This is a genomic window from Staphylococcus sp. URHA0057 (assembly GCF_000620265.1).
Lineage (GTDB): Bacteria > Bacillota > Bacilli > Staphylococcales > Staphylococcaceae > Staphylococcus > Staphylococcus pasteuri.
This window is the reverse complement of the sequence record NZ_JHVS01000011.1, coordinates 1-87,624: the sequence shown is the minus strand read 5'-3', so window position 1 is coordinate 87,624 and position 87,624 is coordinate 1. Positions and strand designations below refer to the sequence as shown.

Annotated in this window: 90 protein-coding genes, 8 tRNA genes, 1 rRNA gene, 1 pseudogene and 1 riboswitch; of the genes and pseudogenes, 15 read left to right on the top strand and 85 right to left on the bottom strand. The window is 31.6% G+C overall.

All coding sequences use genetic code 11. The features are described 5' to 3' along the window. The 19 genes from N524_RS0107985 to N524_RS0107895 form a co-directional block, all read right to left on the bottom strand. Nucleotides 1-199 (bottom strand): 16S ribosomal RNA (locus tag N524_RS0107985); the annotation flags it as partial. 117 nt (nt 200-316) lie between these two features. Continuing rightward, nucleotides 317-390, bottom strand: a tRNA-Gly gene (locus tag N524_RS0107980). Between the two features lie 16 nt (nt 391-406). Next, nucleotides 407-492 (bottom strand) — tRNA-Leu (locus N524_RS0107975). A 283-nt stretch (nt 493-775) separates the two neighbouring features. Then, nucleotides 776-1,234 (bottom strand): SprT family protein, encoded by a 459-nt coding sequence (locus N524_RS0107970; protein WP_029056202.1) that lies wholly within the window; start codon nt 1,232-1,234, stop codon nt 776-778. Beyond that, nucleotides 1,227-3,377 (bottom strand): Tex family protein, encoded by a 2,151-nt coding sequence (locus tag N524_RS0107965; protein ID WP_029056201.1) that lies wholly within the window; start codon nt 3,375-3,377, stop codon nt 1,227-1,229. Before N524_RS0107965 ends, N524_RS0107970 begins: the two co-directional genes overlap by 8 nt. A 221-nt stretch (nt 3,378-3,598) precedes the next feature. Next, on the bottom strand, nt 3,599-4,369 hold the full coding sequence (sigB, locus tag N524_RS0107960; RefSeq protein WP_029056200.1) for an RNA polymerase sigma factor SigB: 771 nt from the start codon (nt 4,367-4,369) through the stop codon (nt 3,599-3,601). After that, nucleotides 4,344-4,823, bottom strand: coding sequence for an anti-sigma B factor RsbW (gene rsbW / locus N524_RS0107955; protein ID WP_017637328.1), 480 nt, complete (start codon nt 4,821-4,823; stop codon nt 4,344-4,346). Before rsbW ends, sigB begins: the two co-directional genes overlap by 26 nt. A 1-nt stretch (nt 4,824) precedes the next feature. Beyond that, nucleotides 4,825-5,151: an anti-sigma factor antagonist gene (locus N524_RS0107950; RefSeq protein ID WP_029056199.1), complete on the bottom strand. Its 327-nt coding sequence runs from the start codon at nt 5,149-5,151 to the stop codon at nt 4,825-4,827. A 94-nt stretch (nt 5,152-5,245) separates the two neighbouring features. Beyond that, on the bottom strand, nt 5,246-6,247 hold the full coding sequence (locus N524_RS0107945; protein ID WP_017637330.1) for a SpoIIE family protein phosphatase: 1,002 nt from the start codon (nt 6,245-6,247) through the stop codon (nt 5,246-5,248). 323 nt (nt 6,248-6,570) lie between these two features. Beyond that, nucleotides 6,571-6,933: a type II toxin-antitoxin system PemK/MazF family toxin gene (locus N524_RS0107940; RefSeq protein ID WP_029056198.1), complete on the bottom strand. Its 363-nt coding sequence runs from the start codon at nt 6,931-6,933 to the stop codon at nt 6,571-6,573. After that, nucleotides 6,930-7,100: a type II toxin-antitoxin system antitoxin MazE gene (mazE, locus tag N524_RS0107935; protein WP_002451626.1), complete on the bottom strand. Its 171-nt coding sequence runs from the start codon at nt 7,098-7,100 to the stop codon at nt 6,930-6,932. The genes N524_RS0107940 and mazE overlap by 4 nt, the downstream gene beginning before the upstream one ends. Before the next feature lie 91 nt (nt 7,101-7,191). Beyond that, nucleotides 7,192-8,340, bottom strand: a complete 1,149-nt coding sequence (gene alr, locus N524_RS0107930; protein ID WP_029056197.1) for an alanine racemase — start codon at nt 8,338-8,340, stop codon at nt 7,192-7,194. Nucleotides 8,341-8,387: 47 nt separating this feature from the next. Beyond that, a complete protein-coding gene (gene acpS / locus N524_RS0107925) occupies nt 8,388-8,765 on the bottom strand; it encodes a holo-ACP synthase (RefSeq protein WP_029056196.1) in 378 nt (125 codons plus the stop codon). Between the two features lie 37 nt (nt 8,766-8,802). Next, complete coding sequence (locus tag N524_RS0107920; protein WP_029056195.1) at nt 8,803-9,297, bottom strand: PH domain-containing protein; 495 nt, start codon at nt 9,295-9,297, stop codon at nt 8,803-8,805. Beyond that, nucleotides 9,284-10,816: a PH domain-containing protein gene (locus N524_RS0107915; RefSeq protein ID WP_029056194.1), complete on the bottom strand. Its 1,533-nt coding sequence runs from the start codon at nt 10,814-10,816 to the stop codon at nt 9,284-9,286. Before N524_RS0107915 ends, N524_RS0107920 begins: the two co-directional genes overlap by 14 nt. Next, the gene (locus N524_RS0107910; protein WP_029056193.1) at nt 10,809-11,282 is read right to left on the bottom strand and encodes a PH domain-containing protein; all 474 of its coding nucleotides are present in this window, start codon (nt 11,280-11,282) and stop codon (nt 10,809-10,811) included. Before N524_RS0107910 ends, N524_RS0107915 begins: the two co-directional genes overlap by 8 nt. A 205-nt stretch (nt 11,283-11,487) precedes the next feature. Next, nucleotides 11,488-13,017 carry a degradosome RNA helicase CshA gene (gene cshA, locus N524_RS0107905; RefSeq protein ID WP_029056192.1) on the bottom strand — a complete coding sequence of 510 codons (1,530 nt, stop codon included), beginning with the start codon at nt 13,015-13,017 and terminating at the stop codon, nt 11,488-11,490. Nucleotides 13,018-13,317: 300 nt separating this feature from the next. Further along, nucleotides 13,318-14,679 carry a UDP-N-acetylmuramoyl-tripeptide--D-alanyl-D-alanine ligase gene (locus tag N524_RS0107900; protein WP_029056191.1) on the bottom strand — a complete coding sequence of 454 codons (1,362 nt, stop codon included), beginning with the start codon at nt 14,677-14,679 and terminating at the stop codon, nt 13,318-13,320. Between the two features lie 15 nt (nt 14,680-14,694). Then, nucleotides 14,695-15,765, bottom strand: a complete 1,071-nt coding sequence (locus N524_RS0107895) for a D-alanine--D-alanine ligase (RefSeq protein WP_029056190.1) — start codon at nt 15,763-15,765, stop codon at nt 14,695-14,697. Nucleotides 15,766-16,136: 371 nt separating this feature from the next. Between N524_RS0107895 and N524_RS0107890 the strand changes: the two genes are divergently transcribed. Continuing rightward, nucleotides 16,137-17,327, top strand: a complete 1,191-nt coding sequence (locus tag N524_RS0107890) for an FtsW/RodA/SpoVE family cell cycle protein (protein ID WP_017636750.1) — start codon at nt 16,137-16,139, stop codon at nt 17,325-17,327. 132 nt (nt 17,328-17,459) lie between these two features. On the opposite strand, the gene N524_RS13420 is transcribed toward N524_RS0107890, so the two are convergent. The 3 genes from N524_RS13420 to csoR all read right to left on the bottom strand — a co-directional run bounded on the left by N524_RS13420 (nt 17,460) and on the right by csoR (nt 18,245). Then, nucleotides 17,460-17,597, bottom strand: a complete 138-nt coding sequence (locus N524_RS13420) for an Lmo0850 family protein (RefSeq protein WP_017636751.1) — start codon at nt 17,595-17,597, stop codon at nt 17,460-17,462. 137 nt (nt 17,598-17,734) lie between these two features. Then, on the bottom strand, nt 17,735-17,941 hold the full coding sequence (csoZ, locus tag N524_RS0107880) for a putative copper chaperone CsoZ (RefSeq protein ID WP_017636752.1): 207 nt from the start codon (nt 17,939-17,941) through the stop codon (nt 17,735-17,737). Between the two features lie 10 nt (nt 17,942-17,951). Next, nucleotides 17,952-18,245, bottom strand: a complete 294-nt coding sequence (csoR, locus tag N524_RS0107875) for a copper-sensing transcriptional repressor CsoR (RefSeq protein ID WP_017636753.1) — start codon at nt 18,243-18,245, stop codon at nt 17,952-17,954. Nucleotides 18,246-18,433: 188 nt separating this feature from the next. Between csoR and cls the strand changes: the two genes are divergently transcribed. Together cls and N524_RS0107865 are read left to right on the top strand one after the other, a co-directional pair. Further along, a complete protein-coding gene (gene cls, locus N524_RS0107870) occupies nt 18,434-19,918 on the top strand; it encodes a cardiolipin synthase (protein ID WP_029056189.1) in 1,485 nt (494 codons plus the stop codon). 99 nt (nt 19,919-20,017) lie between these two features. Then, a complete protein-coding gene (locus N524_RS0107865) occupies nt 20,018-20,662 on the top strand; it encodes an HD domain-containing protein (protein WP_017636755.1) in 645 nt (214 codons plus the stop codon). 38 nt (nt 20,663-20,700) lie between these two features. On the opposite strand, the gene yidC is transcribed toward N524_RS0107865, so the two are convergent. The 7 genes from yidC to N524_RS0107830 form a co-directional block, all read right to left on the bottom strand. Further along, nucleotides 20,701-21,570: a membrane protein insertase YidC gene (gene yidC, locus N524_RS0107860; protein WP_017636756.1), complete on the bottom strand. Its 870-nt coding sequence runs from the start codon at nt 21,568-21,570 to the stop codon at nt 20,701-20,703. An 88-nt stretch (nt 21,571-21,658) separates the two neighbouring features. Next, complete coding sequence (gene thiE / locus N524_RS0107855) at nt 21,659-22,300, bottom strand: thiamine phosphate synthase (RefSeq protein ID WP_029056188.1); 642 nt, start codon at nt 22,298-22,300, stop codon at nt 21,659-21,661. After that, nucleotides 22,301-23,092 (bottom strand): hydroxyethylthiazole kinase, encoded by a 792-nt coding sequence (gene thiM, locus N524_RS0107850; protein ID WP_029056187.1) that lies wholly within the window; start codon nt 23,090-23,092, stop codon nt 22,301-22,303. Next, entirely contained in the window at nt 23,085-23,906 is an 822-nt protein-coding gene (gene thiD, locus N524_RS0107845) for a bifunctional hydroxymethylpyrimidine kinase/phosphomethylpyrimidine kinase (protein ID WP_029056186.1), read from the bottom strand. Before thiD ends, thiM begins: the two co-directional genes overlap by 8 nt. Further along, nucleotides 23,899-24,588, bottom strand: a complete 690-nt coding sequence (tenA, locus tag N524_RS0107840) for a thiaminase II (RefSeq protein WP_017636760.1) — start codon at nt 24,586-24,588, stop codon at nt 23,899-23,901. Before tenA ends, thiD begins: the two co-directional genes overlap by 8 nt. A 76-nt stretch (nt 24,589-24,664) precedes the next feature. After that, a riboswitch (TPP riboswitch) is annotated at nt 24,665-24,764 on the bottom strand. A 182-nt stretch (nt 24,765-24,946) separates the two neighbouring features. Beyond that, nucleotides 24,947-25,675, bottom strand: coding sequence for a transglycosylase family protein (locus N524_RS0107835; RefSeq protein WP_029056185.1), 729 nt, complete (start codon nt 25,673-25,675; stop codon nt 24,947-24,949). Between the two features lie 406 nt (nt 25,676-26,081). Further along, nucleotides 26,082-26,465: a single-stranded DNA-binding protein gene (locus N524_RS0107830; RefSeq protein WP_017636762.1), complete on the bottom strand. Its 384-nt coding sequence runs from the start codon at nt 26,463-26,465 to the stop codon at nt 26,082-26,084. Nucleotides 26,466-26,650: 185 nt separating this feature from the next. Between N524_RS0107830 and N524_RS0107825 the strand changes: the two genes are divergently transcribed. Beyond that, nucleotides 26,651-27,091 carry a YwpF-like family protein gene (locus tag N524_RS0107825; protein ID WP_029056184.1) on the top strand — a complete coding sequence of 147 codons (441 nt, stop codon included), beginning with the start codon at nt 26,651-26,653 and terminating at the stop codon, nt 27,089-27,091. A gap of 58 nt (nt 27,092-27,149) precedes the next feature. On the opposite strand, the gene fabZ is transcribed toward N524_RS0107825, so the two are convergent. The 27 genes from fabZ to fdaB form a co-directional block, all read right to left on the bottom strand. Further along, nucleotides 27,150-27,590: a 3-hydroxyacyl-ACP dehydratase FabZ gene (gene fabZ, locus N524_RS0107820; RefSeq protein ID WP_002451649.1), complete on the bottom strand. Its 441-nt coding sequence runs from the start codon at nt 27,588-27,590 to the stop codon at nt 27,150-27,152. Nucleotides 27,591-27,625: 35 nt separating this feature from the next. Continuing rightward, the gene (gene murA / locus N524_RS0107815) at nt 27,626-28,891 is read right to left on the bottom strand and encodes a UDP-N-acetylglucosamine 1-carboxyvinyltransferase (RefSeq protein WP_029056183.1); all 1,266 of its coding nucleotides are present in this window, start codon (nt 28,889-28,891) and stop codon (nt 27,626-27,628) included. Between the two features lie 111 nt (nt 28,892-29,002). Beyond that, the gene (locus N524_RS0107810) at nt 29,003-29,236 is read right to left on the bottom strand and encodes a DUF1146 family protein (protein ID WP_017636765.1); all 234 of its coding nucleotides are present in this window, start codon (nt 29,234-29,236) and stop codon (nt 29,003-29,005) included. Nucleotides 29,237-29,386: 150 nt separating this feature from the next. Next, a complete protein-coding gene (locus N524_RS0107805; RefSeq protein WP_017636766.1) occupies nt 29,387-29,788 on the bottom strand; it encodes a F0F1 ATP synthase subunit epsilon in 402 nt (133 codons plus the stop codon). 19 nt (nt 29,789-29,807) lie between these two features. Then, the gene (atpD, locus tag N524_RS0107800) at nt 29,808-31,220 is read right to left on the bottom strand and encodes a F0F1 ATP synthase subunit beta (RefSeq protein ID WP_017636767.1); all 1,413 of its coding nucleotides are present in this window, start codon (nt 31,218-31,220) and stop codon (nt 29,808-29,810) included. 21 nt (nt 31,221-31,241) lie between these two features. Next, a complete protein-coding gene (atpG, locus tag N524_RS0107795; RefSeq protein WP_017636768.1) occupies nt 31,242-32,108 on the bottom strand; it encodes an ATP synthase F1 subunit gamma in 867 nt (288 codons plus the stop codon). Between the two features lie 30 nt (nt 32,109-32,138). Continuing rightward, entirely contained in the window at nt 32,139-33,647 is a 1,509-nt protein-coding gene (gene atpA, locus N524_RS0107790; RefSeq protein ID WP_017636769.1) for a F0F1 ATP synthase subunit alpha, read from the bottom strand. A 22-nt stretch (nt 33,648-33,669) separates the two neighbouring features. Next, entirely contained in the window at nt 33,670-34,209 is a 540-nt protein-coding gene (locus tag N524_RS0107785) for a F0F1 ATP synthase subunit delta (RefSeq protein ID WP_017636770.1), read from the bottom strand. After that, nucleotides 34,209-34,730, bottom strand: a complete 522-nt coding sequence (locus N524_RS0107780; protein ID WP_017636771.1) for a F0F1 ATP synthase subunit B — start codon at nt 34,728-34,730, stop codon at nt 34,209-34,211. Before N524_RS0107780 ends, N524_RS0107785 begins: the two co-directional genes overlap by 1 nt. A gap of 95 nt (nt 34,731-34,825) precedes the next feature. Beyond that, nucleotides 34,826-35,038, bottom strand: a complete 213-nt coding sequence (atpE, locus tag N524_RS0107775; RefSeq protein ID WP_001048816.1) for a F0F1 ATP synthase subunit C — start codon at nt 35,036-35,038, stop codon at nt 34,826-34,828. A gap of 39 nt (nt 35,039-35,077) precedes the next feature. Beyond that, on the bottom strand, nt 35,078-35,806 hold the full coding sequence (atpB, locus tag N524_RS0107770; RefSeq protein ID WP_017636772.1) for a F0F1 ATP synthase subunit A: 729 nt from the start codon (nt 35,804-35,806) through the stop codon (nt 35,078-35,080). Nucleotides 35,807-35,831: 25 nt separating this feature from the next. Further along, entirely contained in the window at nt 35,832-36,182 is a 351-nt protein-coding gene (locus N524_RS13200) for an ATP synthase subunit I (RefSeq protein ID WP_081581205.1), read from the bottom strand. A 161-nt stretch (nt 36,183-36,343) separates the two neighbouring features. Next, entirely contained in the window at nt 36,344-37,480 is a 1,137-nt protein-coding gene (wecB, locus tag N524_RS0107765) for a non-hydrolyzing UDP-N-acetylglucosamine 2-epimerase (protein ID WP_029056182.1), read from the bottom strand. Between the two features lie 25 nt (nt 37,481-37,505). Further along, nucleotides 37,506-38,135 (bottom strand): uracil phosphoribosyltransferase, encoded by a 630-nt coding sequence (gene upp, locus N524_RS0107760; protein WP_029056181.1) that lies wholly within the window; start codon nt 38,133-38,135, stop codon nt 37,506-37,508. 36 nt (nt 38,136-38,171) lie between these two features. Then, entirely contained in the window at nt 38,172-39,410 is a 1,239-nt protein-coding gene (gene glyA, locus N524_RS0107755; protein ID WP_029056180.1) for a serine hydroxymethyltransferase, read from the bottom strand. Nucleotides 39,411-39,432: 22 nt separating this feature from the next. Beyond that, nucleotides 39,433-39,957, bottom strand: a complete 525-nt coding sequence (locus N524_RS0107750) for a TIGR01440 family protein (RefSeq protein WP_017636776.1) — start codon at nt 39,955-39,957, stop codon at nt 39,433-39,435. A gap of 91 nt (nt 39,958-40,048) precedes the next feature. Beyond that, a complete protein-coding gene (locus tag N524_RS0107745) occupies nt 40,049-40,495 on the bottom strand; it encodes a low molecular weight protein arginine phosphatase (RefSeq protein WP_029056179.1) in 447 nt (148 codons plus the stop codon). After that, nucleotides 40,492-41,535, bottom strand: coding sequence for an L-threonylcarbamoyladenylate synthase (locus N524_RS0107740; protein WP_029056178.1), 1,044 nt, complete (start codon nt 41,533-41,535; stop codon nt 40,492-40,494). The genes N524_RS0107745 and N524_RS0107740 overlap by 4 nt, the downstream gene beginning before the upstream one ends. A 205-nt stretch (nt 41,536-41,740) precedes the next feature. Further along, the gene (gene prmC / locus N524_RS0107735; RefSeq protein ID WP_029056177.1) at nt 41,741-42,577 is read right to left on the bottom strand and encodes a peptide chain release factor N(5)-glutamine methyltransferase; all 837 of its coding nucleotides are present in this window, start codon (nt 42,575-42,577) and stop codon (nt 41,741-41,743) included. Then, complete coding sequence (gene prfA, locus N524_RS0107730; RefSeq protein WP_029056176.1) at nt 42,564-43,640, bottom strand: peptide chain release factor 1; 1,077 nt, start codon at nt 43,638-43,640, stop codon at nt 42,564-42,566. The genes prmC and prfA overlap by 14 nt, the downstream gene beginning before the upstream one ends. Continuing rightward, the gene (locus tag N524_RS0107725; protein WP_017636781.1) at nt 43,640-44,239 is read right to left on the bottom strand and encodes a thymidine kinase; all 600 of its coding nucleotides are present in this window, start codon (nt 44,237-44,239) and stop codon (nt 43,640-43,642) included. The genes prfA and N524_RS0107725 overlap by 1 nt, the downstream gene beginning before the upstream one ends. 291 nt (nt 44,240-44,530) lie before the next feature. After that, nucleotides 44,531-44,788 carry a type B 50S ribosomal protein L31 gene (locus tag N524_RS0107720; protein ID WP_017636782.1) on the bottom strand — a complete coding sequence of 86 codons (258 nt, stop codon included), beginning with the start codon at nt 44,786-44,788 and terminating at the stop codon, nt 44,531-44,533. Between the two features lie 112 nt (nt 44,789-44,900). Then, nucleotides 44,901-46,217, bottom strand: coding sequence for a transcription termination factor Rho (gene rho, locus N524_RS0107715; RefSeq protein WP_017636783.1), 1,317 nt, complete (start codon nt 46,215-46,217; stop codon nt 44,901-44,903). A gap of 249 nt (nt 46,218-46,466) precedes the next feature. Then, complete coding sequence (locus tag N524_RS0107710) at nt 46,467-47,894, bottom strand: aldehyde dehydrogenase family protein (RefSeq protein WP_029056175.1); 1,428 nt, start codon at nt 47,892-47,894, stop codon at nt 46,467-46,469. A gap of 340 nt (nt 47,895-48,234) precedes the next feature. Then, nucleotides 48,235-48,573, bottom strand: a complete 339-nt coding sequence (locus N524_RS0107705) for a winged helix-turn-helix transcriptional regulator (protein ID WP_017636785.1) — start codon at nt 48,571-48,573, stop codon at nt 48,235-48,237. Between the two features lie 87 nt (nt 48,574-48,660). Then, on the bottom strand, nt 48,661-49,920 hold the full coding sequence (locus tag N524_RS0107700) for a UDP-N-acetylglucosamine 1-carboxyvinyltransferase (RefSeq protein WP_029056174.1): 1,260 nt from the start codon (nt 49,918-49,920) through the stop codon (nt 48,661-48,663). Nucleotides 49,921-50,201: 281 nt separating this feature from the next. Beyond that, nucleotides 50,202-51,062: a class IIb fructose-bisphosphate aldolase FdaB gene (fdaB, locus tag N524_RS0107695; RefSeq protein WP_017636787.1), complete on the bottom strand. Its 861-nt coding sequence runs from the start codon at nt 51,060-51,062 to the stop codon at nt 50,202-50,204. Nucleotides 51,063-51,279: 217 nt separating this feature from the next. Here fdaB and N524_RS0107690 point away from each other — a divergent pair, with 217 nt between their 5' ends. Then, nucleotides 51,280-51,801: a DUF2529 domain-containing protein gene (locus N524_RS0107690; RefSeq protein WP_017636788.1), complete on the top strand. Its 522-nt coding sequence runs from the start codon at nt 51,280-51,282 to the stop codon at nt 51,799-51,801. A 339-nt stretch (nt 51,802-52,140) separates the two neighbouring features. On the opposite strand, the gene N524_RS0107685 is transcribed toward N524_RS0107690, so the two are convergent. From N524_RS0107685 to N524_RS0107675, 3 genes are all read right to left on the bottom strand, one after another. Continuing rightward, on the bottom strand, nt 52,141-53,748 hold the full coding sequence (locus N524_RS0107685; protein WP_017636789.1) for a CTP synthase: 1,608 nt from the start codon (nt 53,746-53,748) through the stop codon (nt 52,141-52,143). Nucleotides 53,749-54,049: 301 nt separating this feature from the next. Beyond that, nucleotides 54,050-54,577: a DNA-directed RNA polymerase subunit delta gene (rpoE, locus tag N524_RS0107680; RefSeq protein WP_017636790.1), complete on the bottom strand. Its 528-nt coding sequence runs from the start codon at nt 54,575-54,577 to the stop codon at nt 54,050-54,052. Between the two features lie 113 nt (nt 54,578-54,690). Then, on the bottom strand, nt 54,691-55,551 hold the full coding sequence (locus N524_RS0107675; RefSeq protein ID WP_029056173.1) for a GNAT family N-acetyltransferase: 861 nt from the start codon (nt 55,549-55,551) through the stop codon (nt 54,691-54,693). Between the two features lie 284 nt (nt 55,552-55,835). Between N524_RS0107675 and coaW the strand changes: the two genes are divergently transcribed. After that, nucleotides 55,836-56,645: a type II pantothenate kinase gene (gene coaW, locus N524_RS0107670; protein WP_029056172.1), complete on the top strand. Its 810-nt coding sequence runs from the start codon at nt 55,836-55,838 to the stop codon at nt 56,643-56,645. A 73-nt stretch (nt 56,646-56,718) separates the two neighbouring features. Here the strand turns inward: coaW and N524_RS0107665 are convergent, their stop codons facing one another. From N524_RS0107665 to N524_RS0107655, 3 genes are all read right to left on the bottom strand, one after another. Then, a complete protein-coding gene (locus N524_RS0107665) occupies nt 56,719-57,384 on the bottom strand; it encodes a DUF2750 domain-containing protein (protein ID WP_017636793.1) in 666 nt (221 codons plus the stop codon). Nucleotides 57,385-57,596: 212 nt separating this feature from the next. Beyond that, nucleotides 57,597-58,790, bottom strand: coding sequence for an L-aspartate--L-methionine ligase LdmS (gene ldmS, locus N524_RS0107660; protein ID WP_029056171.1), 1,194 nt, complete (start codon nt 58,788-58,790; stop codon nt 57,597-57,599). Continuing rightward, entirely contained in the window at nt 58,790-59,974 is a 1,185-nt protein-coding gene (locus tag N524_RS0107655) for a M20 family metallopeptidase (protein ID WP_017636795.1), read from the bottom strand. Before N524_RS0107655 ends, ldmS begins: the two co-directional genes overlap by 1 nt. Before the next feature lie 263 nt (nt 59,975-60,237). Between N524_RS0107655 and N524_RS0107650 the strand changes: the two genes are divergently transcribed. Then, nucleotides 60,238-60,708: an S-ribosylhomocysteine lyase gene (locus tag N524_RS0107650; protein WP_017636796.1), complete on the top strand. Its 471-nt coding sequence runs from the start codon at nt 60,238-60,240 to the stop codon at nt 60,706-60,708. Nucleotides 60,709-60,776: 68 nt separating this feature from the next. On the opposite strand, the gene N524_RS0107645 is transcribed toward N524_RS0107650, so the two are convergent. From N524_RS0107645 to deoC, 4 genes are all read right to left on the bottom strand, one after another. Continuing rightward, complete coding sequence (locus N524_RS0107645; RefSeq protein ID WP_017636797.1) at nt 60,777-61,127, bottom strand: DoxX family protein; 351 nt, start codon at nt 61,125-61,127, stop codon at nt 60,777-60,779. Continuing rightward, nucleotides 61,124-62,314 carry a phosphopentomutase gene (deoB, locus tag N524_RS0107640; protein ID WP_017636798.1) on the bottom strand — a complete coding sequence of 397 codons (1,191 nt, stop codon included), beginning with the start codon at nt 62,312-62,314 and terminating at the stop codon, nt 61,124-61,126. Before deoB ends, N524_RS0107645 begins: the two co-directional genes overlap by 4 nt. A 12-nt stretch (nt 62,315-62,326) precedes the next feature. After that, nucleotides 62,327-63,628: a pyrimidine-nucleoside phosphorylase gene (locus tag N524_RS0107635; RefSeq protein WP_029056170.1), complete on the bottom strand. Its 1,302-nt coding sequence runs from the start codon at nt 63,626-63,628 to the stop codon at nt 62,327-62,329. Nucleotides 63,629-63,691: 63 nt separating this feature from the next. After that, nucleotides 63,692-64,354 carry a deoxyribose-phosphate aldolase gene (gene deoC, locus N524_RS0107630; RefSeq protein ID WP_029056169.1) on the bottom strand — a complete coding sequence of 221 codons (663 nt, stop codon included), beginning with the start codon at nt 64,352-64,354 and terminating at the stop codon, nt 63,692-63,694. Nucleotides 64,355-64,522: 168 nt separating this feature from the next. Between deoC and deoD the strand changes: the two genes are divergently transcribed. Then, complete coding sequence (deoD, locus tag N524_RS0107625) at nt 64,523-65,233, top strand: purine-nucleoside phosphorylase (RefSeq protein ID WP_029056168.1); 711 nt, start codon at nt 64,523-64,525, stop codon at nt 65,231-65,233. A gap of 143 nt (nt 65,234-65,376) precedes the next feature. Here the strand turns inward: deoD and N524_RS0107620 are convergent, their stop codons facing one another. From N524_RS0107620 to N524_RS0107595, 6 genes are all read right to left on the bottom strand, one after another. Next, nucleotides 65,377-65,823, bottom strand: a complete 447-nt coding sequence (locus N524_RS0107620) for a Dps family protein (RefSeq protein WP_017636802.1) — start codon at nt 65,821-65,823, stop codon at nt 65,377-65,379. A gap of 216 nt (nt 65,824-66,039) precedes the next feature. Then, complete coding sequence (locus tag N524_RS0107615) at nt 66,040-66,462, bottom strand: thiol-disulfide oxidoreductase DCC family protein (RefSeq protein WP_029056167.1); 423 nt, start codon at nt 66,460-66,462, stop codon at nt 66,040-66,042. Between the two features lie 171 nt (nt 66,463-66,633). Continuing rightward, nucleotides 66,634-68,010 carry an EVE domain-containing protein gene (locus N524_RS0107610; RefSeq protein ID WP_029056166.1) on the bottom strand — a complete coding sequence of 459 codons (1,377 nt, stop codon included), beginning with the start codon at nt 68,008-68,010 and terminating at the stop codon, nt 66,634-66,636. 172 nt (nt 68,011-68,182) lie between these two features. After that, nucleotides 68,183-68,413: a hypothetical protein gene (locus tag N524_RS0107605; protein ID WP_029056165.1), complete on the bottom strand. Its 231-nt coding sequence runs from the start codon at nt 68,411-68,413 to the stop codon at nt 68,183-68,185. Nucleotides 68,414-68,447: 34 nt separating this feature from the next. Next, nucleotides 68,448-69,386, bottom strand: coding sequence for a type I phosphomannose isomerase catalytic subunit (locus tag N524_RS0107600; RefSeq protein ID WP_029056164.1), 939 nt, complete (start codon nt 69,384-69,386; stop codon nt 68,448-68,450). A gap of 398 nt (nt 69,387-69,784) precedes the next feature. Further along, complete coding sequence (locus tag N524_RS0107595; RefSeq protein ID WP_029056163.1) at nt 69,785-70,438, bottom strand: NAD(P)-binding oxidoreductase; 654 nt, start codon at nt 70,436-70,438, stop codon at nt 69,785-69,787. A 143-nt stretch (nt 70,439-70,581) separates the two neighbouring features. Between N524_RS0107595 and N524_RS0107590 the strand changes: the two genes are divergently transcribed. Continuing rightward, the gene (locus N524_RS0107590; protein ID WP_029056162.1) at nt 70,582-70,905 is read left to right on the top strand and encodes an ArsR/SmtB family transcription factor; all 324 of its coding nucleotides are present in this window, start codon (nt 70,582-70,584) and stop codon (nt 70,903-70,905) included. Nucleotide 70,906: 1 nt separating this feature from the next. Beyond that, the gene (gene czrB / locus N524_RS0107585; protein ID WP_029056161.1) at nt 70,907-71,857 is read left to right on the top strand and encodes a CDF family zinc efflux transporter CzrB; all 951 of its coding nucleotides are present in this window, start codon (nt 70,907-70,909) and stop codon (nt 71,855-71,857) included. 56 nt (nt 71,858-71,913) lie between these two features. Here czrB and N524_RS0107580 read toward each other — a convergent pair whose 3' ends face one another. Continuing rightward, a complete protein-coding gene (locus N524_RS0107580) occupies nt 71,914-72,645 on the bottom strand; it encodes a metallophosphoesterase family protein (RefSeq protein ID WP_029056160.1) in 732 nt (243 codons plus the stop codon). 132 nt (nt 72,646-72,777) lie between these two features. Between N524_RS0107580 and N524_RS0107575 the strand changes: the two genes are divergently transcribed. Then, nucleotides 72,778-73,965, top strand: a complete 1,188-nt coding sequence (locus tag N524_RS0107575; protein ID WP_029056159.1) for a lytic transglycosylase — start codon at nt 72,778-72,780, stop codon at nt 73,963-73,965. 76 nt (nt 73,966-74,041) lie between these two features. On the opposite strand, the gene N524_RS0107570 is transcribed toward N524_RS0107575, so the two are convergent. Then, nucleotides 74,042-74,899: an HAD family hydrolase gene (locus N524_RS0107570; RefSeq protein ID WP_017636998.1), complete on the bottom strand. Its 858-nt coding sequence runs from the start codon at nt 74,897-74,899 to the stop codon at nt 74,042-74,044. A gap of 179 nt (nt 74,900-75,078) precedes the next feature. Next, a complete protein-coding gene (gene glmS, locus N524_RS0107565) occupies nt 75,079-76,884 on the bottom strand; it encodes a glutamine--fructose-6-phosphate transaminase (isomerizing) (protein WP_029056158.1) in 1,806 nt (601 codons plus the stop codon). Nucleotides 76,885-77,570: 686 nt separating this feature from the next. On the opposite strand from glmS, the gene N524_RS0107560 reads away from it, so the two are divergent. From N524_RS0107560 to N524_RS0107545, 4 genes and pseudogenes are all read left to right on the top strand, one after another. After that, on the top strand, nt 77,571-79,142 hold the full coding sequence (locus N524_RS0107560; RefSeq protein WP_029056157.1) for a PTS mannitol transporter subunit IICB: 1,572 nt from the start codon (nt 77,571-77,573) through the stop codon (nt 79,140-79,142). Between the two features lie 34 nt (nt 79,143-79,176). Next, nucleotides 79,177-81,204, top strand: a pseudogene (locus N524_RS12815) (BglG family transcription antiterminator). A 13-nt stretch (nt 81,205-81,217) separates the two neighbouring features. Next, nucleotides 81,218-81,652 (top strand): PTS sugar transporter subunit IIA, encoded by a 435-nt coding sequence (locus N524_RS0107550; RefSeq protein ID WP_017636994.1) that lies wholly within the window; start codon nt 81,218-81,220, stop codon nt 81,650-81,652. Continuing rightward, nucleotides 81,652-82,764 (top strand): mannitol-1-phosphate 5-dehydrogenase, encoded by a 1,113-nt coding sequence (locus tag N524_RS0107545; protein ID WP_017636993.1) that lies wholly within the window; start codon nt 81,652-81,654, stop codon nt 82,762-82,764. The genes N524_RS0107550 and N524_RS0107545 overlap by 1 nt, the downstream gene beginning before the upstream one ends. Before the next feature lie 104 nt (nt 82,765-82,868). Here the strand turns inward: N524_RS0107545 and glmM are convergent, their stop codons facing one another. The 10 genes from glmM to N524_RS0107495 form a co-directional block, all read right to left on the bottom strand. Then, nucleotides 82,869-84,224, bottom strand: a complete 1,356-nt coding sequence (gene glmM / locus N524_RS0107540) for a phosphoglucosamine mutase (RefSeq protein ID WP_029056156.1) — start codon at nt 84,222-84,224, stop codon at nt 82,869-82,871. A gap of 27 nt (nt 84,225-84,251) precedes the next feature. Then, nucleotides 84,252-85,184 carry a CdaR family protein gene (locus N524_RS0107535; RefSeq protein ID WP_029056155.1) on the bottom strand — a complete coding sequence of 311 codons (933 nt, stop codon included), beginning with the start codon at nt 85,182-85,184 and terminating at the stop codon, nt 84,252-84,254. A 1-nt stretch (nt 85,185) separates the two neighbouring features. Further along, a complete protein-coding gene (cdaA, locus tag N524_RS0107530; RefSeq protein WP_026083467.1) occupies nt 85,186-85,992 on the bottom strand; it encodes a diadenylate cyclase CdaA in 807 nt (268 codons plus the stop codon). A gap of 127 nt (nt 85,993-86,119) precedes the next feature. Next, nucleotides 86,120-87,025, bottom strand: a complete 906-nt coding sequence (gene rocF, locus N524_RS0107525; protein ID WP_029056154.1) for an arginase — start codon at nt 87,023-87,025, stop codon at nt 86,120-86,122. Between the two features lie 97 nt (nt 87,026-87,122). After that, nucleotides 87,123-87,195, bottom strand: a tRNA-Lys gene (locus N524_RS0107520). A 3-nt stretch (nt 87,196-87,198) separates the two neighbouring features. Next, nucleotides 87,199-87,273, bottom strand: a tRNA-Gln gene (locus tag N524_RS0107515). A gap of 6 nt (nt 87,274-87,279) precedes the next feature. After that, a tRNA-Tyr gene (locus N524_RS0107510) sits at nt 87,280-87,363 on the bottom strand. Between the two features lie 25 nt (nt 87,364-87,388). Continuing rightward, nucleotides 87,389-87,464 (bottom strand) — tRNA-Val (locus N524_RS0107505). Between the two features lie 7 nt (nt 87,465-87,471). Beyond that, nucleotides 87,472-87,543, bottom strand: a tRNA-Glu gene (locus tag N524_RS0107500). 1 nt (nt 87,544) lies between these two features. Next, nucleotides 87,545-87,619, bottom strand: a tRNA-Asn gene (locus N524_RS0107495). Nucleotides 87,620-87,624: the final 5 nt, after the last annotated feature.

Below are 87,624 nucleotides of genomic sequence, written 5' to 3'. Positions count from 1 at the left end.
ACCATGCGGTTCAAAATCTTATCCGGTATTAGCTCCGGTTTCCCGAAGTTATCCCAGTCTTATAGGTAGGTTATCCACGTGTTACTCACCCGTCCGCCGCTAACGTCAAAGGAGCAAGCTCCTTATCTGTTCGCTCGACTTGCATGTATTAGGCACGCCGCCAGCGTTCATCCTGAGCCAGGATCAAACTCTCCATAAAAATTTATGATGTTTGATTAGCTCATAAAACTAAATTAATTGTTGTAACTTTCGTTACATTATTGGAATTAACGTTGACATATTGTCATTCAGTTTTCAATGTTCATTTTGTAAATATTGGAGCGGGTGATGGGAATCGAACCCACAACATCAGCTTGGAAGGCTGAGGTTTTGCCATTAAACTACACCCGCATGTAATTAAGTTATTTGGTGCGGCCGAGAGGACTTGAACCTCCACGGGATTTCTCCCACTAGGCCCTCAACCTAGCGCGTCTGCCATTCCGCCACGACCGCTGGCAAAACGCTTTAAAATATCGAACTACTTTTTAATAGCATAATATATTGTAAAACATTTGAAATGTTATGTCAACAAGTTTTTAATATTAAATTAATAATCTTAATTAACTTATAAAGTGATGTGTTTTGTTAACGCAACGTTATTTATAATAAATCATTGTAAAGACTATGTCAATAATAAAAATTATTAAAATTTCAAAAAGAGTACTATAGCAATATATTAACCATAGTACTCCTTGTTATATTTGATACTATTAATTTGCATTTAGATATTTGTAACTCATTTAGAAATGTGATCAGATAGTTTTAATTTTCCTCCACATTTTCCACATCTCATTTTATTTACATCTACTTTCCTAATTCTTAAATATTTTGTAAAACAATTTTTACATGAATATATATAATTAGCTCTTTCTTTATAAGATTTTGTAGGTGTACAAAATCTTGGTGCCCCTACTTTACTACTCAAAACTTTAAAGTCACTATCTCTATGTTTATAACCTTTTCCAGTTAAATGTAAATGATAATGGCATAATTCATGTTTTATTATATCAATAATTGCTTTCTTTCCATATTTTTCATATTGCTTAGGATTAACTTCAATGTTATGAGATTTTAACATATATCTGCCGCCAGTAGTTCTTAGTCGACTATTAAAGTATGCATCATGTTGAAAAGGAATTTTAAAATATTCAATGGATATTTCACACACTAAGTTTTTTAGTTCTTGATTATTCATTTGGGTTAATCATTGTCAATGCAACTTTATCCTTTTGTTTATCAATGCTCAATATCCAAACTTCAACTATATCCCCAACACTAACTATATCCATAGGATTTTTTACAAACCTTTTAGATAGTTTTGAAACGTGAACGAGTCCATCCTGTTTTACTCCAATATCTACAAATGCTCCAAAATCCACAACATTCCTAACGGTACCACTAAGTTTCATACCTTCTTTTAAGTCTTCAATAGATAGTACATCGGATTTTAATATTGGTGTTTCAAATTCATCACGTGGATCTCTATTAGGTGCTTTTAGAGAATTTATAATATCTTCGAGTGTTAGCTCACCTATATTAAGTTCTTCAGCCAATTCTTTTATATTAACCGAATCTAGTTTATTTTTTAATGTATCGTTACCTAAATCCTTAACTTTTAGATTTAATTGTTTAAGTAACTCATATGTTGCATTGTAGCTTTCAGGGTGAATAGATGTATTATCTAACGGTTCTGTACCATCAACTATTCTCAAAAATCCAATACTTTGTTCTAAAGTTTTTGCGCCTAGTCTTTTTACTTTTGCAATCTCTTTATGGTGCTTGATAGCTCCATTTTCTTCTCTATATTCAATAATATTTTGTGCTATTTGTGAAGTCAGACCAGATACATATTGTAATAATGAACGAGATGCTGTATTTACATCCACTCCTACTTGGTTAACCGCTGTTTCTACTACAAATGTTAATGCTTTTTCTAGTTCTTTTTGGTTAACATCGTGTTGATACTGTCCTACACCAATTGATTTAGGGTCAATTTTAACAAGTTCACTTAACGGATCTTGAACCCTTCTTCCGATTGATACTGCACTTCTTTCTTCAACTTGGAAATCAGGAAATTCAGCTCTTGCAATTTCAGAAGCAGAATAAACTGATGCACCCGCTTCATTTACTATTATGAATTGAACATTCAATTTATATTTTTGTATAACATTAGCTATAAATTGTTCTGTTTCTCTACTAGCTGTACCATTTCCAATTGCAATAAGTTGAACACTATAATCATTAATCATCTTAACGATTACTTTTTCAGCATTATCTAATTTATTTACAGGTGGGTGTGGATATATCACATTTTTAGCTACAAAAGTACCATAAGGGTTAATCACCGCTAATTTACAACCAGTTCTAAACGCTGGATCCACACCTAATATTTGTTTACCTTTCATAGGTGGTTGTAAAAGTAAATTTCTTAAATTTTCACTAAACACATCAATGGCATGATTTTCAGCCTTTTCAGTTAAATCGCCTCTTATTTCTCTTTCTATCGAAGGCATAATTAACCTTTTTAAGCTATCTTTGATTGCATCTTTAACAATATATGTAGCTTCAGTTTCTTTTTTAATTTCTTGTTTTTCGATATCTTTTTCTACTTGCGTAGTATCAAATTCAATTTTTACAGTTAATACTTTTTCTTTCTCGCCTCTATTAACTGCTAATACCCTATGATTAGCCATTTTTTTAATAGGTTCAGCATAATCATAGTACATAGTGAAAATTTCTTTTTCATCTTCAGCTTTTTTCTTCTTAGTAGTAACTATTTGACCTTGGTGATAAACATTTTTCAAGATTCTTGAACGATATTTGGGGTTGTCAGAAATTTGTTCAGCAATAATATCTTGTGCCCCTTGAATTGCCTCGTCAATACTTTCAACTTCTTCATTAATGTAAATTTTAGCTTTAGCTTCAACCGCTTCGTCAAGTTGAGGTTGTAAAAGCCAAGTAGCAAAAGGTTCCAATCCTTTTCTTTTAGCTTCAGTAGCACGTGTTTTTTTCTTTTGTTTATATGGTCTATATAAATCTTCTACACGTTGCAATTTTGTTTGTTTTAGAATATCATTTTTCAGTTCATCAGATAGCATGCCTTGTTGTTCGATACTATGAATGACTTCTTCTTTTCTCTTTTGTAAGTTAACCATGTATTGATATTCATCTGAAATTTGTTTGATTTCAACTTCATCCAAGCCACCTGTTTGTTCTTTACGGTATCTTGCTATGAAAGGAACAGTATTTTTATCCTCTAATAATTTTAGTACTGATGTAATTTGTTTTTCAGAAAAATTGTACTTTTCGATGATTGATTTAATTAAATGATTGTCCATTGTTCTACCACACTTTTTCTTTAATTTATTTTTTTATTTTAACATAATCCGGTAATTTCTTATTGCTTAGATAGGTTTCATTAATAAATTTCTTTTTAAAAGCTTGTTTAAATTAAAATAAGATTACTACTTCCTCAGAAATATAGTACTCATTTAGAATCTACATTTTGCTGAAAAAATAATAACCTTATTTTTTGTTATAATATTATATATTTAATTATTTACTGATTAGCTGCTTCTTGCAACTTTTTGATTGCAGTACGTTGTAATCTTGATACATGCATTTGGCTCAGACCTATACGTTCACCAGTTTCTTTTTGACTAAGACCTTCGATAAACGTACATTGTATGATTTCTTTTTCTCTATCTGATAATATTGGTAGAATTCTTTCTAGAATCATTCGTTTTTCAGTAAGGTCATAATTATCATCTTGTTGACCCATAATATCCAACAATGTAACTGTTGAACCATCTTTATCTGCTTCGATTGAATGATCTACACTTAGCGCATTATAACTTTGGCCCATTTCCATAGCTTCAAGAACTTCTTCATCAGTAACTTCTAAACGTTCAGCAATCTCACTAATTGATGGTGAGCGTTCTAATTCATTTGTAAGTTCATCACTAACCTTCTTTATACGAGGACCAATTTCTTTTATACGTCTTGGAACATGAACACTCCATGTTTTATCTCTCAAATATCTTTTAATTTCACCAATAACTGTTGGCACTAGGAATGCTTCAAATTTTCGATCAAATGACAAATCAAATCTATTTATAGCACCTATTAAACCAACCATTCCCACTTGAACTAAATCTTCATGATGTGATTGACCTTTAGAGTATTTATAAGCTAATGATTCAATTAGTTTTCGGTAATGACGAACTAATTTATCTTGAGCGCCACTACTTTGGTCTTCTTGGTGTTCTTTAATCCATTGGTTAATCTGTTCAGGTGATACATCATTAACTGATTTCGACTCTTTCGTCATTATTTCGCACCTGCTCTTTTTTAATATACTTAGTCATACTTATCGTAACACCAGATTCTTTGTAAACAGTAACCTCATCCATAAGAGATTCAATTAAGAATAAACCTAATCCGCCTTCACGTAAGAAATCTACATTTTCGTTATTATCATATGGTCCTAAGTTAGACTTAGTAGTTTCATAATCAAAACTTTCACCTTGATCTGAAATAACAATTTTAATTTTATCGTCAAATACTTCAAAGCACAAATTAATCATGCCTGTTTCAGGATTGTGTTTATAAGCATGTTTTACTGCATTAGTTACAGCTTCACTAACCGCAATTTTTGAATCTTCTATATCATCATATGATGCACCTGCTCTGGTAAACACACCAGACAGTGTTAATCTAATTAAACTTACATATTCGGCAGAAGCTGGTAACCGCATTTCAATATAATCTTGTTTTGATTGCATGTTACTCTACCTCCGTTCCTTCATTAACATGCATTAAATCTTTTAATCCAGTAATATCAAAGAGTCTTCCAATACGGTCAGATACTCCTAAGATATAAAGCTCTTTATCGTTTTGATTTAATGCTTTTAGTGTTCCTACAAATAGACCTAAACCTGTTGAGTCCATATAGCTTACATTTGCTAAATTTACATGGATGTCATGTGTACCTTCTTGTCTCATTGGCACAAGTACCTCTTCTAGTTCAGGTACTGTATAAACATCAAGTTCTCCGCCAACTTTAACTTCATAATATGTATCATGTGTGACAGTTTCAATATTAAGATTCATTTAATTACACTCCTAATTGTATTTCGATTCTTCTAGTTTACTATTCAAGAATAATTATACCCATTGTCATAATTCCTTAATCATAAATTAAAGTTTAATTCACTCGTTTTATAATCAATATGGTCATATCATCTTTTTTATGAGGATTTTGTACTTTTAAAATAGCTTCATAAATAATTTGAACTATGTCCTGTGGGTGCATATGCTTATATTTTTTAATAAGATTCAATAATGTCTCTTTTTTTATAAATTCGCCTTCTTTATTTCTAGCTTCAGTTACGCCATCCGTAAGAATTATTACTAAATCATCAATATAAATAGGAATTTCTTGTTGGCTATACCGTGTTTGTTGACTAATACCTAACACGCGTCCTCTTACTTCTATTTCTTGAAATTCTTCAGTTTCAGCACGATAAACGTATCCAGGTTCATGTCCAGCTGAACTACAATATAATAAATGGTTCATTTCTTCATATAAACCATAGAACATTGTAACGAACATATTTTGATTTACGTTTTTTTCAACAACACGGTTAAGTCGCTTTAAACCTTCACTTGGTAATTGTGAATGTCCATAAGAATCCATACCAAATTTAATCATACTCATAGCTAATGCAGCTGGAATTCCCTTCCCAATGACATCTGCAACGGCAAAACTCATAGTTCCATCATTATGATCAATTAAGTTAAAATAATCTCCACTTACTTTTTGAGCAGCAACTGAAATAACGCCAATTTGTATACTATCAAACTGAGGAATATCTGTTTTTAACATAGTTTGTTGTAGTCTAGAAGCTAAATCAATTTCTTTATCGTGGTATTGTAGTTTATTGACTAATTTTTGATAGTCTCTATAACTATATCCAAATCCTTTAACAACTTCCTGTAAAACATCTAATGTGTTAAGTGCCTCATGTTCAGCTATGTCTAATGAAGAAATATAATTTTTATGTATTTCAACAATATCTTCTGGCAAAATATCTTTTTTTATAACTTCATTAGTGAATTCTTCACACTTCTTTATTAATTGTGTTTTGTTATTCGTGCTTAAGCTTTCATCTATCAATTTTTTATAATCTTTTTTAAATTCTTCCACGATTTTTGCCTCCTAACTACAACATTAATACTTGTTTCCCAATCGCTACATTTATGTTTTTTAATAGCATTACACAGTTTTGTTAACTATCTAAAAAAGACTTTAGGAGTGGAATACCTAAAGCCATATAACTAAACTTAAGACATCCTTTTATAATAAATAGTCCTTCGAAATAACTATCATTACTCTTAATATGTTAAAAATGCATGGTTCAACAATTAAAATAAATTAACTAGTTAAACATTCATGCAATTGTAATTATTATAAAGTTATTGTCTTTTATTTCATTATTTTATTTGTATTTGTTAAATACATACAATAATTTAAGTCTTTGGATGATTAAAATTATGTAATCCTAGACTGATGTCTAGGGCGTAATCTACTTCTTTCATTTTGTTATCTGACAAATATGTGAGCTTTTCTTTCAAACGATTTTTATCTAACGTTCGAATTTGTTCAAGTAAGATTACAGAATCTTTATCAAGTTTATACTTCTTCTTTTCTATTTCTACATGTGTGGGTATCTTAGCTTTGTTAATCCTTCCAGTAATTGCTGCAACAATTACTGTTGGACTATATTTATTACCTGTGTCATTTTGAATAATAACGACGGGTCTTACTCCCCCTTGTTCGGACCCTTGAACAGGTGATAAATCTGCTAGATAAACATCTCCTCTTCTAATCATTCATTCTTAGCGTTAGAAGTTAAATATGTTTCATTGCAATCGCACGCTTCACATTCAATTGGAAAAGCTTCGGTTGCTAGGGAGAGATTTAAATCAGCCATTTGTGCATAACCTTCTTTTAAAGATTGCTCTAAACTGTAACTTCTATTTTGATTAAAAGATAACATACAAAGAACCTCCATTGGTTTCAAAAGTAGCGTTTTTTAAGGTTTATTGATTTATCTTAATAATAACAAATTTTGAAAACAGTGACTATACTTATTTTAATAATTCATTAGTTATCTCAGTATTGTCATTTTCATAATAAATACGTGGCAATCTTCTTGATAAATTACATAAGACTTCATAATTAATCGTATCTTGTTTCTTAGCTAATGCTTCAACAGATTGATTCGTATCTGAATGATTATCTAATAATATAACTTTATCACCAACTTTAACTGTGTCTGGGACTTTTACAATTGTTTGATCCATACAGACTCTACCAATCACTTCACATTGATTCCCATTAACATTGACGAAAGCTCCTTGCATTGAACGTAAATAACCATCTGCATATCCTATAGGTAAAATAGCAATTCTTGTTGGCTCGGTTGCAGTAAATGTGCTGCCGTAACTAACAGATTCACCTTCATTTAATGTTTTTGTTTGAACAATTTCACTGACTAATTGTGTACTTGGCTTTAGATGAACTTTAACATTTTGATTTACATACTCTGATGGATAGTATCCATAAAGTGATATACCTAGACGAATGGCATTACAAAATTGTCCATCCATTAATAATGAACCAGCAGAATTTTGAGCATGAATATATGGTGGCTTGTCGACCTGATTAACTATATTTTGAAACAGTTGGTATTGGTTGGCCATAGAATCACCAGGTTCATCAGCGCTAGCAAAATGTGTATAAACGCCTTCGAACACTAAATCTTCATATTTACTAATAATATCTACGACTTCTTGATACTCTTCTACATCTTTCATTCCTAATCTGCCCATACCCGTATCAAGTTTTAAATGTAGCCATAATGTTTTTTCATTTTCTTCAGAAATATTTTTAATTGATTCTTTTAGCCATGCTTTTGATGGAACAGTCAATGCAACACGATGTTGTATAGCTTTATTAATATCTGTAGGTGGAATAACCCCTAATATTAAGATTTTAGCTTTAATACCATGCATACGTAGTTCGATTGCTTCATCTAAGGTTGCTACTGCAAAGAAAGAAGCCCCATGATCCATTAAATGTTGAGCGATCTTAACACTTCCTAAACCATATCCATTAGCTTTAATTACCGAGATAACAGTTTTATTAGCATGCAATTTATCAAAAGTTTGGTAATTGGATAAGATTGCATTCAAGTCTATATTTAAATATGTCGATCTATAAAATTTTTCTGACATAATCTTATTTCCTCCTTTAAAGCCTAACAACTCATTTCAAAACTCACCTATTTGAATTGTTTATTATCATCTAATTGTTCTAATAACACTTGGCTCATTGCATAATTATCAGTATGTGTAATACTTACATGAACTCGAAAATCCTTGTAATCAATACACGGTTTGCCTAAGTCATTGTTATAACAATTGATATCATTAAAAGCTATTGTTTTCCCCAAACCAGTTCCTAGCGCTTTACTAAACGCTTCTTTAGTTGAGAATCTTCCAGCTAAATATTCTATTTTACGTTTTTCCTGTGTGAATTGATTAAACGTCATTAATTCATCTTCTGAAAGAATTCTTTCCACAAATTTCATCTTTTGTTTATTAAATACTTTTCTAATTCTTTCTATCTCTATTAAATCTACACCTATTCCATATATCATTTTTCCGCCCCATTACTTTAGATGCTACATTACTTTTTTATTTTACATCATATTGATTATTATTTTGATTATTTCGTCTTTCTTTAATTAATCGTTTTATTTGCTGAGCATTCTTATTATTTATTAAAGAAATTTCAGAATTGCCACCTGCTGTTGATAAAGTAATTGTTGCAAGTTTGTATTTTCTCATTATTAAACCTTCATTAACATCAATGTTTTGAATTCTAAAGAAAGGAATGATATTCGTATTTATAAAAAATATACCTGTTCTAACATGGATCTCATTTTCATCAATTTTATATCTAAAGTTTTTATATCTAAATATAGGAATGATTATCAATGCTAAAATACAACATATAATAAACAATACAATTGCTCCTATTACTAGCGACCAAGAGTCTGATATATGGAAGAATTTACAGTTTAAAACCACAATAATAACGAGGATAACAAAGAGTATACTTAACCATATTAGATTAGCCATTATCATCACTTTTTTAGCTTTATCATCCATATATTTATAATTCGACATGTTGGTCACCTCCTACATACCAAGATTTTAGATATTTAATTGTTTTTTCATCCTTATATTTTAACCCTATCGATTGATGACTGGCTCCTTTTGCAATTAAAAATTCAAAATTACCAAGATGATTTCTAATTAAAAGTGGATGTGCATCAATTTCCATACCAATGATTTTGTCATATTTTACATAATATCTTTTGATGCTGAATAAATTTGATTTTTGAATTGTTAACTCATCATTTTTAAGCTTTAAGCCTGATAATTTAATATAAATTAAAGCTTGTATAATTAAAGCTATAATGATAATACCTATAAAGAAAAATGACCATGCAGACCAGAAGTAACTACCTATTATCCCAATGATAACTAATATGATAGATGGAATTAAGAAATGTCTATGAAATCCTTTCCATGGCATACCTAAATTTGCAGTTTTAAACGCCATTTCAGGTATTAATTCATGTATAATCTCATAAGCCATTTTGCGCTTTATAAAAGGAATGATCATTATTTCACCATCACTACTAGTGTCGTCTTCAAGTTTTTCATCAATATCACTAGTTATTAATACATGTATAGCTGTAAAACCGAATAATTTTCTAATATAAGATTGGCGTTCAATAACAGCTTGTATGCGATTTGTAGGTACAGTTATCTTCTTTTTTGTTAATAATCCATATTGAATTTTTAATTGATGTCCTTCTTGTGTCATGGTGTAACCATAATATCTAATTAAATTGATTAATGCCCCCACTATGTAACTTAATATCAAAATCAATCCTACTACTATGCTTATTACAATCGCTATAGCATTAGCAAAACTGAATAATTCATTTGTAATTCTATTCCATGGAATAAGATTAGAAAAACTACCTACAATTGGTGAAATAGTCGCTAATGCAACTCCTATAGCTCCGCTTGATAAAGACATTAATATTAAATTTTTAAATGATAATTTAAACACGCGTTTTCGTTGACCTGGCATATCATTTTCAAAATTCCCTTGAATGTTATCGACGCTTGAATCCACATTTAAATAAGAATCAAGATTAACATCCTTTTCATCATTATTACTTAATTGATTTTGTATGTCTTTAATTGTGTTTTCTATTTCAATACTTTGTGTTTTTGAGATGGTTGAAAGTTCTAAACCATCACTAGGTGTTTTTATCTGTAACTGCACACCACCAACAATCTGATTAATTATATCTTGAGAAGTGTCTACAGATTGAATACGACTTATATCTAATTCTTTACGTTCTTTATTAAATATTCCTGTAGTCAATATGAAATGATTGTTCTCTATCCAATACCGAGTATTATATACTTTTAAAATTTGACCAATAAACGATATTAAGAAAAAGATAGTTAATAATGCGGGAACAATATATTCACGTAAATTAGTAAAATCAAAATCTTTAAAATTAAAAACTAAAAAGATAATGATAACTATAAAATTTTGTTTGAAAGCTTCTATCAATCCGGAAACATATGATATCGGATGCAATTTTTGCGGACTATACATCATATTCTGCTCCTCTCAATTGACTAAATATCTGTTCTTGTATAAATTCTGCTTCTTCTTCGGATACAAATGGAAGTTCAAAACTATGACCAGCAGAAACAAATGTTATTTCATTAATTTTAAACTTTCTCGCTAAAGGATTAGTATTTATTTGTAAAAATTGTAGTCTTTCAATTTTAGAAATATCTTGATGTTTAAAGAAAAAAGTTGACTTAACTTCTATGACATTATTTTGAATTCTATAAAATAAATAATTGTATTTAAGTAAAGGACTTGAAATCAATCTAATTAAACTTACGATCCATAACACTATGTATATGTATATAATAAAGTGCCACCAATTAAATTGATACCAAAGATAAAAAAGAATAGCATAGATAATTATTTCAATAATAAAACTGAGTCCCGCTGTTAAGAAGTAGTATGTTAAAGCATTTTTTGGACTTTTATGAAATGTACTATTCATTAATTTAGCTCCTTTATAATTTTTAACCACATTATAGCATAGTCAATTTTTCTTCTAAATGTCGCTTCATTTTTATTAACGTTCATCACTTAAAAATTACTTTTATTTTCTATTCGCCAAGACAAAAGTAAGAAGCACACAATTAATTTAAATTAATTGTGTGCTTCTTTAGAAAACAAATTATATATTGAGTATTGATAAATTTTTATTTTTGATGGTCAGCGAATGTGCGACCTTTCATTGTTTTGTTTGAGTTTTGAGATGATTTATCTTTACGATCAAACTTTTTATTATTATTCTTCTTTGAAGAGAAACCTTTTGATGAACGTCTATTTTTATTATCGAATTTACCGCCACCACGTTTATTATTGTCTCTTCTAGAATTATTATTTCCTTTAGAGTTACGTCCTTTACGTGATAATGGTTTTTCGAATGTTAATTGAACTTCTACTTCATCGTTTGCTTCAACTAATTCTTGTAATAATGATGCAACTAGTTCAACATCATTATACTCTTCAAGTAATTCACTTGAAATTCGTTGTAAACGTGGTTCGTTTTCTTTAGACATCCAGTTTTGAACTTTTTCTTTGATGTCATCTTCACGTGCTTTTAAGACTTCTTTACGGTGAGGTGGTCTTAAAGCATTCATTCTTCTATTGTTAGCATCTTGGATTTGACGAATATAATCCATTTCAATTGGATTTACAAAAGTAACAGCGATACCTTCTTTTCCGGCACGACCTGTACGACCGATTCTATGAGTATAGCTTTCAGTATCTTGTGGAATATCGAAGTTATAAACGTGACTTACGCCTGAAATATCTAATCCTCTCGCTGCTACGTCTGTTGCAACTAAGATGTCGATTTGATCATTTTTGAATTTTTTCAATACTTCTAAACGTTTAGCTTGAGTAATATCACCATGTAAACCTTCAGCTTTATATCCTTTAGATAATAATGCACTTGTTAATTCATCAACACGGCGTTTTGTACGTCCAAATACAATTGCCAATTCTGGTTGATGTACATCTAGGAAGTTTGTGAAAGTATCGAATTTTTCTAATTCTTTAACAATTGTATAATATTCGTCGATTTGAGGATCTGACATTTCATTATTCATTGTTTTAATAATTTTAGGTGTTTTCATAAATTGTTGTACTAAAGTTTGGATAGCTTTAGGCATTGTTGCTGAGAATAGCATCGTTTGACGTTGCTCAGCTGGAATTTTATCCATAATAAATCTCATATCGTCGATGAATCCCATGTTCATCATTTCATCAGCTTCATCCAAAATAAGTGTATGAATATCATTAGTTTTTAATGTACGTCTATTTAAATGGTCAATAACACGTCCTGGAGTACCAACAACAATTTGTGGACCTTTTTTTAGTGCTTTAATTTGACGTTCGATTGGCATACCACCAAAAACTGTAACGACTTGTACATTTTGACCTTTACTAAATACTTTTAATTGCTCTGCAACTTGCATCGCTAATTCTCTAGTAGGCGCTAGAATTAATGATTGAACACCTTGTTCTCCAACTACCTTTTCAATTAAAGGTATTCCAAACGCACCCGTTTTACCAGTACCTGTTTGGGCTTGTCCAAGGATGTCGTATCCTTCTAACGCATAAGGGATACTATCTTTTTGGATAGGAGTTGGCTCTTTAAACCCCATTGATTCAAGTGTTTGAACCGTTTTATCCGAAATCCCTAGTTCTTTAAAATTTTGCAAAATAATTCTCCTTTTACCTGTTTATTTCTCAATATACTTATTTGCATATATGTTCATTTATGTTTTATCAACTTCTTAATAGTACCACCTAACATTTATTATAGCAATAAAGCAGTTGGTATATAGTGGTGAATAATGACTCTTAATTATGAAACATTTCCTTTTAAAATGGTGACGTGCATATATTGAAAGCGTTCCATAAATATATTTTATTTTTTAAATAAAAATAGTAAGACTACTATGTTATTCCCATTTAACTTAGAAATTAACATATGTCTTACTATTGGAATGTAATACTTTTTATTTAATTAGTGCATCGACTACATCTTCTAATTTCATGCCTCTTGAGCCTTTAATTAAAACTTTATCATTTGGTTGAACGATATCAGTAATATGAGAAATAAGTTTATTTTTATCTTCATAATGATAAGCCTCGCCCACAAATTGTTTGCCTGCACTATGAATAAATGCCGCTTCTTTACCAAACGTAAATAATTGGTTGACATCTTTATCGTGTAAATAATTTCCAACTTCTTCGTGCATTTGTTTACTATTGTCTCCTAATTCTAGAACATCACCTAGTACTAACAATTTGCGGCCTTCCATATTACTTAATGTATCTATTGCTGCTTTCATACTAGTCGGGCTAGCATTATAAGCATCATTGATAACAGTTATATGGTTCTCAGTTTCATGTCGTTCCATTCTCATACCAGTTAACTTAACGTTTTTTATATTGTTTTGAATGACGTTATAGGATAAACCTAACTCATGTCCTACAGCAATTGCTATAGCTGCATTTTTCATATTATGAATACCTAAAATGGGTAATTCATAATGTTGTTCTTGATTTATTGTAAAAGCAATACCTTCAGTTGAAACGTTATCATCAACTTGACACACTAATGTATTATCTTGTTCTAAACCAATACTTATACATTTAGCTTGTTTAATTTTATCAACATGAGGTTTTAAAAGCGGTTCATCGCCATCATATATAAATGTGTCTTGTGCTTTAAGACCAATAGTAATTTCTGATTTAGCTTGAGCAATACCTTCACGAGAACCTAAATCTTGCATATGTGATTCCCCAATATTAGTAATTACTGCGATATCCGGTTCTGCAATTGAAGACAATAATTCTATTTCATGGAAACCTGACATGCCCATTTCTAAGATTGAAATTTCAGTATCTATATCTAAATCTAAAATGGTTAAAGGCATTCCAATTTCATTATTATAGTTTCCTTGTGTCTTTTTCACTTTATATTCTGTATTTAAAACACTCTCTATCATGTCTTTAGTTGTCGTTTTACCATTTGAACCAGTAACTGCAATTACTTTTGGATTTACATGTTTTAAATAAGCTTTAGCCAAATCTTGTAATGCATTTAATGTATCTTCAACCCAAATAATTGGGCCATTTACTTGTTCAGGCGGTGTAACATCTTTTTGATAAAATGATGCACATGCACCATCATTAAGTGCTTGTTCAACGAAACGATGACCGTCTACATTTTCGCCTTTAAAAGGTATAAAGAGCATACCTTCTTTTATCGCTCTGGAATCTATAGTGACACCATGAATGGAATGATCAAGATATTGTTCATCTATATCACAATCAATCCATTCTTTAATTTGTTTTAACGTTACGTTTATCATCTAAAGCAACTCCGTTTAATCGATTTTATATTTATTTTTCTTTTTATCTTCGTGTCGTTCTTTAGCTAAGCTTATTAATTTAGAAATTAAATCAGCATAAGATAAGCCCATATTCTCCCATAAACTTGGATACATACTAAATGAAGTAAAGCCTGGCATAGCGTTTGTTTCGTTAATATAAATTTGATTGTCTTTTGTAACAAAGAAATCCGCACGTACTAACCCTGAACAATCAGTTGCTTTAAAAGCTTCTAAAGCCATATTTCTTAATGTCATTTGAACATCTTGATCTAAGTCAGCAGGGATTTGTAATTGAATTTTACCGTCTTTGTATTTTGATTTGTAATCATAGAATGCAACATCTTTAACTACTTCACCAGGCCAAGTAGTTTCTGGATAGTCATTACCTAAAACAGCTACTTCAATTTCTCTTGCGTCTATTCCTTGTTCAATAACTAACTTACGGTCGAATTGGAAAGCTTCTTCAATACCTGATTTTAATTCTTCTTCATTATTACATTTGCTTATACCAACACTTGATCCTAAGTTTGCAGGCTTAACAAATACTGGGTAAGTTAATTTGTCATTAACTAATTTAAGAATATTATTTTCATATTTTTCGTATTCACTTCTTAAGAAACTTATATATGGTAATTGAGGTAAACCTCTATGTTCAAATAATTGTTTCATTACTAATTTATCCATTGAACTTGAAGCTGCTAATACCCCATTACCTACATATGGAATATCCAGTACTTCAAATAAACCTTGGATTGTACCATCTTCACCATTAGGTCCATGTAATAATGGGAATACAGCATCGTATGATTTGCCTAAACTACCATTGCTTAACAATTGTGAAATTTCTCCTGTTGGAATGTCATTAATACGTAATTCATCAGTTGATTCAATATGATGAGTAATATTATCTTGTTTTTTCCATTCGCCATCATTTGTTATATAAATAATATCTACTTGATATTCATTTTTATCTATTGCATTTAATACATTTTGGGCAGTTAAAATAGAAACATCATGTTCTGCACTTTTTCCTCCATAAACGATACAAATATTCTCTTTTGTCATTTCGTTTTCCTCCAATAAACGCTCATCTTCAGCGTTATATCATTTTAAAATTTTCACTATTTAATTATATGTATTTAGTCTATACATGCACTTCTCTGAAACTTAATATTATCATATTTGCTATGACTTTTGCATTTTATAATATAATAATGTAACGAGTATCTCTGACGAATTAAATAACCTTTCTAAACCTTGAACTAAACTTCACATTAACTTTTCAAAAATAAGGAATCGTTTTCAAACTTGATATTCTAGCAAATTTCAAAAAAGTCATGTAAAATCGTTATATAAATATGGATAAAATATTGATGCCTACATCTTAGATGAGACAAAAATAATTATCTTATAACGTGTTATAAAAGGAGTAAAATATGAAATATTCATCCCGTCAAGAGCCTAACAAACATTGGCTACTTAAAGTAGACTGGATATTAGTAGCAATTATTACATTGTTAGCAATATTTAGTGTCGTATTAATTAGTTCTGCCATGGGCGGCGGACAGTATAGTGCTAACTTTAGTATCAGACAAATCATGTACTATATTTTAGGTACTATAATGGCTATTATCATTATGTTCATTTCACCTAAAAAAATAAGAAATTATACATATTTGCTTTACACAATTTTCTGTATTTTACTGGTAGGTCTATTAATATTACCCGAAACAGCTATAACACCTGTGATTAATGGCGCTAAAAGTTGGTATAGTTTAGGACCTATAAGTATCCAACCATCAGAATTCATGAAAATTATTCTTATATTAGCATTATCAAAAGTAGTAGCACGTCATAACCAATTTACGTTTAACAAGTCATTTCAATCTGATTTAATGTTATTTTTCAAAATCATAGGTGTATCGATTATTCCTATGGCATTGATTTTATTACAAAATGACTTAGGTACAACTTTAGTTATTTGTGCAATTATTGCAGGCATCATGTTAGTCAGTGGAATCACTTGGAGATTGCTAGCGCCTATCTTTATTTCAGCAATAGTTATTGGTGCTTCTGTAATTCTTGCTATTATATTTAAACCTTCTTTAATAGAAAATTTATTAGGTATAAAGATGTATCAAATGGGACGTATTAATTCATGGTTAGATCCCTATTCATATAGTAGTGGAGATGGTTACCATTTAACTGAATCGTTAAAAGCTATTGGTTCAGGTCAATTATTTGGTAAAGGTTATAATCATGGTGAAGTCTATATTCCTGAAAACCATACCGATTTTATTTTTTCAGTAATTGGAGAAGAAATGGGCTTTATTGGTTCAGTTGTACTTATATTATTATTCTTAGTGTTAATTTTTCATTTAATTAGATTAGCTAGTCGAATTAATGACCAATATAACAAAGTATTTATTATTGGATATGTATCTTTAATCGTATTCCATATATTACAAAATATTGGTATGACTGTTCAATTACTTCCAATAACTGGTATTCCATTACCATTTATAAGTTATGGTGGTAGCTCACTTTGGAGTTTAATGACAGGTATTGGTGTTATTTTAGCTATCTACTATCATGAACCTAAAAAATACCAATCCATTGAAAAGTAACAGAAAATACGAAAAATAGAGTCAAATCCTATAAACTAGGACTGACTCTATTTTTAAACAAAAAAGGCGCCATTTTCAATGACGACTTCATCTCACAATTAAAATGCGCTTACTGACCTAAATCCAATTCACTTATTTACATTCGTGACTGATTTGTTTTGTTGCAGGCAATGTATTAATAATGTCTAAACGAGATTTAGTTTTTTTAATATTTACACCTAATGATGATAATAAATTAACCACATTTTGAATTTTCTCTGAATTCTTCACTAATAACACCTCGTTTGGTTGACTTCATATACATCATACCCCAAACAACATCACTTTACTACATGATTTTAAAAATTTATTATAATCTTTAACTTTTATAACTTAAACTTAGTCATATTAATATATAATACTAATGATTAATAAAGCACTTTAAATCCAGAATCATAAATTTCTTTTTCGATACTATTTAAATTAGCAGGTGTCTCAAATTCAACTGAAATGTGACCATTGCTTAAATCTACATTTGCATCATATACACCTATCATTTCCTTTAATATTGTTTCCATTTTGTTAGCTTGTTCAGTCGTTTTGATTCCTGAAGTATAAACGATTTTTTGTTGCACTTTATTTCCCTCAATCTTTCATTAATTTTTGAAAAGTTACAAGTAACTCTTCCATGGCTTCTTCTTGATGACCATTATTGACTTTTTCAGTTATACAACTCTTCATATGTTGTTCTAATAATTTAGTAGCTACACTATTTAAAGCTGAACGTGTTGCTCTAATTTGTGTTAAAACATCATCACAATAAACATCTTCTTCTATCATTCGGTTGATAGCACGAACTTGTCCTTCAATTCTATTTAATCTCGATTTCAAATTTGTTTTAATTTGTTCTGAGTGATGTGCATGATCTTGTTCTGTCACTTTCGTCACCTCTTAAATGATTTCCATTTTATCCTACTTCTCTATAACAAATTAGTCAATTGTAGCCCTTTCAAATCTCTCAACAGTATAATGATAAATATATGACTTCATGGTACAATTATATAGTTAAAAACTTTTTTAAAAGATTTTATTTTTACTAAAAATATAAAACAATAAGGAGGCATTTTATGTTCGAAATATTCACTATGACACTTGCTCAATCTAACCTCATTATTAATATTGTTTTGATTGGTGCATTTGTATTAAATTTGGCCTTCGCTTTTACAATTATATTTATGGAAAGACGCACTGCTAATTCAATATGGGCTTGGTTATTAGTTCTAGTATTTTTGCCTCTATTAGGTTTCATATTATATCTATTGTTTGGACGTCAAATTCAAAGAGACCATATTTTCACATTAGATAAAGAAGATAAAGTCGGACTTGAAATGATTGTGGATGAACAACTTGAAGCGATTAAAGATAAAGATTTTTCAAAAGGAAATCACCAAATCGTTAAATTTAAAGAAATGGTTCAAATGTTGTTATACAATAATGCCGCATTCTTAACGACAGATAATGAAGTTGAAATTTATACAGATGGTAATCAAAAATTTGATGATCTACTAGAAGATATTAAAAATGCTAAAGACTATATACATATACAATACTATATTTTTCACAGTGATGAATTAGGTAAAACGATTTTAAAAGCATTAGAAGATAAAGTTGAATCTGGCATTGAAGTTAAAATGCTGTATGACGATATGGGGTCAAGAGATTTAAGAAAGAAAGATTTAAAGTCTTTCAGAGAAAAAGGTGGCCATGTAGAAGCATTTTTCCCTTCTAAACTTCCCTTAATCAACTTGCGTATGAATAATCGTAATCACCGTAAAATAGTTGTTATAGATGGCAAAATAGGTTATGTAGGCGGATTTAATGTTGGTGATGAATATTTAGGTAAATCCAAAAAATTTGGTTATTGGAGAGATACTCATCTCCGTGTCGAAGGTGACGCAGTTAATGCACTACAATTAAGATTTATACTTGATTGGAATTCACAATCTACACGTGACAATATTACGTATGAAGAACGCTACTTCCCCGATGTTAATTCAGGTGGAACTATAGGTATACAAATTGCCTCTAGTGGACCTGATGAGGAGTGGGAACAAATTAAATATGGCTATCTCAAAATGATTTCTTCAGCCAAAAAATCTATATATATTCAATCACCGTATTTTATACCTGATCAAGCATTTTTAGACTCTATAAAAATTGCTGCCTTAGGTGGCGTTGAAGTAAATATTATGATACCTAATATGCCAGATCATCCCTTTGTTTATTGGGCAACTTTAAAAAATGTAGCATCACTACTCGAAGCTGGTGTTAACGTTTATCAGTATAATAATGGATTTTTACATTCAAAAACATTAATTATTGACGATGAAGTTGCTAGTGTTGGTACTGCAAATATGGATCATAGAAGTTTCACACTTAATTTCGAGGTAAATGCCTTTATATATGATGAAGGTATAGCTAGATCACTAAAACAAGCTTTTATTGAAGATTTAAAGGTATCAGATCAATTAACAAAAGAAATTTATGAACAACGTAGTTTATGGATTAAGTTTAAAGAAGGTATTTCTCAATTATTGTCTCCAATTTTATAGGAGGTATTTAGCCCTATAGATAGATCATAATCAAAGTTAACCTGAGACGTAAAAGTGTGAAAGTCTCAGGTTTCATTATGAAAAGGAAAGGATGTCTGTATGAAAGATGAAGAACGAATCAGTCTAGCTAGCCAGTATATGGAATCATTTCATAAAACTGACTATAGCGGTCATGACATTGCACATGTTTATAGAGTACATTCAATGGCAAAACATATTGCTTACAATGAAGCTATCAGCAACACTTTAATAATCGAATTAGCCAGTCTTTTACATGATACTATTGATGCAAAATTAGTAGATACAACGTCGGCTAAACAACATTTAAATCAATTTTTAGATAAACTTGAAATAACTCATTCAGATCAATCTCATATTCTTCATATCATTGAAAATATGAGTTATAAAAATGGTGCTAACAATCATGTTGAATTAACAGTAGAAGGACAAGTTGTTAGAGATGCTGATCGTTTAGATGCTATTGGTGCCATAGGTATAGCTAGAACTTTTCAATTTGCAGGCCACTTTAAAGAACCAATGTGGACTGAATCTAAATTACCCAAAAATTTTAATGATGATACTTTATCCACTTTATCACCTTCAGCAATTAAACATTTTTACGAAAAATTATTTAAATTAAAAGATTTAATGCACACGAATACTGCTAAACAAATCGCTATTCAACGTCATGATTTTATGGAACATTTTGTTTCACAATTCTTATCCGAGTGGCATCAATTATAGAAAAAAGCGACAAATCATTGATTTGTCGCTTTTTATTATTATTTTTTATTTTTTTTTGATACTACTTGAGTATTTTTACCTTTTTTATTTGATGACTTACCGTCTTGATCAAATTTTTGTAGTAAAGGTTCAACTTCTTTTTTAGCAAGTTTAGAATAGTACATATTAGCAAAGTGTGTTTGCACAACTAAGAATGCCGCACTGACTGACCAATATAAACCTAATGCTGAAGCAGAACTTAATGAAATCCAAATAATCATAATTGGTGACACAATCATCATCATGTATCCCATTTGACGTTGTTCTTGAGGCATTGTTTTACTTGATACATAGGCTTGGATAAAGTATAAAACACCTGCAATAATAGTAATCCAAATATCCGGTTTAGTTAAATTAAACCATAAGAAATGTGGATGTACTGATAAACCACTAACTAATTTATCTTTTAGAACAAAGTATAATCCCATGATAATCGGCATTTGAATGAGCATTGGTAAACAACCAAGCATACTCTTCATTGGATTCATATCATATTTTTTATAAACTTCCATTAATTCTTGGTTAGCAGCCATTTTCTCTTCTTGAGTACGAGCACGCTTAACTTTTTCCTGAATACCATCTACTTCAGGTTTTGCAACTTTCATTTTTTCACGCATCATATGACTATTTTTATAGTTTGATAACATGAATGGTAGTAACACTAAACGTATAACTATTACTAAAATGATAATAGCTAAACCATAATCATTGTTTAAAACATCGTTACCTAACCACTGTAATAAGTGTTTCATAGGTTCAACGAACGTATTATAGAAAAATCCACTACGAGCTCCAGGTTTAGAATAGTCACAGCCTGCTAAAAAGACCATTAAACCTAAAAACAAAGGTAGCAACGCTTTTTTCTTCATTTTTCCACCTCTATTGTAATATTCACATAGGTTTTATTCTATCATACTCATACCATGGTATAAAACAAAAAGTGGAAAAAATTAATGATTAATTGAAATATTTCTTAAATTCATTAACAGTGTTGTCAATATTCTGGCTTCTACTTATAGCTGAAATAATTGATATACCGTCTGCATTAGCATCTGCAATAGACTTAACATTTTCCTCAGTAATGCCACCAATTGCAACCATTGGAAATGCACCAATTCTTCGTCTTAACTGTTTAATCATCTCTGGACCAACTGGTTCACTTGCATCACTTTTTGAAGGTGTATTAAACATAGGACCTACACCTATGTAATCAACATTTGTTAAATCAGACGTTTCATATTCACTTATATTACCAACACTAAGTCCGATAATTTTGTCTTGAAAGTCATTGGCAAAAGCTTTCACGTCTTCATCATCCTGACCTACATGTATACCATCAGCATTAATTTTTTTTGCTAGTGATACATCATCATTAACAATAAAAGGTACATGATAAGATTGACATAATGATTGTAATTCTTTTGCTAATTTCTCTTTTTCATTATCTTTCAAAGCATTCTCGCCCTTTTCTCGTAACTGAAACATAGTTATTCCAGCCTCAAGTGCTTGGGTTAAAACTGTTTTTATTGATTTTTGTTCAGGTATATCTTGAGTTCCACAGATAAAATATATTTTTAATTGTGACGCTTTAAATTCCACCTAATCAACCTCTTCTTTTTTAACATATTTTTCATAAGTCTTATAATCGAGTAAATACATTTGATCTAATAATTCAGGTAAAAATGAACCCGGACCTTTTACTTTATCTTCACTTGCAGCAATTTCACCTGCTATATTATAAAAGCTTACTGCTTCGACAAGCGTTTCATGTTTAGGTTTAGTATTTCTGAATAAGAAACTCGCAATGATACCACCTAATAAACAACCTGCACCTGTAATTTTAGCTGACATAGATGAGCCATTTGAAAGTTTTGTCATTTTATTATCTTGCATCACAATATCATGTTCACCTGTAATTACTATAGCAGTTTGATATTTTTTATATGCATCATTTGCAATGTCTAATACATTTAATTCACTGTCTCCATCTGTACCTTTCATTGTTGTATTTGAATCGACTAGTGTTAAAATTTCAGAAGCATTTCCTTTGATTACAGATACATCCACTTCGTCTAAAAAGCGTCTACAAAAATCTTTTCTATACTGTGATGCTCCAACTGCGACTGGATCAAAAACAATAGGAGTTTCTAATTCGTTAGCAATTTTACCAATTTTTATTAAATCATCTTCATTATTATGTGTAAGTGTCCCAATGTTTATAAGCAAACCGCCCGCAACTTTATAGAAATCTCTCGCTTCTTCAGGCGCTTCACTCATTGCTGGACTTGCACCTATGCTTAATAAACCATTAGCAGTAAAATTTTTTACAACATCATTGGTATAACAGACGATTAGTGGATTTTCATTTCTAAGTTTTTCTAAATTATTCATCATCTAACCCTTCTTTCTTAAGATATGCGAAGTGATTAACAGGGCCACGACCTTTACCTATTTCTGGTGTATATTTGATACTTAATGAAATGAATTTTTTAGCTTTTTCTACCGCTTCATATATAGAACGACCTTTGGCTAATTCTGCTGTTATTACTGCTGAAAATGTACAACCAGTACCATGTGTATGTTTAGTGTCAAAACGTTCATCTCCAAATGTATAAACACCATCTTGCGTAAACAGAAAATCTTTAGCATTATTTAAATCTGCAGAATGTCCGCCTTTAATAACTACGCCCTTACTTCCAATTTCATTAATAAAGATATTACCTGCTTTACGTATATTTTCTTCTGTATCAATCTTGATACCAGTTATTTCTTCAGCTTCTGGTATATTTGGAGTAACGACATCTGCTAATGGCAATAAAGTATCTTGAAGTTTTTGTTTGGTTTCATCATCCATAAGAGAGTCTCCACTTTTAGCAAGCATAACTGGATCAATAACATATGGAATTTTGGGATATTGTTGTAAGTAACTTTGTACTAAATGCATTGTATCTTCAGTTGCAATCATTCCTGTTTTAATTGCATGAGGTAACTCATCATTAAATATACTTTCTAATTGTTCTTTTACCCATGATGTCTCAAGATTATGAATATGCTGAACCCCTAATGTATTTTGAGCGACAATACTAGTTATTGACGCCATGCCATACACACCACAAGAATGGAATGACTTAAGATCTGCCATAACACCTGCTCCACCTGTTGGGTCTGTACCAGCAATTGTTAAAGCTATTTTAGGCTTATTCATATTTATCACCTCGATAATTCCATTTTTCATCTATATAAGCCATATTGAAAAAGTTTCTCTCATGTAGTGTACTTTGCAAGAAGTTCTCTTTAATTTCATTTTTTTCATTTTCAGTACATTGTTGAGTTAAACGATCCATCAAGTCATCAAAGACACGGACTAATTCATCCATTTCTGTACTATAAAATTCAAACCAATCAACTGTTTTTTCATCACGATTTAAATTTTGATCTTGCATTGCTCTTTTAGCAATAACGGCATAAACATAAGGGCATGGCGCCATTGCAGCAATCGTATAAGCAGCGTTTTCATGTGCATAAGCATTATAATACATATGTTTGATGTAGTGATCTCCACTTGGTGGCCATACTTTTTCTTTAACAATTTCATCATATGGTTCATTTATGAAAGCAGCTAAAGATTCATGAGCGGCCACTTCACCTTCTAACATAAATTCTATTTGATCAACTAAAAATTTCACATCTTCTAATTCTGACATTTTAGGTATCAATAATGCATATAAATTAGCAAATTCCTTTAAATACGAAGCATCTGCACGTAAATACTGTCGAACGGCTTGTTTCGATAATTCACCATGCAATAAATCTTGAATAAAACCATCGTTGTAAATATCTTCAATAATTGGTTCTGCAGCTACCCTTAATTCTTTAGAAAAACTCATCACAAATTGCCTCCTTGAAATAAAAAACTACTTCCCAAATAGGAAAGTAGTTAATATCAAGGTTAATATGCGCCTTTAATAATAAATACTACTTTCCTACGTTGGTGCTAACCAAATCAGGTTGTAAGGGTCTGAATAAAATTCATCTCAGCCATAAGGCTCCCCTAGTAGTTTTCTTTTAAATTACTGTCATATATAACATTAGCAAAATAAATACATGAAATCAATTATCTAAAAGTTTCATTTATTAATTTAATAAAAATTCATAGACAATTGAAATTTCCACGTTTTTAAACTAAGTCATTTTTATGATAAAAAAATTCACCCTATCAAAATAGGGTGAAAGAAATATCTTATATTATGCAGTTACCCATTGGCTTGGGCCAGCTGTATCATATAATTTTTGAGCTGCAGCGTCTTGAACGTGTTCAGGAGCACTTGAAGCTGGTTGACCTTGATATTCAGATGGAGCTACTGAATCCCAAGTTGATTGTAAGAATTGATACTTACCTGAAGCACCAGTTGATGGGTTTGTAGCATGAATGTCGCCACCTGATTCACGTTGAGCGATTTGTTTTAAGTGATCATTTACGTTTACAGATGAACCACTTGAAGCTTCGCTTGAGCTTGATTGATTATTTGAAGTAGTTTCTTGTTGTGGTTGTTGAGTTTGTTCAGTTTGTGGTGCTGAAACTTGTTCAGGTTGAGCTGATTTTGATTGTTGTTGATTGCTTACTTCTTGTGCAGAAGTTTCGTTAGTTGATGCTGAAGCTTGTTCACTTACATCTTGTTGTGGTTGAGCTTGAGTATTTGAAGCTTCAGTTGATTGACCAGATTGGTGATAATCCCATGAGAAGTTTGTACCATCTGATTCAAAGTGATAAGTGAAACCATTGTAATCGAATGTATAGTTATAAGCACCTTCTTGGATAGGGCTTTCGTTTAATGTTTGATCATTTGATTGAGCTTTTTGAGCTAATTCTGCTTCATTAATATTTGCTTCGCTTGCGTGTGCGTCGTGTCCAGCATTACCTGCTACAACGCCTAATCCTACTGCTAGTGATGATGCAATAATTGTTTTTTTCATTATTAAAAAATCCTCCTAAAAGTGATTTGTTTTCTTTAACTAATTTACAAATACTACTGTAACATCCATAAATTCCTTGCAGGTTACAGCCAAATAAAAATGAAAGCTATTTTTTTACGTGCGAATTACATTATATTTTAGTGTAATTTTAAATTTTATCCTTTATGAAAACTGCCATGACAGTTTATATAATACATATGTCTGTGATGTGTTTGTAATACAATTGAAATCTATCAGATAATTCTGACGTGAATTGAATCAATTTTCCTGTATAAACTAATAAATAAACGACCTTTTTTAATATTAATTTAAAAAAGGTCGCTCGAGTATAATTGAAAGATGATAATTTATATTAAGATAGGATAAAGTATAAATAATTGGGAGTTATTGAATAATTAATGGATGTCTAACCTATATTAAAGAGTTCATTTGACTCTTCATCATATTCGTTAGAGAGGATATTGGATTCTTTTGCCTTAGAGGACATAAATTTAATTGTTTCTACATATAGTTCTGTTACAAAATGAGTCTGGTTATCTTTTTCATATTTTCGCGATCGCATTTGACCAGTTATTCCTACTAGTGAACCTTGATGTGTATATTTTTCAATGTTACTTGCAGTTTTGCCAAATGCTTTACAATATAGATAATCGCATGCAATCTCATTATTTTGATCTTTATAATTTCTTTCAGTAGCTACACAAAAAGTTGCTACTTTATTACCGTCCTCCTTTTCATAAATTTGGGCATCTTTAGTAAGTCTGCCAACTATAACTATTTTGTTTAACATGTGTCACCTCCTCTTACCTATTATAATAATTATTTCTCTCATTACCGTCAAAATGCTATTTTTTCAAAATATATAGCTATTTACCCTTAATTTTTGATATATTTAAAGAAAATAATCAAAAATTGTATACTCCAATTAAAAATAAATCATTTTTTGTAAATATAAAACAAATGGGAAGTGACTTTATGAAGACATTTAAAGCTGTACGTTTTCAAATCGTAAGTGAAAACGGTGGTGTGACTGAATATGAGTTAGAAGATGGTGTCATTATTAATAAAGAAGGTAGTGGCACTGGTTGGTTACTAGAAATTGTAATTTCAAATGAACATTATCACACGTTTAAAGACTATATAGATAATGATAAATTATTAGATATTCGTGTCGTAATTACTAGACCTGCAAATGATCCTGCATTATTTGATGCCACTGTTAAAAGTGTTAAGCAATTTGATAAAACAATGTCAGTCGTATTTGAATGCCATATCTATACTTTACGTCAAGTTTATGCCGAAAGTTTATTAGAAGAACTTGTCGATGATGGATTAACTGGTGAAAAATTGAAAAAAACATTCAACCGTATGATGCAATCTAAACCTAAACTTAAAGATGAAAAATTTGAAAGATAATGACGCATATTAAAAGCCTACAGTCAGAATATCCTGATTGTAGGCTTTAGTTTATGATTTATTTTGCATCTTGTATTGCAAATGTTAGTTCACAACTACAAGCCAATTGGCCATCTACAGTTGCTTTTGCAGTTCCTTTACCAATTGGTCCTTTAATTTTAGTTATTTCTACTTCTAACATTAGTGTATCTCCTGGTGTAACCTGTCTTTTAAATCGACATTTATCAATACCTGCGAATAAAGCTATTTTACCTTTATTTTCTTCACTGTTTAACATTGCTACTGCACCAGTTTGAGCTAATGCTTCAGTAATTAATACACCAGGCATAACAGCGTAATCTGGAAAATGCCCTTGGAAGAATGGTTCATTACCTGAAACTTGTTTTAATCCAACGCAACGTTTACCTTCTTCGTATTCAACTACTCTATCTATTAATAAAAATGGTTGTCTATGAGGGATAATTTGTTTTATTTGATTATAATCGAAAATTGTTTCCATGATGTTTAAACCTCCATATTTGAATGAAAAATTAATTAGTCATTAATGCGTTTGATATCTGCACCTAATGATTTTAATTTACCATGTAAATCTACATAGCCTCTGTCTAAGTGTTTTAATTCAGTTACTTGTGTTGTTCCTTCTGCAACTAAACCAGCTAAAATTAATGCTGCAGCAGCTCTTAAGTCAGTCGCTTTAACTTGTGCACCTTGAAGATTGCTTTTGCCTTCAATTTTAGCACTTCTACCTTCTACATCGATATTTGCATTCATTCTACGAAACTCAGCAACGTGCATAAATCTATTTTCAAACACTGTTTCTGTGATTACTTTGTGACCATTTGCAGTCAATAGTAAAGCCATCATTTGAGATTGCATATCTGTAGGGAATCCTGGATGTGGTAATGTTTTAACATCTACTGGGTTTAAATCTCCATCAGCAGATACTCGGATACCATCTTCTAAATATTCTAAGTTAACTCCCATTTCTTCAAGTTTATAAACTAAACTAGACATGTGTTCTTTGATTGCGTCACGTACAATGATGTCTCCACGAGTGATTGCGCCAGCGATTAATAATGTACCTGCTTCAATTCTATCTGGAATAATAGAATGTTCTACACCAGTTAAATGATCGACACCATGAATTGTAATCGTATCAGTACCTGCTCCAGTGATTTTACCGCCCATTTCATTGATATAATTAGCTAAGTCAACAATTTCTGGTTCTTTTGCAGCATTTTCTAATACTGTTTTTCCTGAAGCTAATGAAGCAGCCATGATTAAGTTTTGAGTACCGCCTACACTTGGAAAATCTAAATGTATAGAAGCACCTTTTAAACCATCTTTAGCATTTGCATAAATATTTCCATTTTCTAAATGAATTTCTGCACCTAATGCCTCGAATCCTTTAATATGTTGTTCAATTGGACGACTTCCAATTGCACATCCACCTGGTAAAGCCACTATTGCATAGCCTAAACGAGCTAATAAAGGTCCCATTACTAAGATACTTGCACGCATTTTACTCACATATTCATATGGTGCTTCTTCATTTAATGTATTAGTAGCATCAACTACTACCGCATTTTCTTCTTTTTTATACGTAACATCAGCATTTAAAGTTGATAATACGTTGTTTATAGTTTCTACATCGCTTAATGCTGGTACATTTACTAATTTACTAGTACCTTCTGAAGCTAATAATGAAGCTGTTAATACAGGTAAAACTGCATTTTTAGCACCTTCTACTTTAACTTCACCTTTTAGTTGGTTACCACCATTAATTACTATTTTATCCATCTTAAATCCTCCACTTAAATCTCCTAGTTATTTACATTTCCCTACTATATAAAATTTATCATTCAATAATATATTATATCCGTTTTTCATTATGAAAAAACTAAAAAAGAACTATTTCATTATATATTTTAATTGAGTGGAAAACTGTAACAAATCAATTATAAAATTACTAACACTAGTACCTAATAATATAGCAAAAAATATCATGCATATTTGAATTTGTTTCGTATAACCTTTTTTAAAAAATTGATCGAGGCGAATTGCATTTAATGCCCAGTAAGCTATACATATACATATCACATGTAAAATTAAATGTATTATTGCAAATTGTCCTAGATAATCCATATTTTACTCCTTAGAATTGATTACTGTATAACATTGTACATGAAATAACATAATAATGATACTACTATTAACTGCAAAAACAGAAGATTTGTATGTATATTAAAAGGCTTGGAAATACCTTTAATGGTGAATTTCCAAGCCTTTTATAATTTATTTAAGTTCAGCCACACGTAAACGGTTATTTGCACGTTCTAACGCTCTTTTGGCTCTATTTATGTCACTATTATCATCATTATCTAAATGTGATTCTGCTCTTGCTTTCGCTAATTTAGCTCTTTCAACATCGATTTCAGTAGCAGTTTCAGCTGTTTGGACAATAATTGATAGTTGATGTTGTCTAACTTCTACAAACCCATCACTAACAGCTACATATTCATTTCCATTATGAAAATTCACTTTTACGTAGCCAGTTTTTAATGCAGAAACGGTTGGAATGTGTCCATTCATCACACCCATTTCGCCAGCTGTAGTTTGTAAAACAGCTAGTTCTACATCATCTCGTTCATAGATAGAACCATTAGGAGTGACAATTTCTAGGCTTAATGTATTCATTATCCATACCTCCTAATTATTAGACTTCAACACCCATGTCTTTAGCCTTCGCAATTACATCTTGCATGCTACCTACTAAACGGAATGCATCTTCAGGAATATGATCATATTTACCTTCTAAGATATCTTTGAAATCAGCTACAGTTGTTTTAACTGGAACATAAGATCCTTTTTGACCAGTAAATTGTTCAGCAACGTGGAAGTTTTGTGATAAGAAGAATTGAATTCTACGTGCACGTTCTACTGTTTGTCTATCTTCTTCAGATAATTCATCCATACCTAGAATCGCAATAATATCTTGTAATTCTCTGTATTTTTGTAATGTAGATTGTACATCACGTGCAACTTCATAATGCTCTTGTCCAACTATTGAAGGTTCTAATGCTCTAGAAGTTGAAGCTAATGGGTCAACAGCTGGGTAGATACCCATTTCTGTTAATTTACGCTCTAAGTTTGTAGTTGAATCTAAGTGAGCAAATGCTGTTGCTGGTGCTGGGTCAGTATAGTCATCGGCTGGTACGAACACTGCTTGAATAGATGTTACAGAGCCTTTATTTGTAGACGTAATACGTTCTTGTAATTGACCCATTTCTGTAGCAAGTGTAGGTTGGTAACCAACGGCTGAAGGCATACGACCTAATAACGCTGATACCTCTGAACCTGCTTGCGTAAATCTGAAAATGTTATCAATGAATAATAAAACGTCTTGTCCTTGTTCATCACGGAAGTATTCTGCCATTGTTAAACCAGATAAAGCAACACGCATACGTGCGCCAGGTGGTTCGTTCATTTGACCAAATACCATTGCTGTTTTCTTAATTACGCCACTATCGCTCATTTCATAGTATAAATCATTACCTTCACGAGTTCGTTCACCAACACCGGCGAATACTGAAATACCACCATGTTCTTGAGCAATATTGTTAATTAATTCTTGAATTAATACTGTTTTACCTACTCCGGCACCACCGAATAATCCAACTTTACCACCTTTAATGTAAGGTGCTAATAAATCTACAACTTTAATACCTGTTTCAAGAATTTCTACTTCAGTAGATAATTCATCAAATCCAGGTGATTGTCTATGAATAGGATCACGACGAACTGAATCATCAAGTTTTTCTTCTAAGTCAATCGTGTCACCTAGTACGTTAAACACTCTTCCTAGTGTTTCGTCACCAACAGGTACACTAATGTCTTTACCTGTATCTTTAACATCCATGCCTCTTTGAACACCATCAGTTGAATCCATTGCGATTGTACGAACAACGTCATCACCTAATTGTAGTGCAACTTCTAGTGTTAAGCTAACTGTTCCTTCTTCTTTTGGAACTTCAATAATAAGGGCATTATTAATATCAGGGACTTCGTTATGTTCAAAACGAACATCAATGACAGGACCCATAACTTGAGTTACACGGCCAATTCCCATGCTATTTTCCTCCTTTTAATTTTATTCAAGTGCTGCCGAACCACCAACAATTTCAGTGATTTGTTGTGTGATTGCTGCTTGTCTAGCTCTGTTATATTCTAATGATAAGTCATCAATAAGTTCTGTAGCATTATCAGAAGCATTTTTCATTGCAGTCATACGTGACGCATGCTCACTTGCTTTAGCATCTAAAATCGTACCATATATTAAACTTTCAACATATTGCGGTAAGATGACGCTTAAGATAGATTCTTTATCGGGTTCAAATTCATATGTAGACATATGACCATGACCTTGACTTGAATCTTCTTGAGATAATGGAAGAACCTTTTTAGTAGTAGGTTTATTTTCTAATACACTGACATAATGACTATAGTAAATATTCAATTCATCAATATTTTCTTCACTATATAAATCAATTGCGTGTTTTGCTAGCGCTTGAACAGATTTAAATGAAGGTTGGTCTGGTAGTTCAACTAATGAATTTTCTATTTCGTAGCCTCGTGTTTTAAGGAAGTCAACACCTTGTTGACCTAAAACAACAATGCTATATTCACTACTATCATTATGCTTTTCTTTGATGTCACTTATTAATTTTTTAAGAACGTTGGCACTATAAGCACCCGCTAATCCTTTATCACTTGTTATGACAAGATAACCACTACGTTTTACATCTCTTTGACGAAGCATAGGATGGTTTGAATTCTTGTTAGAACCAGCTACTGCTGTAATAGCATCTTGCATTTTATCCATATAAGGCTTGAATTGTTTAGTATTGTTTTCAGCTCTACGTAATTTAGAACTTGAAACCATGTTCATCGCCTTAGTGATTTGTTTCATCTTTTTGGTTGATTTTATACGTGTATCTATTTCTTTTAGAGAAGCCACTATCTCACCACCTTTAATTACTATTCTTTATTATTCTGATTTACTAAAGCTTTTTTTGAATTCGGTAATTGCAGAATCAAATTTATCAGCATCTGGTAAAGCACCAGTTTCTCTGATTTCAGAAAGTAATTCTGTCGCATTTGAAGCTGCCCAGTGGTTTAATTCATCCTCAAAACGAGTAATATCTTCAACAGGAATATCGTCTAAATATCCTTTAGTTAATGCAAAGATAATTAATACTTGGTTTTCTACAGGAAGTGGTTTATTTTGATCTTGTTTTAAGATTTCAACAGTACGTTTACCACGTTCTAATTTTTTAGCTGTGAATTCATCTAAATCAGAACCAAATTGAGCAAATGATTCTAATTCTCTATAAGAAGCAAGGTCTAAACGTAAAGTACCTGCTACTTTTTTCATCGCTTTAATTTGAGCAGAACCACCAACACGTGATACTGATTGTCCAGCGTTAATCGCAGGTCTTACACCTGAGAAGAATAAATCAGATTGTAAGAAAATTTGTCCATCAGTAATTGAAATAACGTTTGTTGGAACATAAGCTGAAATGTCTCCTGCTTGAGTTTCAATGATTGGTAACGCAGTAATAGATCCGCCACCTAAATCATCATTTAACTTAGCTGCTCTTTCAAGTAATCTACTATGTAGATAGAACACATCACCAGGGTATGCTTCACGGCCTGGAGGTCTACGTAATAATAATGAAAGTTCACGATAAGCTGATGCTTGTTTAGTTAAATCATCATAAACGATTAAAACATGTTTACCGTTAAACATGAACTCTTCGCCCATTGTTACACCTGAATATGGCGCGATATATAATAATGGCGCTGGTTCAGCTGCTGATGCAGATACAACGATTGTATAATCTAAAGCGCCAGCTTGTCTTAATTTTTCTACATTGGCTCTTACAGTTGAATCTTTTTGACCAATAGCTACATAGATACAAATTGTATCTTCATTTTTTTGGTTTAAGATTGTATCAATTGCAACAGTTGTTTTACCTGTTTGACGGTCACCAATGATTAACTCACGTTGACCACGTCCAATTGGCACTAATGCATCGATAGCTTTAATACCAGTTTGTAATGGTTCATCAACTGATTTACGATCCATTACTCCAGTTGCTTTTTTCTCAACTGGTCTTGTTTTTGTTGCGTTGATAGGACCTTGTCCATCGATAGGTTGACCTAATGGATTTACTACTCGTCCAATTAGTTCGTCACCTACAGGTACTTCCATAATACGTCCTGTACGTTTAACTTCGTCACCTTCACTAATATCTGTGTATGGTCCTAAGATAACCACACCAACATTAGATTCTTCAAGGTTTTGTGCTAAACCGAGCACGCCGTTTTGGAATTCTACTAGCTCACCAGCCATAACGTCATTTAATCCGTGAATTAATGCGATACCATCACCAATTTGTAATACTGTACCAACATCTGTTACGGACATTTCTGACTCATAATTCTCAATTTGTGAGCGAAGTAATGCACTGATTTCTTCAGCTTTTATGGCCATCTATGTCACTCCTCTTTATTAATTAGTTTGCTCTTTTAAATTTACGTTGTAATTGAATAAGATCATTTTTAACACTGCCATCCATAACAGTCGTGCCGACCTTAACTCTAAAACCACCAATTAAATCTTGATTAATTTTAGTACTAACAATTACTTTAGATAAGTTTGTTTGTTGTTTAACTAGTTCAACGATTTTTGATATTTCTTCATCATTTAAATCATATGTTGATTCTATTAATGCGAAATCTTGATTGTTATGTTGATTATACTGTGATTGAAAAGCTTTAAAGACATCTTCAATGTGTGAAAGATGACGATTTTCCGCTAGCACTTTCAACATATTAACAATGTACTGATTAGCATTACCATAAACCTCTCCTACAAAGTTTTGACGCTTTTGTAATGTAAGTTTAGGATTGCTATCAATGGCTTTTAAATCATTAATGTAATCGAATGAAGAATGACTAATTGTTTCTAATTCTTCATAAATGCTATCCAATTGATTTGTATCTGCAGAAACATCAAACAATGCCTTTGCGTATTTGTCAGCGATTTTTGTCATTATTTATCGCCTGCCTCTTTTAGATACTTTTCAACTAATTCTTTTTGATCTTGCTCTGAAATTTCTTTTCTAAGAACTTTAGAAGCAATAAGAACTGATAATTCAGATACTTGGTTATTAATATCTGCAATGGCACGTTCTTTTTGACTATTAATTTCACTTTGAGCAGTTTCAATCATGCCATTAGCTCTAACGTTTGCTTCATGAATGATTTCTTCATGTTGTTTACGTGCTTGAACTTTCGCATCTTCTAGAATTTTTTGAACTTCATCTTGAGTTTCTTTAAGTGTCTGTTTATTTTCTTCTTCAAGTTTTTGTGCATTTAATTTAGCTTGTTCCGCATCGTCGATATCTTTGTTGATATCACGTTCACGTTTATCCATTATTTCTTTTAATGGACCCCAAGCAAATTTTTTTAATAACGCTAATAGGACAATAAAAGTAAAAATTTGAACTATTACTGTGCCCCATTCAACGCCTGAAGCTGCACCGATAACGAACATATTAGCTGTTGCAGTCACGGGATCATGACACTCCTTTCGTCAAAATAATCATTAAGCAATAAAAAATAAAACGAACGGCGAGAGTCTATTAGACTTCGCCTTAAATAAATGTCTTATCCAGCAAATGTCATGAATGCAATTACAACACCGATGATAGGTAAAGCCTCAACTAAACCAACACCAATGAACATAATACCCATTAATTGACCACGAGCTTCTGGTTGACGTGCTACACCTTCTACTGTTCTAGATACGATAAGACCGTTACCGATACCTGCACCTAATGCTGATAAACCAATTGCGATTGCCGCTGCGATTAAATTCATAATAAATTTTCCTCCTAAGATTGTATATAATTTTTAAATTTAGTGTCCATCTGCCACTTTGTGTGACATGTAAACCATTGAAAGCATAATGAAGATATATGCTTGTATTGTACCTACAAAGATTGAGAATCCTTGCCAAACAATTAAACCAGGTATACTAATTATCCAACCCCATGCTGGTTCTTGGAAGAATAATCCAGCTAATAAGCTTAGTAATAGTTCACCTGCAAAGATATTACCATATAAACGTAGTCCAAGTGTTAATGTTGAAGTAAACTCTTCAAACACGTTTATAATTGCAAGTGGCCAAAACGGTTGAACATAACCTTTGAAATAATTCTTTGTACCACGCATTTTAATACCATAATAATGTGTTAATAGAATAACAGTAGTTGACAATGTCAATGTAACTGTTGCATCTGCGGTAGGTGATTTCCACCATAAGTAGTGATCTTTAGTTACTATTGCAAATGGTAAACCTAACATATTAGAAATGAAGATGTATAAAATTAATGTCACTGCTAAGAAGTGAAAATGTCCACCTTTTTTCCATGCCATATTACCTTCGATGATGCCTCTAACAAAGTCAAAAACCCATTCAATAAAGTTCTGTTTACCAGTTGGTCGTTTCTTTAAATTACGTGTACAAATAATTGCTAGTAAAAAAACGAGAACTGCTGTAATTAACACCATCATTACACTTGCCATGTTAAATACAAGGTCAAAACCGAAAATATCCAAACTTACTTTCGGGTCTTTATGATCCATATTCTCACCTCTTTCGTTTTAAATTTTACTCCCTATTAAGTAGAGGGCGACAGATGATTACGATATAAGAAATCATTAGCCCTATTAACACCCCAATGATATTGATGTGATCTTTAAAGAAAAACCATATTATACACACGACAATAGCCACTAAATATCTCCACATATTTCCTGTTGATATATGGTTTGACTCAGCTTTTTGTGCATGAAATAAATAGATCTCAAAGATGTATGTATTAACTAAAGATCCACATGTACCAATAATCAAACCTAATAAAAAAGGATGGGGTGAAAAGAGATACAATATACCTAATAATATCAATAAATAGAGATAATATTGTATATATTGTTTGAAAATGATGTAGAAACGACCCATTTGTTTGCCTCCGAGTGTCTTATACAATCATGTAAACCGTTCCACTCATACAATCTAAATGATAATATAGCGCCTACAACGGTGTCAATTCTATTCAAATTGTTGTTGAATTTTAAGCTAAAATTGTCACAAATTAGCCACATTTAAACGGTATACATCTTTTATTGTTTAAAATCTTTTGGTTTTTCACTTATTAAATCAAAATAATATTTGATATGATTTACAATTCTATTAGAAGCGCTTCCATCTCCATATGGATTATTTGCCTCACTCATACTCTTGTAAAGGTTTTTATCTTCTAACAATTTTTTGGTTTCTTTATAGACATTATTCATCGAAGTACCAACTACTTTTAATGTACCAGCTTCAACACCTTCAGGTCTCTCAGTATTATCTCTTAATACTAATACTGGTTTGTGTAATGAAGGGGCTTCTTCTTGAATCCCTCCAGAGTCTGTCAAAATGAGATGCGCTTGTTTAGCAAAATTGTGAAAATCTAAAACATCTAAAGGTTCAATAAGTTCTATTCTGTCATGTTTGCCTAAAATATGTTGTGCAATATCACGAACTTTAGGATTCATATGCACTGGATAAACAACTACGAGTGACTCATCTTCATCTACAAGCTTTCTAACAGCTTTAAAAATATGTTCCATTGGTTCACCAATGTTTTCGCGACGATGTGCAGTTAATAACAATATTCTTTTATTCTTATGTCTATTTAAAATGTCAGAATGATAATCGTCATTAACTGTATAATTTAATGCGTCAATCGCTGTATTACCAGTTACCACAACTGAGTTTATATCCTTACCTTCGTCAAGCAAATGTTTCCTAGCATTGAAAGTCGGTGCAAAATGAATGTCAGTTAGTACGCCTACCATTTGTCTATTCATTTCTTCTGGATAAGGTGAATATTTATCATAACTTCGTAATCCAGCCTCAACGTGACCTATTGGTACTTGATTATAAAACGCTGCTAGACTTCCTGAAAATGTAGTCGCTGTATCTCCGTGTACCAATACCATATTAGGTTTAACATGTTTGATGATAGATTCCAGTTCAATCATTGATTTTGAAGTTATTTCTGAAAGTGTCTGTCCTTCTTTCATAATATTCAAATCATAATCAGGAACAATATCAAACGTTTTTAATACAGCGTCTAGCATTTCTCTATGTTGAGCTGTAACAACCACGCATACTTCCAACTGCTCATCGTTTTCAATTGCTTTAACTAGTGGCGCCATTTTAATAGCTTCCGGCCTAGTTCCAAATATAGTCATAATTTTTTTCTTCAAACGTATCTATCTCCGTTTTCAATATCTATTTCGTACCGAATAATCGATCTCCTGCGTCACCTAATCCAGGTGTAATATAAGCTTTGTCATTAAGTTTCTCATCTAAAGCTGCAATATAAATATCAACATCATCATGAGCTTCTTTCATTTTTTCAACACCTTCTGGGGCAGCAATTAAGCACATGAAACGAATATTTTTAGCACCTTTGTTTTTCAATGAAGTAATAGCTTCAATTGCAGATGCTCCTGTTGCCAACATCGGATCCACAACGATGATTTCTCGTTCATCAATATCTTGAGGCATTTTAGAGAAGTATTCTACTGCTTTAAGTGTTTCAGGATCACGATATAAACCGATGTGCCCTACTCTTGCTGCAGGAATTAAACTTAAAATACCTTCAGTCATGCCTAGTCCAGCTCTTAAAATAGGTACAATTGCTAATTTTTTACCTGCTAAGCGTTTAGCTGTCATTTTAGTTACTGGAGTTTCAATTTCAACATCTTGTAACTCTAGATCTCTTGTAACTTCGTATGCCATAAGCATACCAACTTCATCTACTAGTTCTCTAAACTCTTTAGTTCCAGTACGAGCATCACGAATGTAACTCAATTTGTGTTGAATTAATGGATGATCAAATACATGTACTTTACTCATTTTCATTTCCTCCAATATTCTGTATATCCTTGTATTTTATTGATATAAAGGATATTTTTCAGTTAACGCTAAAACACGCGTTTTTGCTTCTTTTAATTTAGCTTCATCTTCATGATTGTTTAAAGCTAAACCAATAATTTTTGCTACTTCTTCAAATGCTTTTTCATCAAAACCACGAGTAGTGGCTGCTGGTGTTCCTAATCTAATACCACTTGTAACAAATGGCTTTTCTTGATCAAATGGAATAGTATTTTTATTGCAAGTAATGCCAACGCTATCAAGTGTTTCTTCTGCAACTTTACCAGTAATATTTACAGAGCCTTTAACGTCTACAGCTACTAAGTGATTATCTGTACCACCTGAAACGATTCTAAATCCTTCTTTTGAAAGGGTATCCGCTAATGTTTGTGCATTTTTAATCACTTGCTTTTGATAAACTTTAAAATTATTGTCTAAAGCTTCACCAAATGCTACTGCTTTTGCTGCAATAACATGTTCTAAAGGACCACCTTGAATACCAGGGAAAATCGTTTTATCTATTGCCTTTTTGTATTCTTCTTTACATAAAATCATGCCACCACGTGGTCCACGTAATGTTTTATGTGTTGTTGTAGTAACAAAGTCAGCATATTCAACTGGGTTTTGGTGTAAACCTGCAGCGACTAAACCAGCAATATGAGCCATATCCACCATTAATTTAGCGCCAACTTCATCAGCTATTTCTTTAAATTTTTTGAAATCAATTTGACGTGAATAAGCAGATGCACCTGCGACAATTAATTTAGGTTTATGTTCAATTGCTAATCTACGTACTTCGTCATAATTAATAAGTTCTGTATCTTTATCTACACCATATTCGACAAAATTATAAGATTTACCACTAAAATTAACTGGTGAACCATGAGTTAAATGACCACCGTGACTTAAATTCATGCCTAAAACAGTATCTCCATATTCTAATGCTACTAAATAAACTGCCATATTAGCTTGAGAACCAGAGTGAGGCTGAACATTAACATGTTCTGCTCCAAATAATGCTTTAGCACGGTCGATTGCTACTGATTCTGTAACGTCTACAAATTCACAGCCACCATAATAACGACGGCCTGGATAACCTTCCGCATATTTATTAGTTAATACAGATCCTTGTGCTTCCATAACAGCTTCTGAAACAAAGTTTTCAGATGCAATTAACTCAATATTATTATTTTGTCGATTAAACTCTTTCTCAATAGCTTCAAAAATCACTTTATCTTGCTTTTCGATGTAAGACATATAATCCCCTTCTTTCAACTAATTAATTATATTTTGCACGTTCGCCACCAATTTTTTTAGGTCTTGATGTAGCAATAGTAACGATTGCTTCCCCCACTTGCTTAATACTAGTTCTAACTGGCACACAAACATGTTTAATGTGCATGCCTATTAATGTTTGACCAATATCTATACCTTTCGGAACTGAAATATGTTCAACAACAACTGGGTCTTCCATATGTTGATATGCGTATGTAGCTAAGCTACCACCTGCATGAACATCTGGTACAACTGTAACTTCTTCCATTGTTAGTGGATTAAAATCGGATCTTTCAATAGTGATTGCTCTATTAATATGCTCACACCCTTGAAATGCGAATGAAACACCTGTCTGTTGTTTCACTTTTTCTAACTCTTTAAATATTGATTCAGCCACTTCCATTGATCCAACAGAACCAATTCGCTGACCAATAACTTCAGAAGTTGAACAACCAATCAAGCATATCTCATTTTCATTAAAAAAGGACATTGCTTTTAATTCGTCTAACAACATTGAAAAATCTTGCATTTGAAACCCACCCCCTAAAAAAATAAAAAGGAACATAGCAAAATTGCTATACTCCCTTATTATAACGTATTTAAAGCGTAACATATACTAATTATATATAATTCTCTAACAGAACTTTTGGGTCGATTTTCATAATTAAGTCATAAATTTGGTTAAATGTTTGTTGATAAGTAAACTTGTCTCCACCATAAGGATCATAAATATCATCTACTTCCCCTACAAATTCACTCAAAGTAAATACATTTGGAAGAGCATCAGTACCATATTGAGACAATATAATGTCCTTATGCGATTTAGACATTGTTAGAATAATATTAGCATCTATATCTTCTCTAGAAAAACTCTGTGTTAATGAAGGTTGAGGCAAATCATTTTCATTTAATATTTCTTCAGATAACTTTGAAATAGGTTGTTGTTCCATAGCAAATATGCCTCTTGACTCAATGGTAATGTCTAATTTATTAAAAACTGATTGTGCAATACTTTCAGCCATGGGACTACGACAAGTATTACCAGTACATACAAATATTAATTTCATAAAGACACCTCATTAACAATTTGATTTCCAGCAGCTTTTAACATTCTATTCATGATAGCTTCAGTGTTATCATTTTTTTCAAAACCAAAAATATATGCTTGAACAATATCATTCCGCTGATCTATATCATGTAAAATACTATATAATAAATGATTTGCTTGTTTGATATCATCTTTATCTTCACATAATTTAATAAAAATAGATTCTTTAGGTAAATAATGACTTAAACTTTTTGGAACAACGAAAGCTGTTTGATTCCATTTATCATTATCCGGAATTTTCTGGCTTAATCCTTCTAGAATAGTTACCGGAGTATCTGGTGAATAATGTTTATATTTCATACCAGGAGCAATAGGTTTAGCACTTTCATTAAAATCTGATTGTGCAATACTATGAGGTATAATTGTTTCAATCATAGATTGTGTAACTGATCCTGGACGTGCAATTCTAAAAGGATACTGTGTACAATCTAATACAGTACTTTCTAATCCTTCTTCACTTTGGTCACCATTTATAATGCCATCAATTCTTCCATTTAAATCATTAAACACATGATCAAAGGTTGTAGGAGATGGTCTACCACTAATATTTGCACTTGGTGCAGCTATAGGCTTATTAATTAATTGTAATAAACCCCTACCAATCAAGTGGCTAGGCATTCTTACAGCAATAGAATTTAGTTCACCTGTTACTTTTTCACATAAATATCCTGATTTTAGAGGTAAGATAAATGATATAGGTCCCGGCCAAAAAGCATCCATTAATTGTCGTACTTTTGGGTCTAACTTATCAATGAAACGATCCATTTGAGAAATATCATGTATGTGTACAATTAACGGATTATCTGATGGTCTTCCTTTAGCTTGATATATTTTACTAACCGCTTCTTGATTAGTAGCATCAGCACCTAAACCATATACTGTCTCTGTTGGTAGTGCTACAAGACCACCATTTAACACGACATCTTTGATCTCTTTAATATATGGATATTCTTCGATATTTTTACTATATTCTCTCAAATCCCATATCTTAGTTTCCAATTTCAAATCACACCTCTTTCCCATAGTTAAATTAAAAATAAAAAGGAGTGGGATAGCTTTATGTCTTTCATTTTATACATGAAAGAATGCTCATTCCCACCCCATTGATAACAAAGTTTATTATACATCAAATTTCGATTAACCTTGCAGATTCATATTAAAACAAATAAAAATAACAACGATTCTTATCTATTATCACTTTTATTTACCATTTTATTTCTAAAATTCTATCAAGTTGATTGATATCTTGATAAACTGCTACTTCTTTATCAGGATACATGTTATGAACGATTTCTTTTAAATTTTGCCCTTGGTTATAGCCAATTTCAAAAACAACATGTGCCTTTGGAAGTAACACTTTAGGTAAATCTTCTAATATAGACTTATAAATCGCATAACCTTCACTTTTAGCAAATAAAGCTTGATGCGGTTCATAATCGACAACTGTTTTAGACATATCTTTTACATCTTTCACATCGATGTATGGTGGATTAGAAATAAGGCCGTTTAGTTTAATGTTTTGTTCAATCAACGGTTTTAAAGCATTTCCCTGCATTAAATTAATATACACATCAAATTGTTCTGAGTTACTGCGTGCTACATCTAATGCATCCTCATATAAATCTGTAGCGATAACTTTTAAAGAAGGCTTTAACATTTTCAAACTAATGGCTATAACACCACTACCAGTACCAATATCAGCTATAGTATCGTCATTTTGACATAAATTTAAAAAGTGTAGCATGACTTCTTCTGTTTCTGGTCTTGGGATTAAACATTGATCAGAAACTTTAAAACGTTGTCCATAAAATGATTGAAAACCAACAATATATTGTATTGGTTCACCTAATAACATCCTTTGTAAATTCAATCCGAATTTAGCTTTATCAGCCTCAGACATCTCATCATTCATATGTATGAGATAATCTGTTCGTGTCCAATTAAATGTATCTAATAATAACCACTCAGCTCGTGTCTGTTCAAAACCCTTCTCTTTTGCTAAAGAAATAGCGTTTGCCAAATAATCTTTATAACTCACCATTGTTTAATTCTTTCAATTTATCTGTTTGTTCAGACAATGTTAAAGCATCAATAACTTCATCTAAATTTCCTTCCATGATTTGACTTAATTTTTGTAAAGTTAAGCCAATTCTATGGTCAGTTACACGGCTTTGAGGATAGTTATATGTTCTGATACGTTCTGAACGATCTCCTGTACCTACTGCTGATTTTCTTTGTGAAGCATATTTTTGTTGTTCTTCTTGTAACTTCATGTCATATAATCTTGCTTTTAATACTTTTAAAGCTTTTTCTCTGTTTTGTATTTGTGATTTTTCTGAAGAAGTAGCTATAATACCTGTTGGTAAGTGAGTAATACGTACTGCTGAATCGGTAGTATTGACGTGTTGTCCACCTGCACCACTAGAACGATACGTATCAATTTTCAAATCTTCATTTCTAACTTCAATTTCAACATCTTCTACTTCTGGCAATACTGCAACGGTTGCTGTGGAAGTATGAATTCTACCACCTGATTCTGTTTCAGGTACACGTTGAACACGGTGTGCGCCATTTTCAAATTTTAATTTACTATACGCATCATTACCTGATACTGAAAAACTAACTTCTTTATAACCGCCATGATCACTTTCAGAAGCTTCAACAATTTCAGTTTTGAAGTTATGCATTTCTGCGTACTTAGAATACATTCTCATTAAATCACCAGCAAAAATTGCCGCTTCATCCCCACCAGCTGCTGCTCTAATCTCAACGATAACATCTTTCTCATCATTAGGGTCTTTAGGAATTAGTAATAATTTAAGTTGTTCTTCCATTTCTGGTAATTCATTTTTCAATGTTGCACTTTCTTCTTTTAACATTTCAACTTCTTCTTTATCCGAAGTTTCATTCAACATTTCTTCAATATCACTTAATTCTTCTTTTTTGCTTTTGTAGCTTCTGTAAACATCTACAGTTTTTTGTAAATCTGCTTGTTCTTTAGAATATTTACGTAATTTATCTGAATCATTAACGACATCAGGGTCACTTAACATTTCATTTAATTGTTCATATCTTTCCTCTACAATTTCTAATTGATCAAACACTACATTTCCTCCTTCTCATTTTCACTTGGAGCCACTATGTGATGTGCTCTACATCTAGGTTCGTAACTTTCATTTGCACCGACTAGAATTATTGGATCATCTGCTTTAGCCGGTTGCCCATCTATAAGTCTTTGTGTTCTACTTGAAGGGCTACCACATACTGCACAAACAGCTTGTAATTTAGTCACGTGCTCACTTAAAGATAATAATTTAGGTATAGGTTCAAAGGGTTCTCCTCTAAAATCCATATCTAATCCGGCTACAATAACCCTGTGACCATTATCTGCAAGTTGTTGTATGATACTTACAATATTTTCATCGAAAAATTGAACTTCATCAATCCCTATAACATCTACGTGTGATACATCATGAATGAGTATTTCTCTAGCTGTTGCAATATTGATTGCTTCAATAGCATTTCCATTATGTGAAACTACCTTTTCTTTATGATAACGATCATCTATAGCTGGTTTAAAAACAATGACTTTCTGTTTAGCATAAATACCTCGTCTTAAACGACGAATAAGTTCTTCTGATTTACCACTAAACATACTTCCGGTAATACATTCGATCCATCCGGAATGATAAGTTTCATACATTAAACGTTCCACCTTTTTTCAAAACATAATCGCTTAATTATATCATATTTTGAAATTTCATAAATGCTATTTTAACAATTGATTCGTTAAATCATTTTTGAAAATTTGCTTATAACTTATTTACTGGACTGGCTTATTTAAATGTTATATTAACAATCATACTTTTTCACTCACTTTAAGTTATATATTAATTACGGTAAAAATGCATTATTAACATGATTGATTTCTCACTATAAAATAAAAAAACTGCCTACAAATCCATTACAATGGCGTAGACAGTCTAAACTTAAATTAGTTATTATTTGATTTAAGACCAAATTTTTTGTTGAAGCGTTCCACACGACCATCCGCAGCAGCGAATTTTTGACGTCCAGTATAGAATGGATGTGAATCAGAAGAAATATCTAAACGAATAACTGGGTATTCATTTCCATCTTCCCACTCCATTGTTTCTGAAGATGTTTTAGTAGAACCACTTAAAAATTTAAAATCTGTAGTAGTATCTAAAAAGATAACTTTATGATACTCAGGATGAATTCCTTGTTTCATTGTTTTCAGCTCCTTTGCCCTGAACCATCTGGAACAGAGTTATTTGTGAGTTTTTTACCCAATACTGTGTAATTATAATAGTATTTAATGTAAAACGCAACCCTTTGTAACATTAAATAATAGGTTTACCTGTTTTCGTACTTTCTTCAGCTGATTTTTGTAATTGTTCAAAGAAATCTTTATTATTTTTTGAACGTTTTAACTTACGAATAAATCTTTCTGTAAAATCAGTAGAATCAGTAAATAGATTTCGAAGTTGCCATAATGTATCTAGTTCTGCTTTGCTAATTAATAATTCTTCTTTACGAGTTGAGCTTCTACCAATATCAATGGCAGGGAAAATACGACGTTCAGATAATTTACGGTCTAGATGTAATTCCATATTTCCAGTTCCTTTGAACTCTTCATAAATCATATCGTCCATTCGTGAACCTGTATCTACTAGTGCTGTAGCTAAAATAGTTAAACTACCACCCGCTTCGATATTTCTAGCTGCACCAAAAAAGGCTTTAGGTTTGTGTAGTGAAGCTGGATCAAGACCACCAGATAAAGTACGACCACTTGGAGGAATAACTAAGTTATAAGCTCTAGCTAAACGTGTGATAGAATCCATTAAAATAATAACATCTTCACCAATTTCTACTAGACGCTTTGCTCTTTCTAATAATAGCTCTGCAACTTTAACATGATGTTGAGGTGGTTCATCAAACGTTGAATGTACAACTTCTGCAGATTCTACAGAACGTTCAATATCTGTAACCTCTTCGGGTCTTTCACCTACTAATAAAACAAATAATTTAGCATCTGGTTTATTTGTAATAATTGCGTTAGCTATTTCTTTTAGTAAGGATGTTTTACCAGCTTTTGGTGGCGCTACAATAAGACCACGTTGACCTAAACCAATAGGCGTAACTAAATCCATAATTCGTGTGGAATAATTCTTAGGTTCTGTTTCTAGTAAAATTCTTTCATCTGGATACAAAGGCGTCAACGCTTGGAAGTGAGGACGTTTTTTTACTTCTTCAGCATTATGATCGTTTACAAAGTCGACCTGTAACAAACCATAATATTTTTCATTATCTTTTGGCTTACGGACTTTTCCTGTTACTTTATCGCCTCTTTTTATTTCAAATCGACGAATTTGACTTGCTGAAATGTAGATGTCTTTTTCACCCTTAGAATAGTTTACAGTTCTTAAGAAACCATAACCATCGGGTTGGATATCATCTAAAATACCCTCCATATAATAATTGCCATCTTTCTCCATTTGAGCTTCCATGATAGCTAGTACAAGTTCTTTCTTATTTAATTTGCTGTAATTAGTTAATTTTAAAGATTTCGCTTTTTGAGTGAGTTCTTTTGTAGTGTTGTTCTTGTATAGTTCGTGGAAAGATTCATATTGAGGAGATGTTCGTTCTCTTTCAGGCATAGACTTGCACCCATTTCCTTATTTTTTGTGGTAAAAAGATGATGATAGAACAGTGAACGAAAATGATTTCAAAGTTTTTCGTTAATGTAATTCATTACCTTCTAAATACTAGAATAACTATAGCAAATTTTTAATTTAAATACAAAATGATTTTTTGAAAAGTTAATATAAAAATGCCAATGCACAAATATTCTTCAATATTGTACATTGGCATGATTGATATTAAACCTTATTCAGATTTAACTTTATTTATTTATAATAACCTGCGATTGATTTAACTTCTAAGAATTCTTCGATACCATAGTCGCCCCATTCACGACCTAATCCAGATTGTTTATAACCACCAAATGGTAGATCTGGTTTACGACCTGCTTCGTTAATTTCCACTGTACCAGCTTCAATTGAACGAGCCACTTTGTGTAATGTGTCTTTGTCGTTACCAATAACATATCCAGCTAAACCATATTTAGTATCATTTGCAATTTCAATAGCTTCGTCTAAATCGTTATAAGTGATAACTGACATTACTGGTCCAAAGATTTCCTCTTGAGCTATAGTCATATTATTATCTACATTGATGAAAATAGTTGGACGTGCGAAATATCCTTTTTCTAATCCTTCTGGTTTACCAGGGCCGCCATAGAATAATTCAGCACCTTCTTCAATACCTTTATCAATATATGATTGAACTTGGTCAAATTGTTTTTTACTAATAATAGGACCAACTTGAGTACCTTCTTCTCTAGGGTTACCTACTTTAACAGAACTGAATTGTTCTTTAACCGCTTTTAAGAAGTCTTCTTTAATACTATTAGGTACTAAAACACGTGTACCTGCAGTACAAACTTGTCCTGTATTATTAACAACTTTACCAGTAGTTGCTTTAGCTGCGGCTTCAATATCTACATCGTCTAATACGATATATGGTGATTTACCACCAAGTTCTAGTGATACTTTTTTGAAGTCTTTAGCTGCTTTTTCCATAATTTTTGAACCTGTAGGACCAGAACCAGTAAATGACATCATTCTTACTTTTGGATGTTCACTAAGTGGATTACCTACGCCTTCACCATCACCATTTACTAAGTTAAATACGCCTTTTGGCATACCTACTTTATCGAAAATTTCAGCTAAAATTACTGCTGCGAATGGTGTTTCTTCAGATGGTTTCAACACTACTGGACTACCTGCTGCAAAAGCTGCAGCTAGTTTAAGTGATGTTTGGTTTGTAGGGAAGTTCCAAGGTGTTACTAATCCTGACACACCAATCGCTTCTTTAACAACTAAATCATCACCACGACGTTCTTCAAATTCGAAATTATCTAAAGCGTCTCTTGCTGCTGTAAAATGGTTAAGACCCATTTGGTAGTGTACATTTTCAGAAACTGATAATGGTGCACCTAATTCATCAGTAATCGCTTGAATTATATCTTCTTTTCTATTTTCATATTCTTTAACGATTTTATCTAATAAATCTCTTCTATATTCAACCGTACTATGACGGAAATCTAAATATACATTATCAGCTGCTTCTACAGCTTTGTTGACATCTTCTTCATTACCTTTGGCTACTGAGCCAATAACTTCTTCAGTTGCAGGGTTAATTACATCTATTGTTTCACCGCTAGTACTATCAACCCATTCACCATTTATATATTGTTTAGTGAATTGTCTCATCAAACTTCACTCCTTAGAATTGTTATACAACTATTCTAACCACTTTTATTAAAAGTTAAACATATCTGCTCATCATATTAAATTGAACTTGATTTGTTTTGTTTTCACTTTTTATTTAAATTAAGTAACAAAAAAAGAGATAGAGACATAAAAGTTCAACACTTCAGACAACCAATCAATGCTTTCCGAAGCAGGATTTTTAACAAACACTCAATAATGTTGTTCTAATCCTAAACGTTTATGTCCCAATCTCTTTCAAAAATCAATCACACCATCAAATACTATATGCAATTAAGTATTTTAACGGTTTAGAAACTATACGTAGTACAATTTATAAGTACTATTTAACAGTTTCAGGTTCTGGTTCAAGATTTATATTATTTTGAGCCCATTCTTCAATTGGTTTTAAAGATGCGGCTAATGAACGTCCTTTATCAGTTAGTTCATAAATAATAGTAACCGGACTAGTAGAAATTATTCTTTTTTCTACTAAACCCCAATCTCCTAATTCAGTCAATTTTATACTTAGTGCACGAGGCGTGATTGTTTTTAAGTCTCTTTTCAAATCGGAAAAATGTGCAGATTGATCTTCACATCTTGATAAATAATTAATAATCAAGCCATTCCAACTGCGTCCTAAAATTTTAAAAGTTTCTTCTAAATAAGGACAAACTTCCATGATATTCACCTCTCACTCTAATATCTTAATACTAATGCACTTAAATAAGTGCTTATAATTTTAAGTATATTAATTATACCACATTTTTTAAATAGTTTCAGTCCAAATATCTGCACCTAATTGTTTTAAATGCTCAACGATTTGTGTATAGCCACGATAAATATGTTTCACATTATAAATAGTCGTTACACCTTCGGCAATTAAACCTGCTACTATTAAGCAAGCCCCTGCTCTTAGGTCACTTGCATATACTTCTGCTCCTTTAAGTTTTGAAGGTTTAATCGTCGCAGTACCATTATCTTTATTAATGTCCGCTCCCATATGTTGTAACTCCTCAACATGCTTAAATCTCTCAGGATAAATCGTATCAGTTACAAAAGATGGCCCTTTAGTCATAAATAATAAAGGTGTGATGGGTTGTTGTAAATCCGTTGCAAAACCAGGATATACTAATGTTTTAATATCAACGCTTTGGTAAGGTTCATTCTTTCTGATAATAACCTTTTCGTCGTTCAACTCAATATCGACACCCATTTCCTTTAATTTAGAAGTTAAAGCTTCTACGTGTCTTGGAACTATATTATTGATGACTACTTCTTCACCAGCAGCTGCTGCCATACACATATATGAGCCTGCTTCTATACGGTCAGGAATCACTTGATATTCAGTACCATGTAATGTATCAACACCAGTTATTTTAATTGTTGTTGTACCTGCTCCTTTAATTTGTGCTCCCATACTAATCAAGAAGTTAGCTACATCCACTACTTCTGGTTCTTTTGCTGCATTTTCTATAACCGTTTGCCCCTCTGCATGTACTGCAGCTAGCATAATATTAATAGTGGCACCAACACTTACCATATCTAAAAAGATATTTGCACCTTTTAATTGTTTAGCTTCAATTTTCATTGATGTATTACTTGATTCATCTATTTCAGCACCTAAAGCTTTAAATCCTTTTATATGCTGATCAATTGGACGGGGACCTAAAGGACATCCACCCGGAAGACCAATAACGCATTTTTTAAAACGACCGAGCATCGCACCCATCATATAATATGAAGCTCTTAAAGATTCAACTTTGTTATTTGGAAGTGGCGCGTTTTCTATTTCAGTGGTATCAATATCTAATTTTTTACCATTTAATTTAGTTTTAATATTTAAATCTTCTAGCAAGCTTACAAGTGTTTCTACATCAGAGATTTGTGGTAATCCATCTAAATTTACATGCCCTTGAGCTAATAAAGTAGCCGGAATAATTGCTACTGCACTATTTTTCGCACCACTTATCTCTACTTCACCATTAAGCTTCTTTCCACCTCTAATTTTGATTACTTCTTGAGCCATATTTTTATCTCCTTTGTTTCTATCGTTTATTAAAATTTTACATTATTTGCATTATAAAATAGTTTTACTTTATTTGTAAAATAGTTCATAAATATTAAACCATCATAGCCATTTTATTCAATATACACCATTAAATATGATTAAAATGTTATTTACTTTTACCTCATGCGATTTACTTGTTTTTATTAAAAAATGACGTTTGCCTTATAAAATACGTAATAATTATAGCATAAAAAACAAGCCATTAAACCTAAGTTTAATGGCTTGTTCATTGATATTAATTATTTAGCACGGTTTGAAGTACCGAATTCTTTAATTTTACCTTTAACTGTTGCTTTAATAGCTTCACGAGCAGGTCCTAAATATTTACGTGGGTCGTAAACTTCAGAATCATTGTTTAATACATCGCGAACAGCTTTTGCTGAAGCAATTTGGTTTTCAGTGTTTACGTTAATTTTAGCTGTACCGTAAGGAATTGCTTTTTGAATGTCTTTAGTTGGGATACCAGTACCACCATGTAATACTAATGGTAATCCAGTTGATGCACCAATTTCTTCCATTTCTTTGAATCCTAATTTAGGTTCGCCTTTATATGGACCGTGAACTGAACCTAAAGCAGGTGCTAAAGTATCAATTCCAGTTTTTTCAACTAGTTCTTGACATTCTTTAGGGTCTGCGTAGATAACACCGTCAGCTACTACATCGTCTTCTTGTCCTCCAACAGTACCTAATTCAGCTTCTACTGATACGCCTCTTTCGTGAGCATATTCAACCACTTTAGAAGTGATTTCGATATTTTCTTCGAATGCACTATGTGAAGCGTCAATCATAACTGAAGTGAATCCAGCGTCGATAGCTTCTTTACATTTTTCAAAGCTTGAACCGTGGTCTAAATGGATTGCAACTGGTACTGTGATGTTTAAGTCATGCATTAATCCTTCTACCATTTTAACTACAGTGTAGAATCCGCTCATGTAACGAGCAGCACCTTCAGATACACCTAAAATAACTGGTGCATTTTCTTCTTGTGAAGCTTCTAAAATTGCTTGAGTGAATTCTAGGTTATTTAAGTTGTATTGACCAACTGCATAACCATTTTCTTTTGCATCGATTAACATTTCTTTCATTGAAACTAAAGGCATTATAGTTCCTCCTTGAGTGCTTATGCACGTATTTTTCAAACTCATTATAACAAACTTAATCCTTAATTGCATTCGAATAGATGATTTAAAATTTACAATTTTCACAATCCTTACTACATCTCATTTTGCAAACGTATACAATTAAAATTATTTTTAATCATTGCATTCAATGAGACGTTTATTTAAAATATTTTAATGAATAGAATGGAGGTTAATTATGTCAAAAATACTCAATACACAATTAATTGGCATCTTCGATAGGATCGAAAAACAGTCTTTAGATATACAAATGGGAGCTCAATGCTTAGTCCAAGCTATTGGTGGCGAAGGTCATGTATATATTAAAGGATATGAAGATTTAAAATTTTACGAAGACTTTATATTGAATAGTAATGAAAAATTAAAATCCAGTCGTGCATTAGCAGATTTAAAACATATGAATGATTTAGATACGACTGATAGAGTATTTTTATTTTCTCCTACATACAACGATGACGTTGAAAAAGATGTTCAACAATTAATTGATTTAGATGTTGATTTTGTCCTTATATGTAATCGCCCAAAAAGTGATGACTTTCCAGAGCATTTAATGCATTTCATCAATTTATCTACCCCAAGACCTATCGTTTACACTGAAGACTACGATAAAATTGTTCAACCTCACCCTATCGCGTTTAACTACATTTATTACGACATTTATACACAAATGATCGAAATGACACGTGATTTAGAATTATAAAATATTTATCAAAAAAACGCTGAACATAAAATTCTTCGACAAGTGAAAAAAGGTAATTTCTATTGAAATAATATAGAAATTACTTTTTTAGTATTTTAAATGTAAAGTTACTTATAAATACGTAGTATTTATGGCAAGACTCCTGAGGGAACAGTACTAGTTGAAGACCTTACAAATTCTCACAGATTTATCTGTGTAGTATTTCTGGCTGAAACTGTACCCTCGGAATGCGAAGCCATACAATACGAAGTATTGGGTATAAAGAAAGCACTAAGATGATTAAAATAAATCATCTTAGTGCTTTTATTTTGAGATTTATGTCCTGTCATGTTTTTCGTATTATTTTTGTTGATGTTTTAATGATGCTTCAACAAAAGCTTTAAATATTGGTTGAGGTCTGTTAGGTCTTGATAAGAATTCTGGATGGAATTGACAAGCAATAAAGAAATCTTTTTCAGGAATTTCTACCATTTCGATTAATCTACCATCTGGACTAGTACCTGAGAATACCATGCCATTAGCTTCTAATTGTTCTCTATAATTATTATTAAATTCGTATCTATGACGATGTCTTTCTTCAATATTATTTTCATTGTAAATAGAATGTGCTAACGTACCATCTTTAATTGCACATGGATATAAACCTAATCTTAATGTGCCACCTAAATCTTCAATATCTTTTTGTTCTGGTAATAAATCGATGATTGGATGTGGTGTACTTGGATCTAACTCTGCTGAATGTGCACCTTCTAAACCTAATACATTACGTGCAAATTCTACTGTAGCTAACTGCATACCTAAACAAATACCAAAATAAGGAACATTGTTTTCACGTGCATATTTAATAGCTGAAATTTTACCTTCACTTGCACGGAAGCCAAATCCACCTGGTACTAAGATACCGTCTACATCTGATAAATAACTCTCAACATTATCATCTGTTACAAGACTTGAATCAATCCATTTAACAACGACATCTTTTTTGAAAGGATAGCCTGCATGTTTAAGTGATTCAACAACTGATAAATAAGCATCTTGTAAGCTTACGTATTTACCTACTAAACCGATAGTAATTTTACCATCCAAGCTATTTACAGTATCAAGTAAATGCTGCCATTCATCTAATTGAGTTTCATATTTAGCATTTAATTGTAAACGTTTGATGACAATGTCATCCATATCTTGTTTACTCAATTGTAACGGGATTTCATAAAGTGAGTCTGCATCACGACACTCAATAACGCTTTCTTTATTAATATCACAGAATAATGCAATCTTATCTTTTAAATCTTGAGTCATTTCATATTCTGAACGAACTACAATCAAGTCTGGTTGAATACCTAAACCACGCAATTCTTTAACACTATGTTGTGTTGGTTTTGTTTTCATTTCACCGGCAGCTTTAATATATGGTAATAATGTACAATGTACATACATAACATTTTCTCTACCTAAGTCGCTTCTAATTTGACGAATTGCTTCTAAAAATGGAAGAGACTCAATATCACCTGTTGTACCACCAATTTCAGTGATAACTACATCTGCATTTGTACTTTCTCCAGCTAATAATAAACGTTCTTTAATTTCATTTGTAATGTGTGGAATAACTTGCACTGTTCCACCTAAATAATCACCGCGACGTTCTTTTTTCAGCACGTGAGAATATACTTTACCAGCAGTTACGTTTGAATATTTATTTAAATTAATATCAATAAAACGTTCATAGTGACCTAAGTCTAAATCTGTTTCAGCACCGTCATCTGTAACGAATACTTCACCATGTTGATATGGACTCATAGTACCTGGATCAACGTTTAAGTATGGATCAAATTTTTGAATCGTAACTTCAAGACCTCTATCTTTTAATAATCTACCTAATGATGCAGCAGTAATTCCTTTACCTAAAGACGAAACTACGCCACCTGTTACAAATATAAACTTTGTCATAATTTGACCTCCTGAATTTTTAATAAAGCATTTAAATTAAGTATGTATTTAGTTTATGAGGAACGATGTGTACGTGCGATTTACTTTGATTCGTTTTATATCATAGTCTATTTAATCATTCGTTTTAAATAATACTTATTCTACAATATTAATTACCTCATTGGAATCTTGTTTAATTAAAAATAAAAAAAGCTCCCTCTCACATATCAGTAAGGGGAGCGTATTACATTTATACACGTGTCCTATTTAAAGGAGCCCAAATAAAATTCTATCATTTTTAGGATAAAAGTCAATTAGAAATTTAACTTTGATATTCTTCGTCATCTTCCTCATCGTCGAAGTCATCTTCGTCTTCATCTTCTTCGTCAATGACAATATCATTTTCATTAATATCATCTTCAACTTGTTCATCTTCAGGATCATTTAATGTTTCTTGATCATCTGTGACTGCTGGAATATCATCATCGTCATCCGCTTCATCTTCACCTAATAATTTAAGGTTTTTATCTTCTTCATCGTCATCATCAAGAATATCAAATTTTTGAATCGTTGGCGCGATTTTTTCTTCAATATCATCTACTGAGTACCAATCACGAATACCCCATTGGTTTTCACCAACATTTAAAAATCGACCATCTGTATTTAAATCAGTATAGAATTGTACTACACGATTCTCGATTTCATCGTATTCATAATTACCTAATTCTCTAAATTTATCGATAATATCGTATAAATTCATTGTGTCGCCTTTTTCATTTAAAAGCGTATAAGCCATATCAATAAATGATTTCTCATCTACCATTTCTTTTGTGTAATCTTTAATTTTCATTATAAAATACTTCCTTTCAAAGGATTTTCATCTTAAATAAGTTGGTCAAATTTCATTAATTAATAGTAACAAAGATAAATTATAAATGACAATCGGTGTTTACGCAATCTCTGTTAATAATTTATATACTTTTCAAATAAAATATAATCTTCTGCTTGTTCTACTTCTACAAAATTACTATTAATACATAATGGACTTAATTCGTTATTTTCTCCATATAGTGTAATGGATAATACTTTAATATTATCAAAATGTTTACGTATATAGGTTGGTAATTGTCTTAACGCGCTTTCAGCAATACCTTCATTCCGATGTGTTTTATTTACTTCAATGCCTGAAATACGCATACGGTCTTCAACTTGTTCAATACCTATGAAACCAACTTTTTCATCATCTTTAAGTAAGTTGATTAAATGAATATTCGCCTCTTCTGAAGACTCATTTTCTTCTAGTTTCAAAGAGGATACATGTTTAGAATCCAAGTCCAAATAATATAATCGTTCTTTTCCAATTGGCCCTTCCTCTTTAGTAGCTGCATGCATAAAACCTGCACGTTCATATACATTCCAAGCAGATTGATTTTCAGCATCGACCACTAAATATAAGTGGTTAAAATCTGGGAATAGTGTTTGGACATACTGAGGTAGATACATCATCATTTTAGTACCGTATCCATGCCCTTGATATCGCTCATTTACTGATAATGATCGTACATAGACGACATTTTCTGGGGTATCATAGCCTTCATGTTGATAATATTGATGTAAAACAAAGAAACCGACAACTTCCCCTTCGCTATTTTTAGCTATATTAGCAACTCGGTCTTCATCATTAAGTGCCTCTTCTAATACTGATTTAGGCAAGGAAGAATATATTTGTTGTCTTTCACTCAATTCAAAATTTAATATATCTTCACGGTATCGCTCTTCAAAAACTTGAATTGTAATATCTTCAAATTGCTTTTTTGTAGTCATAAGTCAATCCCCTATTCATTTAATACTCACTTATTATATATTACTTTACCCTATTGTAATACTATTTCTCATATTAATCGAAATTACTTACACTTAAATTATCATTTTAAATATAACTGTCTTAATTAAACAATTCATTTAATAGGTCTAACTTCAACTTAATAAATAATGCAATACGTTTGATAAATTTGTATTTTAAGTTGAATATGAAATAAACTCTTGTATTTCGTTTAATTTATTATACTATTATGGGTGATGCATTTTTGATTTGAGGTGGGAGTAATATGAAAATAGGAATCGATGCTGGTGGAACGTTAATCAAAATCGTTCAAGAATCTGAACACCAACGTGAATATCACACTGAATTAACTGTCAATATTGATAAAGTAATAAAATGGTTAAATGAAATCGATTTTGAAAGTTTAAGCTTAACTGGAGGTCAAGCAAGTATTATTGCAGAACACATCTCCAAACCAACACAAATATATGTTGAGTTTGATGCTGCTTCAAAAGGGCTTGGAATTCTACTAAATGAACAAGGACATGACATCAATCAATATATTTTTGCTAATGTTGGAACAGGTACGTCTCTTCATTATTATGACGGTGAGCAACAACAACGCGTAGGCGGTATCGGTACTGGTGGCGGAATGATACAAGGTTTAGGTTATTTATTAAGCCAAGTAACAGATTATAAACAATTAACAGATTTAGCTCAAAATGGTGACAGGGATTCAATAGACTTGAAAGTAAAACATATCTATAAAGATTGTGAACCCCCTATTCCTGGCGACTTAACTGCAGCTAATTTTGGAAATGTCTTACATCATGTGAATGAAGATTTTTCAATTGAAAATAAACTCGCTTCTGTAGTTGGTGTTGTTGGCGAAGTGATTACCACAATGGCAATTACTGTTGCTCGAGAACATCAAACAGAAAATGTAGTTTACATAGGATCTTCATTTAATAACAACCCATTATTACTTAAAGTCATAGAAGATTATACTGTATTGAGAGGATTTAAACCTTATTATATTGAGCATGGTGCGTTCTCTGGAGCTATAGGTGCTTTACATTTAACATTAGATCATTAACTCATAAAAGGAGTGAATTGAAACTTATTTATTTCAATTCACTCCTTTTTATCTTAGCAAATATACTATTCAATTAGGTTGTCATTTCATTTGATAGTTTTTGTGCGGATACCACTGTACCAATCACACCAGGTTTTAAATCTATGCCTACCGCTTTGTCATCATCGCGTAATTTATCAAGCCAGTCGTCAAATACACTTGTCTCAATCTCAATTAAATCGCATTCTTCAAAATCTTCTTCTTTTACTTTTTGCGCTCTTTTCTTCAAGCTCCATACAGGCATAATTTGAGGTTTATTTTCTCTATCATCTTCAATTAAGATAAAATTCTTTTCACTTTTATTTGTCAGACCATAAACATGGTCATATTTAGCAACATCTTTAACAAATTCTTTAATTCTAATTTTATCAAGTTCAGACATTAACTCTCTCGAAATTTCATAAATATTGACTAGTTTTCCACTCTGTTCATTAGTTATATCTATGAGTACTTTATCTGTTTCATCAAATAATTCATCTAAATCATATGCGACAAAACGGTCTAAATCTATTTTCACTATCTTATCATAACTAATGTCATTATCATTTAAATATTGTTTCGCCGTTTCATCATCAGTCCAAACAGTTACATATAATTGTTCATTTTTCGTTAAACGTACTATTTTTTTATTTTTAGAAGCAAAATATAAATGTTCATTAATTAACATTTCTTTGAAAAATGGTTCTTCTTTGTAAGACATTTTACACCCTCGATTCATATATTATATTTTATCACTTAATAAAAATATTAAATGACTCATTTTCGTTAGTCAACAGAGCGATGATGCTATACCGTACTTATTCATTGATTGGATTAATCATTTATACTAATTAATGATATTATTAGTGTTTCTTTTTTATAAAATACCCTTGAAAATTAAGCTATTGTATTTAAAATTCAAGGGTCGCTATTTTATTTAACTTTTAAATCATTTAAAAATGCTTCTTCCATTTGTTGAATATATGCTTTATCTTTACCATGCCATATACATCCAAATCTTGAATTGACTTTATTGACGCCATACCAGTCACCATCGTAATAAGATAACGGATATAATACACCTTTTTTCACGTATTTAAGAATGGTGTTAAAGAAATGGTCATTATTACCATCAGAAAAGTAACTATAAAATTTATGGTATCCATTAGTTAATTCATCAGCTAGTAATAACATACTAGTAGAACCATTTTGTCTAAAGTTTAAATCTATTGCGTAAACATCATTATGTTCATCTAATAACAAGTCAAACCCTGCCACACCGAAGAAACCTAAACTTACTCCTATTGACATAATCTCTCTACCAGCATCAATGACGTGTTGTGGTACATCTTCAACGTTTTCATTACCATTATAAAAGCCATATTCATTGGTTAATTGTCTAGCTGTTCCTAAATATTGAATCCCTATATCTTCTGAATAAGCAAATTGAACACAGTAATTTTGAACAGCTTCAATTTTTTGTTCAATGATTAATTGTTCTGTAGCTTCAGTTGCATCTTTAATACGTTTTTTAGCCTTAGCTAAATCTTGATTATTATAACAGATCATCACTCCGTATCCACCAGCAGTTGGTAAATCGTCTCCCGGTTTAATAACAAATGGATAATTCCAATGTTCTATAGCTTCATCGAATTGCTCTATAAGTATAATTTCTCTTTGAGGAAGATATTTACCATTCGTCCATTCTGGTATTCTTGCTTTATTATTCAAAGCTACAAATACATCTTTGTTTAAAGCGTAGTATGATTTTTCAAGTACATCTTCGTCATGTATATATTGAAAATAAATCTTTTTTCCTACTTCATGTGCTAATTTTTTAATTAATGATTCATATGTTTGTTGATCACTAAACTTATAAATACTTGGTGGAATACGTTTTCCTACCTCTTCAAATAATTTCTCTAGCTTATCAGTTACACTTGCTTCATGTACTATAACGGGAAACTGATTCGCAATAAGTAATTCTCGTCCTGTTAAAAAATTAGACTGATGTTCATCAGGTTTAAGCCATGGGTTAGAAATGTATGAAGGTCTAGAAGTATATACTACATTATCTTGGTATAAATCACTTAAAGTTAATTTTGGACTATATACATTTTCACTCATTATTTCACATGTCCCTTCATATGATGATGTTCTTCAACAATTTCATTGAATAACGACGTATCATTTATTAATTCTAAACCCATTAATGCCATAATTTTTGCCCCTTTAATTAATGCTTGATCCCCTTGTAAACTTGCTGCCGCTTCTCTAAAACGATGCGTATGACCTACAAGATTTCTAGAACCAATTTTAATATGGGGATGTATTGTTGGAACTACATGGCTGACATTACCAGTATCTGTAGAACCATAACCAAAATCATCATCAATGACCGCTTCTCCCATTTCAGTTGCGTATTTCTCAAATAAATCATCTAATTTAGGAGATTTAATAAGTTCATTCACTCCATTTTGAATAGGACCAAATTCATAGTCGCAACCCGTTTGAATAGCAGCTCCACGTGCAATTTGTTTAACCTTTTCAGTTAATACGTCTAGCTCTTTTCTTGAAGTAGCTCTTGTATAAAATCGTGCATGTGTAAAGTCAGGGATGATATTGGCAGCTTTACCGCCATCTAAAATCACACCATGAACACGCTGACTTTTTTTAATATGTTGTCTAAGTTGCGCTACACCATTGAAATAAGAAATCATTGCATCTAATGCATTAAGTGCTTCATCTGCATTTTCAGATGCATGCGCGCTTTTTCCGTAAAATTTCACATCTAATACATCTACTGCAAGTGTATTAATCGTTCTATAAGTTTCGTTGCCAGGATGTACCATTAAAGCAATATCAATATCATCTATAATGCCTGCTTTAACGTAAGAGGCTTTGGCACTACCATTCTCCCCACCTTCTTCTGCTGGGCAACCTAAAACAACTACAGAACCACCTATATGATCAATAACTTGTTTTAAAGCAATACCACCTAATGTACTTGCAGTTCCTATAATATTGTGACCGCAAGCATGTCCTAAACCGGGTAACGCATCATATTCTGCTAAGAAACCAATCACTGGGCCCTCTTTATCAGATTCATATGTTGCTATAAAACCTGTAGCATGTCCTGCAATATCAGTTTCGATTTCAAAACCATTTGCTTTTAATGTATCAATCAATGTTCTAGATGCAAAAATTTCTTCATTTCCTAGTTCTGGTCTTTCATGTATGCGATGACTCATTTCTACATATTCGTATTTATTATTTTCAATATAATCTAATATATTTTGCTTTTCGCTCATATTACCTAACTCCCATTCTACTAATCCACTATCTTTCTAAAGATACCCATAAACTTTATCGTTCAATTAATTATTACTCATTTTATCGGATTTACTTTTAAATGTCATTACATTTATTAATGTTTACACAATTTTCTTACAATTCAAACTTGTAATTTAACCATTAATCATTCTTACCTTAAAATTGTAAAAACAAAATAGTATTGTTACAATTTAGTTATTCATTAAATAAGTTTGTACGTATATTCAAGGAGGGTAATATAATGGCAAAAATGAACGTAGAAAGTTTCAATTTAGATCACACTAAAGTGGTAGCACCATTTATTAGATTAGCAGGTACTATGGAAGGCTTAAATGGCGATAAAATTAATAAATATGATATTCGCTTCAAACAACCAAATAAAGATCATATGGAAATGCCTGGATTACATTCTTTAGAACATTTAATGGCTGAAAATATTAGAAATCATACAGATAAAGTTGTTGATTTAAGTCCAATGGGTTGTCAAACTGGTTTCTATGTATCATTCATTAATCACGATGATTATGATGATGTATTAAACATAGTTGAAAAAACATTAAACGATGTTTTAAATGCAACTGAAGTTCCTGCATGTAATGAAGTTCAATGTGGTTGGGCTGCAAGCCATTCACTTGAAGGTGCAAAAGAAATTGCACAAGCATTCTTAGATAAACGTGACCAATGGCATGATGTATTTGGAGAAGGTAAATAATAAACTTAATCATAAAGAAAAGACGTTATCCTAAAATGGATAACGTCTTTTTTTACATATTGCTATTATTATAATTTTTTAACTAACCCCATAATAACGAATTGTAGAGGTAGTCTTAACCATAAAGCCCATGCTGGTACTTGTTTATCTCCTAGTGGTAATTTCTTTCTAGCCATATAAACATTAGCTGGTAAAACTGCTAATAGGAATAAATTAATACCTTTTTTCAACCAACTTGCTGGGCGTTTAATTAATAAAGCTACACCAAAGAATATTTCAAATACACCAGTGACAAGAACCGCTGTCTTTTGTAATGGTAAATAATCAGGAACAATCGTTCTAAAATTTCTTTCATGTGTAAAATGTAGTACACCTGCTGATCCAAATACTAAACCTAAAGTCCATCTTAATAATTTCATTCGTGTTCCACTCCCATTTCTTTTAAATAACTTTTTCCATATTCGGGTAATTCTACGTTGAAATTATCTGCAATTGTAGCCCCAATTGAGCTAAATGTTGTATCACCTGGTAATTCATGATAGTCCTTAATTTTTGGACTAAACATTAATACTGGTATATATTCTCTCGTATGGTCTGTGCCGTCTGCTGTTGGGTCATTACCATGATCTGCTGTTATAATAACTAAATCATCTTCATTTAAATTTTCGATGAGTTCAGGTAATCTTTCGTCGAAGTCTTTAATCGCTTGAGCATAACCTGGTTTATCGCGTCGATGTCCATAAAGCGCATCAAAGTCAACTAAATTTAAAAAGCTTATACCATTGAAATCTTTTTTAACTACATTTATTAATTGATCCATACCGTCCATATTACTTTTAGTACGAATAGCTTCTGTAACGCCTTCACCATCATAAATATCATTAATTTTACCGATAGCGATAACATCGTAATTGTTTTCTTTCAATGAATTCATAACAGTTTTACCAAATGGTTTTAATGCATAGTCATGTCGATTAGAGGTACGTGTAAAGTTACCTGGTTCACCAACATATGGACGTGCTATAATTCTACCGATTAAATATTTAGGATCTTTTGTTAATTCTCTAACCTTTTCACAAATATCGTATAGTTCTTCAAGTGGGATAATATCTTCATGTGCAGCAATTTGAAGTACTGGGTCTGCACTAGTATAGACGATTAAATCGCCAGTTTTCATTTGGTGTTCTCCCCACTCATCAATGATTTGTGTACCTGAAGCGGGTCTATTGGCAACAACCTTACGACCAGTCATTCTTTCTATTTCTTCAACTAATTCATCTGGAAATCCATTAGGATATACTTTAAATGGTTGCATAATATTTAATCCCATAATTTCCCAATGACCAGTCATTGTATCTTTTCCAACTGATGCTTCACTTAACTTTGTGTAAAAAGCTTGTGGTTGGTCAACTTTAGAGACAACTGGTAAAGAATCAATATTGCCAAGACCTAATTTTTCTAAGTTAGGTAATGACTGATTAAATCCTTCAAGTGTATGTTTTAAAGTGTGTGAGCCTTCATCATTAAATGCTGCAGCGTCAGGTCCTTCTCCTATACCTACCGAGTCCATTACAATAAGATGAACCCTTTTAAATGGTGTAGTCATTATTTACATCTCCTACTCCGTAATTATTTTGTGAATTAATGTTGGTGTATGACTTTCACTATCAATTCTAATACTTTCATTCAATTTATCAAATATATCATCAATATTTTCTTTATTACTATGAATCGTCAATATAGATTCACCGGCTTTGACTTTGTCGCCAACTTTTTTATTTAATACTATGCCAACACTTAAATCAATCACATCTTCTTTAGTCTGTCTACCGGCACCTAACATCATTGATGCAACACCTATCTCATTTGCAATCATTTCTGTTATATAGCCATCTTGTTTTGCAACGTAATCAATTTTAAATTTTGCATTAGCAAGATTTTCTGGATGATCGACAATAGAAGCATCGCCACCCTGATTACTAATAAATGATTTAAATTTTTCCAATGCTTTACCGGATTCAATAGATTGTGTTAGATATTCACGTGCTTCATCAAGTGTTGATGCTTGTTTAGCAAGTACTACCATTTGTGATCCTAGAGTAAGTACTAATTCCGTTAAGTCATCTGGACCTTGACCTTTTAATGTTTCAATAGCCTCTTTTAATTCTAAACCATTACCAATAGCATTACCCAGTGGCTGGCTCATGTCTGAAATAATTGCCATCGTATTTCTACCTACATTATTTCCAATTCGTACCATAGCATGGGCTAAAGCTTCTGCATCTTCAATCGTTTTCATGAATGCGCCGCTACCAGTTTTAACATCTAAAACTATTGCATCGGCACCAGCCGCAATTTTCTTACTCATTATAGAAGATGCTATTAAAGGAATAGAGTTGACTGTTCCTGTGACATCTCTTAATGCATATAATTTTTTATCTGCAGGAGTCAAATTACCCGATTGTCCCATAACGGCTACTTGGTTTTCATTAACAAGTTTAACAAATTCATCTTCTGATAATTCAACATGGAAACCTTTTGCTGATTCAAGTTTATCAATTGTACCACCAGTATGTCCTAATCCTCGTCCACTCATTTTCGCGACTGGTACACCTACTGAAGCCACTAAAGGAGCTAATACTAGTGTAGTAGTATCACCAACACCACCTGTTGAATGCTTATCTACTTTAATTCCATCAATATTTGATAAATCAATGACATCGCCTGAATTTACCATCGCCATAGTTAAATTTGCACGTTCTTCTTCAGTCATATCTTGGAAGAAAATAGCCATTGCCAAACTAGATGCTTGATAATCAGGAATATCGCCATTCGTATAACCTTTAATGAAAAAGTCTATTTCTTCTTTTGTTAATGCATACCCGTCACGTTTCTTTTCAATTATATCTATCATTCTCATAAACAAAGCCTCCTTTTAGATGGTTGTTTCTTGATTTAATATGATTTACTTTGCTGAAATGATTTAATAGTTTGAATCAGACTCTAAGCCTTGGATAATTTGTACACCAGCACTAGCTCCAATACGTGTAGCACCAGCTTCTAGCATATTATTAAAATCTTCTAAATTTCGAACGCCACCAGATGCTTTTACTTCTAATGCTTCTCCTACAGTATCTTTCATTAATTTAACATCAGAAGCTGTAGCGCCTCCACCAGCAAAACCAGTAGATGTTTTTACAAAGTCTGCACCAGCTTCTTTTGCAATTTTGCAAGCTGTTACTTTTTCTTCATCAGATAATAATACAGTTTCAATTATGACTTTTACTGTTTTACTATTTGATGCTTTTACAACACTTTCAATATCATCCTTTACTTCATCTAATCGACCATCTTTTAATGCACCAATATTAATAACCATGTCTATTTCAGAAGCACCATTTTCAATGGCATTTTTAGTTTCAAACGCTTTTACTTCTTTAGTTGATGCACCAAGTGGAAAGCCAATTACCGTACAAACGAGTACGTCAGTTCCTTTTAATTGTTCAGCTGAATACTTAACATGTGTTGGATTTACACAAATCGATTTGAAGCCATATTCTTTTGCTTCATTAATAATTTTATCAATTTGTTCACGTGTTGATTCAGGCTTTAATTGTGTATGATCTATAAATTTTGCATAATTCATTAAAAGGTCCTCCTCACTTATTTACATTGAATACAAACTCTATATTTTTCTATGTTAAGCGAATGTATTCAATAAACATACCCTTCATATATATAGTACAAAAATTAGCAAAAAAATTAAACAAATGTTATCTTAAATATGATTAAGTAATTAAGGAGAAGATGACAAATGACAAATGGTACACCTCATATTCAACCAAATGGAGTAAAAATCGCTAAAACTGTATTAATGCCCGGAGATCCTCTTCGTGCAAAATATATTGCAGATAACTTTTTAGAAAATGTTGGACAATTTAATGAAGTACGTAATATGTTTGGATACACAGGAACTTATAAAGGAAAAGAAATTTCAGTAATGGGTTCTGGTATGGGTATTCCTAGCATTGGAATTTATTCTTATGAATTATTCAATTTCTTTGATGTTGAAACAATCATTCGTGTAGGTTCATGTGGTGCCTTGCAAGAAAACGTTAATTTATATGATGTCATCATTGCACAAGCCACTTCAACTAACTCAAATTATGTAGATCAGTATCACATTCCAGGTCATTTTGCGCCGATTGCTGACTTTGATTTAGTTACTAAAGCCAAACAAGCAGCTGACAAAATTGGTGCTGTATCACATGTTGGTAACGTATTATCATCAGACACATTCTATAATGCAGATGATAAATTTAATGATGCATGGAAGAAAATGGGCATTTTAGGTATTGAAATGGAATCAGCAGGTTTATATTTAAATGCTATTCATGCTGGCAAAAAAGCATTAGGCGTATTTACTGTTAGTGACCACATTTTAAGAGATGAAGCTACAACAGCTGAAGAACGTCAAACTTCATTTACTCAAATGATGGAAATAGCACTTGAAATTGCCGAATAATTAAAACATAAAAAAATAGAGATTAAGTGATGTCTTTCATAGATAACACTTAATCTCTTTTTATAACCTCAAGAATATTACTATTATTAGTTTAATATTAAAAAGCATGGTTCATCGTCAAACCATGCTTTTCTTAATCGTCATTATTTACCAAGGTAAGATTGTAACATCCAATTATGTTTATCTACTGAAGTTTGCATACCGATAAACATATCTTCAGAAACATCGTCACCAGCTTCACCAGCAACTTTTATAGCTTTTTCTAATTGATTAGAAATGTTTGTGAAGTCTTTAGATAATTCTTCTACCATTTGTTCAGCAGCATAACCTTTTCCTGCTTCATCAATAATTGACATATCTAAACTTTCTTTCATAGTACCAACAGGGTTACCGCCTACTGCTAAAATACGTTCTGCTAAATCGTCAACATATTGTGCTGCTTCATTATATAGTTCTTCAAATTTAACATGTAATGAGAAGAAGTTAGGTCCTTTTACATACCAATGGAAATTGTGAAGTTTAGTATACGCTACAGTCCAGTTTGCAACTTGTTGATTTAATTCTTTTACTACTTCTTGATTATTTGCCATATTAATATACGCTCCTTTGAGTTATCGTTTTATTGATTATACATACATTATATTAGAATTATTATAATCTGTAAAGGAATATGACACTTTAATTTATAATAATTCTAATCTAGTTCATAAACCTTTCACATTTATATTACCCCAATAAAACATATTTAAAAACTGAAAATACATTTATTTTTAATTTAACTAATATTTTCATTCTCAATTAGTCGTTTATAATTGAGAATTAACTAATTTAATCTTTTGATTATTATCTAAAAAGAATGATGCCTCATAATCATTTGGTTTATGCCAATGTGTCTTCCACATTTTATCTCTATTATTTGCAAATAATTGATAACCGAAATTCCTAATTGGTTTAGGAATAATACGCAATAGTACACCTAACAATTTATACTGATTTGGTAGAGATGTAATTAATGATGCTATTGCTGTTGATTGATATTCCAAATGATCACCATCTAGAACTATCACACTATTTCTATTTTTTGCTTCTGGATGTTTATCAAATAATTTTTGACCATAGTCACCTTCTAAAGTAGCAAATTCGTATTTATGTGATAATCCATTTTGGATTAGCCATATTGCATAGTTATAACAATATACACAATTGCCATCATAATAAATAATTGCCATATTAAACACCACTCCTTACTTTCTCATTATTCATTTTTCCTATTTGAAAATTTATAAACCAAATTAAGCCTTTCATATACAAAAAATAAGTTGATTTTATGAAAATCTACTAATTACCGTTACATAACTTGAATGGCAATAGTTGAACGACTTCATAAAATCAACTTATTATTAATCTTGGTTAACCTTCACAATTCTAGTATATTTTAAGAATTGTTGTGTATATTTCTCTTGTATTTCTTCTAAAGTGTCGTATGTGACACCTATAATATGCCAATTCGGGTTAAAATGATAAAATGAGTCTTTGTCTTTAGACCATTTAATCATATTACCTTCTTTATTATATCTAGGCAATGTTACTTCATAACCTTCTAGTACGTTAATATATGTTTGGAATATATCTAGATCGATTCTATTAAAGTTATCAATAACAAGGTAACTTTTATCTTTTTTAGGCATATTTTGAGTTATAAAACCTTCACGATAATATAAAGCGCCACTTTCATTAGGTAAATACTTACCGTATAGCATATCTTCACTAAAATCCGGATGGCCTGTTGTAATGATAGGATTAGCATTTGTTTTTTGTAATAAATCATTAGCGGCTTTTAAGCCTTCTTCTTTTTTATCAACTACTAATAAAATAAATGGTTTAAGTGTATTTTCTTGTTGGTTTTCTTCTAATAAATGAGATTTTTCTACAGTTTCAAATGGATTTTTAATACCATTATTATCGCTCATTTCTAAAATAGCGTCATATTGTACTTGTGACATACTTGCAATAGCTTGTTTTGCATTTTCTTGAAGAAAATATAAGTTTTTAAGTTTAGGGTGTTTATTTAAATAACTCAATGAAATTGGCGTAATATGTTTACCAAACATGATTTCAATTGCCGTACTATTAGTTCTACCAGGAATTGGTGGCTTTTCATGTATGTGTCTAGAAACCTCACCAATACCTATAACAGATTGGTTTTGGTATTTATTGTAAATAATTACATTATCTCCAACTTCTAATTGTGTGTAAAAATGATATCCATTTCTTTTAATGCCATTATATGTGTGAGTAAAAATAGTATAATTTTTACCAGGTTCAAAATCTTCAGTTTCAGACATAAAGAAATAACGCGGTATTTTTGTTTCGCCTTTTCCAAGTTGAATGATTAAATCAAATTCTTCTTTTCTAATTTGATTAAATAACGTTTCTTTCATATTACTCATACGAAAATCTAACGCTTCGCTTCGTTTTAAATAATCAGTTGTTAAAGGTTTTAGTACTTCATTAAAACGAAATTCAACTCTAATTTTATTTTGGGCGCCAGCTTGGACACTAATGATTTCACCAACACCAAGTAGCCCTGTATCAGTTTGAACTTGATAAAAAATGACTTGGTCTCCAGCTTTAGCTTTTTTAAATGCTCTATATCCTTGAGTTGGATTAAATTGCGCACCTGATTCAAATAATGTCGTTTGACCTACTAAAGGTTCATTATGATTCCACCTATTATAACCACAATTTAACCAAAAGTAATTAATTTCTTCTGTCATCACGAATCTCCTCACCTTATTATATGTAAAATAAGTTTTTGTAATTACCTTATTATATCTAACAAAACGACGCTACTACAACTATTTTCACATATTTTATTAAAAAACAGACCAATGACACTTATCATTAGTCTGCGCATGTGTATACTATCAATAAAAATTATTATGCTATTTAATGTGTAGGTAGGAATGAGCCTAATAATGGTAACAAATTAATCATTATGCCGCCTATTGATAGCATAAAACTACTTTCTTTGTCTCGAATTGTAAGAATAGCACTAATAACTCCCACAATAGCAACTATTCTCGGTATTATAAATGATGGATAATGTGGCATATTAAAAAACACACCTGCACCTGAAATGACACCACATAATAAAGAAATATATATAAATTGTTTCATAATTATGAACATCCTTTGTATTAAATATATAAGTTTATATATAACTAATAATTAAAGAAAAATCTCCTTCAAATATATTATCGAGATCTTCTGAAGTTAATACAAAATGACTTCCTTTTTGTATATTAAATACTTCACCATCTGTAATAAGTTTACCTTCGCCTTCAATTACTGAAACTAAGCAAAATTCACGTGGTTTCATATAATTTAATGTGCCAGAAATTTCCCATTTTACTATAGTAAAGAAATCATTAGATACAATATGCGTACATTGGTGACTTTCTATAATTTCTTTTTCTGGAATAATATTAGGTAAATCACTATTAAATTCCATCACATCTAAAGCTTTTTGTATATTTAACTCTCTAGACTCGCCTGTATGTTTGGCTCTTTTATAATCATAAATACGATAGGATATATCGGATGACTGCATCACTTCATATGCAATAATTCCTGATCCTATACTATGAAGTGTTCCAGCTGGTACAAAATAAAATTCGCCAGGCTTAACTGTTACTTTCTTTAAATCATTTTCAAATGTTCCTTGTTCTAGTTGTTGTTGAAAAACTTCTTTAGATTCTGCAGTTGTGCCTAAAACAATTTCAGAGCCTTCTTCCGCATCAATAATGTACCAAAACTCTGATTTACCATATTGGCCATTTTCATGTTCATAAGCATATGAATCATCTGGATGTACGTGAATAGATAAAGGCGATTCAGCATCTACTATCTTTGCGAGTAATGGAAAATCTTTACTTGGAAATTCACCGAATAATTCTCGATGCTCTGCCCATACTTTATCTAATGTTTGGCCTGCATAAAGACCATTGGTAATTTCATTGGTACCATTGGGATGTGCTGAAATACCCCAGCATTCTCCAATATGTTTGCTAGGAAGATTGTACCCAAATGATTCTAATTTATTACCACCCCATAATTTTTCATGAAAAATAGGTTTTAAAAACAGCGGCATTACTACACCTCCATTACTCTCGTTGTATATGTTAATCAATTGTTAGTGATATAAAAATCTCCTAACATAAGTTCTAATAATATGTATATGTTACTTTAGTTTGAAATGTTATAAAATCATTTCAACTCACTACATGTGATTGTATCATAATTCATAATTCAATGGTTATGTTGATTTTGATAAATATTTACAAGACAATATTATCTTTATATTTTAATTAACGATTCTATTATAAAATGAATGGTTCTAGTTATTATAACAATATCTCGCAATGATGATAAGTTATAAAATTCCTCATTTTAATCATAAAAATATTCCATGTTTATTATAAATAAAAAACTTAGGGGACGATTGAAATATATCCCCTAAGTCATTTTATAATTTGAACTTATAATTAATTATTCATATGCTTTTAGAGCATCTTCAATTGTTGATTCTCCAGATAAAATTTGGAATTCTTGATTACTGAATTTATCTGAAGTTACAACATATTTTAGAACTCGTGCAACATCTTCACGTGGAATTGTGCTATAACTATCGAAATATAAATCCGCTTTAATTTTTCCAGTACCTGCATCATCTTTGAGACCACCTGGATGTACAATTGTATAATTTAAATCTGAATGTCTTAAATAATCATCAGCATAATGTTTTGCAATAGTATATGGTTTTAAATCCCCGCTTGCGTCAAACGCTTCTCTTCTTGAATCATAAGTTGAGACCATAACATAATGTTTGATACCTGCTTTTTCACTTGCTTTGATTGTTTTAACAGCACCATCTAAATCTACATAAAAAGTTTTGTCTGCACCTGTACTTCCACCTGAACCAACAGAGAAAATCACTTTATCAAATGATTGGAATTTGTTTGTTAAGTCTTCGATACTATCATTTTCAACATCAATATTTAGAGCTTTAATGTCATTATTTTCTAATTCTGACACTTGCTCATCTTTTCTAACACCGGCAGTAAAGTCAACATTATCTTCTTTTAATTGATTTACTAATTTAGAACCTACGCCACCGTTAGCACCAATTACTAATATACTCATTCCAACGTCCTCCTTTTTATTTCTTGTAATAACTCATTTACCACTTAAATATCCAATTAAACTTCCATTATATTATTGACCTTAATTTCAAACCATTGTATATTAATATATGAACAAGTATTCATATATTAAGAGGTGTTCGTATGACTGAAAGTAAACTTGAAACATCCCATCATCAAACATTAGAAAGAGTTACTGATATTTTCAAAGCTTTAAGTGATATAAATCGTATTAGAATCATGGAATTGTTAGCAACTGGTGAATCTAGTGTAGGGCATATTTCACACACATTAGACCTATCACAATCTAATGTTTCTCATCAACTTAAATTATTAAAATCAGTCAACCTAGTTAAATCTAAACGACAAGGTCAAAGTATGATTTATTCTTTAGATGATCAACATGTCTCTACCCTATTAAAGCAAGCTATTCATCATGCGAGTCATCCAATAGAAGGTGAAAAATAATATGACAACACAACATCATCATGATCATTCTCATGGTCATGTACACACAAATAATAAAAAAGTTCTATTTATCTCGTTTCTTATTATCGGACTATTTATGTTAGTAGAAATCATTGGTGGTTTTTTAGCTAATAGTCTTGCATTACTGTCCGATGGTTTTCATATGTTTAGTGACTCTTTATCACTTTTTGTAGCGTTAATCGCATTTATCTATGCAGAAAAACATGCAACTACATCTAAGACTTATGGCTATAAACGTTTTGAAGTATTAGCAGCACTTTTTAATGGCGTGACGTTGTTTGTCATTAGTATTTTAATAGTAATAGAAGCAATCAAACGATTTTTCGCACCACCTGAAGTACAATCGAAAGAAATGTTTATTATTAGTTTAATTGGTTTAATCGTTAATGTTGCAGTTGCAATTTTAATGTTTAAAAGCGGTGACACGTCACATAACCTTAATATGAGAGGCGCTTTTTTACATGTACTTGGTGACTTATTTGGCTCTATCGGTGCGATTGTAGCAGCCATTTTGATTTGGACATTAGGTTGGACTATCGCTGACCCTATCGCTAGTATTTTAGTGTCCGTCATTATTTTAAAAAGTGCATATGGTATAGCTAAATCTTCAATCAACATTTTAATGGAAGGAACACCTAGCGATGTTGATTTAGATGCAATTATACAGTCGCTAACAAATCATAGCGTTATCCAAAGTGTGCATGATTATCATGTTTGGACTATTTCTAATGATTTAAATGCCTTAAGTTGTCATGCAGTTGTTGCTGATACGTTAACTATCAAAGAAGGAGAACTACTACTTAAGCAAATTGAACATGACTTATTGCATTTAAACATCCAACATATGACGATTCAACTTGAAACAGCAAATCATGATCACGATGACGCGACATTATGTTCAGGCATTCATGGACAAGAACATCATCATTAAATAAAAAAATTGCCTCTCCAAGCTTTAAATTAACTTGTGGAGAGGCAACTTCTATTTTATATAAATTTATCAAATATAAAATCTCTAGCAGGTACTTGTTTAGCTTCAAATCCCTCTAAAAATTCTTCATTATCAAATGCAACTTTAACTCTTTCAATTGAAATATCAGTTTCTGTAATAGTAACAATACCATAAACAGCATTTGAACCGTTATTTAATCCAACAGAACCTGGATTAAAATACATTTTATTTTTATCGTCAAACATATGCAATCTGTGATTATGACCAAAAATAATTAAATCTGCATCTTTATCTGCAAATAATTGTGTCATTTCTTGTTCATCATCTTTGACTATAGGACTAAAAGGTACTTTATCTATAGGAGAAGATAATTTATCATTTTCAATCTCATAGTGTATAAATAACACTTTTTTACCGCAAATTTCTTTTTCGATAAATCGAGGTAATTGATTTAATTCTTCATAATATTCTTCATCTAAATGGCTAGCAATCCATTGATGATGTTCGTAAAACTTATCTTTTAAATCTTCCGGATAAGGAGTGCCGTTTACAACCGACATAATAGCTTCATCATGATTACCTGCAATCATTTCCATATCATCGCGATCGAAAATATGGTCTAATACTTTGTTTGTTTCATGTCCGATTCCGATATTATCTCCAAGATTATAAATTTTTTCAATATCTTCTCTACTATCAATATCATCTAATACAGTTTCTAATGCATCAAAGTTACCATGTACATCAGTTATAATTGCAAATTTCATGATGATATCTCCTTTCATATTAAATTCATTAGAATATTTTAACACTTAATACCCTATTATGTTAGATATTAATTTGAAAAAGTCCAAATTTTTGATATTGTATTTATATTAACGAAAAGGAGTGCTTAAAATTTGTTTAAATATTATAACTTAGCATTTAAGAATGCTAAACCCCAGAATCTTAAAGCAATATTATTTACATTAATAAGCTTTATCGTCATTTTCTTAGTCGGTAGAGTTGCAATGGCTATGATTGGCCAACAAATGATGCAATTACAAATGATGATGCAATTCGGTCAACCAGCAGGACCATTACTTATTCCAATTATTGGTGTAGCTGTATTAGTCATCTTATTATTTATATTTTTAGGTTATCAGTTATTAACTGGTGCTATAAATGTTATTTCTAGAGCTATCAGAAAAGATAAAGTTAAATTCTCTGATTTATTTATCGCCTTTAAAAAAGGTCACTATGCTAAAAGTTTATTACTAGCATTAATTACAATAGTATTGTTTATTATCATTGGATTAATTAATTATTACTTAAGAAAGTTACTATTATTAGCTATGTCCCCATTGAACAATTTAATTATGTCCAACATTGATTTAAATGATCATCAAGGACTGGCCGTAACGTACCAAATTGTTTTTAGTTTAATAATTAGCTTTATTCTTTCTATATTTAGCTGGCTATTCTTAATTTTCATTATTAATTATACAGCTGCTTATGTTGAAAATCCTAAGCAATCAGCAATGACTAGTTTCAAAAATGGATTTAAAGCTATTAAAAACGGACATAAAACATGGTTAAAATTCTTTATAAGTGTTTTATTAATCTTATTAGTATTAAACTTCATCACAAACCTAATTACAGCTTTAATGCTTTTATATTCAAATAGTATTTCACAATCGGTTGCTCAAATAATATTAATCATTATAAATATCATTGTAATTTTAGTAACTTTATTTATCTACTATGCTTTACTTATGGGTATCGTTCAATACTTTATTCGCCGTGGCGAAAAAGTTACAACTAACTCTAAAAAGAATAAAGCTAATAAAGCAGTTGCAAATAAAGACACAAATAATAAAACTACAAAAACACAAGATTTACAAGATACAACTAAAGATAAAGTTGATCAACATTCATCTGATTTAAAAGATAACGCAAAATCTACTACTCAAGATTCTAAAAAAGAATTAAACGATAAAGCTACTCAACACAAAGATGATTTATCAAATTCTACAACATCTCATAAAGATAATTTAGAAGAAACAGCTAAAGATACAATTGATAAAAATAATCCTAATAATAAATAATTAATAATAAAGGTCGAAGTACAAATATTTAAAATTGTACTTCGACCTTTTTATTATATCTATTTCAATCAATATCTTAACTTAGAAAATGTTTTTTTAAGTATTTGGCTGCGCCATCTTCTTCATTAGTATATTCAGTTACATCGTCTGTTAATGATTGAATTTCTGTACGAGCATTTTTCATTGCAACTGTATAATGTCCAAATTCAAACATAGCTCTATCGTTATCACTGTCACCTATCACAAGTGTTTCTTCTTGTTTAATATTAAAGTATTCAATCATTTCTTTGATACCTGTACCTTTATCAGTATTATAAGCCATTGTTTCAGCGTTATAACGTGAAGAGTTAGATACACTAATATTTAGTAATACTTTATTTTGTTGAAGTTCATCACGAAAACGACTAATTTTATCTAAGTTTGTATTAAATAGATATATTTTTGAATAATCCTTTTCAGGAAATTGATCTACCCATTGAATTTTATCTTTTATGGCTTCTCGTCTTGATGCCCATTCGCTTTGTCCTACATTATTAGGAGGCGTTTCACTGCCACTCACCATTTCACTCATCCAAGATTGATCTTCTTTTAATACTAGGCGTTGTTCACCAAATGGGAATACTTCATAATAAATGTGATGTTGTTGTGCTAATTTCACAATTTGATTCACAGAATCTAAAGACATACTATGCTTAAATATATTTTTATCATTGACTTCACCAGTTGTACCGTTGGAACTTATAATACCATCAACTAAAAAACCTTCTGGTACTAATTGATGAATTTCAGAATATGAACGCCCAGTCGCTAAGAATACTTTGAATTCATTATCTCTTAGTGAATTAATGACGTCTCTAGTATATTCAGATGCTCTATTATCTTCATGTAAAATTGTACCATCCATATCTAAAAATATCGCTTTTATGTTGTCCATATAATCCTCCAATATGTTAAGTTCTATATTACTTAAAATTTTGTCACTTATTTAAGAAAAGTGCAATAAAAATAATCCCTTTTTAGTCAACTCATAACTAAAAGGGATTATCCTTATATCAACATGTTAAAGTTTCTTAATACCAAAATTATGGTATTCATCACTTTTAATTTTTAAATTTATTCAACTGTAACTGATTTTGCTAAGTTACGTGGTTTATCAACATCAAGATCTCTGTGTAGCGCTGCATAATAAGAAATTAATTGTAGTGCTACTACTGAAACTAATGGTGTTAATAATTCATGAACATGAGGAATGACGTACGTATCTCCCTCTTTTTCTAAACCTTCCATTGAGATAATACAAGTACTAGCACCACGTGCAGCAACTTCTTTAACATTACCACGAATAGATAAGTTTACATTGTCTTGAGTAGCTAAAGCAATAACTGGTGTACGATCTTCAATTAATGCAATCGTACCATGTTTTAATTCACCGCCAGCAAATCCTTCAGCTTGAATATATGAAATCTCTTTAAGTTTTAATGCACCTTCTTGACTGACATTATAATCAATAGTACGACCAATAAAGAATGCATTATGTGTTGTCTCAAGGAAATCAGTAGCAATTTGTTCCATTACAGGTGCATCGTCTACGATAGATTCGATTGCAGTAGTAACTTTCGCTAATTCTCTTAATAAATCAATGTCTGCTTCACGACCATGTGTTTTAGCAACTATTTGAGCTAAAATAGATAATACAGCAATTTGTGCTGTATATGCTTTAGTAGAAGCTACAGCAATTTCTGGACCTGCATGTAATAATAATGTGTGATCCGCTTCACGTGATAATGTTGAACCAGATACGTTAGTTATTGTTAGCGCTTTATGACCTAATTTTTTAGTTTCAACCAATACGGCACGACTATCTGCAGTTTCACCAGATTGTGAAATATAAATGAATAATGGTTTTTCAGATAATAAAGGCATGTTATAAACAAATTCAGAAGCTACGTGTACTTCTGTTGGTACACCTGCCCATTTTTCTAAGAATTCTTTACCAACTAAACCAGCATGATAGCTAGTACCAGCAGCGATAATATAGATACGATCAGCTTGTGCAACATCATCTACTATGTCTTTATCAATTTTTAGATTACCTTCGTCATCTTGATATTCTTGAATAATTCGACGCATAACAGCTGGTTGTTCGTGAATCTCTTTTAACATGTAGTGATCGTAAACACCTTTTTCAGCATCTGATGCATCAATTTCAGCAGTATAAGCGTCACGTTCTTGAACTTGACCGTTAATATCCTTGATAATAACTTCATCACGTTTAACGATAACAATTTCATGGTCATGAATTTCTTTATATTGATTAGTTACTTGTAACATAGCTAATGCATCTGATGCAATGACATTAAAACCATCACCAACACCGATTAAAAGTGGTGATTTATTCTTAGCTACATACATAGTATCTTTATCTTCTTCATCTAATAAACCTAAAGCGTATGAACCATGTAATAATGAAACAACTTTAGTAAATGCATCTTCTGTTTCAAAACCTTGTTTAGAGAAGTATTCAATTAATTGAACGATAACTTCTGTATCTGTTTCAGAAACAAATTTAACATCATTTAAATATTCATTTCTTAATTCTTCATAGTTTTCAATTACACCATTATGTACTAGTGTAAAACGACCAGTAGTTGATTGATGTGGATGTGAGTTTTCATAGTTAGGTACACCATGTGTTGCCCAACGAGTGTGACCGATTCCAACAGTGCCATCAATATCACTACTATCCGCTACTTTGCGTAATTCTGCAATACGACCTTTTTCTTTAAATACTTTAGTGCCTTCGTCGTTTGCTACAGCAACACCAGCTGAATCATAACCTCTATATTCTAATTTTTCTAAACCTTTTAATAATAATTCTTTGGCATTATCATAGCCAATATATCCTACTATTCCGCACATATTTACTTTTCCTCCAGTTATTGAAATAACGTTAGTAGCAATGATTTATTACTTATAATTTAGTTTAGTAATCTACTATCATTAGCGTTCATATTTGTAGTAACTTTTATCTTAGTTTAACCACACTTGAAAATAAGCGTGATAAATTATCACACTTAAACTTCTAACGTTTTTCATTTTATATAATATTAATTGGCGATCTTATTAACTTTGTCCAATAGGTTACCCTACTGTTTTACTTAATAAGCTAACGAATGAGCCACATCCGGGATAGCATCCGCCGATCTATTCGATCACTATCCTCCTCGTCTACAAGTTATAAATGTACGCTATAGAAATTTATACAAATAGATTTAATTTCTAATCCTCACATGTCATTAATAGCTTGCACAGGCGCTTTGTAATATTGTTTTACTATCCTCCCTTCCATTAGAACCTATTGTACAATGTAGTTTGTCTTAATTGCAAATATTTTCACAAGGTTTTTGTAAAAAATATGTACTACCATTTCCATTTAAAATTCATTGTAATAAAGCTTTTAATTTACATTATCTTTACCTATATATTATAGAATGATTGTTGTCATGATTATTATGACAAATTTGAATTTTGTTCTTGTTGTAGTAATTGTCTACTTAGATTTACAATAAATATAGTCAAATACTAATTAAAAAAGAGGTGTAGATATGGCTCAGAAACAAGAAAACAAAGGTTTTGGCCGTAAAGTTCAAGCATTCGGTTCTTTTCTTAGTAGTATGATCATGCCAAACATTGGCGCGTTCATCGCTTGGGGATTTATCGCTGCTATATTTATAGACAATGGATGGATGCCTAATAAAGATTTATCTCAATTAGCTGATCCTATGATTAAATTTTTAATCCCATTATTAATCGCATTTAGTGGTGGACGTTTAATCCACGGATTACGTGGTGGTATCATTGCTGCTACATCAACTATGGGGGTTATCGTAGCATTACCTGACACACCAATGTTACTTGGTGCAATGATTATGGGACCATTAGTTGGTTGGTTAATGAAAAAAACTGACGAATTTGTTCAACCTAGAACACCACAAGGTTTCGAGATGTTATTCAATAACTTCTCTGCTGGTATCCTAGGTTTCATCATGACAATTTTAAGTTTTGAAATTTTAGCTCCAATCATGAAATTCATAATGCATATATTATCAGTTGCAGTTGAGGCTTTAGTTCATGCTCATTTACTTCCAATCGTAAGTATTTTAGTTGAACCAGCTAAAATTGTATTCTTAAATAACGCTATCAACCATGGTGTATTCACACCACTTGGTGCTGACCAAGCTGCTACAGCAGGTCAATCAATACTTTATACAATTGAATCAAACCCTGGACCTGGTTTTGGTATTTTACTTGCATATATGTTCTTTGGTAAAGGAACTGCAAAAGCTACTTCTTACGGTGCAGGAATCATCCACTTCTTAGGTGGAATTCATGAAATTTATTTCCCTTACGTATTAATGAGACCAATGTTATTTATCTCAGTTATTTTAGGTGGTATGACTGGCGTTGCTACTTATCAAGCAACTGGATTTGGATTTAGAAGTCCAGCGTCACCAGGATCATTTATCACTTATTGTATTAACGCACCTAAAGGTGAATTCCTTCATATGTTATTAGGTGTAGTATTAGCGACATTAGTTTCTTTCGCTGTTTCAGCAATCATTCTTAAGTTCACTAAAGAACCTAAACAAGATTTAGAAGCTGCTACTGCTCAAATGGAAGCAACTAAAGGTAAAAAATCAAGTGTGTCTTCAAAATTAACTAATAAAGATAATAATGACTCATCAGCTAAAGCTACTACTGCTGGTGCTGCAACAGGTGCTGGCGCTGCAGGTGCTGCTACTTCAACAGAACAATCTGATGATGAAGATAATGCTGATCAATTATTAGATAATTATAATACTGAAGATGTTGATGCCCACGATTACAGTAATGTTGACCATGTTATCTTTGCATGTGATGCGGGTATGGGTTCTAGTGCAATGGGTGCTAGTATGTTACGTAATAAATTCAAAAAAGCTGGCATCTCAGATGTAAATGTTACAAACACAGCAATTAACCAATTACCAAGTGATGCTCAATTAGTTATCACTCAAAAAACATTAACTGACCGTGCAATTAAACAAGTACCAAATGCAATTCACATTTCAGTTGATAACTTCTTAAACTCACCAAGATATGAAGAATTACTAAATAACCTTAAAAAAGAAGAACAATAATTTTTAAATATTAATATTAATGGAGGATACCGCCATGTTATTGAGTACACGTGAAAAAGAGATTATAGAACTTTTAATCAAGTATCACGGACAATATGTCACTATATATGACATTGCTCAACAACTGGCAGTGTCCTCTCGTACTATTCATAGAGAATTAAAGCACGTTGAATCATATATAGATACCTTTTCAATTCAACTTGACCGAGTTAACAAAAAAGGTATTCGTTTAAATGGGGATCAACAAGCTATTCAAAGCTTAAAATATGAAATGACGCAACAACAAACTATAGACTTATCAGTTGAAGAACAAAAGGTTATTATTTTATATGCTCTTATTCAATCTAAACATGCCGTTAAACAGTATAGTCTTGCTCAAGAAATCAGCGTTTCTATACAATCATTAGCGAAATTATTAGATGAATTAGAACATGATTTAGAATCATATCAATTATCCTTAACACGAAAACGTGGCGAAGGCGTTATGTTAAATGGTACTGAATCTAAAAAAAGAGAGTTCTTAAGTCAGCTAATGGTAAATAATTTAAATAGTACAAGTGTTTATTCAGTTATTGAAAATCATTTTGTCTACCAATCATTACATCAATCTCAACAATCACTTGTGGATTTAGACCGAATTTTTAAAGTTGAGAGAATTCTAATGGATTATTTAGGAGAGCTCCCCTATTCATTAACAGAATCTAGCTATCTCACGTTAACCGTTCATATTGTACTAAGTATTACTCGGATGCAAAACAATGAATATGTTTCACTTAATGAAGATATTTATCAATCAGTAAAACATACATTTGAACATGAAGTAGCTAGTGAAATTGCTAAACGTCTAGAAGATTTATATGATGTCCAATTCAACCAAGCTGAAGTCACATTTATTACCATTCACTTGCGGGGTTCAAAACGTAAAGATACTAAAGATACTTTATTTGAAGATAAGAAAAATGAGCAAAAAATAAAATCTTTCGTGCAAACCGTAGAAGAGATTTCGGGTCAATACTTTGATGAAAAAACTACTCTAATTAATGGATTATCATTGCATATTAATCCAGCAATTAATCGTTTAGAATCAAATATTGAAACATATAATCCTTTGACCGATATGATTAAGTACAAATATCCAAGACTATTTGATAATGTGAGCAAAGCATTGCATGTTGTTTGGCCAGAGTTAATCTTTCCTGATAGCGAGATTGCTTTTATTGTCCTTCATTTTGGAGGATCAATTAAAAACCAAGGACATCAATTTTTAAATATTTTAGTCGTCTGTAGTAGTGGCATAGGTACAAGCCGTCTATTAGCAACTAGACTTGAACAAGTGTTTAGTGAAATTGAACGAATTACACAGGCTTCTGTAAGTGATCTAAACGTGCTTGATTTATCTCAATACGATGGTATTATATCCACCGTAAATTTGGATATAGATAGACCATTTTTAACAGTTAATCCTTTACTCCCTGATTCTGACATAGGATATGTCGCTTCATTTTTAAATACTAAAGAAGCACACCATATGAATCACAATGAAGGAAAAGAATTAATTAATTATTCACCTGAAGATGTTATGGAAACAATACGTCAAGGTTTAAAGTTAGTTGATTCCGTGAAAATAGAATATAAATCAGTAGATAATTGGAATCAATATTTATCTGATTACCTAGTAAGTCATCGTATTATTGATGATGGTCAGTCATTCGCTGAATTATTACAACATCGGTTGGAGGAAAATCCTAATTGGATACTAAGCCCCTACCCTATAGCTATTCCTCATATGAGAGATTCAATGTTTAAAGAACCATGAATCCTCATAACTATTTTGGAGGAACCAATAAAGATGAGTAATATTCAAAATGACAATGACTACATTAATTATATGTTAAGTATGTTTATTCCAGATAATGCAATCATGGTAGATCTTGTTAGTACAATTTCCGAAACACTAAGCAACCATTTGGAAAACTTAGATGATTTTATGAAAAATCCACATGACTTTAAAATTATACTGGAAAAGCAATTTTTAAAACGAATTAAAAAACAATTAATTTAGGAGTGTATTTATAATGAGCGAATTATTCAGTAATGAAAACATTTTTATTAACGTATCAGTAGCAAGCCAAAACGATGCAATCGAGAAAGCAGGACAAGCTCTAGTTGATAGCGGAGCTGTAACTGAAAATTATATTCAAGCAATGAAAGATCGTGAAGATGTTGTTTCAACATTTATGGGTAACGGTTTAGCAATTCCTCACGGTACTGAAGAAGCTAAAGGAAATGTTATTCAATCAGGCTTAAGTTTATTACAAATTCCTGAAGGTGTTGATTGGAATGGCGAAGAAGTTAAAGTTGTCGTTGGTATCGCTGGTAAAGACGGAGAACACTTAGACTTATTATCTAAAATTGCGATTACTTTCAGTGAAGAAGAAAATGTAGAACGTATTATCAACGCTAAATCAGCTGACGAAATTAAACAAGTCTTTGAGGAGGCTGATGCATAATGAAAGCAGTACATTTTGGTGCCGGTAATATTGGTCGTGGATTTATTGGATATATTTTAGCTGATAATAATATTAAAGTTACATTTGCAGATGTAAATGATGAAATTATTAATGCATTACAAACGGAACATGAATACGATGTTATTTTAGCAGATGAAGCTAAAACAACTACAAGGGTAAACAATGTTGATGCGATTAATTCTGCTAAACCTTCAGACGAATTGAAACAAGCTATTTTAGAAGCTGATTTAATCACAACTGCTGTTGGTGTTAACATTTTACCTATTATTGCAAAATCATTTGCGCCTTATTTAAAAGAAAAAGAAAACCATGTTAATATCGTTGCTTGTGAAAATGCTATTATGGCTACAGATACACTTAAAAAAGCTATTTTAGATATTACTGGTCCTTTAGGCGACAATATTCATTTTGCAAACTCTGCAGTTGATAGAATTGTTCCATTACAAAAAAATGAAAATATTTTAGATGTTATGGTAGAACCTTTCTATGAATGGGTTGTTGAAAAAGATGCTTGGTATGGTGAAGAATTAGACCATATTAAATATGTTGATGATTTAACTCCTTATATTGAAAGAAAATTATTAACTGTTAATACAGGACATGCTTTCTTAGCATATGCTGGTTATAACGATAATAAAGCAACTGTATTAGATGCAGTTCAAGATAGCACTATCGAAGCTGGTTTAAGACGTGTACTAGCTGAAACAAGTGATTATATCACACGTGAATTTGATTTTTCTAAATCAGAACAATCTCAATATGTAGAAAAAATTATTGAACGTTTCAATAACTCTTATCTATCTGATGAAGTAACACGTGTTGGTCGCGGAACTCTACGTAAAATTGGTCCTAAAGATCGTATTATTAAACCATTAAATTATTTATATGAACATAATTTAGAAAGAGATGGCTTAGTTAAAGCAGCTGCCCTACTTTTAAAATATGATGATAAAGCTGACCAAGAAACTGTTGAAAAGAATAATTATATTCAAGAACATGGTGTAAAATCATTCTTACAAACGTATGCTAAAGTTGAAGGACCATTAGCAGAAGAAATTGAAAAAGAATATAATGAACTTATTTCAAAATAATATTTGTTGAATCAAAAATGGACCAGATGTAAGCTTCTGGTCCATTTTTATTATATATATTTAAAGAACGTGCCTTTTCATTTATGGCACGTTCTTTATTTGAATTATTTATCTAAACCCATTTTGTCTTTTACGACATCAGCAATTTGTTGGGCATATCTTTTTGCATCTTCATCTGTTGAAGCTTCAACCATTACTCTTACTAATGGCTCTGTTCCAGAAGGACGTACTAAAATTCTACCTTCTCCATTCATTTCAACTTCAACTTTAGTCATTACTTCTTTAACATCAATATTTTCTTCAACGCGATATTTATCTGTTACTCTTACATTTATTAATGATTGAGGATATGTTTTCATTTGTGAAGCTAACTCACTTAATGATTTACCTGACATTTTGATGATAGCTGCTAATTGTACACCAGTTAATAAGCCATCACCTGTTGTATTATAATCCATTAATACGATATGACCTGATTGCTCACCACCAAGATTATAATTTCCTCTTCTCATTTCTTCTACAACGTAACGGTCTCCAACTTTAGTTTTATTAGATTGAATGCCTTCATTTTCTAAAGCTTTATAAAAACCTAAATTACTCATTACAGTTGAAACTATCATATTATTATTTAATTCTTGATTTTTATGCATTTCTTGACCAATAATAAACATAATTTGGTCTCCATCAACGATTTTACCATTTTCATCAACAGCAATAATTCTATCTCCATCTCCGTCAAATGCTAAACCAAAGTCACTTCCAGTTTCAAGAACTTTTTTTGCAAGAGCTTCAGGATGTGTAGAACCACAATTTTCATTAATGTTGTATCCATCTGGACTACAACCCACTGTTTCAGTATCAGCTTCTAAATCGCCGAATAAAAATGGTGCTAAAGAAGATGTAGAACCATTTGCACCATCTAAAACAATTTTCATACCTTCTAAATTAACATCTACAGTAGATTTTAAATAACTTAAATATTTTTGTGCACCTTCAAAGTAATCTGAATAATGAACGATTTCTGTACCAGTTGGTCTTGGTAAACTTGGATTTTCTTGATCAAGTAATTCTTCGATTTCATTTTCTTGATCATCTGATAATTTGAAACCATCAGAACCAAAGAATTTAATACCATTATCTGCAACTGGATTATGTGATGCAGAAATCATTACACCTAATTCTGCGTCCATTTCTCTCGTTAAATATGCTACACCTGGCGTTGAAATAATACCCAATCGCATGACTTCAGCTCCAATAGATATAAGTCCTGCAATGAGTGCTGATTCTAACATTTCTCCTGAAACTCTTGTATCTCTACCAACAAGGACTCTAGGGTGATTTTCCCCTTTATTATGTGCTAATACATAACCACCATATCTACCTAGCTTAAACGCTAGTTCAGGTGTTAATTCTTCATTTGCTACACCTCTGACACCGTCAGTACCAAAATATTTTCCCATGTTTTACTCTCCTTTTATTTCTTTCAATTATTTAACTGTGATATAAGCTTTTGTTTCTTCAGGGTTAACCCTACTTACACTTTTAGGTAAATCAAATTTTACAGTTTTCTCAGTGGACTCTGAAATATCATCTAAGTCTATTTCAGCTGTAATATTATTTATACCCTGTATATCTTCTCTACTACCATAAATTTCAACTTCATCGTCATTTAATTTAACATTATCTACCTTTTTATTGTCTTTTAATTTTCCAGTCGTCTTTGTGTTAACTTTAACCTTTTTACTATAAGGTTTAACAGACACTTTCAAATCAACTTCATCTGGGTTAATAGAAACATTCATTTTATTTAAATCTTTGTCATAAGCATTTACTGTAGCAATATCTTTAGTATCTTTACTTATTTTACTAGAATTTTTGAATGTTGCTTTTAAGTAAGCAATTTGTTTTAATTGTTCTTCTCCACCAGTTACTTTAACTGTTTCAGGTGAAATTTTTTGATTATCAATTTGGTAACCATCTGCAATATCACTTTGACTTACATCAGGCTCTACATGCATTGTTTTAGTTATTTTCTTTTCTAATGTGATGTTGGCTGATTTAGGTTTAACATTATAATTAATGCTATTATTTAAACCTTTAACTTGAAATTTCTTTTGATATTTACCAGCTTTTTCACCTGATAAATCTACAACAACTTTTAAATCATCGGGATCTTCAATTTTTATTAACTTTGATTGTGGACCAGAAATATTTACATCTACTGTGTCTGGTACATGTGTAGCGTGTAAATCTTTATGGTTATATATCGCTTCTACTGGAACATCTTGTATTGTTTTTGTTGATTTCTGTGATATATCATCAGAGTTAAAGATATTCCCAAATACATTATTCACTGATAAGAAGAAAAATATAGCTAATATCAGTGCAACGAATCTTAATCCCCATTTACTTTCTAACATATTAATTCACACCTTTCTTTTGAAAGTGTGTGCCAAACCAATGTTCAGATAATAGCTCTTCAAACACTTCATTTGAAATATCTCTTCTTAACTTACCATCAAAAGTAACTGAAATATCACCAGTTTCTTCTGACACAATAACTGTAAAAGCATCAGATACTTCTGAAATACCTACAGCTGCTCTATGTCTTGTACCTAAACTTTTAGATATTTTAACACTATCTGATAATGGTAAATAACTTGCTGCTGCTGCTATTTTAGTTCCTTGAATTATCATTGCACCATCATGTAATGGTGTATTAGGTATAAACACATTGGTTAATAATTCTTGAGAAATTTTAGAATCCATAGGAATACCTGTTTCAATATAATCTTGAAGACCAGTTTCCTTTTCAAAAACTATAAGTGCTCCAATACGACGTTTAGCCATATATTGAACCGCTTTTGATACAGATTGAATTAATTTCTCTTCATCTTTAGTATAGGCGTTGGTATAACGTTTTAAGAAACTACCTCTACCTAATTGTTCCAAAGCCCTTCGAATTTCTGGTTGGAATATTACAATTAATGCCAATACTCCCCATTGAATCACAATGTCAAACAATTTTGAAGTTGCAGTCAAATTTAGTATTTTACTGATTTGTTGACCGATTACTATTACAACAATACCTTTTAATAATTGTATTGCTTTTGTACCTTTAAAAACTGTAATCAGTAAATAAAGAACATACCACACAATCAATAAATCGAGGACACTAGTTATGACTTTTAAAGTACTAAAATTTTGAAAAAAATTGGAAAAATCCATAACATCTCCTCCGATAACATTTTCCATATTATTCATTATATCAATCATTAGAACACGTGTCATATGAACACTAATAAAAATGAAAAAAACTTGCATGTCGATTAACATGCAAGTTACATAAATTAAATTATAGTAGTGTTTCTCCAAAAAATGTACCAAGTAATGAAACAGCTTGTTCCGCTGTATTGTTATGTAAATCAATTAATGGGTTAACTTCAACTAAATCCATAGATGTAATCATTTTGCTTTCATGAAGTAATTCAAGCGCAAAATGACTTTCTCTATAACTTAAACCACCTAACACTCTTGTACCGGTTCCTGGTGTTTCTGTAGGGTCTAATGCATCAACATCTAAAGATAAATGTAATCCATCGACATTTCTATCTTTTAAATATTGTACAGACTCATTTATTACAGACTCAATACCTAACTTATCAACATCAGCCATTGTATAAGTTTTAATATTTTGTTCTTTAATATAATGACGTTCCCCTTTATCTAAATCTCGCATACCAATAAGAACAACATTTTCAGGTTTTAGTTTAGGTTGAAAATCATTTAAATTCACAAGTTCACTTGGCCCTTCTCCAAGTAATATTCTTAATGGCATACCATGTATATTACCAGATGGAGATTCATCAGGAATATTTAAATCACCATGTGCATCATACCAAATTACCCCTAAATTAGAGTAGTGTTTACTTATTCCAGAAATAGAGCCTACTGCAATAGAATGATCGCCACCTATCACTAGAGGAAAACTATTATTGGATATAGTTTGATCAACTTTATCACTTAAAGTGTTTGAAACTTGAACAATTTCATCATAGTTTCTTAATCCTTCTTGCTCAGAGTTGAATTTTTTTAAATCTATTGTCGGTACATCAATATTACCTCTATCACTAACATTTAGACCAATATTTTCTAATCTATCTTGTAAACCAGCATACCTTATTGCATCTGGACCAAGATTGACTCCTAATTTTCTTTGACCAAATGTTGAAGGTACCCCAATAATATCTATATTTTTCATCTTATTCTCCACCTCTTTTAAGTATTAGTTATAGAATAATGTATTCGTTTACATAAAACAATAAAAAAAACATCTTTCCTAAGAAAGATGTTTTGAGTGAGCCATAGAGGATTCGAACCTCTGACCCTCTGATTAAAAGTCAGATGCTCTACCAACTGAGCTAATGGCTCTTATGGCTGGGCTAGCTGGATTCGAACCAGCGCGTGACGGAGTCAAAGTCCGTTGCCTTACCGCTTGGCTATAGCCCATTAAGATGGTGGAGGGGGGCAGATTCGAACTGCCGAACCCGAAGGAGCGGATTTACAGTCCGCCGCGTTTAGCCACTTCGCTACCCCTCCGACATATTTATTTAAACAAAATAAATGGTGGAGAATGACGGGTTCGAACCGCCGACCCTCTGCTTGTAAGGCAGATGCTCTCCCAGCTGAGCTAATTCTCCATTAAAATGACTCCTACGGGACTCGAACCCGTGTTACCGCCGTGAAAGGGCGGTGTCTTAACCGCTTGACCAAGGAGCCATGGCTCCACAGGTAGGACTCGAACCTACGACCGATCGGTTAACAGCCGATAGCTCTACCACTGAGCTACTGTGGAATAAT

Coding starts and splice junctions, on each gene's coding strand:
- N524_RS0107970 (WP_029056202.1), bottom strand. CDS start 1,234: ATGAATAATCAAGAACTAAAAAACTTAGTGTGTGAAATATCCATTGAA.
- rho (WP_017636783.1), bottom strand. CDS start 46,217: ATGCCTGAAAGAGAACGAACATCTCCTCAATATGAATCTTTCCACGAA.
- N524_RS0107830 (WP_017636762.1), bottom strand. CDS start 26,465: ATGTTAAACAAAATAGTTATAGTTGGCAGACTTACTAAAGATGCCCAA.
- murA (WP_029056183.1), bottom strand. CDS start 28,891: ATGGATAAAATAGTAATTAATGGTGGTAACCAACTAAAAGGTGAAGTT.
- deoB (WP_017636798.1), bottom strand. CDS start 62,314: ATGACTACACCATTTAAAAGGGTTCATCTTATTGTAATGGACTCGGTA.
- N524_RS0107535 (WP_029056155.1), bottom strand. CDS start 85,184: ATGTTAGAAAGTAAATGGGGATTAAGATTCGTTGCACTGATATTAGCT.
- rocF (WP_029056154.1), bottom strand. CDS start 87,025: ATGAAAAATATAGATATTATTGGGGTACCTTCAACATTTGGTCAAAGA.
- glmM (WP_029056156.1), bottom strand. CDS start 84,224: ATGGGAAAATATTTTGGTACTGACGGTGTCAGAGGTGTAGCAAATGAA.
- N524_RS0107685 (WP_017636789.1), bottom strand. CDS start 53,748: ATGACAAAGTTTATATTTGTAACAGGTGGCGTAGTTTCGTCTTTAGGT.
- N524_RS0107605 (WP_029056165.1), bottom strand. CDS start 68,413: ATGAAACAATTTATATATATTTCTTTATTATGTGGTGTCATTTCAGGT.
- N524_RS0107890 (WP_017636750.1), top strand. CDS start 16,137: ATGAAATATTCATCCCGTCAAGAGCCTAACAAACATTGGCTACTTAAA.
- N524_RS0107785 (WP_017636770.1), bottom strand. CDS start 34,209: ATGACAAAAATCGCTGACAAATACGCAAAGGCATTGTTTGATGTTTCT.
- deoD (WP_029056168.1), top strand. CDS start 64,523: ATGACAAATGGTACACCTCATATTCAACCAAATGGAGTAAAAATCGCT.
- N524_RS0107560 (WP_029056157.1), top strand. CDS start 77,571: ATGGCTCAGAAACAAGAAAACAAAGGTTTTGGCCGTAAAGTTCAAGCA.
- N524_RS0107965 (WP_029056201.1), bottom strand. CDS start 3,377: ATGGACAATCATTTAATTAAATCAATCATCGAAAAGTACAATTTTTCT.
- fdaB (WP_017636787.1), bottom strand. CDS start 51,062: ATGCCTTTAGTTTCAATGAAAGAAATGTTAATCGATGCAAAAGAAAAT.
- N524_RS0107620 (WP_017636802.1), bottom strand. CDS start 65,823: ATGGCAAATAATCAAGAAGTAGTAAAAGAATTAAATCAACAAGTTGCA.
- N524_RS0107710 (WP_029056175.1), bottom strand. CDS start 47,894: ATGAGACAATTCACTAAACAATATATAAATGGTGAATGGGTTGATAGT.
- N524_RS0107665 (WP_017636793.1), bottom strand. CDS start 57,384: ATGTCTTACAAAGAAGAACCATTTTTCAAAGAAATGTTAATTAATGAA.
- glyA (WP_029056180.1), bottom strand. CDS start 39,410: ATGTCTTACATCGAAAAGCAAGATAAAGTGATTTTTGAAGCTATTGAG.
- N524_RS0107745 (WP_029056179.1), bottom strand. CDS start 40,495: ATGAAATTAATATTTGTATGTACTGGTAATACTTGTCGTAGTCCCATG.
- thiD (WP_029056186.1), bottom strand. CDS start 23,906: ATGAATAAGCCTAAAATAGCTTTAACAATTGCTGGTACAGACCCAACA.
- N524_RS0107910 (WP_029056193.1), bottom strand. CDS start 11,282: ATGAATAGTACATTTCATAAAAGTCCAAAAAATGCTTTAACATACTAC.
- N524_RS0107865 (WP_017636755.1), top strand. CDS start 20,018: ATGAAAGATGAAGAACGAATCAGTCTAGCTAGCCAGTATATGGAATCA.
- N524_RS0107900 (WP_029056191.1), bottom strand. CDS start 14,679: ATGATAAACGTAACGTTAAAACAAATTAAAGAATGGATTGATTGTGAT.
- deoC (WP_029056169.1), bottom strand. CDS start 64,354: ATGAATTATGCAAAATTTATAGATCATACACAATTAAAGCCTGAATCA.
- N524_RS0107675 (WP_029056173.1), bottom strand. CDS start 55,551: ATGACTACAAAAAAGCAATTTGAAGATATTACAATTCAAGTTTTTGAA.
- N524_RS0107615 (WP_029056167.1), bottom strand. CDS start 66,462: ATGGCAATTATTTATTATGATGGCAATTGTGTATATTGTTATAACTAT.
- atpA (WP_017636769.1), bottom strand. CDS start 33,647: ATGGCCATAAAAGCTGAAGAAATCAGTGCATTACTTCGCTCACAAATT.
- fabZ (WP_002451649.1), bottom strand. CDS start 27,590: ATGGAAACAATTTTCGATTATAATCAAATAAAACAAATTATCCCTCAT.
- upp (WP_029056181.1), bottom strand. CDS start 38,135: ATGAGTAAAGTACATGTATTTGATCATCCATTAATTCAACACAAATTG.
- N524_RS0107610 (WP_029056166.1), bottom strand. CDS start 68,010: ATGACAGAAGAAATTAATTACTTTTGGTTAAATTGTGGTTATAATAGG.
- N524_RS0107635 (WP_029056170.1), bottom strand. CDS start 63,628: ATGAGAATGATAGATATAATTGAAAAGAAACGTGACGGGTATGCATTA.
- sigB (WP_029056200.1), bottom strand. CDS start 4,369: ATGACGAAAGAGTCGAAATCAGTTAATGATGTATCACCTGAACAGATT.
- N524_RS0107920 (WP_029056195.1), bottom strand. CDS start 9,297: ATGTCGAATTATAAATATATGGATGATAAAGCTAAAAAAGTGATGATA.
- N524_RS0107580 (WP_029056160.1), bottom strand. CDS start 72,645: ATGAAATTTGCAATTATAACTGATGTACATGGTAACTTTGATGCATTA.
- mazE (WP_002451626.1), bottom strand. CDS start 7,100: ATGTTATCTTTTAATCAAAATAGAAGTTACAGTTTAGAGCAATCTTTA.
- rpoE (WP_017636790.1), bottom strand. CDS start 54,577: ATGAAAATTAAAGATTACACAAAAGAAATGGTAGATGAGAAATCATTT.
- ldmS (WP_029056171.1), bottom strand. CDS start 58,790: ATGAGTGAAAATGTATATAGTCCAAAATTAACTTTAAGTGATTTATAC.
- cdaA (WP_026083467.1), bottom strand. CDS start 85,992: ATGGATTTTTCCAATTTTTTTCAAAATTTTAGTACTTTAAAAGTCATA.
- acpS (WP_029056196.1), bottom strand. CDS start 8,765: ATGATATATGGAATAGGTGTAGATTTAATAGAGATAGAAAGAATTAGA.
- N524_RS0107705 (WP_017636785.1), bottom strand. CDS start 48,573: ATGGAAGTTTGTCCTTATTTAGAAGAAACTTTTAAAATTTTAGGACGC.
- N524_RS0107590 (WP_029056162.1), top strand. CDS start 70,582: ATGACTGAAAGTAAACTTGAAACATCCCATCATCAAACATTAGAAAGA.
- N524_RS0107750 (WP_017636776.1), bottom strand. CDS start 39,957: ATGCAAGATTTTTCAATGTTGTTAGACGAATTAAAAGCAATGTCCTTT.
- N524_RS0107550 (WP_017636994.1), top strand. CDS start 81,218: ATGAGCGAATTATTCAGTAATGAAAACATTTTTATTAACGTATCAGTA.
- N524_RS0107600 (WP_029056164.1), bottom strand. CDS start 69,386: ATGCCGCTGTTTTTAAAACCTATTTTTCATGAAAAATTATGGGGTGGT.
- cls (WP_029056189.1), top strand. CDS start 18,434: ATGTTCGAAATATTCACTATGACACTTGCTCAATCTAACCTCATTATT.
- N524_RS0107570 (WP_017636998.1), bottom strand. CDS start 74,899: ATGGACAACATAAAAGCGATATTTTTAGATATGGATGGTACAATTTTA.
- N524_RS0107645 (WP_017636797.1), bottom strand. CDS start 61,127: ATGAAATTATTAAGATGGACTTTAGGTTTAGTATTTGGATCAGCAGGT.
- tenA (WP_017636760.1), bottom strand. CDS start 24,588: ATGAGTTTTTCTAAAGAATTAAGGGTAGCTGCAGAACCAATTATTGAA.
- atpB (WP_017636772.1), bottom strand. CDS start 35,806: ATGGATCATAAAGACCCGAAAGTAAGTTTGGATATTTTCGGTTTTGAC.
- N524_RS0107595 (WP_029056163.1), bottom strand. CDS start 70,438: ATGAGTATATTAGTAATTGGTGCTAACGGTGGCGTAGGTTCTAAATTA.
- N524_RS0107895 (WP_029056190.1), bottom strand. CDS start 15,765: ATGACAAAAGAGAATATTTGTATCGTTTATGGAGGAAAAAGTGCAGAA.
- N524_RS0107690 (WP_017636788.1), top strand. CDS start 51,280: ATGTCAAAAATACTCAATACACAATTAATTGGCATCTTCGATAGGATC.
- N524_RS0107835 (WP_029056185.1), bottom strand. CDS start 25,675: ATGAAAAAAACAATTATTGCATCATCACTAGCAGTAGGATTAGGCGTT.
- atpD (WP_017636767.1), bottom strand. CDS start 31,220: ATGGGAATTGGCCGTGTAACTCAAGTTATGGGTCCTGTCATTGATGTT.
- thiM (WP_029056187.1), bottom strand. CDS start 23,092: ATGAATAATTTAGAAAAACTTAGAAATGAAAATCCACTAATCGTCTGT.
- N524_RS13200 (WP_081581205.1), bottom strand. CDS start 36,182: ATGGGTCGTTTCTACATCATTTTCAAACAATATATACAATATTATCTC.
- N524_RS0107545 (WP_017636993.1), top strand. CDS start 81,652: ATGAAAGCAGTACATTTTGGTGCCGGTAATATTGGTCGTGGATTTATT.
- N524_RS0107725 (WP_017636781.1), bottom strand. CDS start 44,239: ATGTATGAAACTTATCATTCCGGATGGATCGAATGTATTACCGGAAGT.
- N524_RS0107940 (WP_029056198.1), bottom strand. CDS start 6,933: ATGATTAGAAGAGGAGATGTTTATCTAGCAGATTTATCACCTGTTCAA.
- glmS (WP_029056158.1), bottom strand. CDS start 76,884: ATGTGCGGAATAGTAGGATATATTGGCTATGATAATGCCAAAGAATTA.
- N524_RS0107810 (WP_017636765.1), bottom strand. CDS start 29,236: ATGGATTATCTAGGACAATTTGCAATAATACATTTAATTTTACATGTG.
- prmC (WP_029056177.1), bottom strand. CDS start 42,577: ATGGTGAGTTATAAAGATTATTTGGCAAACGCTATTTCTTTAGCAAAA.
- N524_RS0107825 (WP_029056184.1), top strand. CDS start 26,651: ATGAAGACATTTAAAGCTGTACGTTTTCAAATCGTAAGTGAAAACGGT.
- atpE (WP_001048816.1), bottom strand. CDS start 35,038: ATGAATTTAATCGCAGCGGCAATCGCAATTGGTTTATCAGCATTAGGT.
- N524_RS0107700 (WP_029056174.1), bottom strand. CDS start 49,920: ATGGCTCAAGAAGTAATCAAAATTAGAGGTGGAAAGAAGCTTAATGGT.
- czrB (WP_029056161.1), top strand. CDS start 70,907: ATGACAACACAACATCATCATGATCATTCTCATGGTCATGTACACACA.
- N524_RS0107915 (WP_029056194.1), bottom strand. CDS start 10,816: ATGTATAGTCCGCAAAAATTGCATCCGATATCATATGTTTCCGGATTG.
- coaW (WP_029056172.1), top strand. CDS start 55,836: ATGAAAATAGGAATCGATGCTGGTGGAACGTTAATCAAAATCGTTCAA.
- alr (WP_029056197.1), bottom strand. CDS start 8,340: ATGTCAGAAAAATTTTATAGATCGACATATTTAAATATAGACTTGAAT.
- N524_RS0107805 (WP_017636766.1), bottom strand. CDS start 29,788: ATGAATACATTAAGCCTAGAAATTGTCACTCCTAATGGTTCTATCTAT.
- N524_RS0107950 (WP_029056199.1), bottom strand. CDS start 5,151: ATGAATCTTAATATTGAAACTGTCACACATGATACATATTATGAAGTT.
- rsbW (WP_017637328.1), bottom strand. CDS start 4,823: ATGCAATCAAAACAAGATTATATTGAAATGCGGTTACCAGCTTCTGCC.
- N524_RS0107650 (WP_017636796.1), top strand. CDS start 60,238: ATGGCAAAAATGAACGTAGAAAGTTTCAATTTAGATCACACTAAAGTG.
- N524_RS0107720 (WP_017636782.1), bottom strand. CDS start 44,788: ATGAAACAAGGAATTCATCCTGAGTATCATAAAGTTATCTTTTTAGAT.
- yidC (WP_017636756.1), bottom strand. CDS start 21,570: ATGAAGAAAAAAGCGTTGCTACCTTTGTTTTTAGGTTTAATGGTCTTT.
- N524_RS0107655 (WP_017636795.1), bottom strand. CDS start 59,974: ATGAGCGAAAAGCAAAATATATTAGATTATATTGAAAATAATAAATAC.